We start from the raw sequence: 115,343 nt of genomic DNA, 5'->3' as shown, positions 1-115,343 counted from the left end.
ATCTGGTATTTCAAAAATTGTTGTTACTTGTTTAGTTTCTAAGTCTAGTTTTGCAAAATCCCAACCACGTCCAAGCCAAAGCGTCTTATCATCAAGAGCGACCATGCTAAACACAGACTCGCTGAAAATCTGTTCTTCGGTAGTTGGTTTTGCAATAAATTGTTGATAACTATCGGTGTTAGGATCGTAACGAAATAAACCCGCTTGCAATGATGCAATCCAAATATAACCCTGGGGATCTTGGTAGATGCGGTCGATAATAGCGTCTTCTAGCTCGCCATTAGGGCCTTTAATATGCACAACTTGATAGCCATCGTAACGGTTTAGGCCACCTTCGGTCGATAGCCATAGGTAACCACTATCATCGATCAGCATAGTATTGACATAGCTTTGCGATAAGCCTTCGCTGGTAGATAAACGCTTTACCTGTGCAAATGCTGGCTGACTAAACAAGCCACAGATAAAAAATACAAACAGCACGATGATGGAAAAGAACTGTGTCATTGACGTTCCAAATTGCTAACTTGGCACTGTGTGTCGTGTACAGTGCATCGCAACTATATTTCGATGCGCATATAACTCAAACAACGATTGCAAAGAATTGGGTAATGTTAATGTACAGTTAAACCCATTTTGTACATAAAAATCAATCAGATTTTGGTATGCAAAAGTAAATATAGGCGCGTTTTGTGCTGTAATTAACGTCGTAAGTAATTGAGAAGCAATCTTTTGACCTCGCCATGCATCATCAACATAGAGTGTTGATAAAAACAAAGACCCCGATTGATTTTGTATTCGACATGCTGCAATAATCTCAAGACCAGAATAGCAAACCCATACTTGGTCTGCTTTGCAGGCTCGCCCTCGAGCACCATGTTTATCATAAAACTTATTAACTAACGGTGTTTTTATTGGTTCAAGAAGACAAAACTTTAGCGCAGTCATATCAGCTCATAAGTGCAAGATAATGCTCAAACTGCTGCTTCAAAAATGCTTGTTCTGACATTGGGCGACTGTTAATTGTTGTGTATACCCCCTCCCGCGTATTTTTACCTCGCTTTATTTGGTAAGCCCAAAAAGAGGCTTCATAGTCCAGTTGTATTTGATACTTTTGCTCTCGTGGCAACTTACATAAATTAAAACTCATATATTCACAACAACTAAAAAATTAATAGTGGCAAGTATAGCATTTTTTATTGGTCTGTTTAGCCTAATGCCATACGATTAACCTTGATTTTGGTAGCACATACCAGTAAATTAACGGCGATTTTTTAAACACGCAAGGAATGCACATTGTCAAAATATCTGCTTCTCAGATTTGCGCTAGTCTTATTGCTTTTTTGCCTTCCTGCTAGTGCTAGCTCGAACCTATTAATTTTCAATCGACCAGCGGATACCCCACAAGCACGTTATGTTATTGATTTACTTAAAATGGCCTACAAAGAAATAGGTTATGAAGTACATATCATTGATTTTAATCACCAAAGTGCCCTAATAGCAGCCAATAATGGTATTTTAGATGGTCAACTAGGCCGTATTGCAGATGTAAAAGATGACTACCCAAACCTACTAAAAGTTGATTTCCCGCTTTTTGATTTTAATCTTGTGCTATTAAAAAATTGCCAACACTGTCGCTATAAAGAGTTAAAATCATTAGCAATTCAATCAAGTTATCCTGCTGCCCAAAGTTACATCGATAAACACCCATTCGGCGGAGATGTTATTAAAGTACGAAATATTACCGCACAATTAAATTTACTAACCCAAAAGCGTGTTGAAGGCACTATATTGCTAGATTTTATGCTCAAAACAAAGCACCCAGATTTTAATCAAGCAGCTTTTCATAAAGAAGTTTTAATGCCTATGCAGAGCTTTCATTTCGTTCATAAACGCCATGAGGCACTAATTCCTAAGCTCACTCGCGCCCTTCAGAAATTGCAGGAAGAGGGTAAAGTGCATTTTCTAAAATCCAAATACAACTTAACTGAATTTTAAAAATCAAAACCACCTTGCGAGGGAGAAGACGGTGGGTTTTCTGCTTGTTGTTTTTTTTGTAGGTAACGCTTATATCGCTGTTGGCACAAGCTAATTACTTTACGCTTTTCGGCATTAGTAAACTTATTCCAATAGAAGCGTTCATCCCTGCTTCGATAACAGCCTTTACAATACCCTCGATTGTTAACCTGACAAATCCCTTTGCAAGGGCTTGGAATCTCAAAGATTTCAATTTGTTGCATCATATTTGCCAGTGACGAGTTCATAACTAAAGTATAGCCTGAAAAATAACCATAAAAAAAGCCACTTTATAAAAGTGGCTTTCTAACGCTATTTTTAGCCGCTAAAAATTTAGGCTAATTCACTGTTTGTCAGTTCTGCTTTACGATGAAAAGGCTTCGCATACATTGCAAGAACTAGCGGCTTTAATTCATCGGGTACTTTTGCCAAGCGAGCATTAAATGCCTCTGCATCTTTTTTATCGACAACGGCTTCTTTACAGCCACCAGCAATATAGTTACCTGGGTGTAGAAAGAATGAATCAACGATTTGCTGATCAATAGTTTTTGCAAGCTCTTCAGGTGACTCACAGCCTGACTCAATTGGCTCACCAAAGGCTAAATGCACATGTCCTTTAGCTGTACTAAAGCCTTCAACAATGCTGGCAATATCTTCGCCTTGTTGTTTAACATACTGACCATGTTGCTGCTTATGATAAAGCTCTTTTGCTTTAGCTATCGCACACGGCTCGTATTGATAAGAGATAGACACAGGCACAATTTTTAGTTCGCGCACGTATTCAGCAAACTCTTTCTTCTGCTTACGACCTTGTAACTGCAACATCTTAAGTAAAGCTGGATCTGTTTGGTCAAAACCATCTTTTGCTCGGCCTTCTTTTTGGGCTATCCAAATTGAGTGACCTTCAGCTAGCGAGTCATAAATATAAGCAGACAGCTGCGACAAAGCTTTTAGCATCTCTTTAGGTGCTTTCGCTGAGCGCTTCACAATAAAGCTTTTGTTTAAGCGCATTAACTCAGTGATATAAGGAATTTGCAGTAAGTTATCACCAATTGCGATGCGAACAGTCGGCATATTGTGCTTAAACAACCCCCAATTCACCAATGCAGGGTCAAGCACGATATCTCGGTGATTCGAGATAAATAAATAGGCTTGTTTAGGATCTAGTTTATCTATGCCCGAAAACGTCACTTCAGAAGTAGTACGGGTGATTAACTTATTTAAATAATCTGCCACTTCATGCTGTACTTGCTCAACCGATGAGGTATTACCCCACTTTTTACGCAGCTGGCTGCGCACTAATGGGCGAGTAATAAATGGAAAATAGGATAAAAAGCGCGGTAGATTATATTTGGCAATTACATCCACAAAAGCATTATCAGCAATTAAACGTGCTACTGAATCAGCGACTTCATCATCATTGTAAGGTCTTATGTCGGCGTATTTATCCACACTTTCACTCATTAAAAACTACTTAAGTTAAAAAACGGCACGCACAGCGCACCGTTTAAATATTTGGCGGATTATAACTCAGGCAATTTTAAATGCGAACCGAGACGCGATAGTTAACCAAGTTATTTGCCAAATGTTAGTAAAATATATTTTTATAACAAGTAATTATGCAATGCTCTTACCAGTTTGCGAGGACTTTTTAAGAACCATTTTTAACACTAATCTAAGCATTAAAGTAGCCAATACAATGCCCGATATAAAGCTTAGCCAATGCGGTAAAACTTCATGCTCTTCGCCTATCATCGGTGCCACCACAAAACCATATTGCGTCACTAAATAATCAGTTAAAAAGCCAAATGCCAACGCTGTAGCAATCACACCTATTAAGTAAGCAACCACAGCACGCTTACCTAGTTCTTTACCCACAACACCTAAGGTTGCAATATTTGTAGCAGGGCCTGCCAACATAAAAACTAATACTGCACCAGGCGATACACCACTGAGTAATAGTCCAGCAGCTATCGGTGTTGAGGCTGTTGCGCAAATATACATAGGAATACTAATTAAAATAACCACAAGCATCGCAAGTATGCCACTGCCCCATTGGCTTAAATAAGATTCTGGAACATAGGTTTGTACTAAAGCGGCAAAGAATAAACCAATCATTAACCAAATCATGGTGTCTTCAAGTAACTTGTTACAACTAAAGCTCACAGCACGTTTCAGCTTACCAAAGCGGCTTTCAACGGCTTTAGTTGGCTGCCCACTGCTACAACAGCTTTTCTGCGAAGGTACTGCTTGTTCAGTTGCGCAACTTTGTTGCGGCTCTGGAGTAGCTTGTGAACCTTTATTACTACAACAACTTGTTGTTTTAACAGCCTCAAGTTCTTTAGTTGTTTGCTTGCTGCAACAACTTTGTGCGGGCTTAGCAGGCGCCTCTTTACTGCAACAACTCGATGTGGTCATAGGCTCAGGCTGTTTACTGCTGCAACAAGAGGTTGTTTTAGTGTTCTCTTTATTTGCTGTTGTGCTTTGCTGTTGATGAAGCTCACTGTCTTTGCCCACTAATACACCCGCCACAATGGCACTACACACGGCCGCAATGGGACGTATCACCGCCATAAATGGGCCTAGTAACACATAAGATACCGAGACCGAATCGACTCCCGTTTCAGGGGTTGAAACTAAAAATGCGGTGGTGGCACTTTTTGACGCCCCCGCCCTTCTTAAACCAATGGCAGCAGGGATCACACCACATGAGCACAATGGCATAGGAGCACCAATAAAAGCCGCTTTAACTGTGGTCCATAGCCCTTCTTTTCCTAAATGACGGTTAAGAAAGTTGGCAGGCAAATACACATTTAACAGACCAGCTATGAATAAGCCCAGCATTAACCAAGGCGCCGAGAGTAAAAACAGATGCCAAAAATTACTGAGTAAGTCCATCGATATCCTCCAGCGTCGTTAGTATTGAACAGTTTTCAGCGGGTTCTTCACCACCACAACACTTATCAGCCAATAATGAAAGTGAGTCATAAAAGCGGGTAAGCTCCGCAATTCTTTGTGCTACGAGATCGCGCTTTTGTAACGTCATCTCTTTAACTTCATGGCAAGAGTGCTGATCTTTATGAAACTTAATTTGCAGCAACTCTTTGATCTCAGCCAAACTAAAGCCAACATTCTTAGCTCTGAGAATAAACGCCATTTGCTTATAGTCATCCTCAGAATAAAAACGATATCCCACGTCTGAACGCGAACTTGGCGTTAACAAACCATGCTTTTCGTAGTACCTTAGAGTATCTGTTGAGACACCCAACTGGCGGGAAAACTCACCTATTTTCATCACCGTCTCCATTGTGAAGCGTTTATTTATTATGCTCACTATAAACCTTGGAGTACACCCCAAGGTCAAGCAATAAATTAAAAAAGGAAAGCACATGAATATTACTGTCCTTGATGCAGCAACATTAGCCAACACTTCGTTAGATGCCTTAGCACAGCTAGGTAAATTAACTTGTTACGATCTAACTTCCCAAGAGCAAGTTGTTGAGCGCTGCCAAGATGCTGATGTAATTATCAGTAATAAAGTAGTGATTGATCAGCTCGCTATGAGCCAGTTAACTAATTTGAAATTAATATGCGTTGCAGCAACAGGCACTAATAATATCGATTTAGAGGCAGCAAAAGAGCATAACATTGCAGTGACAAATGTGGCGGGCTATTCAACACCGAGCGTGGTGCAGCATACCTTTACCTTAATCACTAACTTATTGGGTAATACTCATAGATACATTAATGATTGCCAGCAAGGTTTATGGCAACAAAGCCCAATGTTTTGTCGCTTAGATTACAGCTTTAATGAAATTGCCGGCAAAACATTGGCAATTGTTGGTTATGGGTCATTAGGTAAAGCAGTGGCTGATGTAGCGCGTGCCTTTGGTGCCAATGTCATTATTAGTGAGCGAAAAGGTCATACGCCTCGTGAAGGTCGTGTTAGTTTTAATGATGCCCTAAGCAAAGCCGATATTATTAGTGTTCATTGCCCGCTAACGGATGAAACACGCAACCAAATAGCCGCGGCAGAATTAAGCATGATGAAATCGTCAGCTATCATTATTAATACCGCTCGTGGTGGGATTATCAATGAAGCCGATTTAGCTGACGCTTTAGCTAATAATGTCATTGCTGGCGCAGGTGTAGATGTACTTAGTAAAGAACCCGCAGAGCAAACAAACCCGCTGGCACTATACAGAGGCGCAAACTTATTACTCACACCACACATCGCATGGGCAAGCCAAGAATCAATCGCTCGCCTAGTTAACGAAATAGCTTTAAATATCCAAGCATTTAACCAAGGCGAACCACGGAATAGATTAGTCTAAAATACAACAAATTAGTCAAACAGACTAACCTACGTGTTGATTTAGCCTACCACGCATGTAAGCTAACAGGCAACACATTGATTTAAAAAGACTTTTAAAGTTGGCAAGCTGATTGCTACCTAACAATCACTTAAACTCGAATTTCTAGGGATAAAAAAAATGAAAAAAGCTCTTCTAATCGCTGCACTATCTGCTCCATTCTTAACAGGTTGCGTTATTGCAGTTTCAGATGGCGAAGCCGATACACATTGGGCTGGTAGTTCTTCATCAAGCTGGGAGAAGCAACATAAAAATAATCGTGAAATTATTTCTAACCTTGCACTCGATACCAGTTATCAAACAGTATTAAACAAACTTCATTCACCTAACTTTACCGAGCTGCTAAAACAAGGTGATGATGTATATCAAGTGCTATTTTATGTTACGCATAGCATTCATTCAGATGGCAAGATGACAAAAGATGAGTGCACACCTTTAGTATTTAAAAATGATAAGTTAATCGGCGTGGGCGATACAATTTATCAATCGCTAAGTAACGGCTAATTAGCAAGCTAAAGTTAAGAGTAGGCTTTGCCTACTCTGATTCATTTACCGCAACCATCCTTGAAACAACTTTATCGCGTCCAGTATCTTTAGCTTGATACAAACCTAAATCAGCCTCTTCTAATAAAGTTTGCTCTGCGTATACTTGCCCGGTTTCAGTGGTGGCAATACCAATACTAATCGTAATGTGATCAGCATTTAAAGACGCTTTATGAGGGATATTTAGTTTATTCACTGCATCGCGTAGTTTGTTAGCAAATGCAATAGCTTCTTTTGCAGAAGTGTTTGGCAGTACCGCAGCAAACTCTTCACCACCATAACGTGCTACAAAGTCACTGCCGCGCTCACATGCACCCACAAGCGCGTGAGCAATTTTTTTCAAACAATCATCCCCGGCTCTATGTCCATAACAATCGTTGTAGCGTTTAAAGTGATCAACGTCCATTAACAGCACAGATAACGGTGTACAGTCTCGACGACTTCGACGCCATTCACGAGCTAAATTCTCATCTAAATAACGCCTGTTAGGTATTTCCGTCAACCCATCAATCGAAGCAAGCATTTCAAGAAGGTCATTTTTTTGCTTAATTAATAACTGATTGCGTACCCTTGCACGAACTATCGCAGCACTGAAAGGTTTAGTGATGTAGTCCATTGCACCTAATTCAAGGCCCTTTGCTTCATCATCATGGCTGTTATTCGCGGAAATAAAGATAACGGGTAACATGCTGGTTGTGGCATTTTCTTTTAACTTGCCAAGTACCTCGTAACCATCAATGCCGGGCATCACTATATCTAAAATCAACAAGTCGACAGCTTGAGTTTTCAAAAATGTCAGTGCTTTTTCACCACTTTCAACACAAAAAACATCGTAGTCTTGCTGCAACGTTTTCTCTAATACCAAGCGATTTAACGGATCATCATCAACAATCAGTACCTTGGCTCTTTTCAACATGTGTAGATCCTTGTTCGATGATAAATGCAATCACTTGCTGTAATTGGCATTGCAATTCATCATTTAATTGTTCGGGCAGTTCACCAGTTTTCTTCAGCTTAACTTCACATTCCTGAGCGCACGCTGACAAACGTTTAAAACCGAGGTTTCCAGCTGACCCTTTAAGATTATGCACCACACGTATCAGCTCTTGCGCAGTGTTTACTTTAGATATGAGTAATAACTGCTCTTGTGCCATAATCGCAAACTTTGACAACATAGTTAATACTAACTTAGTGCTGTTTCCAAATTGGGATAGAATAAAGTCTTGATCGAAAAAGGATTCTTTTTTATGTTCCAATTCATTCATGGCTAAAAATAATTTGCTCGCAACAATTGGCTTGGTTAGGTGCTTATTCATACCAGCTGCAACTGATTGCTCTATGTCAGCAGGTTCACTGTGTGCCGTTAATGCATAGATTGGTATTTGTTGTTTACTAAATGTCTGACGAATAATGCGCGTTGCTTGGCAACCATCCATTTCTGGCATTTGAATATCCATAAAAATCAGATCAGGTTGCAATGACTTTGCAAGCTTTATCGCTTTTTCACCACTGTCTGCACAAACAACATTAACATCAGCTTGCTCTAGAATACTTTTAATTATGTTTAAATTGAGTGGGTTATCATCTATAGCAAGTACGAGTAAGCCTGATAAATCCATTTTAGAGGGTAACGACACCACAGACTTTTTGGCCGGCTCTGTGGTTTTATCAAGCTGTAAGCAAAAGTAAAACTCACTGCCTTTTCCTTTTTCACTCTCAAGCTTGATTTCACCTCCCATCAAGGCAACCTCATACTTCACAATGGCAAGACCAAGCCCTACACCTTGATGTGAACGAGTAAGAGATTCATCGCCCTGTGTAAACGCATCAAATAAACGACTTTGATCTTCTTGGCTTATCCCTATACCAGTATCTTTGACGGTAAAACAAATAAGTTGCTGCTCTGTTGATTGTTCAATGAGCTTCATACACAAAGTGACACTGCCTTGCTCTGTATACTTAGCAGCGTTTGTCAGTAAATTTCCTAACACTTGTTGCAAACATATTTGGTCGCCAATTAAGCTGTCATTGATATCATCATCACATTCAATATTAAAAGTTAAGCCTTTTTTTCTGCATAGTGGTGCTATCAAGCCTTGGCAATACTCAATTAAATTAGAGACACTAAATGGCGCATTACTTAATTGCATTTGCGAGTTTTCTGCTCGAGCAAAGTCAAGCATGCGATTAAGTAAAGTAAGTAAACTATTTGCCGCAGATTTAGCTTGTTCTGCATGAGTACGCTGCTCAGCTGATAAGCCTTGTAAAGCAATTACATCAATTAGGCCTAACACTACATTCAACGGCGTACGAATTTCATGACTTAAGTTTGCAATAAATCGGCTCTTTGCCAGTGTTGCTCGCTCAGCATCGTCTTTTGCTTGCACAAGCGCTGTAACATCTTGCACATGCACAACATAGTAGTCGGGTGTTTGCTCGCCATTAAACACTAATGAAACACTAATTTGTAGCCATCGCTTTTGCTCTTGTTGTGGCAGGCTAAAGTGATAGACATTCTTTTTCTCGTTGAGTAAATCTAGTAACGTCTCTTTTAATGTATTAAATGATTGCTCAGCAAATAGGTCTTCCAATGTATAGTGACTAGGTGATTTATTACCTAAATCAATTGAAAAAATCTTCCTTGCCGCTTTATTTACTTGTAAAACCTGATAATCAAGTGACACTAACAGCACGCCATTGGCAGCATACTCCATTGCACTTCGTAATTTAGCTTCTGAACTTTGCAACGCATTGAGCGCTTCATACTGTTTGGTAATATCACGACCAATCGCCATAGTCCCCAAAAACTGCTGATGCTCGTTATAAAAAGGCACTATACTCAAATCATAGATTTTATCTTGTGTTGATAAACGTTTTTGATAAACCTGTCTGTCTTTGAGCACTTTCTTTTCAAGCTCGTTGATTTCACCATTATCATCACTGATATCACATAATTGCTGACCCACTAACTTTTCTTGTGGCAAGCCTATGTAGCGTTCATATGCTTTATTACACCCCAAAAATGAGCCATCAATGTTCTTAAAATAAATAATATCCGGAACATTGTTGAGCATGGTGTTTAATAACGCTAATTGACGCTCTTTAGCATCAATACTTCTTCTAAGCTGTTGCGACTTTACTTGTACTTGAGAATCTAAAGTTTTATTGGCTTCTTGTAAGGACTGTACTAACTCTTCATTGCGTCGAAAGATCTGCTTAACACGACTAAACCAAGGCTGCCAGTTAGCAGGAATTTTGTAACTTACAAGCGCTTGCTTGCCCTCATCATGCTGCTCTAAATAATTCATCAAATGCGTCATGGGTTTTACAAAAATACGTTGGCTTAACCAAAACACGGCACTAAACATCATTACTAAAAAGACGCTTAAAAACATAAACTCTAAAAAAATGTCATAGCCAATAGGCTTACTCAATGCCCTAAGTGATTCATGAAAGCGCGTATGAATAGGTAAGTTGGTAGTATCTTGTACAAAATGACTTTGATAGCGCGAGCTTGAACTTTCAACGATATCTGGCCAATATCCTGTCGCATTAATGGCGCTCTTTAATATGTCTTTAGAACTAGCAATCACTTGGTTATCTTGATTAATAAAGATAAACTCACCATCACTAGGTGCTATCTTCTTAAGCCACAATGAAATAGCCTCTAGGTCATAGATCAAAACGATATAATCTTGACTATCAGCTGCTCTTTGTTTACCAATCGCAAAATAGGCATGACCGTTTATGGTCAAAACAGAGCTTGAAGCAAGCCGTTCTTCATTCAGTTGCAATGGACGAAACTTGTTATCTAAAACTCTCGTAAGCAACTCACTTTTCGTTGTATTACGTCGTTTAATAAAAACAAAACCCTGCTGGTTTACATAGGCAACTGCTTCAAGTGATTGAATTAAAGAAAGTGCGGTATTGAACGATGGACCTAGGGCTATAACTTGTCGCCATTGATTAACTGCAAATTGCGTTGAAGCAAATCGACCTTGCCCCACAACTTCTCCGATCCCCTCACCTACCAATTGGTAATAATAATGGTCAAACTGATTAACATTGCGCGCCAAGCTAGGCGCATAATCATAAGAAAGTGGCTGCTCGTAGAGCTTGAACATAGTATCTATTAAGCCATTGGCAGCATTCATTGCATGGCTAAGCTGTGCAGAGATATTATTAAAACCATTTTGCCTGCTTTCAATAGCACGTTCGAGCTTTAAATTATAAAGATGCAAACACAAAAAAAACGCCACCAGCAGTGGCACAATAAGTGCCACTGATAAAGAGCGATAATAATGCTTTAATGGTAAAAAATTCACTGGTTATAAGTACCTTACCTCGTTAACGGTTAGGTTAACGAGGCATAGAAGTACTAGCAAGTTATAAATTTTCTTCAGCGAAGCTGGCTAAACGGCTGCGTACGACGCCATTTAAGTTAACAGTGGCGCTGCCTTCAAAATCTTTAAAGCGTTCAACAATATAGGTAAGCCCTGAAGTTACGGGGGTTAAGTAGTTGCTATCTATTTGCGCCAAGTTACCTGAGCAAATTAGTTTCGTGCCTTCACCGCAGCGGGTAATAATGGTTTTAAGCTGTGATGCCGTTAAGTTTTGACTCTCATCCAAAATCACCCCCGAATTGATATAATACTATCATACCCTTAATAAACTTGAACAAAAAAGTTTTTACACACATACTCTAGCTAAGAATCAAAGGTGAACGAAAATGATACTTCGAAATACAACAAAAACTAAAATAATTAAAGCATCAGTCAACTTTGGAAAAGGAATGTCTTTTCACCTCGATAAATCAGGGCAACCTATTAAGACTGAAAAAGGCATCAGAACTCACTCATATAGGCACGATAAAATAGAACCTAATTTTCCAGTGCTATATCACCCGACTCGCTTCACCGAATGCCAAGAAATGAACTTATTTTTAATGCACCGCTTTGAAGGTCATTTCAGTCTCAAAAAGAATCAAATAGACAATGAGGCTTTTAGTGACGCTTATCATGCCAGCCAACCGGGAAAGCCATTAGATGTTAAGTCTGTTTGCAGTATAGCTAAGCACTTAAAAGCTTTCTTAGATTGGTTGGATAAAGATGATGCATCCTATTTTGAAGTAATAACTGCACCACTTTCAAAACAATCTGTAGATGATGATATTTCTAGGTTACCTGTGTGGAGATATCACAAACATTTATGTGAAAGAGTCGAAACCAAAGATAAGTCTAAACGCATAAGCTTTAACAGCGCTCAAGAACGAATTAGAGCTGTTAAAGCATTCTATATATGGAGCCATAAGCGCGGGGCTATAGATAGCCTCCCCTTCTCACTTGAATACAAACAGGTACGTATTAAATCGAAAGCTAAATCAAGTGTAAGTTCATTGTTTCAATTACCTACTAGCAACACACGTTCTGGAGGCTTATGGAAGTGGGTTAGTAATTTGAGCATTCCAAATACATTGAAACAAAAGGAAGACTCACCCGAAAAAGATCTACAACCATATTCTCCAAAAGAACTTAAACAGTTGCTGGAGACGGATACGGCTCAAAAAGAGACTTATAAGCTTTATTTGCAATGTGCTTTGCTAGGTGGACTTCGTTCTTTTGAGATTTCAGCCATCGACCAGAAAGACCTTTTTGATCCTGATGAAAAAGAAAACGAGAAACGTATTCCAAAATTGAACATTGTACGAAAAGGACATAAGCCAGTGAGATTAACAATAGCGCGAGTTCTAATGAAGCTTTTGTACAATCACACTTTGACAATTCAAAATATGAAGCGACGTACCAAACATGAGACTAATCATGGTATGGACAATAGTGAACATCCGCTTCCTTTGTTTATGAATAGTTCAGGATCGCGGATAAGCGAAGATACACCGGGGAATACTATTTCCATAGTTAGAAAAGAACAAAGGAAGCAGGGATTAGAAATACTATTACGCACATTCCATGACTTACGCGCTACCTTTGCTACTTATGTCGCTAAATACCTAATTGACAAAGGTGAATCGGAGAGTTCCATCAGACAGACACTAATGACCTTGATGAGTCACGAAAGTTTTAAAACAACCAAACGTTACATCGACTTTGCCAAAAGTGTAGCAGTGGATGCATACGGAGCAATGTCAGAGTGGGTGAAAGATATCTACGGTGATGTTGACGAATTACTGATGCGTGAGGCTGAAGATGCAGCAGCAAGTTAAAACGCGGAAGTCCAATCGTATTCCTGCTAGATTTAAACCTCATTCAATTGTTCTAGCCAAACAGTTAGACGTTTTATTTAACAGGGCATATGACAAAGAAAACAATATTAGCGCAGATGACGACACTGCTATTTCAATGAGTCGCTTGCGGAATGCTTGTGTCAGTTTACAACACACTCTTCCTCTAGCCCTTAATAAGGTTAGTACAGATACTGCGACATCAATTCAAACTTCGGGATTAAATGCTCTATCAGACTTTGAAATTTGGCAAGAACTGGAATACTTTTGCATTAATGAAATAAATGATGTCAAGCTACCTAGTTATGCTACTCGTATAGAAGAAGCCTTAGAAAACTTAGCTAAGTTTCATTTTTATGATAACGCTATCAACGCTCCTTTTAGGCTAGTAAATGGGGCTACTTCAATCGACATAACTAAATTATTCGAACTTGAATTCCATCAAGTAAAAGAGATTCGTAAATTACTAAATAAATATCTGGACTATCTCGTCCTTCCAGAATTAAGCCTCAAAGATTCTTCTATTGGGGACAATATCCTCAAAACTGCGACAGCTATTATAAATCTTTGTCTACATGATACTTTTAAGAATACTGAACGCGTCAAACTGCCATTATTGGCAACATTACAGGATAGGGAATTCGTTTCATCATTTATATGCAATCACAACTTCCGTACTTTTTTAAAATTTATACTACCCGATGTGTGGGGTAAAGCTAGAGTCAATCAATTTAAAACTGAAGCCGAAGTAATAGGGTATGCACAAAGCATATCATCCAAATTTGGCAATGAAGTTGATGCTTTTTTGAAAAATCAGATAGCAAGCGCTTCGGAAGCTAATACAACAAGAGTTAGATCCTCAACTTTATCATTTCCAAGGTGGTTGAATAGTGCTGGTAGCGTAGCATCACCAATAATTAAGCTGCTTAGTGAGCGTGGAATTCAAGGGTTTGCAGAAAATGGCCTTCAGGGATTTAAATACCTTTATAAGCATTACCAAGAAGAAACTCAAAATAACCAGCAGTTTTTACTGCTACTAAACGCTGCATTGGACCTTTACCACTTTGTTACGGGTGAAAAAATCGCAAAGGAAAGTTTATTACCCTACTCATTGGGCTATTACCTTAAAGAAAGTGACACTACCGAATGGCAGAAGCATGAGTGGGTATATGACAATGCCTATAAATTTTATCAAAACCTAGTCGAATACCATAAAGTTTTTACAAAGCGAATTGATGGCGAGAGCATAGGTATCGTCACTCTCAAAGGTTACATAGGTAGTATGGCTAGAGCATTGAAAGAAAATGCATCATCATTAACAGATGAACAAATGAAGCTTATTGCCAGTCATGGGGTTCATGCTTTTGTTGAAAATAACTGTGAGATACTAAAGGCTATAAGAGAGGCAATTCAACTAAAATCAAAACAAGGCGATTTGTCGGTTTTTGTTGGTAATCAATATCAGAGCGCTATCGACAAATTACTATCGTTTTATGGTCTAGATACTATTAAAAGCTTTCCGGTCAACACCGAATTAACTGCACAACATCAAGAGCAACTATCTCAGAATCAAGATAAACTCTACTCATATAGAGAAGTAGTAGAATTAGCATATTACATAGAAAAAGGGCTTTCTGAGACCTTACTCACAATTAAAGACAAAGTTACACTTTATGCAGCAAAAGTCATATTGAAAACTGGTTGGAATTCAACTCCTACGCTAGAGCTTGATACTGACGACTTATTTTTCTTTAACACGCCATTACATTCAAGTAAAACTCCTGCTCTTCGTTTATTTAAACGCCGAGCTAATTATCAAACTCAATGGCATAAATTTGAAATTAAAGCCGAAGATCTAGAAAAAGAAGGCGTCTTATACGGCGACGTTGTCGAACCAGTAATATTTGATATTAAGGCTGCGACTAGACTTACGTCTATTTACCGCCCTTCTATTGAGAACCTATCAAAAAGAATTTTTGTTTTTCCCAAAGTAAATAGTATTGGAGAAGTAAAGATTCAATTATTAACAGCATCACGTTTCAAGACCACTATAGATAGGATATTGACTGAGCTTGGGTGTGATATCGTATTTAATTCGCAAAAGATCAGAAAATCAGGGCTTAACTACATTTACCGAAAAGTTGCCAAAGAATTTAAGTGGTATCAAAAAGCTGGCAAGCACTCTTATGAAACGTTCTTGCGTCATTATTTAATGCAAGATAACAAAGATGTTGCAATGACAATCAACAGAGCGACAAAAACAATGGCAGACTATTTTGTTCGCGATGTTACCGACAAAGTAATCATTTTGCAGACTCCACCAGAAGACGGTAAAAAAGTCCCGAATGGCACATGCATTAACTCAAAAGATAAATCCGCAGTAGTGGCATTCGAATCTCAAAACAGGAAATTATTAGACCAGCGAGATACAAACGAGCATGCATGTGCCGACTTTAACGCATGCTTGTGGTGTCCGTTCTATCGCTGTGTTGCTGACGCATTGCATGTTTGGAAACTTTTGTCATACCGGGATTTTGTTGTTGCTGATATGGAAAACTCAGCCGCAACATTTGACTCTGTAACAGAGCAACTGGAAAACATAGAGCAGTTGAAAAATAGAGTTAACGAAATATTAACTGATATTGCCAAGCTTAATGCTCAAGCTGTGATTGATGGAAAAGAATTATTGAGAACAGAGGGTATTCATCCTCATTGGAAAAACACAGGTTTGCTATGACCAAAGAGATAACTAAAACAAAACTACTTGATATCGCTGTTGTAAAAACACATACAGGTCAAATCACTATAAAACCTTTGGTTCAGGTGTTAGAAGATTTTAAAGTTGATGATACTAGCGCTTTTAATTCGATTGCTTTGTGGGAAAACAGAGCATTGAATATTGCTAAACATGGCACTATTCACTTTGGCGATGACACTTGGATAAGCTATGAAGAAACGCAAAGAAATGTGAATTTTAAAGGTGTTGATGAATTAGCATATCAAATTCGAATTTATTCACTAATTAAACTCACACATGGTGATGTTGTAGGCGGTAAACCTCTAAAAATCTCTACACTTCAAAATGATGTAACGTATCTAAATTTAATTGCAGCCTTCTTAAGACAAAGAGGTTATCACTCATTTCATGAGTTGGAGTTCAAATCTGACTTAGTTATTAGGAATCTCATAAAAGACTATTTATATGAAGTCGGGAAAATAGCTATTTACAGACAATCACACTCATTTACTAAACTATTTGACGTGCAACGAAGCTTTCGTCTTTTTGGCCCTAAGGTGTGTAGTGTTTTTATTAATGTGCTTAACCAACTAAACGAGTTACACCATCCGAGACCAGTCACTTATTCGCACCCTGTCATTCCTACTAAAGTAATGAAAAAAATTCTGAAGTTTGCAGAAAAAATAGTTGAAAACTCTAAGGATAAGATAGAACGATGGCTAGAATTAAATGCACGCTTAATAGATAGTTTACATGAAGGCTCCATTGAACCACCGCCCAAAATGAATACAGGTGAGCTAATAGCAAAACATGTAAGAAACTTACCCAATGAAGAGGAATTCATTCAATTATCCGAAGAATTAGAAGATTTAAAATTAGCCACATACATTAATATCTTGGCCTATACAGGTATGAGATATAACGAAGTACTTACATGCAAGGTTGGCTGTGCCAATTACAAAGATGATATTTATTACATTACGGCAATTATGACCAAAACCGACAACAGTAAGGTTGAGATGGAATGGTTTTCAAACGCTGAAGTACATGAGTGTGTTGGTATTTACGAAAAATATGTGATCGGTATGCAAGAAAGGGCAAAAGCTGTACTTTCTTCATGCAGAGCCAATATAACAAGTAGTCAAGCACACAATTTGAAAGAAGGGTTAGAAAGAAACCGTCTTTTCGGGGTTTCACATAGTAGCTGTAGTGTTAGTTTTAGCGATGCTGGGCGATTCACAAAATTTGAGGTTAAAAACAGTGAAAACATTGAGCTTTTTGACTTAACTCTAGACGATGATGATATAGCAGAGCTTGAACGCCTTGAATCTAACTACAAAGAAGTTAGAGGAGAGAATAGAGGTGTCCCATACGAAGAAGGCGATACGTTTAGATTAACCGCTCACATGTTTCGACATACGTTGGCCTACTTTGTCATTGCCAATAAATTAGGTGAGCTTGATGATATTAGATATCAATTTAAACATTTAACTAGCCTAATGACGTTTGTTTATACTCGAAGAGCATTTTTGGCCTCAACAACTTTAATTAAAACTACTGAAGAGTTTAATGAGATTTTAATTGACCGTGTTGCAGAAGAGTTAATAGATGAAGCCGAGTCACAATCACTTAAAGGTGGTGCTGGTGAGCAAATTAATAAAACATCTAAAGATCTGATAATAGGTATTACTGATAGTCAAAGTAAAGATTCGACTGTGATTAAGCAGATCCATTTCAGTTCAATTGAAGAACTGAAAAAATTTCTCGTCAAAAATATTAAAAACATACGTGGCTTACCTACGGGGTACTGCACTGCGGGAGAAGCTTGCAAGATAAAAGGAGCAGGAATCCCTAGTGGCTGTGTGTATTGTGGTAGTAAAATCATTACCAAACGCCACAAGGTCAATTGGCAAATAATAAAAAAAGAAGCAACGCAGAAACTAGAGGCATATGCGGCATTAACCAAAGAAGAGCAAGAAGATTACGAGCTATTTGCTATTCACTGGAAAAATAATATAGCAGCAGCTGACTATGTATTAGATGAAGGCAAAGCGCATACAAACCAAGGAGAACAAGCATGAGTAGCGCATACGATGATATAAAACGTGCTTTTGAAGAGATGAAATCTGATGGCAGCAAGATAACCAAAAATGCAGTAGCAACGAGAGCTAAAAGAAATATTGCAAATCTATCTAAAGAAGAAGAAAAATGGGTAAAGTTACGAGAAAATATTGAAAAAGCTCAATTAACTTGGGAAGAAAAAAATAAAGATAATTTAATAAAACAACTCAGAACAAAGGTAGCCGAACTAAAAAGCAAGCTTGCTAAAGAAAAGCAAAAAAACGAGATTGACCCTAAGGAAATCGATAAGGATTTTGAAAAGCTACTGGTGCGATTACAAGAAATGTACGCTGAAATAGATAAGCTCAAACTGATTAATGCTGATTTAAAAAATCAACTTCAGCACTCAGGGCAACATACAGAAATAAGAGTGGATACGTCTACTGGTGAAATTATTGAATTAGTTTCAACGAAACAATAGATTAGATGTAGTAGCTCATATCTCATCTTACAGTTTTGTTGATTAGGTTTAGACTTCACCTGACAGGCAGCAAGAGCGAACAAGAGACGGTCAGAGTGATCTGGATATGTGAACTTAATTCTACAAAGCGGACGCTTAGCGACCCCGTTCATGCAATAAAATTGAGTTTAGGCAATCCGCATTAATTGTATAATGATGTCTCTGCTTCTAAAGAGTATGTTTATGAGAACCATTGGAAAACTGGCAAAAGATTTAGATATCAATGTTGAAACGATCCGCTTTTATGAGCGCCAAGGTTTAATAGAGCAGCCTCCAAAACCCGAATCAGGTTATCGAAAGTATGACGAGACACACGCTAATCAACTCAAATTTATTCTGAAAGCTAAAGCATTAGGGTTTACGCTGAAAGAAATTGAATCACTGATGTCACTAAGTAGCAGTTGCGCTGATATAGAATCGATGGGATTGCAAAAACTTAATCTCATCCGTAATAAAATTGCTGATTTACAGCGGTTAGAGAAAGTAATTCAAGATATGACAGATTCTTGCAAGGCCAATCAAGACCCTCAATCCTGCCCGGTAATAAATTCACTTAAATAGCTATTGACCCCGTACTTATGTACGGAGTTTATACTACCTTAAAAATTGAGGTAGATAGTTATGATCAATAAAATTCTAGATAAAGTAGGTTCTGGTGGCGTTTGGCTAGCCGCCCTTAGTTGCACAGCATGTTTTCCTGCGCTCGGCTCATTGGCATCTGCGCTTGGGTTAGGTTTTCTTTCACATTTTGAAGGGATAGCGGTGAACACCTTATTGCCATTATTTGCTTCACTAGCGTTGTTAGTTAATTTCTATAATTGGTATCAACATCGAGAGTCATTAAGAGGCATTTTAAGTGTCATTGGCCCAATTGCAGTATTGCTGACCCTTTATCCTTTATGGCAATACGACTGGAGCACTTACTTATTTTACTTTGGGATCATTTGGATGGTCGTAATGTCTATTTTAGATATTGTTAAGCCCATTAAGGAACCAGTATGCAAGGTATAGAATTAAAATCTAAGATAACTTGCCCTGAATGTGGATTTAGCAAAGTTGAAACCATGCCTACAAACGCTTGCCAATGGTATTACGAATGCGAAAGCTGTAAAGCACTACTTAAACCGTTCAAAGGTGATTGTTGCGTTTACTGCTCTTATGGAACAGTTAAGTGTCCTCCTATTCAAGAAGGCAATGCATGTTGCTCAGGTAAGTAGCCTAGTATTCGGTGGTTCTGTGCCAACCAAGTAATATCTTAAATGCGATTGCGATTAACACTAAACCACCAAATAGTTCAGCTTTAGACTCCAGCCATACGCCACTTCTTTCGCCGATATTCACACCAATCTAGCTAAAGGCAAACGTCGTGACGCCTATTATCAAGCAAGCTACGGCTATGTCTACCTCAAGCAATGTGATTGCATAACCTGCCGCCATTGCATCAATACTGGCGGCAATAGCAAGAACAAATAGCACACGATGAGTAACATTAGCAATATCTTCTTCAATTCCTTCAGATTGGGACTCATAAATCATTTTTGCCACCGATAAATAATAGCAAAATAAAAGCTATCCAAGGTGCATAATCTTCAATCCAAGATGATCATCCTTTACCGCTGTAATAGCCTAAAAGAGGTATAAAGCCTTGGAAAAATCCAAAATAAGCAACGGCTTTAATAAAGAGTTTTTCAGCATTTGCTACTTTTTTAGAACCTAAGCCTATGGATACTGCAAACACGTCCATACTGAGTGCTATAGCTAATACAAATACTTCAAACAAATCGATTAAACCTGAATAAAATTGTTATAAGATTACGTGACGTATAATTAGTTACTTGACTGATGTTAAACACCTAAGGTTTGCTGACAGTTGCTCAATTATCGAAGCCTTATTTTTACACCAAATTTCAGCCAGATATTCAGTAACAGTGCCAACACTTGAAGGAAACAGAATATTCCCCGCCACTTTGGCGAAAGGGCCATCAGTTTCGAGTAAAATCCTATCTTGAGGTATCCACGATATTACTTTTTTAGCTCTGGCTGAAGTAAGCATGGCTGGCCCAATAGAAAAGAAACAGCCTAGCTCGACGGCTTCTAGAACTTGCTTCTTAGTACCTAAAAACCAATGAAGAATAGAAGTACCAGCATCGGGGTATAACTTAAGTTGTTCAAGTACTTCACCTGTCGCATTAAGACTATGGATAGTTAATATTTTGTTATCAAAGCCTTCACATTTTTTCAAAATATGCGTAAAAACCTCTAATTGATCATCAAAGTAATCAGCATAACCTTTTGAGCCATCCAGCCCAATTTCTCCAATATATCTAGTTCTATCAACTAGCTTATCGAATAGAGGTAGTTCATTTTTCCTTAAATGAGCAAGTTGAGGGTGCAGACCCAAAGCCGTTTTACAGTGTTTTATGTCACTTGTTAACTGGACAGTACCTTCAAAAGCTGACGGCACCGTAGTTACTGATAGCACGTAATAATTACTGCTTTTTATGTCGTTCAATACCTCTTGATAATCTGGATATAAATCAACATGGCAATGAAGATCCATCATGATGATTTATCCGCTTGGAGAAATAATTCAACCTCTGCCAATCCTCGCTTAATAGTTGATTCTAATTTTTCTCGTATATCTTTTTCTTGTGGTATTGGTCCTGACTTTCGAAGCCAAGAACGATAGTTATCTGATTGTTTCAATCTAATAATGGCAGTTTGAACCGCTTGGAGATCATCGCGAGTATCTTTTTCTTTAATAAGACCTCTCAACCGCTTTGTCTTGTATGGCGCATCTTGTGTAAAACCAGCATGAAAAACTGACGCTCTTCGAATAAGGCAAGGTACACAATGCCCACACTGTTTATGCTCTCTGTGCCAATGACTACAAGAAACACTCAGAGGAACTGCTTTTCTAATTGCGTCTTGATCAACACATTCCGCTAACATTTCACCTTTAGTTTTGAATTGATAGGGGTTTACAAATTTGACATGAAACCCAGTGTCTCTAAGCAAAGATTCAAGCCTGCTTAGAAAATTAGGATGAGTAGTTCTAGTACTATGGCTACCAATCCGTCTTCTGGTAAGCGGTGGATTTATAGAAATATAGCCATTCTCAGGGACGACAATAGTTTCAATACTGCTATCGCAATTAGCATTTCTTAAGGCTGATATACCAAGTACCGCCATAGCTAGGAAGTTGAAGCTTCTTCCCCTCATGCTAATGTCAGTTTTACCTTCTAACTGCTTGATAATATGAGGAGACATTGAATAGGACAATTCGCCGAATGGCGGGGACAATAATTGCTTAATATCTTCCTGTTTTGCGCCATCACCACGATAAGCGTGACTAACCAAAAGCGGTTTTAAGGCTGACTCTCCGTTTAAAATGTCAATTGCACCAACTGCGCTATCAAGACCTCCTGAAAAAAGGCAGACTGAGTTGAGTCCAATTAATGATTTTGCTTTTGCTTTCGCTTGCTCACTTGTTTTAGGAGTCGGCATCGGCATAGTTGTTTTTTCAAAAGTAAACTGCCATTGATCGCCCGTTAGAAAGTTGAGCAAAGAACTTAGTTCAGGCTCAACAGTATTCCACATATCCTCATCGGTAACAGGAACATGCAAGTGCATTTTTCTAGCCCATGCATTTTCTGCATTATCCCTCAATTCAAATGTATCAGCGGCGGTAACGGCGGTTGCAATTGTTATCAGATCTATTGCATCAGCATCTACATGCAATCCTAAATCACGAACTGTTTGTAGTAGTTGTTTTGACACTAAGCTGTGCTTAGTGATGTCATTTTGATGCGTGTGAAACATTTGGACAGGATGACAGTCTTCAGAAAAATCAGGCAAGTTAGCTGGGTCATGGTTAAAATAAAAATTAGTCATCAAAACTCTCCCATTCATCCACTGTCATTGCAATTGCATCAGCTTGAATTTTAGTAATATTTTCCTTGCTAATAGTACTAGGGTTGCCATTAGTTACTTTGTCTAACTGCTCTTGTGTGATCACTTTTATTAATTCCCTTAATTCTACTTCCATTTGATGATGCTTACTTGCAGGCTCAACATGAAACCAAGCTCTGCCCATGCCTTCAACCACATCCTGAAAAATAAGATCTGTTAAATAACAGCCTATGGCTTCTTGAATAACTTCGTCAGTAAAACTGTTTGGGTCAAATTCTTCTGTATCGGGTAATGCTTCCTCTAGTGCGTAATCCAACGCAACTCTTACAGCATCCGAATCGGCATTATCAGGTGCCAAATGACTAGCAATTTTGTCAATTGCTTGGTCAGTCGATAACCCAGTTAGATCACCTAATGATAAGCTTTGATTATTAACCGTTACGGTGTCGCCACGCATGACACCAAGCAATCCAGAACCAGCCGTTATACCGCTTGCTAGTCTCCGGCTTGTGCTTTTACCTCCGCCAGAGCCTTTTCTAGAGTAACTTTTTAATGAACGCCTTAGATCTGAGGTTGAGCCACCTGTTTGTGCATATTTACCAAATGCTCTTCTGGCGCTGGCAAACCTATTTGGAGGTGGCGTTGCTGTTGGCGAACCACCGATTTCTTGTTGAACCTTGTCATTGTCAATATCGTTGGTATGGTCATTCTGATCATCAGATTGATTGTTATCAGAACCAGTTTGATCATCCCCATCAGTACCTGATGCAGGCTCTATTGTGACGGGATCTCCTTGCTCTGCCCAAGATGGAATTAGCGGACTCTTGTTATTCGGTCCTGTAGACGATGCGGACGTACCCATATTACTTAATTCCCTCTAGTTCTTTTAAGATTGGATTGAGCCACCTTTGACGAGGCAAGCTTTTTAAAAATGTAAGAAGACTTAAGCAACATTTATCATCCTGCTTGGCAAGTAACACGGCTCCATAGATGCCTGTTGGTTTTTCGGTCCAATCACCAATCAACTTAAAGTTTTCAATCAAACCATCCATGACTGACATGTACTCTTCCTTCGGAGTTGTGGTAATCGCAGTAGAGTTAACGCCACTGACCCTTACCTTTTGCTTCATTAATTCTTCTACAAGTTTTTGAGCAGCTCCCGACATTACCGCATTAACAGCACCCATTGGAATGCTTTCTCGGCTAAGGTATGCCGCTGGGGTCAAATCCATCTCAGTAAACATTGGAGGTAATTTTGACCATTTATCAATAAAAGCTAGGTCGAGTTTCCACTCTTCAGGTAACTTTATTTCATCAAATTCAACTTCTGAATTTTCGAGATCCGCTAAAACTTTTGGATATCCGTTTTCCTTATCAATTAATTCATAAAGCTTGTTAGTAGCCTGAGTGCCTAAGCACCTCTCAAAAATTACCAGCTTAGTGATAGTTTTCTCGTCAAGCTGCATTCCTCGACGGTGAGCCGTTTTCTTTCTCATCTTAACTTGATTGAGTAATCGCTTAACTATGCGAGGGTTACCGTTAATGTTTGTGGATTCAGCTAATAGTGGAGCTAACTGTTCAGCAACTACAAATTTGCTTCTGAGTCCTGAATGCTTTTCGATATCGTGATCCTGAAGAAGCTCATCAACGGTAATTTGTGGTTGTTTCCAAGAAAGCCTTAATGATTCTTCAAGGGCACATCTTATCGCTTCTAACTGAGCATCTGTCACTCCGTGGTCTTGAGCGGTGAGCATCATTAAATATGCCCTTATCTCAAGAACACCGGGCCTTGGTACATGCACAGGAATTTGAATAAGCTTGTCTAAATAATCAGTTTGATGTCGTTGAGATGCACCTTTGTGATATTCAGGTACTGCCAAACGGATCATGTCTTCATCGGCGGCAATGACAAATGCGGTATTTGGTAAAAATAGAAATAATCTGATCGCCTCAAGTGTTGAAATGGCATTAAATGGAGAGCAGCGATCTAAATTATCGACATAGACAATAAGTGGCTTATCAAACTCCTTTAACAGATCAGAATATGCTTTTCGGAATTCTTTAATTTCTTTAGGAGGTGAGAATGATTTCTTATCTTTGATCAAACCTTTGTTTTTCTTCGCAACATCCTTAGCGCCATCGACAGCACCTTTTACATCATCAACATCAAGTTCACTATCGTCACCACCACTGAATAGTCCCATGATCTTCTGTATACCACCCATAGTCGGTATACCAGCTAATGCTGCACCACCATCCATTAGCAGTCCCATCAGTCTGATCTTATCTATTCGTCCAGCAAACTCTATTGCTTTTGCACTTAGATTTTTATCGTCTGCTGCTTTTTTTACTAAAGTAGATGCAATTGTTTCTAATAGCGCTGCTTTAGCGTCATCGTATCCTTGGAAAGTCCATGCATCGAAATGCACTTGTATATATTCTTGTTCATCAGTTTCCAAAGATGCTTTGGTAAGTTCAAGAATCGTGGATTTTCCAGCGCCCCAATCACCAAAGACACCTATACTAATAGGCATTAATTCCTTTTCAGTGATAAGATCTTTAATCGACTCAGCCGTTTCATTAAAGTTTAAGAAGTCAATTTTTGACTCTTTATCAGACCACATAACATCTCCTTTTATTTATTATTTTTTTGTTCCATTCTTTCAATAGTTCGATGAACCGTCGGGCGGCTAACAGAATATTTCTTCGCTAATGCAGAGATCGATTCACCATTTAATTTATCTTTATATAATTCTTTCGCTTGTTTGTCTGATAAAGCAGGCAACCTACCCATATGTTTGCCTTTAGCCTTCGCTTCTTCGCGACCTTCTGCGGTTCTGGCTTTTATAAGATCCCGCTCAAGTTGAGCGAATACTCCACATAGGTTGATCATGGCGGTGGCAAACGGATTATCATTTTTAGTATTGAGAGAGCCGTCGATAATATTTAAACAAGCCCCCTTTTTGTGGATACTTTCAATAGCCTCAAGAATAGACTTTAATGATCGGCCTAGCCGATCAAGGCGAGTAACAATTACCTCATCACCCTCCCTGATAAAATCGATGAGTTCCTTTAGCTTTTCTTCATTTCTAATGGAAGCACCTGACTGTTTTCCTTGAAATATTTTTTCACAGCCATGAGCGTCCAACTTGGACAGTTGAATATTTAAATCTTGCTCTTTAGTTGAGACTCTTGCAAAACCAACTTTCATATGTACGAAACCTGTAACTTTCGTACATCTTAACAATCAAGTGAACGAAAGTACATTAAATAAATTTCGTACATGAACGTAATAAAATATAGTTATTCGTACACAACACGGATAGAAAATGAATGACAATTCTAACTATCAAGTGACTTAATTATTCCACACGCTTCAATGGTGTTTTCAGTTGTACACAAACTTGCCATTTGTTGAAGCTCAGCTTTTAGTGCTTTGAGTTCTCTCATTCGATTGTTAACTAAGGCCAATTGTTGAGCAATGAGCTTATTAACACTTGCACAGCTTTCTTCTGGCTTATTTTTCAGTTCCATAAGGCGTTTAACATCTGTTAGAGGGATATCCAAACTTCGGCAATGCTTTATAAACTCTAATTCTTTTAAAGCCCGTTCACCGTATAACCTGTAATTCCCTTCAGTACGTTCAGGAGTTGAAAGCAACCCTTCTTTCTCGTAATACCGAATTGTTTGTATCGAACACCCTGTCGTTTTTGAAAGTTCACCTATCTTCATAAAACTTTAGTCCTAAATCTTGACTCTATAGTCACTATAGACTTTATAGTTAAGTTATCAAGCAAATAACTAAGGCCGTGCAATGAGTGGTTGTGGTTGCGAAGTCGAACTAAAAGATGCGAAACAAAAACATGTGCTGTATTGGTTGCTAGGTATTAATGCGGTTATGTTCTGCGTTGAGATTACTGTGGGCCTATATGCAAACTCAACGGCTTTGATAGCAGATTCAATGGATATGCTGGCTGACGCAATTGTCTATGGTATTGCTCTATATGCCGTGAGCCGATCTTTAAAGCATAAAGCCAATGCAGCCCTTATCAGCGGTTACTTTCAGCTGACACTCGGAATACTGGTAATCTTTGACATAGTAAGAAGACTCGGAGAAGGTGAGCCTCACTCTTGGTTCATGATCGGCTTTGGTTTTGTAGCATTAATAGCAAACGTCATTTGTTTAGTTTTAATCAGAATGCAAAGCAATGGTGAAGTCCATATGCGTGCAAGCTGGATATTTTCAGCCAACGATGTGATCGCAAACTTGGGGGTCATTGCTGCTGGTGTTTTAGTGATGCTACTTGATTCTCGCTGGCCTGACATTGTGATTGGTAGTGTGATTGCAACCCTAATTTTAAGAGGGGCTTACCTGATTATTACTGATGCGAAGAAAGAGCTGAGCAACGCAGAGTTAACAAGCGAAAACAATAGCTGTAGTGGAAGTAAATCAAAATCATGTTCTTAAAGGAGATGGATAATGAGTGCTAATTATTTAGAGAAAACACAAATATTAGACTTAGATGATCACAGCATCCAATCTCTAATAGCAGATCGGAATTGGAATACAATGGATGAATACAACACAATAGGAGCTGCTTACACCTTTGTTAAAGATGAGATTCAGTTTGGTTACAACCGCAGCGATGATATATCTGCGAGTGAAGTTTTAGCGGATGGCTATGGACAGTGCAATACCAAGGGAAACTTGTTAATGGCTCTATTCCGAGCGCTTGGTATTCAGTGCCGATTTCATGGTTTCACGATTGACCAACAGCTTCAGAAAGGCGCTATTCCTTCTTATGTATTTTGGCTTGCCCCAAAATCCATTATCCATAGCTGGGTAGAAGTGCTCTATGAAGGTAAGTGGATCAATTTAGAAGGCTTCATTCTCGACGAAGCTTACCTAAGTTCAATTCAATCCAAATTCAGTCAAGCTAAAGATAATTTTTGTGGTTATGGAATAGCTACTACCTGCATAAGTAACCCAGAGACGAACTGGGTTGGTAAAGATACTTATATTCAAAAAGAAGGCATACACGACGACTTTGGCTTTTATGACTCACCCGATGAATTCTATGCTGAGCAGGGAACCAATCTAACGGGTATTAAACGTTGGGCGTACCAAAACTTTATCCGTCATATCATTAATTGGAATGTACAAAGGCTTAGAAGAAAAAATGTAACCGCCGAGGCTCAACATGCATAACCACTCTCACGGTCATGATCACCCTCACAATGATGAGGACGCTTCGAGACGCATTGGCTGGGCTTTTTTTCTAAACCTCACGTTTACCATCATCGAATTTATCGGAGGTTGGTTAACCAATAGTACGGCAATCATGGCAGATGCTATCCATGATTTAGGAGATAGCATCTCCATAGGCACCGCATGGGGATTAAATAAGCTCAGTAACAAGCCTGCCTCTAGCCAGTTTTCATATGGTTACAAGCGCTTTTCATTGCTTGGCGCATTGATTAACGGTTTGGTATTAACTGTTGGTTCTGTTTTTATACTAATTGAGGCCATACCAAGATTAGCTAACCCCGAAATGCCTCAAGTCGAAGGAATGCTTTTATTAGCTATTTTTGGCATGGTGGTAAACGGTTACGCTGCCTATAAGCTAAGTCATGGAAAGACCTTAAATGAACGAGTTTTAAACTGGCACTTGCTTGAAGACGTTTTAGGTTGGATAGCTATATTTATTGTATCAATCGTATTGATGTTTGTTGAATGGCCCATACTCGATCCTATTTTATCAATTGGGTTTACCCTTTTTATTTTATTTAATGTTGTAAGAACACTGAAAACGACACTTATGCTCTTCTTGCAAGCGACACCAGATATTGATCTTATTGAAAATATTAAATCGAAAATAGTTTCTAAAGCCATTGTGGGTGAAGTACATCACTTACACATCTGGTCACTTGATGGTGAACACAACGTTTTAACCGCCCATATTGTTTTAAACACTGAAATATCTAACGAAGAGCTGAAATCGTACAAGCTAGAGTTGCGACAGGAGCTTAAAGAGTTTGATTTTGCTCATACAACAATTGAAATAGAGTTCATAGACGAGCAATGTCGTGACGCAAGCTAAACGATAGTGTTAACATTGGCATAACTAAGAGATAGTTGAAACGAAATGAATATTAAACAATTCCCTGCATACATCATGATAGTGCTGATATTACTTCAGTCATTTTCTGCTGTGGCAAAAGTTGCTGATGTTCATATTGTTGATTCCGAGCATATAAAAACCGAGCATGTTCATGCTTTAGATGACCACATTTCTTCTGAAAAATTAATACAATCATCAGCAGATAATGACCAACACAACCCCGCTGATTGTCATCATTGCGGACACTGCAATGGCTCGCATGTACAGTTTGCTACGCATGTTTACATCAGTAGAGACATTGATTTCAAATCAAGTCAGGTATTTGATTATTTAAAAGTAGTCATTGAAGCTCCCCCTTCCAGATTACTTCGACCTCCCAAAAGTTAGTCCTTTTATTTAATTGGCGCGTTAGGCGGTGAAGCCAACGCTCGTTTCATAAAATAAACAGGACAAAATATGAATATGTCTTATTTTAAGGCCCCCGTACTTGCTTGGAAGAAAGTAAAACGGTTGCTTCTGTTGTCGTTTTTAGTGACAACTAATAATGTATTTGCAAATGACTTAACTGTTGATTCAGTTTCATTGTCAGAGGCAATACAACGAACACTTGCAAACAACCCACAGCTAACAGCTTTTAAATACAAACAAAAGCGTTTAGACGGCGAGTTAGCTACCGCAGGGTTAAAACCTGAATATAACGTCAGCGCTGAATTGGAAAACTTTGCAGGTACAGGTGATGTATCTGGATTCAGCGACGCTGAACTTACCTTATCAATATCTTCCGTGGTGGAATTGGGAGATAAGGTAAATAGCAGAAAGCTTTATGTTAATGCCCAACAGCAAGCAATAGCTGTTGAAAAAAGAATACAAACACTCGATATTTTGGGTGAAGTAGCAGCTCGCTATATCGATGTTTTGACGTTACAGCAAATCATGCTCGTCAATGAAAATGCAGAAAAGCTAGCACGAGAAACCTATCAAACTGTCTCCAAAAAAGTTCGTGTTGGTTCGGCACCGTCATCAGAGCAAAAACGAGCTGATGCAGCTTTAGCAACAGCTCGACTAAAGACGCTAACCATTTCCAAGCAGTTAGAGGCCAGTGTTCGTAAGTTAGCTATTATGTGGGGAGAACAATCACCGCAATTCTCTCGTGTATCAGGCGATTTATTTGCACTTCCCAAAACAATATCACTCGAATACATCATGGCTCAACTTTCTCAAAGTCCTCATATATTAGCTTATGCAGAGCAATCGAGAATTCAGCAAGCTCAATTACAATCAATCAACGCACAAAGCCACGCTAATATAACGTGGAGCGCAGGTGTGAAAAGACTTGAAGGTAGCAATGAGACTGCGTTGGTTGCAGGAATTAGCGTCCCTCTGTTTACGAGTGATAGAAATAGAGGCAGCTATCAATCTCAAAAAGCAAAACTCGATGAAGTTGAGCAGCAACGGAAAGCCAGTGAGCGAGCAATTTACAGCCAATTAGCGACATTTTATGCGGCTCAGGAAGAGGCTCGCCTTACGGTTGAAACCTTACAAACCAGTATTATTCCGCCTCAAGAAAGTGCTTTGTCATTAGTGCAAAAAGCCTATTCGGACGGGCGCTTTAGTTATTTAGAGCTAGTTTCAGTTCAAAAAGAGCTTATTGAGATGCAATATGCGCTTATTTTTGCCGCAAGTGAGGTTCACAAACAAAGCGCCTCCATTGAGTCCTTATCAGGCATTCCATTAATTTCTTCCGGCAATACAGAAAGCCAACTTTCAAGCTTTATTGAGAATTAATCATGAAAAAGAAAAATATATTAAATTCACCAATCAGCCTTTTCAAATTAATGCTTGTTGCTGTAATTGGTTTCACCTCCATCACGACCTCAGCCAGTGAAGAACACAAAGATGAAATAGTCTCTATGTCTGTTGAGATGGCTAAACAAAACAGCATTGAAACAGTAGCAGCAACTAGCGGTGTTATTCATAACGAAGAAGTTGTATATGGAAAAATCGTTGCCGATCCTGCCTCACTTGCGCACGTTAACGCTAGATTCGATGGTGTTATTAAGGAAGTAAAAGTCAATCTCGGCGAAGAGGTCAAAAAAGGTGAAACGTTGGTAGTGATTGAATCCAATGAGAGCTTAAATCAATATTCGATAAAAGCACCAATGTCTGGGCGTATAGTCGCTAGGCAAGCCAATATTGGCGAGCTTACAAATGGTGAAAACTTGCTGACAATAGCCAATTTTGACGTGGTTTGGGCACAACTATCAGTGTTTCCTACTCAGCTAAGTAAGGTTAACGCTAACCAGCAGGTGCTAATTCATAGCACTGAATTTAATCAAAGTGCGCAAATTAGCTATTTAACACCATCACTAAACGACAAGCCATACTCATTGGCATTTGTAAAATTGGATAACAAAACCAACAAGTGGCCGCTTGGCACTGTAATTAAAGGTGCGGTTACGACCAGTCAACACTCTGCTCCAGTTGTTGTGCCAAAAGGAGCCATTCAAGAGTTTGAAGGCAAAGATGTTGTTTTTATTAAAGAAGGCAATGAATACCACCCTAGCGCCGTAAAAACTGGCGCTTCAGACGCTATCAATATTGCTATCATCGACGGTTTGAACGTCGGCGAAAGTGTGGTTGTAAAGAACAGTTATCTGCTAGTTGCTGATCTAAAAAAATCGGAGGCTGGACATGAACACTAATCTCCGACCTTTTTGTCCTCTACATATTGGCTTCAGTATTATCGAGGTGAAAATATGATCGCTTGGATACTAGAATTATCTATCCGTAGACGTGGTACTATGTTGCTTATGGCCTTGTTTATCATCGCTTTAGGAATATGGAACTATCAGAAGCTACCTATTGACGCTGTGCCAGATATAACCAATGTACAGGTACAAATAAACACGCAGGCTCAAGGTTATTCACCTTTGGAAACAGAGCAACGGATTACGTTTATCGTCGAAACGGGCTTGGCAGGTTTACCTAAGCTGGATTATACCCGTTCACTTTCTCGATATGGCCTGTCGCAAGTGACTGTTGTGTTTGAAGAAGGCACAGATTTGTATTTTGCCAGAAACCTAATCAATGAGCGACTTAGCGCAATTAAGGAGCAACTACCGTTTGGCATTGAACCAGAAATGGGACCAATTGCTACGGGCCTCGGTGAAATATACATGTACAGTATAACTGCCGACGAAAGTGCAAAGCAGAATAATGGCTTACCCTATGATGCGATGGCGTTAAGGGAGATCCATGACTGGGTAGTGAAACCACAACTTGCATTGGTTAAAGGGATTACGGAAATCAATGCAATTGGTGGCTATAAAAAGCAATACCATATCAATCCCGATCCGTTAAGGATGTTGCACTTCGGTATTACCAGTGAAGCACTATCAAATGCAATAATGCGAAATAATGCAAATCAAGGGGCTGGATTCATCGAAAGAAGCGGACAGCAAATTCTTGTTCGTTCACAAGCTCAGTTGCAATCTATTCAAGACATCCAAAACGTCATTATAAAAAGCGACGACGGCACACTTGTAAAAGTTAAAGATGTCGCCGAAGTTGCGATAGGAAAAGAGCTAAGGACAGGAGCTGCATCACTGGAAGGCAAGGAAAGTGTGATTGGCACCGCAATGATGCTGGTAGGAGAAAATTCACGCTCGGTGGCATTGGCTGTTGGTGACAAGCTTAGTGAAATCCAAAACAGTTTACCTCAAGGCGTGTCCATAGTTCCCTTATATGACAGGACAACTCTGGTTGATAAAGCAATTAGCACCGTACAGAAAAATCTTATTGAAGGTGCATTACTGGTTATCTTCGTATTGTTCCTATTACTGGGTAACATACGCGCCGCTTTGATTACCGCCGCAGTAATTCCTTTGGCAATGTTGGCAACAATCACGGGCATGGTTCAAAGCAAAGTCTCTGCGAATTTAATGAGTCTGGGAGCCTTAGATTTTGGATTGATTGTCGATGGCGCGGTAATAATCGTTGAGAACTGCATTAGGCGGTTAGCAGAAAGCCAAAAACGAAATAGTTCTGTCATTTCCCTGAAAGAACGCCTAGACATTGTTTATTCTGCTACCAATGAGGTTATACGACCTAGTGTTTTTGGCGTATTGATCATAACGATTGTCTATTTACCTTTGTTTACCTTATCGGGTGTCGAGGGCAAAATGTTTCATCCGATGGCCGCAACGGTGATAATCGCTCTATTGTCTGCAATGGTATTTACCTTCACGCTAGTCCCCGCTGCGGTTGCTTTATTCTTGAAAGGCAAAATCAGCGAAAAAGAAAGTCCAGTAATTGTCGGCGCTAAGTCAGTTTATAGTCCTGTTTTGAAGTGGGCTTTAAAACTACGTTGGCTAGTTGTTTGCGGCGCTGCTTTACTTGTGACATTTAGCATATTACTTGGTAGTAAATTAGGATCTGAATTTGTTCCTCAACTTAATGAAGGTGACATTGCACTGCACGCGATGCGTATTCCGGGCACGGGTATTGACCAAGCTGTAGAAATGCAGAAGGTACTTGAACAACAAATTATGAAATATGATGAAGTTGTTACGGTGTTTTCAAAAACGGGCACAGCAGAAGTTGCGACAGACGCGATGCCGCCAAATGTGACTGATACTTTTCTGATATTAAAGCCGAGAGAGCAATGGCCCGACCCTAATTTAACGAAAGAGGATTTTGTTGAAAGGCTGGAAAAAGATCTCAGCTCTATTCCCGGCAATAATTATGAGTTTACTCAACCAATTCAGATGCGATTTAACGAATTAATTAGCGGAGTAAGAGCTGATTTAGGGATTAAGCTCTACGGTGATGATCTATCCCAACTTGTCATTTCTGCACAAGAAGTTTTGGCTACACTCAATACAATTTCAGGTGTTGCTGATGCGCGGCTCGAACAAGTTGATGACGTGCCTATCTTTACCGTTAACCCCAAGCCTGAAGCATTAGCGCTATACGGGTTGGATGCAAGCGACTTACAGTCTTGGTTAAAAACAGTCGTGTCAGGTGAAGGCGCAGGGTTAATATTCGAAGGTGATCGTCGATTTGAAATTGTAGTTAGATATCCTGAGCTGTTGAGAGCCAACCTTGATCAGCTAGGTAATTTGCCAATCGCGACAGAAAGTGGTGAGTTTGTACCTGTAAGCGAAGTTGCAGAGTTAAATTATACGACAGTTCCAAGTCAAATAAGCCGAGAAAATGGTAAGCGACGAATTGTAATTACAGCAAATGTTAGAAACCGAGATCTAGGCTCATTCGTACAAGAGGCACAGCAAAAAATTCAACAAAATGTTGAATTGCCTGCTGGTTATTGGCTTGAGTACGGCGGAACATTTGAGCAACTTGAGAGTGCAACGCAAAGATTATCCATCGTAGTACCTGCCACATTGTTTGTAATTTTGACACTGCTTGTCATAGCATTTAGTTCAATAAAAGATGCCCTGATCATATTTAGTGGTGTGCCTTTAGCACTTACAGGCGGCGTATTGGCTTTGTGGTTAAGAGACATGCCTCTTTCAATTTCTGCTGCTGTTGGATTTATCGCTCTTTCAGGGATAGCTGTATTAAATGGACTGGTGATGCTGTCATTCATTAAACAGCGATTACTTGAAACAGGAGAGCTAATAAACTCAATTATCGAAGGTGCAACTATCAGGCTTCGCCCTGTATTAATGACCGCTTTGGTTGCTAGCTTAGGTTTCATTCCTATGGCATTAAACGTCGGAACTGGGGCTGAAGTTCAGAGGCCATTAGCAACGGTGGTAATTGGAGGGATTATTTCCTCTACTTTACTTACTTTAGTTGTTTTGCCTGTTCTATATAGAATTGTTTACAGTAAATACAAATCTTAACTTTAATTTAGAGGCTTCTCGTAATGTTTTCGAGAAGCCTTTTGTTAAGTTACTTTTGCTCGTTCAGGTGTGTAAAAAGACCTATTTAAAACTAAATTACTTTTAAGACGCCGCGATACATTTGTATCTGACAATGAAACTCATGCTCTCCCTGTGACAAGTTTAATAAGGTAATTTGAGTAATTTCATTTAACTTAAGCTGTTCGCTTATATCCAATGAAGGAATAAGCATTATTTCAGCGCAGGGGGATTGCTCTTTATGACCGTTATGAACGCACGTCATTATTGCTAATTGCGCAGATTATGAATGAAACTGGTAAACGGATTATCATTTTTTGTACTGACAGAACCATTAATAATCTTTGAACAATCGCCCCGTTTGTGAGTACTTTCAATGTCCTCAAGAATAGACTTTAATGATCGGCCTAGCCGATCAAGGCGAGTAACTATTACCTCATCACCCTACCTGATGAAATCGATTAGCTTCTTTAACTTTTTTCATTTCTAACCGAAGTACCAGACACATTGCCTTATAATATTTTTTTACAACCATAATAGCCCAACTGAACAGTTGAGCATTCAAATCTTGTTCTCTAGTAGATACTCTTGCAAAACCACTTTCATGTGTAGGAAACTTTTAGCTTTCGGACATGAACGAGATAAAAGATCAATATTCGTTCATTTAAAAAGTGAAATAAATGACAACTCTAACTATCAAGATTAATTCTTCCACATGCTTTAACTGTGTCTTCACTTGTACACGAGCTTACATTTGTTGAAGCTCAGCTTGTAGTACTTTGAGTTCCCACATTAGATTGTTAACTAAAGCCAATTCCGCCTGTGTCTATCACAAGTTCAAAACTCAAACTCTAAATATAAGCTGATTTGATCTCCTTCAAAGAAGATTTTTTGCCCATAAACTCTTACACCGAAATGTGTAGATTAGTACTGATTCACAATAATTGCGCTGAAATTGAGTCAATCGTATTACAAATACTCTTATTGATACTGGCTCATTACTTGCAATTTTTCGAGAACATGACCACATGTAGAGAATAATAGGCTAACAGTGGGAAATATTTACACTATCAATGTAAGGATTACTTATGAAATACTCAAGATTTGCTGCAATGATCATCACCTCAACCATTGCTATGTTTGTCATGATGTATCTCAACACTTACGCAGTATCACATATATGGTTTAGTGAAACGCGTATCTATATGGCGTTGTATATGGGAGCAGGTATGGCAATGATCATGCTGGCCTTTATGCTTGGCATGTACAGTAACAAGAAGCTCAACATGGCTATTTTTCTATTGGCGACAATACTGTTCGCCATATGTCTTTATCTTGTTCGCTCTCAAAGCACAATTTCTGACACTGCCTACATGAAAGCGATGATTCCTCATCACTCCATTGCTATTCTTACTAGTGAGCATTCAACTTTGGAGGATGTACGCGTGCGTGAATTGGCAAATGGTATTATTAAAGCCCAACGAAAAGAAATAAAAGAAATGGAATGGCTGATTAAGGATATTTCTGAAAATGGAAAGGTCAGCTCACAAGCTCAGGCTGAGCAACGACCGCTCCCAAAGTTTGAAGGCACACTGAACAAAGGAGACTAAGATGACTAAGACAGCTACCCTGTACAGAATGGTCACTGACGAACATATCTGCCCCTATGGTTTAAGGTCGAAAGATTTGCTGGAGAGGCAAGGGTATGATGTAGAAGATCATAAGCTCACGTCAAGACAACAAGCTGATGACTTCAAAGATAAGCATGATGTCAAAACTACGCCACAAACCTTTATTGAAGGAAAGCGTGTCGGAGGATACGATGACTTAAGAGAGTATTTTGGTAAAGATGAAGCAGGTCAAACTGGCACAACCTACACGCCAGTTGTAGCCATTTTCTCGATAGCTGCACTTCTTGCTGTCGCATCTCAACATTTTGCTTCCGGCTCATTTATCTCCATCAGAACACTGATGCTATTTATAGCTTTTTCAATGACGCTCTTAGCGGTGCAAAAACTGAAAGACCTATACAGTTTCACAAATTCGTTTATTACTTATGATTTACTAGCGATGAGATGGATAAGATATGGTTATATTTATCCCTTCATTGAAGCATATGCAGGTATTGGTATGGTTGCCCAACTACAGCCTCTCGCAGTGGCACCATTTTCATTGTTTATCGGCACAGTTGGAGCAATTTCAGTTTTCAAAGCCGTTTACATTGACAAACGCCAGTTAAAGTGTGCCTGTGTAGGCGGCGATAGTAGTGTGCCACTTGGATTTGTATCGCTATCTGAAAACTTATTTATGATCGCGGGAGCATTGATTATGCTGCTGATGTAAAGGTATAGCTCTATTCGGCGGCTCCTTAACTGTTAAGATTAGACCTAGGATGCCAGCCCACACCTTTCTAATCCATATGTAACATTTTTTCTGTCGTACTGGCATCAAGATAACCAGAACTGAGCAAACAATCTCAAAGGTTGTACAAAATAACACTAAAGCTTTTTCATTAAGTTTTATTGTTATGCTCTTGTGGTGGCTTTCGCCACCACTTTATTAGTTTTCAAGTTCCACCATATCTTTCGCTGCAATGTCACCAGACACTAGCTTTACAGTTGCGAAATGATCATTCACAATTTTAGTAATTTGTACCGTTCCTACCTTTTCGATAGTGTAGGGATCGTCACCTTCACTCAATACTATTCTTTCATGGAATCTAATAACACTGTATTTTTGCCCAACCTCTGCGCCATGCTTAGCACCAATACAGATTAGAGTTCGATTATCAGAACTTTCTACTACCTGACCTCTCATCATGTATTTATGATAAAAAGTGGTATTAGAACAACCCACTAAATATAAACCGAATGTAAGCAATAAAAGAGCTTTTATATAGGGTGTTTTCATCACTGTTACCTCATTTGACTAACTAATTATCTATACACTTTTTTATGAATTCATTTGTTTTTCCGGCCAGCCCCCGAAGGTGCTTGATGACAACTCCAAGGCTTATGAACAGAGTTATCTTTGATGTTCTGATCAACAAATTTATAGTAACTTTCTTTAGTATGTGTCCACCAATCATCATGAACATCTGCGCCATACTTACGGATTACCTCCTCAATCCCATCAAGGCTTACGTTTGCGGCATCATAGGCAAGGTGTATTTCACCTTCTTTGATGTTGTAACTAACTTCATCTATACCAAAAAGCTGATCTATTTCTTTTACTAACTCGTCACAGCTTTCTTCTGTGACATTGCTAAGCTTTAGATTTCGAACAACTAAATTTTGCTCTCTAACGCCAACTCTATGATCTAAATCGCTCATAATTTTTCTCCTAATGTTTGTGTGAATGCTGTTGATTGCTATCTTTCATTTCTTCCATTTTCCGGTTCATCTGCGGCATCATGTTCTCCATCATTTCTAAATGATGTTCAGTCATCTTGATTTGTTGATGCATTGGCATTTCTTCCATATTTTTGTGCATGGATTGCATCATCTTCATCATTGAACGGTGATGTTCAACCATCATCTGCTGTTGCTTGTCAGGATCTTTTTCAGTTTTAATGGCATGGACTTCCTTTTTCATTTCCATCATTTTTTTATGCATTTCTCCCATGTTCTCATGTGGTATTGTCATGCCTTGATGCATATCAGCTTTGTTCGCACCTTCATGTTTATGCTCATTGTTTTGGGCAAATGAGCTAGTGGTTATCAGTAGTGAACTAATAAATAAAATTGATTTAGTTAACGTTTTCATGATTTTTACCTTCTACACTTTTATTAAAACTTGGGATCCAACTTGGTGTCGATTCCATATACCTGTGGTACTCCGAACCAAATTCAGTAATCGCCTGTGCTTCTTCGCGTTTCGCTAGCTTGACGTAAACAACGACTAAGATCGGAAACATCGCAAGTGTTGGGATTGTCGGCCACTGCAATAAAAAGCCGAACATGATTAGAATGAAAGCTACATACTGTGGGTGGCGACATCTTGCATACCATCCAGTTGTAGCCAATTGATGATGTTTTTGCGCGTGATGCAATACATTCCATGCTGAAGACAACATAAAGAAACCTGCAACAATAAACACCATACTCACTATATGAAATGGGTCCCAATGGGCATCACCTTGAAATCCAAAGAAAGTATGTAATAAATGCCCATTTTCATGCGCAAAGAAATTTACTTCTGGATAGGTCTCCGTCAGCCACCCCGACAGAAAATAGATAGTTAAAGGAAAGCCATACATTTCAGTAAATAGGGCAACAATAAAGGCAGAGAACGCGCTTAGACTTCTCCAATCAGTTGATGTTTTTGGTTTGACAAAACTAAAGGCAAAAAAGATAAAAATTGCTGAGTTCAGTATCACCATTGACCATAAGCCATAATCATATGTTTCATTCATCACTGCTCTCCTTTTTATGTGATTCCTTACGTGCCTTTTCTAAGCCTTGTATGTAGCCATCGCGATAGGCTGCATTTTTATCCGTGAGTTCTTGAAAGCTCTCTTCCTTTTTTTCATCAGGCGCATGTGAATGATCGTGACCATGTTTACCATGACTGCCATGCATAAATACGTGCATCAAGGGGCATAGCAATAAAATCAAGTAGGGAAGAAATTGCAGCGTATGTTGACCATGCTCAAGCACTAAGAAGTAGGTCACTGCGGCAATAAGTGCCAGTGCAGCCCAGCCTGTAGGTGTTGACCAAAAATTAGGGTGTTGATTTTTCATATTGCCCTCCTAAACGACTTTTAAGACACCGCGATACATTTGCATCTGACAGTGAAACTCATGCTCTCCCGGTGACAAGTTTAATAAGGTAATTTGAGTAATTTCATTTAACTTAAGCTGTTCGCTTATATCCAATGAAGGAATAAGCATTGTTTCAGCGCAGGGGGATTGATCTTTGCGTATAAACTTCAAGGTAACAGGTTGGCTAGCAGACACCTGAATTGAGGATGGGGAATACACGCCATCCCTCACTTCAATGAGTACTTCATTACCTTGAACGATTGTTTTATTGGGTTTATATAGCCAAAACCACCAAACAATCAGCGCGATTAACATTAAGCCTAATAAGTTAATTAACATCATCGCTCTTCTCCTTAATGCTCTTTTGCTTTAAAAAAGCGAAGTCGATTTGCATTTGACACCACAGTCAATGACGAAAACGCCATTGCAGCACCTGCAATTACAGGGCTAAGCAGAATGCCAAAGAAGGGATATAGAACCCCCGCAGCAAAAGGAATCCCAGCTACGTTATAGACAAACGCGCCAAACAAGTTTTGTTTGATATTTCGTAAAGTAGCTTTGCTTACCGCTATGGCATCGGCAAGGCCATGAAGTGAACCACGCATTAGGGTAATGTCAGCACTTTCGATAGCTACATCAGTCCCTGTGCCTATGGCGAAGCCAACATCGGCTAACGCTAGCGCAGGAGCATCGTTGATGCCATCTCCTGTCATACCAACAATTTCGCCACTGCCTTGTAGCTCTTTCACCTTGTTGGCTTTATCTTCTGGCAGCACCTCAGCAAGAAATTCGCTAATACCTGCTTTTTTGGCAACAGCGGCAGCGGTTTCCTTGTTATCACCTGTTAACATGATGACGCGTATACCATTAGCCTGAAGCCGTTTGATAGCAGAGATTGAGTCTGACTTAATGGGATCTGCGACAGCAATGATTGCGGCAAGTTCACCATCTACAGCAAAGTACATAGGTGTTTTGGCTTCTTTGGCTAAAGACTGGGCTTTTCCAACAAAGCCTGTGAGGTCTATGCCTTTTAACTTCATTAGTTTATCGTTACCAAAAAGCAGGACTTTATTGTTACAGTTTGCTTCTACACCAAAACCCGTAATAGCATTAAACGATTCAATTTTTAGTAACTCAATATCCTTATCTAAAGCACTTTCAACAATCGCTTGCGCTAAAGGGTGCTCTGAGCCGCTTTCTAAACTTGCTGCAAGCTGTAGTACGTCTTTTTCGTCAGTAGCTTTTGCTAAAACAATATCGGTTACCTTAGGTGCCCCTTCAGTAATAGTGCCCGTTTTATCTAAAATCATGGCAGTGATTTTAGAGGCGGTTTGCAGTGCCTCACCGTTGCGAATAAGTACTCCGGCTTCTGCTGCTTTTCCTACTCCCACCATGACAGACATAGGCGTTGCCAAGCCTAAAGCACACGGGCAGGCAATAATAAGCACAGTAGTTGCTGATACGATAGCAAAAGCAATTGCTGGCTCAGGGCCAAAGTTAAGCCATGCTAACGCACTTAACACCGAGATGATCATGACTACAGGAACGAAATAGGCGGAAATAACATCGGCCAAGCGGCCAATCGGCGGTTTTGAATTTTGCGCTCGTTTCACCATATTGATGATCTGTGCAAGCGCCGTGTCTTTACCAACGCGTGTCGCTCTAAATAAAATCATGCCTGATTTGTTCAAAGTACCAGCGACAACCTCATCTTCTTCGGCTTTTTCAACAGGCATAGGTTCGCCTGTCAGCATGGACTCATCAATAGAGGTGTGTCCTTCCAATACAACGCCATCTACGGGAATTTTTTCACCCGGCTTTACTTTCACAACATCATGAAGCAAAACCTGTTCGATACCTATCTGAACCTCTTTATTATCACGAACTACAGTTGCCGTTTTGGCCTGCAAGCCGATAAGACGTTTAATGGCCTCAGAGGTTTTACCTCTGGCTTTTATTTCTAATGCTAGACCTAAATCAATTAAGCCAATGATCATGGCGGTAGCTTCAAAATAGACATGTCGTGCCATCAATGGAACGGCGTCAGGTGCAAACACAACAACCATTGAGTACACCCAAGCTGTACCTGTTCCCAAAGCTATTAGTGTGTCCATATTAGCGGAGTGGTTTTTAAAGCTTTTCCAAGCGCCAACATAAAAATGCTTACCTGAAAAATACATAACACCAAAAGTTAAAATACCGACAACCAGCCAAGACATGCGTTCAAGGTTTGTTTCAACTGTCATTTCTCCAACTACAATGCTGTAGATCATCAAAGGAACGCCGAGTGAAAGGGCAATAAACGTATCGCGCATTAGCTTTTTGTAATATGCCCAATCCGCCGCCTCTTTCTCGTCAAGCGCATCTGTTGCTGAGCTATCATCAATTGGCTTCGCGTTATACCCCACTGACTCAACAGCTTTGATCAATTCTTCTGTCTTAGCTGTCCCAGAAACTGTTACAGTCCTATCAGCAAAATTCATTTCTGCACTGACGACTCCATGAGTTGCCTTTAACGCCCCTTCAATTTTGCCTACACAGCTAGCACACCCAGCGCCTTCAATGATGAGCTGTTGGCTTTGTGATGTTTTTTCCAACGTATTCTCCTTACTTTTACACGAAGAGGATTGAGTTTTTGCCTGACAGCAACAGCCTGATTCGGTTTCTATATTTGTATTAGTAGTTACCATTTTTCCTCCTATGCCTTTTTAATTTGTTCAAAGTTTTCGATGAGATGACAAACCATGTTTGCAGTCGGCGCTTTGTCTTCCATTTCTTCCCATTGAGAAAGCGCTGAAGACATTTTCCCTCGAAGTGCCAACATTGCTTGAAACTGTTTTTCTGTTTCTTCAAGCCGCTCTTTGATGAGGCTTCTGACTAATGGGCACGCACTTGTACCATCTTCAGATTCATTAAGAATTTGCTTGATATCAGCAACGGAAAAACCAAGATTTCTGGCACTTAAAATGAACTTAAGTCTCGATACTTCTTTATTCGAGTATGACTTGTAGCCGTTCACTGACTTAGCAGGTTTTAACAGTCCCAATCGCGTGTAATAGCGCACCGTATCAGCAGTCGTTCCAAGGCTTTTTGACAGTTCTGCTACTTTCATATTTACTCCTTAGTTTTTCACCTAAGTTTGTACTCTCACCTACAGCTTAGACCTGTGTCTAAGACACAGGTCAAGTACTAATTCTAGTGAATAAGCTAAAAAATAATTTTTTGGTAAAAGAGAAATCTCGGCCAAAATCGACAGCATTAAGTACTGTAAATGGCAATAGTTTGAGAATTTTCATAGTGCCTTCAAAATATCGTACTAATCGTTCAAAACAATTGATTATTTAAATCAATGAATAAGTCATTCTATTTTTGATGGGAGTGGCGAAAAAAAGACGCACTGATCCCGTGATTAGCCAATAATTGGTGGACGATAAAGTAAGAGATGGATACCAGATTTTGGTAGAGGTGTACGCTGTAGAAATAGCTCAGAGTAAATATTGCAAATACCTTCCTCTTGCGCTTGCACAAGATAGGGATTTAAATGAAAGCTTGAACAAAATCCCCCCTCACAACAAACACAATCACTAGCTTTACATTTTTCACAGACTTCATCACCATGACGGTGTTTAGAGTCTTGCGAGTTTACAGTGTGATAGTGACTATTGTCATTCATTGATTGATGGTGAATATTTTTGCTTCGTTGCATAATATGCGTGTCGGAAGATCCATTTTGATGTTCTTCACAATTCATTGGCTTAGCTGTAGCAAAACTATGCTGCGTAAGCAACACAGTTATTATCACTATTTTAAACCACCTGAAAAGTCCAAACATTATCATTCCTTCTTTAGCTCCTACAATACTAGCCACTTTATAAAAATAATTTTATGATCTTGATCAACCTTTGAACTAAAACCTAAACTTTTTACTTTTTTAAACAGCTTAAACTTAACAAGTATAAAAGGGGTGTCTGATTTATACTCATGAGATTGAAGCCAAGCATGAGCACCATAAAAAAAATAAAAACCCTACGCTCATAACTAGGTATTGAGTAAGGGATCATTTTTCCAATTGTTCAGCTTTAAGCGCAGTACTTTGCAACAATCGGTTCTATCCCGAGCACACCCAATTCCCGTTCATCAAAAGTGATAAAATAGTCTATTGTACGTCTTTCAATGGCGATGTTTTTTGGCTTGACTCTTTAACCTTTACCATTCGCCAACTTTACTTCTTAGCTGATATTCCACCTTGATAGGTATACACCAGACTGGCACAGACTGAAAACAAGAAGTAGCTTACTATTACTGCTCTTAGTTCTTTCCAAAAAAACTATTAGCTAGGCCTTTCCTAACATAACTAAAATGGTTTAAATCCCAAAAAACAAAAGCTACCATCAATATAGTTGCGGTAGCTCTCATCAAGTCAATATAGTATTTCTTCACATCAGAGCCAGAACTTGATACCTGCAACAAAAGCAGTATCACGAGTACTTTGCCCATTTAACTTCGCAAATTCGGCTGTATTACCAAATTTATTTGTCCACTCAACGCCAACATAGGGAGCAAACTGGCGGGTAAACTCATAACGAACCCGAAAACCAATAGCACTGCTAGATAAGCCACTACCAAGGTTATTTTGGACGTCATCCTTACCGTAAAGCGTCAACTCTGCTCGTGGTTGAACAATTAACTTTTGAGTAAGTAATAGCTCATACTCAGCTTCGATCGAAAATGCACTATTACCTTGCTCTCCTAAATACGCAGTCATATCAATTTCAAACCAGTAAGGGGCTAGACCTTGTAAACCAAAAGCTAGCCATTTGCGGTTTTCACCTTCGTTATTGTAATCAAGTCGAATACCGACTTGTGTATCCCAATAAGCAGATATTGCGTGGCCCCATAGAAAATCTGTTTGGTTCTCCTCTAAATTACCTTCGCTAAAATCTCCCTCAGTTTTGATGACTAATCTATCAAAAGTAGTGCCATACCATGCCTGAAAGTCAAAAACACCTGCGTTTGTTTGCTCATTATATTCAAGACGATCCCCTAGTAGCGCGTAAAATGAATGCTCATCTGCCAAAGTCAGTCGTTTGTCGCTATTGAGTGCATAAGGACCTTCAGTCAATGTTGTACCTGCGGCATAAGCATGAGGGTCTCTAGCATCTTTAGGTGCATCTCCACCTTGTGCTTGCATTTTAGAATCACCCATCTCAGTCATCTCATCTTTTGCAGATACAGATACACTTATAAGGGGCAAACCTATTAATAATAGTTTTAACGTATTGGTTAGTATTAATTTTCTCATGATACAACTACCTCTCTAAACATACCTGCATCCATGTGGAATAATAAATGGCAATGCCATGCCCAGCGACCTACGTCATGAGGTGTTGTTAAAAAACTAATTCTTTGCGCTGGTTGTACAGGGATAGTATGGCGACGAACCTGTACATCACCTTTTTCATTCTCCAAATCGCTCCACATACCATGCAGGTGCATTGGATGTGTCATCATTGTATCGTTTTGTAAAATAACTCTTAAACGTTGATTATGCTTCATGTGAACTGGCGTGCTTTTTCCAAATTCCAAGCCATCAAATGACCAGCTATAACGCTCCATGTTTCCAGTTAAATGTAATTCAATTTCAGCCTCAGGCTCTTGCTGGCTTGTAATTCCCTCAAGAGAATGTAAATCTGCAAGTGTTAAAACACGGCGTCCATTTTTACGTAAACCTATACCGGGATCATCAAGGTTTGTTCTAGGCATATCAACACGCATATCAACAGAAGCTCCATACTCTGTTTTTGCATGACGCACTTTAGTGCTAGCAACAGCTAATGGGTTTTTAGTCATTCCATGTTTACTATGATCCATTGCCATCGCTCCATGACCCATTGCACTATGATCCATTTTATTAGAATTCATGCCCGACATACCTGCCGTATCAGCCATTGTAGAATGCACACTATCATGGGTCATATTGCCCATCATATCTGTCATCGTTAACCACTCAACGGGGTCTAAAGAAGGTACTGGTGCATCAACGTTAGGTGCCATTGATAAAGTACCTTTAGCATAACCTGAGCGATCCATGCTTTGTGCAAAAATCGTATATGCGTCATTTTTTGGCTCGACAAGTACATCATAAGTTTCACCGGGACCAAATCTAAATTCATCTACTGTCACAGGTTCAACATTTTGTCCATCAGCTTGTACAACTGTTAACTTCAGCTCAGGTATTCTTACATCAAAAAACGTATTGCTAGAACCGTTAATAAATCTAAGCCTAACCTTTTCGCCAGCTTTAAACATTCCACGCCAATTTGTCAAAGGCGCACAACCATTCATTAAAAAAGTCATTGCAGATGCTGATAAGTCTGCAAGATCTGTAGGGTTCATTCTCATTTTATTCCACATTTCCCGGCGTTGTAGCGCATTTGAAACGCTGCTATTTGAAATGTCATCAAAAAACTCTGGAACAGTAGGTTGATTAAAGTTAAATACATCGCTCTGTACTTTTAACTTGCGAAACAAATCCATTGGGTCATCATCAGTCCAATCAGACAATTGGATGACATGCTCATTGTCAGCACTAATAATATCCTTTTCTCTTGGCTCAATAATTAATGCGCCGTACATACCTGTCATTTCTTGAAAACCACTGTGTGAGTGATACCAATATGTGCCGCTTTGTTGCAGCTTAAATTTATAAACAAAGGTTTCACCCGGCATTATACCTTTAAAGCTAATACCCGGTACGCCATCCATTTGATACGGAAGAATGATCCCATGCCAATGAATTGAACTCGGCACTGATAATTTATTCGTTACCCTGATAGTAACGTCATCACCTTCTCTGAGGCGCAAGGTAGGAGCTGGTATTGAGCCATTGATTGTTGTAGCCATTCTTACAACACCTGTGAAGTTTACTGGTGACTCATCTATCACCAGATCTATGACTTCCCCACTTAGTTCGGGCGCAGTACCTGTTGAAGTTCCAGCAAGCAAAGATGAAGCTGCATGAAGAACACTTGGAAAAGCAGCTAATACACCGCCAGCAGCTAATCCTTGTACAAAGCGTCTACGTGGCGTAGAAACTTGATGTAATGGATTGTTATTTCTCATTTTACTCTCCGTTGTTTGAACAATAAATTAATGTGACCAATGAATGTGCTTAATCTTCCATTCACCATTTTGTTTTTCCAGCACCATCGTTTCCATGCCTTGATAATCGCGTTCAACACCTTTATGAGTACCTGTAGTTTGACTGCGCGACGCAGAGATAGCGGTATTTCCAAGTATCGTCACTTGATGTTCAAGTGTGTCGCTCTTCATCGCTGCTAAATACTTCATATCCGACAACATATGATGATGAGCATATTCATCAGCGCTCCTTTCAACGCGGCCTCCCTCGAAAATGGTGACATCATCCGCTAACTGCGCTCTAGCCTGTTTTTGATTGCCAGTTTCAAGTGCTTGATGAAATGCCAAAACAACTTTTGCGGCTGGGGTATCTATACCTTTAAACAAACCTTTGTCTTTGTTCTTATCACCATGAGCGTTTGCTGCGAAACTAAACGTCATTAATAAAACGAGTAATATATTTATTGTTTTCATTTTCATTCTCTCTTTTAGGTTTTAATTTGCAGGGCCAACAACACTAGTAAGCCCAGCCGTTACAGATAAAATGGCAAAAGCTACTACCATTTCTATCGAGATAGATTTAGATAAAGCCTCTCTGCCTTGACTATTTTTAAGTTGTGGAACGAGTATTAGTTTATGTTTAGCAGCAAGTGCCAAAATAGACACTACAAGGGCCAATTTAAACAACAGTGTTTGTCCGTAACTTGAGCTTATTAGTGCATCAAGACTTCCGACCAATTGAATCACGAGCCAGAGGCCTGCTACCAACAATAGGCTCAATGTAAAACTTGCTTGTTTGCCAAAGCTTTCCATCAGCAAATGAAGTTCTGCATAACTTAGCTGATGGCAAGCCTGTTTTAGTGGCAATAACGCCCCAAACCACCATGCCATAACGAGCACATGCAAAATAAGCAAGCCTTTTTCAATTGTGCCTAACTCAGAAATATGACCCAGTAACGTGAATGAGTATGCAAGGATTAATAAACTCAACATTAAAGCGCTTTGTTTTAAGTACGAGTTCACAGCGAGTTTGAACCTTAAAGCTAAAGCGATTATTGCGGTAACTAGCCCAAGCGCTCGAAGCAAAGCTCCAGTGCCGACAGAGGAGTCCCACATAATAGCCAATATATCAGCGTCTATCGCCCCCTGAATTCCCTCTTCTGCCATTGCACCAGTACTGGCAAAGAACCAAGTAATATTAGCGATCAAAGCCATAACTATATAAGTTCTTGTCCACGTTAAATTCGCTATTACAGCATTACTATGAGATTCATTATGCTCAAAAATTTGTCTGAAAAATGTATAGCCGGCAATACAGGCAAAGCCGACGTAAAATACAATTTTTGACAGTACAATGACTGTATTCCAGATATACATTTCCATATCAATCACACAGCCTTACTAATGAACCATAAAGCCGAAGCTATCTTTCATTTTATGTCCATCTTTACCTAAATAGGTCACATCAACGATATAGTTTGTTGGAGCTAATTTAGGTAGTTCCCATGAAAACTCTCTGGAAGCTTCTTTTGATGGTTTAAAGTCAAATTTAATATTTTCACCTTTTTTATTTTTCAACGTAACTTTAACTACACGTACCTCTTTGCTAAATCCCAATGTCAATTTTTCTGGAGTATTCATTAGCATTGCATTATCAGCAGGCACGCTTTTTTCAAGATGCACATGTGCAAATACTGCACTACTAAAAACAACACTGATTATGGTTAAAAGTTTAATTAATGTTTTCATATATACCTCTATTTATTTAATGGATTAACGACTAAATTTATCTTTGAAAATTTGATTACTTGGAATCCCAGCATCTGTAATTATTTTTTCCACTTCACTCATCATTGCTTCTGGACCGCACAAGTAAAACTCAGCCAAATGCAGTTCTGCTTTTTGGTTCATATACGGCAGAAGTACTTTTTGAACATAGCCTGAGTGCCCTTGCCATTCTTCTGAAGGATTAGAAAGAGTAGGAATATAAGAGAAGTTTTTATGCTTCTCACTCAGTGACTTCAATTCATTATGGTATAGCAAGTCATCTTCAGTTCGCGCACCATAGATAAGAGTCAAACCACTTTTATCTTTATGCTTTTTCAACTGTTCAAAAATAATAGACCTCAGTGGTGCAAGTCCTGAACCCGCACCTATAAACACGCGACTAACTTTTTTATTTGAAGTGGCATAAAAATCAGAAAAAGGGCCTCTTGCAGTTATCGTTTCACCTACTTGGAGTGAACCTAAATAACTTGAACCTATTCCTGCTTTAAAACCATTCTTTGCGGTCTGCCAACGGATATTAAACATTAACTCATCAGACTCCTCGTCAAAGTTAACTAATGAGTAGTGGCGAGTTACACCGTTATGAGAAAATTTTCCATGATAGTAGCTATCCCAGTATTTTTCATAGCACTCTGGCATATCATCTGGACGTAAGCTATTCATCCCTGCTGGCACATCAAATTGCATATATGCACCAGCTTTAAATGCCAACTGTTTGCCTGATTTCAGCTTAAATTTCACTTCCTTGATAAAAGGAGTAATGAAATTAGTCGCAACCACAACTAGCTCATGATTTTCAATATTGCGATCAGTATTAACTTCAATCGAACTAATTTCAGAGAACCTATGCTGACATCCAAGCCGATAACCTTCCTTAAGTTGCTCCTGAGATAAATGTTCCTGTTCAGATAGTGTGATAGGTAATTTAGTTGAACTTAAGAACACGCATTTGCCACAAGTACCGCCACCACCGCAACCTGAAGGAAGGTATACATGTGAACTAGCTAGCCCTTCTAATACAGTTGAGCGACCAACTGCTGAGATGTCAGTAATAGTATTTTCATTGGAAAACGTCACTGCCACTTTTTGCCTGTTAGTGCCCCAACCTAGCTTCAGTAAACCACTTCTATACTGTTGTATCAGCCAAGTAACACCAGTAATTGAAAGGAATAGCGTTGCAAAAGCAAATGCAATGATCAACCAATGGTTAAATCCTCCAGAATTGCCATAGTCCATAAAGTGAAGCTTCATCATCAGATCTTTCAATCTGAAATCATCATTGGCATGGCGAAGTACTTGACCTGTAATACTATCTAAATAAATAGTTGTATTGTTCTCATCCTCAACGGCAACTTGCCACATAGGATTTTGCTGCCTTACGTGATCAGAAAACGGAGGTTGAGATAACACTGGAGTAGTTAACTTACCCTGTCCTGAGTAGGAGTTTTTTGCCAAAGTTAGTACTTGTTCTTCAGACAAATTAAATGGCTTTCCTGTTACAGCATCAAATAGCTTTGAGTGGCGCTCTTGATAGCTATGCTGCCCCTTATCGAACACAAAATGATAGTAAGGCTGATGTAAAACCCATATAAGGTTTACTTCCTGCGGAGCATTACTAGTAATGTCTTTAATAGGGAATAGGTCAAAGCCTGTAATGCTACCTTCATGATGAGAATGAACTCTAAGTTCATTACCACTGGCTTTACTGTGATCCATCAAATTGAAGTAAAGGCCCGTTCCCAACCAAATAAGCAGTTGTAAACCAACAAATAAAGAAAGCCACTTGTGTATCGTTGTATTTAACTTAAATAGTCGCATCAAATGACTCTCTTTTTATTTGGGGAAAGCACTCGGTAATAAGTCAATACTGCGCCAGTAATTGCTCCCATTAGACCTAGAGTTGCGACCAAGAACAAAAACCAGTTTGATACGTTTTCTCCATCATAGTAATCCATAATGTGGAACCGCCACATCCAATCAAACAATCGCCAGTAATCATGACGCTTGGCAACAAGTGATCCTGTTTGTTGACTTATATAAAATGTCGGTGTGGAGAATTGCTCAAACGTCACTCTCCAAACAGGTAAATGCCTTGGGGACAACTCAGCAGGCAAGTTTGTCGCTGACTTAATCAACCTTATGCTGTCGATTTGATGATTCAGCGCATAATGGTATTGTGCGATTTCTTTAGCCTTGGTTTCATCTACAAGGGCCTGAACAGCTCCAGTTTTAGCATCTATTGCTACTTTTCCATTTTCTCCATTAATAAAAGAATACAAAGGACGGCCCATACTTTGAGTAAGTGTAACTTGGCTAGCTTTAGGATAATCCGCAGCTAGCTTTACAATGGAGTAATCCATACTTGCTAAATCTATTTTGGCTTCCTCACTCTTAGCCAAGGTTTCGCCGTGTATATAGTGAATATCCATAGTCACCATATACACGCCTGTAATAGACCAGAAGAGGAATTGTATTCCGACAAATGCCATTAGCCATTTGTGATATTTTCTAGCCGTGCTAAGCATTATTCTCAGGCTCCACGTTAGAAAGCTCTTTGTTAAAGGCATTTACTTCAGGCTTTTTAATGATTGAGTAAATTGCAGGGAGTACAATAAGCGTGAGCAGCACAGCACTTGTCATTCCGCCTACCATAGGAGCAGCAATGCGGCTCATGACCTCAGAACCTGTACCAGTACCATATAAAATAGGCATTAAACCTATAATGATTGTAGCTACCGTCATCATTACTGGACGAACTCGTAAGCCAGCACCGTGCAATAATGCATCTTGATATGCATCATCTGAGATGAGTTCTGCTCGCTCCACCGCTTTTTCCTTAAGCTCAGCAAGTGCTTGATTAAGATAAACCAGCATTATCACGCCAATCTCAACCGCAACACCAGCTAGAGCGATAAAGCCCACACCAACAGCTACTGAGAAATTAAACCCTTCTAGATACATCAACCATAACCCACCGATCATTGCCATCGGCAAGGTAACGATAATGATAGCCACTTCACTAAACGCTCTGAAATTCAGGTAAAGCAGAATAACAATAATGGCGAGTGTTAAAGGCAATACATAGGTGAGCTTTTCTTTCGCTCTTTCCATATATTCGTATTGTCCAGCCCAAGTAATTGAATAGCCTGCTGGTAATGTCAGGTTATTTGCTAAGTGTTCTTTAGCATTTTCAACATAAGTACCTACATCAACGCTATCAATATCAATGAAAGTCCAACCATTGATTCTGGCATTCTCACTTTTAATACCCGGTGGGCCATTCTCTACTCGAATATCAGCAACATCACCTAGTGCAATGCGTTGACCACTTGGTGTTACAACAGGTAATCGTGCTAGCTGCTCAGGAGAATCTCGATAATCTTGCGGATAGCGCAGATTAACAGGGTAACGCTCTTGACCTTCTATCGTTTGTGTCACATTCATACCGCCAATCGCAGTAGAAACTACTTGTTGGACATCTTCGATATTTAACCCAAAGCGACTTGATTTATCTCGTGAAATATCAACCTTGATATATCGTCCACCTGCAACTCGTTCAGAGTAAACTGACGCTGTGCCTGTCACTTCTGGCAAGAGTTGTTCTATTTGTTGGCCGATATCCTGAATTACATCAAGTTCTGGTCCGGCGACTTTAATACCGACAGGCGTTTTTATACCTGTAGCTAACATGTCAATGCGGGTCTTGATTGGCATGACCCAAGCATTGGTTAAGCCCGGAAATTTAACCAACTTATCAAACTCAGCTTTTAACGACTCAGTTGTCACGCCTTCTCGCCACTCCTCCCGTGGCTTCAATTGAATAAAGGTTTCAATCATGGTTAGAGGCGCAGGGTCAGTTGCGGTTTCAGCTCGTCCTACTTTACCGAATACATTTTCAACTTCTGGCACAGTGCGAATAAGCTTGTCCGTTTGCTGCAATAACTCTCTTGCTTTACCGATTGAAATGCCGGGATATGTAGTAGGCATATACATAAGGTCGCCTTCATCCAATGGCGGAATGAATTCACTACCAATTTTATCGACAGGCCAAAAACCAACGATAGTCACTAATACTGCTGCGACTATTGTCAATTTTGGAAACTTCATGACTTGCTTTAAAACAGGCATGTAGATAGCAATCAATAATCGATTTAATGGGTTTTTCTTTTCAGAGACGACTTTGCCTCGAATAAAGTAGCCCATCAAAACAGGCACCAATGTTATTGCCAAGCCTGCTGATGCAGCCATTGCATAGGTTTTTGTATAGGCGAGCGGTGAAAACATTCTTCCTTCTTGCGCTTCTAAGATAAACACAGGTAAGAATGAGACAGTTATGATCAGCAAGCTAAAAAATAATGCAGGGCCTACCTCACTCGCAGCCTTAGCTACAATTTGCCAACGGTTTTCATCTGTTAGTGGTGTTTTCTCCATATGTTTATGCATATTTTCAATCATCACTATTGCACCATCAGTCATCGCACCAATAGCAATAGCGATACCGCCTAAAGACATAATATTGGCATTGATGCCTTGCATATACATGATGATGAATGACACCAATATACCTAATGGTAGAGTAACAACTGCCACAATTGATGAGCGAAGATGAAATAGGAAAGCAACACAGACAATAGCCACGACCGCAAGCTCCTCTAGCAACTTGCTCCAAAGGTTATCAACAGCACGATCTATTAACTTCGATCTGTCATAGACAGGGACAACCTCCACCCCCTCTGGTAAAGAAGATTTGAGCGACTCAAGCTTTTCTTTTACCCCATTTATGGTTTGTTGAGCGTTTTCACCAAAGCGCATAACGACAACACCACCAACAACTTCGCCTTCGCCATTAAGTTCTGCGATACCACGGCGCATTTGAGGACCAAGGTTAACGTTGGCAACATCACCAATACGCAACGGCGTGCCTTGTTCGTTAATACCAAGTGGAATTTTCTCTATATCACTAACTGATTGAATATACCCCGTTGCGGTAACCATATATTCAGCTTCAGCCATTTCCACAACGGATGCGCCAGTTTCTTTGTTCCCTTTTTGTAAGGCTATTTGTATTAAACTTAGAGGAATATCGTAAGCTCTCAATTTGTCAGGATCTACTTGCACTTGATACTGCTTAACCATACCACCAACGGCGGCAACTTCGGACACGCCCGGAACAGTTTGTAGTTCATACTTTAAGAACCAGTCTTGAATGCTTCTTAATTGGCTTAGATCATGGTTTCCAGACTTATCTGTTAAAGCGTAAATGTATACCCAACCCACACCTGTTGCATCAGGTCCTAATTGAGGTTTTGCCGAATCAGGCAGGCTTGATGCTACTTGGCTTAAGTATTCAAGTACTCGGCTTCTAGCCCAATACAAATCAGTATCATCATCAAAAATAATGTAGACGTAGGAATCACCAAAGAATGAGTAACCACGAACAGTTTGCGCCCCCGGCACTGATAGCATCGCTGTAGTAAGTGGAAATGTCACTTGATCCTGCACAACTTGTGGTGCCTGTCCCGGATAACTCGTCTTAATTATCACCTGCACATCAGAAAGATCTGGGAGTGCATCTACTGGCGTTTTTTGTAATGAATACAAACCACCAAACGCGATAATTAAGGTAATCAACAAAACAAAGAAACGATTGCCGATAGACCATCTAATAATTGATTCAATCATTATTTTTCTCCCACTTAATGATTAGAATGATCAACAGCAGCTTTATTTTCCTTGCCGTGTTGTTCATCTGATTCAAGAGAGATTTCAGTGATAACTAAGTCATCCCTAACCTCAAAAGTGAAAGTGACATTATCACCAACATTGAAATCAACTATTTCTATATTGTCCGCGACGATAAAATCCATCGTCGCAGCAGGTCTATCCCACTTCTCTATTGGGCCTCGGCTAATATTTAGAATCCGTGTATCAATATCAATCGCATTAATTAAACCTGATACTGTTGCTGATGATACTTCTTCACTCATATCAGCAGGCTCACTCATGATATGAATTCCAGTAACTTCATATCCACCCTCTTCGGTTTTGCTCACTTCAAAGTGCAAAGATTGACCAGACTTCAGTGAATCAATATCTACCTTTTCACCTACATCGAAGTCCATTGTCATTTCAGGCCAATCCCAAGCCTCAGCAGGACCATGAGTAATATTAACCATACGATGTCCCGCCATGACGCTGTTGATTTCGCCTTCCATCCAAACAGAGCTAGGCACTTCGTCATGAGTCATTCGTTTAAAATCAGAGTTTTTACTTGATTCAGAATCAATCAAGAATTGAGCAGATGTCACCACAACATCATCTTCATTAAGACCCTCTAAGATTTCGATACTATCGATATCAACCCGGCCAATTGTCACTTCGATAGACTTAAATTGCCCATCCCCCAAGGCAAGTACAACTCTGTCTTGTTTACCTGTGCGAATGACGGCTTCTTTAGGTACGAGTATCGTGCTATCAGCTTGATTAGCGTGAATAGAGACTTGTGCAAACATGTTTGGTTTTAATTGATAGTCTGGGTTGTCAAACTTCAGTCTCACTCTGAGTGTGCGTGTTTTACTATTCAATGTTGGATAAACATAATCAACGACACCAGCCCAGTCCTCTCCGGGTAAATAATCCAGTGTCATTGATACAGGCAGTCCTTCTTTAATTAAGGCTGCGTCACGTTCAAACACTTCTGCTTCAACCCAAACTTGATCTAGTTGACCAATGCTTAATAAAGTGTTTCCCGGCTTGACATAAAAGCCTTCTCTAATCTTCAAACCGTCAACAACACCTGCTTGTGGTGAATAAAAGGTGATGGTTTGCTGAACTTTTCTAGTCTTTTCTAGCTTTTGAATGAAATCTGCTGAAAGCTGTAACGCTTTAAGGCGATCTTTCGCCGCCGAAATTAAGGAACTATTGTCGCGCTTTAAAGCTATTAAAAGTTCTTCTTGCGCGTTAACTAACTGAGGAGAATACAGTGTATAAAGAGGCTGCCCTTTCTCTACAGGGTTACCTGCCGCTTTGACATAGAGTTTTTCAATCCAACCATCAACACGTGGGTGGATATGAATTAGCTTATCTTCATCATATTGAACGTAACCAACCGTTGATATTTCAGTATGCATATTTTTCAGCTCAACAGGTGCAGTGCGAACCCCTAGGTTATTCACTACATGAGGCGCAATTTTTACTGCTCCGGGACCAAAATCATCACCAGATGATTCTTCCTCATACACAGGAATTAAATCCATCCCCATAGGCGACTTACCGGGCTTGTCCCGGCGGTAATTAGAATCCATCGGTGCAACCCAATACAGAGGCTTTTTCTCTGCTGATGTTGTTTCATCTGTATTACTGTTTGACCCTGCACCTTGATATAAGCTCAATACTCCTGCGCCTAGCGCAGCACCAATGATGATGGCAATAATTGTTTTAGTATTCGTTGACATTATTTTTCTCCAAATTGCTGATTGGATAAGTGCTGATTAGTTTTGTGTGAAGTTTGCATCGACTTATGTTCAGCATTTGAGTTAGATTGAGAACGTGCAAAGAAATAGTTGATACGAGCAACTGTTTTAAGTGCGTCAACATCAATTCTTAAGGCTGATATTCTGGCATTTAATTCTGCGATTCTTGCTCGAACAACTTCGGCAAAATCGCCATCATCATTTGTGTAAGCTGTCAATGACGCTTCTGCTTGGTCATGAGTTTGTTTAAGGAGTTGTTCTTGATAGATAGATTGCCTATCAGATAAACGCTTAAGCTGTCTAAGCTCCTTTTCCACCATACTGATCATTTGCTTTGTCAGTAATAGTTTCTCGGTTTTAATAGTCTCTGAATCTGCAATAGAAGCTGCAACTTGCTTATCTTGTCTGTTCTCGGTGAACAAGGGTAAATCAAACGTTACTCCAACAGAAAATAAATCAGCTCGGCTATCACCAGAGGGCATATTGTCCCGATAGGCATAACTAGCATTAACACCCCATTGCGGTTCATATTGCTGTTTAGCTAACTCAACTGCTTTTTCTGAAGCTTTGCGTTTTATATCAATTGCAAGTATGGCTGGGTGATTCGAAAGCTCCTGAGCCAATAGATTTCTTGAGTAATTAGATGCTTTTAGGACTGTTGAATTGTTCAAATGAATTGTAGGCAACTTTTTAGAAACCCTAAACTCTAATGGTTGCGTATCAAAGTTGAATGATTCATTCAAGCCAGCAGCATCGTAGATATGAAGCCACTCATTAAGGCGAGCGATTGTTGTTTCTAGTTTCTGCTTTTGCGAAGTTAATCGGTCATCTAACTGCACGATTTCCAATTGAGCACGAATAACATCTTGTTGTCTGGTTTTACCAACAACATTTGAGTAGCTAGCTTTAGTAACTTCCGCCATCTGCTCAAAGAGCGCCCAATCCGCTTCAATCAATTTAATGGTTTGTTGGGCTAAGTAAGCATCTAACCATAACTGTGATACTTGGCTTATCAGTTTAGCCTTACGATCCTCTCGTAGCAGTGGAAATTTCGTTGACTCAATTTTTAATTGCTCTTGTTTAATCTTTAAACTATCACCTCTAGGAAACATTTGAGAAACACCAACCTTTAGTTGAGTCATTCCTTCCTGATCTAAGTCCCAAGTATCTGTTGGTAAATTCATTATCCCTAGTGATACTTTGGGGTCAGGCAAAGTACCTGAAGCGATACTTCTATTTTCAACCGCGCTTTGTTTTAACCGACTCCCATGAAGCCAAGGATCATTTTGCTGAGCCAAGGTGATAGCTTGTTCAAGTGACACTACTTTCTCAGCTTGAGCTGAGAATACAGACAAGCCGAGAATTAGCGAAGTTGAAAGTAGAGTAAGGCTTGAAACATTTAATCTCATTAGAATTGCTCCTCATAAGCCTTAACTTCTGCATATACTTTACTCGTTCCATCTTTAAATAAAATTAATACGTTATATGACATAAAGCGGTCGCCGACTTCCATACCCGGAGAGCCAACAGGCATTGCTGGGACAGATAATCCAATCGCATTGGGGTGCTCTTCTGACAAGAACTGCTGAATAAACTTAGCCGGTACATGACCTTCAAAGGCAAACCCATTTCTACTCACTGCCGTGTGGCATGAACGGTAATTAGGTTTGATACCATACTTAGTTTTGATGTTGCCGATGTTTCGGAAATCTTTGGAATGCGCAACGATCCCTTTGTCTTCAATATGAGTTATCCATTTTTTACAACACCCACAAGTTGGGGTTTTATAAACGATTAACTCCAAAGGTGTTACGTCGTTATTGTGTGCATGCTTATGTTCATTAGCGTTTGCAAACGCAGGTGAAAGCAGCATTACAACTGCTATTTTTAAATACTTATTGATCATTTTTGCCCCCAGACGTCGCTGGAAAATAGCTATAGCGCTACGACGCTATATTGACTAACAGAAAAATTAATTACATGTGTGCGAAATTTGGACGCACTAATCCTGTATTAGGCAAAAATTGGTGGACGATAAAGGGAAGTGGAAATTGAATGAGGTTGTTTAGATTGCATAGCAGCTACAGATTCACTCAATATTTGAATATCTGTCGAGTCAACACTGGAATTTAGGACTGTCGTAGATGAGCAAGCATTTGCAGGACAAATACATTCAACGTCACAACAATCTTCTGATTGACCATTACTGCTTTTATTCATATCACCATGATCCATGTTCATGTTCATGTTCATGTGTGATTCATGAGAACCTGATGGCATTTCGCAAGGCATAGCAGAATACGCAAATGCTTGCCCTACAAAGGCAAACAGCATAAGCGTTATCACTAAGACTTTTGAAAATGCTTTAGACATAAAATTCTCATAAAAATATACATGTCTATGCTAATACAAATTTTCGAATAAGTAAATTGATGTCATGTAAACATTTATGAATATTTGACTAACGTCAACTTTTTCAAAGAGGTAAGTGACAAATAATAATCTCATCAGACTTCTTATCTTCGTTATTCAATGGCTTTTATTTTGAGACTTAAGTTGCTCTCTCATTTCTAAAACTCGATCTACCGAATAAGCTCCCGCCCTCATAACAACCAGTTCAACAAACGAAATATCAATTAACTTATGGTCAGCATCAATCACATAACAACTCTCACTATGTGTGTATATTTCTAACTTATCCTCATCAGCAGATTTGCTAACAATCTTTGAAGTTACCATTTGCTCAAATGGCCGAAATCTGAATGTTTCATCGTCAATAACAACCCCTGACAAAAACTCCCCAAGAAATGATTTTTCAAAGTCTTTATAGTCATAGACCGAGAGTATGTAAGCATCCTTTAAATATGTTTTGTCCATTTGTTACTCCCTACTAATAGCCAGCAGGGAGCATTTCTCGCAACTCTAATAGCTCATTTGGAGAGTACATACACTCATGCATTAAATTGAACTCAAATACATCTACATCAAACTTTTGGGGTTCTGCATCTAAGATATAAAAGTCAGCACCAAAAGTTCTATATTCAAGACCGTTTACTTCCATGACTTTCGTGGAAAACAAAGCCTCACCTTTTTTACCGTTCTTACTATCCTCAGCAAAAGTAGCGTAAAGCACCTGTTCAACCTTATCTTCTAAGTCAGATTTAATTGAGATAAGTGTTGCGTTAGTTAGTTTTACTCTTGGTCTCATGCTTTTGCTTCCTTCTTATCTTCTAGGCAAAACGGGCGGAAAAAACTAAGGTACTTAACTCCATTAACTTTTAGTAAATTGTTGTCAGCATCAAAATGTGACAGAACGCTAGACTGATACAACGAAATATATTTTTCATAATCGATGGTGTTAAAAAAATTGGTATCGACACGTCGTGCATGGAAAACAAGAGCTTGCTGATCGATACGAACAATGAACTTTTGATCACCATCTAGATTTTTAACCTGTAGACATAAATCAGGTTTGTGCCAATCAGATACAAAGGAAGGAATCAGTGGGAAGCCATATACCAAATAGCGCATACCTTCGATTTTGAAGGTTGTTGGATTGAACTGAGCCTTATTTAATTTGCCGCTACGGAATAATTCAAGTGTCAACACCAGCCAGTGCTCATGCTTAGAAAATGTATTTCCTTCAGAAATACAGCCTTCGAACTCACTATCATGGTTTACATGATTGATGTACATGTATTGTTTAATGTCATTCAAGGAAAGCTTTTCAACCGGAAACTTTGAAGCTATGAGCCTGAAATAACAACCATGAACTTTTAAATCTGCATATTGAACTATCAACGGATCATCAAAAGCATCGAAATATGGTCGCCACTCCAGCCTAAAGTCAGCACCAGTGTTTACAATAAACTTGGCATCTTCTGGCAACCCTAATACTTGGTATATCACTGAAACTAACTCTAATGTTTCGATATCTACCAGCATCAGGCTTTCAATACGGTTTGCCATTGACTCAATTTCTTTATGAAGCGATTCAATAATTTCTTGATCATCGTATTCATTGATCATTAAGTATTTCAGGGAATCGTGCTTTAGAATTGAATCCAGTTTTTTCTGTTCAAATGCTTCAGTGAGGCTATTATGGGTATCAGAAAAATGAGGGCAGTTATAAACACCTCTAGCCCACAGGCCTTGGGCGTAAAGATCAGGAAACTCTAATAACTCAGCAAACTCTTTTGCTTGTTTATTGAGTTTATTCTTTAATTGATAAAGTGAGATCATTTAGTTCTCCAAACAACTTTCTAATAAACAATGGCCTACCAACACATTGCTTTATTTATTGTTCAAATAACCAAATTTTTACGGATGCTCCGCTTCACTGTTCACGTTTTTCAAGGCGAAAAACATGTGTAGGCGTAGGCTGTCCGTTCAGCCTTCTTATTATAATATCGCCAAAAAACAAAATGACAACTTACGTATTTGTACAACTTTAGGTAGATATTTTGAGTTTGAACTCTGAAAAGCTAAGCCCAAACAAGGATACGACCATCTCTTCATTTATATTGGAGCCGGGAAATTTTTTTTCAAAATTTCCAATAATGCTATCTAGGTGGCTAGCTAATATTTTTACTAAAAATATTTCCGAGTTTGGTGAGAGTGCAGACAGTGCTATCATTGGGTTGTCAAAGGATTCAGCTTTTATTTTTACTAGTAAATCGCTGTAACTGTCACAGCCATATAGACAAATAGCTGCCCCTTCTTGGGCTTGTCCAAGGGGAATAGTTAATAATTTAGATAATCGTTTTGCCTGCCTTTTTATATTTACTAGCAGGTCTTCTTTTTTAAAAGACATCAATACACCAAAAAACGGCAACGCTAGGCCACGCACCTATGTCACTCAGTTTTTATGTGAATATTTAATCTTTTAGTTCAGAGTAAATCCATTTCGTCCTGTTTTCGTGGGAACGGGCTTCTCTGAAAAGCCACTGCAAAAAGCAGTGGCCATTGTCGCAATATTATAAGGAAATGTGAATGGTAGTTTGATGCCTACATATTCTTTTCAGTGAATTCAGCCAAGCTACTACGCTCTACTTCATCAAAAATCAGCACTGATCCTTTTTCATAATGACGAAACACATTAACAGCCGCACTTGCACCAGAAGAAGCAGGTGTTACAAACTTATCGTCAATCTGGGCTAGGTTGCCCAATACGATTGTCCGACAATTTTTCCCACCACGGCTTAACATGCCCTTGATTTGCGCTCTAGTCATGTTTTGAGCTTCATCAATGATTAAAACAGCATCGTCTATTGAACGGCCACGAAAATAAGCCATGCTAGTAAATTCTATATTGGCTTTTTCAATCACATGCTCGACTGTAGCGTAGACATTTCCTTCATGATTATCATCCGAGTGCATCGAAATTAATGCGTCAGTAATACCTGCCAGAAGAGGCATTGATTTTTCAGTTAAATCCCCCGGTAAGAATCCCGGATCGTCGTCCATAAAGTCTCTGGAGCGCACCACAACGATTTTTTTGTACTTTTTCAACTCCAATACTTGATGCAGCGCCGAAGCAACTGCCAAAAAAGTTTTTCCGGAGCCAGCAGGACCAAGGATGATATTTAAATCATAGTAAGGGTCTGTTAATTGGCTTAAAGCTACCGACTGACGCTGATTTTTAGGCAAAATGCCCCATACTTTTTCTTGTTTACGAGGCAATAGCTTTGTGAATACCTCAGTATCTGTTACTTCTGAAATTCGCCCAATGTGTCCAGCTTCATCGTACCAATACATGTTTGGCTGAACTTCATCATTAAATAGACTTATTGGGAAAGTATAAACTTCTCCTGAAACCTTGAAGTCTTTGTCTGATTTAATTCGATCAAAAAGATCTCCTTTAAAGGCTTGTACCCCTGTGTATAAAAGATCAATATCTGATATTTGATTATCTACGGCAACGTCTTCTGCCATGACCCCTACGGTTCGAGCTTTCAAGCGCATATTAATGTCACGGCTAACAATTATTACGTCTTTATTGAGTTCTTTTTGAAGATATAAAGCATAATTAATTATTCTGTTATCAGCATCACTTCCTATCCCGTGCTTTAACTCCTTAGCCAGATCCAATTGAGTGTCAATTCCAATGAAAAGCTTTCCTCTCTGGGCTGTTTCGGTAGATGGTAAAGGAATACCTATTTCCATTTCCTCGGCTGTATGTCCATTTATAATGTCTTCAAGCATTCTAATGCACATACGGGCATCGGCACTTACCGATTTATTAGTTCTTTCTTTCAGGTTATCAAGCTCTTCAAGGACAGTTAGACAGATGTAAATATCATCTTTGTAGCTAAAAATAGATTTTGGATCATGTACTAATGCAGATGTGTCTAGTACACGAGGATTTCGATTATCAATAGAGCTTTTCATTACGCAGCCTCCCAAAAGATTGAATCGTTGCTAGGCTTTGTGTTGTACTTTTCTTGTAAATTACAAATTTTGAGTAAAGGTTTATTGTTGAGAGACTGCTCAGAGTAGCTAAGGTAATCAATTTTTTTGGAAATTCTTTTTACTTTTTCTACAGGCCAATAAAAACAAGGGGGTAAAAACTTTAAAATATCCCCAATTCGGGGTTGCAAAATAACAACGGCGTTTTGAATGCTGCGGCCGCGCATAAAGTTCACCGATTTAAACTGTACGTTGGCTTTTTCCATAATGTAATTACGGCTCGAAATCGGGTTTTCATCTCCTTTATGCAACACCTCTAAAGTATCGGTAATTGCTGCTAACCAAGGGGCCATTTTCTCTTCTTCAGTACCGGGTAAAAAGCCAATTGATTCAGCAATTTCTGGCGTGTTACGGGTGACTATAACTTTATCGTAAATGCCTTTTTCAATGATCATTTCAAGGGCACTGGCAAGAGCAAGCAAAGTTTTACCACAGCCTGCTGGGCCCGTTAAAATCACTAGTTCTATACTTGGGTCAAGTAGCGCATCAAGTGCCATCCCTTGATACACATTCTTAGGTTTTACACCCCAAGCGGTATGGCTCATCAAACGCTCAACACTAATATCTTTTAAAGTAATTTGTTTATCATCGTAGCTTGTTACTCGAGCCGCAAAGTGATCGCTATCATCTAAAATATATTCATTGCAGAACACATCACTAATCGTATTTTTTGCTACGTGGTGATAAGTATCTCGGCCTTGCTGCTCAGTTTCACACTCACCAACCTGTTGCCAAAAGTCTCCGTCAATTTTTTTATAGCCGCTGGTCAGTAACGCTATGTCGTCAATTAATTGGTCTGTTCTGTAGTCTTCAACAAATTTAAGGCCGGCTCCCTTTGCCTTGAGGCGCATATTGATATCTTTAGTTACAAGTACCACTTTGCTGTCGCTGTGCTGCTTTTGCAAATGCACTGCACAATTGATGATGCGATGGTCATTTTCGTTGCCTGGTAAACCCGAAATACTGTCTGCAAATAAGTGATCATTAACGATAATTAAGCGGCCACGAGACTCTGTTTTCGCCTTTTTATTACTCGGCAGTGCCACCCCTTGCAACATCTGCTCAGGAGACGCGTCTTTTAACACTTCATCTAAACCACGAATAGCAACACGGGCGTCACGACTAACATCGTGTTTTCTATCTTTAATATGGTCAAGCTCTTCTAATACTGTCATGGGGATAACAACATCATGCTCTTGGAAAGATAAATAAGCGAGGGGTTCGTGGAGTAATACATTGGTATCGAGCACATACATTTTACTATCAAGGTTCGAAGCTTTTTCCATAGCACTTTCCTTACGTTTTATGATTTTTATGCTATACCCAATAAACTAAACAAGCGGCGGATGAAGCTATGATTTATTCGTTAGGTATATACTCAGTTTAGTCTATTTACGACAAAAGTCCTTTTTATGACAAACAAATATACAATTATTTAAATGGTTAAAATATATACAGATTTCACTAATATTTTCACCCGTAAAAATGACTTAAAAAGGTTGACTAAATTTAATTGTGTGCGGCGAGTTTACTACCTTGAAGTAGCATGGCGTTACAGGTAACATAGCCGCCTTTTTTCTTCATAGACGAGACATACATGAATTTTTCCTTAGGTCAGCGTTGGATCAGTGATACAGAGTCAGATTTAGGATTAGGCACCGTTGTTGCCCTTGAAGGCCGTCAGGTCAGCATTTTATTTCCAGCCAGTGGAGAAAACAGAGTTTATTCTTTAACTGAAGCACCTGTTACTCGTGTCGCATTTAATCCAGGTGATATTATTCGCAGCGTTGAAGAATGGGAATTAGAAGTCGAGTCTGTTGAACAGCAGGGCGAGTTACTATGCTATCACGGCACTCGCGTTGATAATGGTGAAAAAGCCCAGTTAAAAGAAACCTTTTTAGATCACTTTATCAAATTCAATAAACCACAAGACCGTTTATTTGCAGGTCAAGTAGACCGTTTTGACCGCTATACGCTTCGCTACCAAACTTGGCAGCATCAATTTGAGCGTCAACAATCACCTTTAAAAGGCTTAATTGGCCAGCGTGCAAACCTTATTCCGCATCAGCTTTATATCGCCCAAGAAGTGGGTAAACGTTTTGCGCCACGCGTATTACTTTCTGATGAGGTGGGTTTAGGTAAAACCATTGAAGCGGGTATGATTTTACATCAACAAATCATCAGTGGCCGTGCTAGCCGCGTATTGATTGTTGTGCCTGAAAATCTTCAGCATCAGTGGTTAGTAGAAATGCTACGCCGCTTTAACTTACGTTTTTCTATTTTTGATGAAGAACGTTGTGATGAAGCATTTGCAGACTCACCAAACGTATTCGAAACAGAACAGTTAGTACTTACTAGCCTTGAGTTTTTAAGCAAGAAAAAACGCTGGTTTGAGCAAGCAACTCTGGCTGATTGGGATTTATTAGTTGTCGATGAAGCGCACCATTTAAGTATCAATAATGGTAAACCAAGCACTGAATATCAACGTATGGCAGAGTTAAGCCAAGACATTCCGGGCCTTATCTTATTAACTGCAACGCCAGATCAACTTGGTCACCGTAGTCACTTTGCACGTTTGCAATTACTCGACCCAGATCGTTTCTATGACTACGATGCGTTTGTAGAAGAAGAAAGTAACTACAAAGAGGTTGCCGAAGCAGCCAACCAATTACTGGGTGAAAAAGGCCTTGATGATACATCTAGAGCAACTTTAAAAGAGCTATTAAAAGAAACCGACATCACTGACCTTTTAGCTAACGCAGAGCAAGGTGATGAAACGGCGCGTAACGAAATTCTATCAATGCTGCTAGACCGCCATGGTACAGGCCGTATTTTATTTAGAAATAGCCGCAGCGGTATTGATGGTTACCCAAGCCGTAAGCTTCATGCTTATCCAATGGCAATGCCTAAACAATATAAAACGGCAATGTCGGTACTAGGTAATATGGGCGGCATTCAAAATGCTGAGCTAACTGCACTTCGTGCTTTATTCCCTGAAAAAATCTTCCAAGAGTTTGAAGGTGAAAATGCCAGCTGGGGTGCATTTGACCCACGTGTTGATTGGTTAATTGAAACACTTAAAACCCTTAAGCACGAAAAAGTACTGCTTATTTGTGCTAAAGCCGAAACCGCACTTAGCCTAGAACAAATTTTACGTGAGCGTGAAGCAATTAAAGCCTCTGTGTTCCACGAAGGCATGTCGATTGTTGAACGTGACCGTGCAGCGGCTTACTTTGCCGATGAGTACGACAGCGCACAAATTCTACTTTGTTCTGAAATTGGTTCTGAAGGTCGTAACTTCCAATTCTCGCATCACTTAGTATTGTTTGATTTACCACTAAACCCAGACTTACTTGAGCAACGTATTGGTCGTCTTGACCGTATTGGTCAAACTCAAGACGTAAACATTCATGTGCCGTATTTTGAAAACACCGCACAAGAAGTGTTATTACGTTGGTACAACGAAGGCTTAGATGCGTTTGAAACAACATCGACAACAGGGCAAATGCTGTATAAAGAGTATGGCGAAGAATTGCTTGAGTTTATTGGTGCACACAATTGTGACGAAGAAGAGCTAGACCCACTACTAGAACAAGTGGCTGGTCAAAATGCCAAGCTTCGTAAGCAAATGGAAAGTGGTCGTGACCGTTTATTAGAGCTGCACTCAAGTGGCCAAGGACGAGCCGAAAGTCTTGTTGCTGATATCGAAGAGTTAGATGATCAATTCACGCTACCAAGTTATATGATCAATGTGTTCGACACCTTTGGTGTAAGCCAAGAGGATAAAGGTGAAAATACCATTATCTTAAAACCAACTGAGCACATGCTAAATCCATCTTTCCCATGCTTGAAAGATGATGGCATCACAGTAACGTTTGATCGTAGCACCTCGCTTTCGCAAGAAGACGCGCATTTCATCAGCTGGGACCACCCTATTGTGCAAGGCAGCTTAGATATGATTTGTGATGATGACTTTGGTACTGCCTCTGTGGCGTTACTGAAAAACAAAAAGCTACCTGCTGGTACCTTCTTTGTTGAGCTTATTTTCATTGCTGAGGCGATGGCGCCTAAAGCACTTCAAGTTGGCCGCTTCTTGCCACCAACGCCTATTCGTATCTTATTAGATAAGAGCAGCAATAACTTAGCCGACAATGTTGCCTTTGATGCCTTTAACCAGCAGCTGTCTGCGGTTGGTCGCCAAACTGCAAGTAAGTTAGCCAGTGCGTTACAAAGTGCCATTCACCCAATGATCACCAGTGCACAAGGCATGGCACAAACTAAGCTTGAAACACTCCGTGCGGAATCACTAGAGAAAATGCAAACAGCCCTTGGTGAAGAACAAGCTCGTTTAACAGCACTTAAGCAAATCAACCCGAATATTCGTGACGAAGAGCTTAGCTTCTATGATAAGCAACGCAGTGAACTCACTACTTACATCGAAAAAGCCCAAGTTAAACTGGATGCTATTCGTTTAATTGTGGTTTCTCACTAACGTTGAAGCGCTAAACAAAAACCATAAACGCGATGTGCTTTCACATCGCGTTTTTTATGCCAAACAAAACAAGGGGGAAAAATCAGAGTCCTACTTGTTAGCATATACTCGAAAACCAGCCCTGCCATTGTGTATGCGCTCATACTCCTTTAAAATAGCGCCCTTGCATATCATCGAGGCTGGCTGTGTTACTCAATTATAATCCCCCAATGACACCTTATTTAAGTATTGTTTATCAAGACGATGACTTGCTTATTGTAAATAAACCAAGTGGTTTACTTACTGTGCCGGGAAAAGATCCAAAACACGCCGACTGCCTTATTGCTCGCATTAATCGCGTTTTTCCAACGGCAAAAATTGTTCATCGCCTTGATATGGCAACCTCTGGCATTATTTGTTTAGCTATGCACAAAGAGGCGCATCGTAATTTAAGCATTCAATTTCAAGATAGAAAAACCGCGAAACGCTACATTGCTCGTGTATTTGGTAAGCTTGAGCAAGAAACTGGTTCGGTAGATTTACCACTTATTTGTGATTGGCCAAACCGCCCAAAGCAAATGGTTGATCACGACAATGGCAAACCGTCATTAACCCACTTTAAAGTGCTTGAGTATGAACAGAATGCAACTCGCGTCGAGCTGACCCCTATTACAGGGCGCTCTCACCAACTACGTGTGCACATGTTGTCTTTAGGTCACCCTATTTTAGGCGATAAGTTGTATGCGCACCCCGAAGCATTCGCCATGGCTTCTCGCTTACAACTGCATGCCGAAATGCTAACCTTAGCTCACCCTGCCAGTGGTGAAACGCTTGTTTTTGAGGCAGCTCCTGAGTTTTAAGACAATTAGCTAAATATTTTACCAACACTGCCGATAGTTAATTTAATCACTGATTTAATTTAAGACTCAGGAAATTTCGGCATGAAGTTAAAACCCGCACATTGCTTAGTTTACGCAGCCTGTTTTGCGTTGATGGGTAATGTGAATGCTGCCGATTTTATTAAACCCACCCCTTGGTCAAGTTTGGTCACTAACGATATTCAACGCTTTTTACCAAGTGATGAAGTACGTACTCTGCTTGCCGGTGAAGATGAGTTTATTAGTTTATATCGCCAATCTATGGCAGCGAGTCAACGCGGAATTGTACTCATTATTCCTGATTGGCAGCATGTTCCAACTAATAATGCCGGAATCAACTTTTTACGTAAGCAGTTAAATGAAATTGGCTATGCGACCCTTGCCATGACCATGCCTGACATTGACTGGCACCCTGCTGATATAACGATGCCAGAGCCCACTGAGAATTCTGAAACTGAGTCAACAACACAAAATGACCAGCAAGCTGACTCAGCTCCACCAGCTAAAACACAACAAGCACCTCATTTTGTAACTGGTGAACCAAATATTAGCGAAGCAGTGCTTGATGATTACAAACTAAAGTTAATCGCTAGATTCAATGCCTTGTATAACAGTGCCATGGATGAAGGTGGCAATATTATTGTCGTGGCGCAAGGTGCCAGTGCGGGGCTCTTGATTGAGCATTATGCTAGCTTTCCAAATAACGAACTAAATGCCTTTATTAGCTTAGGAAGCTATTTACCTAACAGTATTCGTAACCAGCATCTTAATGCCACGCTTTCAACTATCAGCCCACCATTACTGGATATTTTTTACAGTGAAGGTAACCCTGACACACTGCAAAGCGTAAAAGATAGAAAACGTTGGGTTAGAAAGCACGCAAAATATGACTACCGACAAAGAGAGTTATTTGGTGTGCCTTCAGAGCCTGAGCAGCACGAAAGGCTACTCAAAGAAATTGATGGCTTTTTACGCCGCCTTTTTTAAATACTCATAAGCCGCTTGAATATCTTGGCTTTTCTTTACCGCTACTTCCATCATGTGTTTTGGTAAACCTTGCGATACTAATTTATCGGGGTGATGCTGAGCCATGAGCTTTCGATAGGCAACTTTAATATCTCGTGCAGAAGCATCATTGTTTAAGCCTAAAAGAGCCAATGCCTGCGCGCGATTCATGCCATTATTAGGTGGCACACTGTGCCCTCTTTGTTCACTATAACTGCTGCGACTTTGCTGGCCTTGTTGGCGTTGCTGCTCATAAAAGCGCTGTTGTTGCTGGCGAAATGCAAACTCGGCTTGGTAGCGCTTTAACAAAAATGCGAACTGGGTGCGCGAAATACCTAACTGCTTGCTCACCTCTTGCAATAGCTGCTTTTCTTGCTCTGCAAGGTGGCCATCAGAAAAGGCCATTTGAATTTGGATTTCGAGGAATAATTGCAATAAATCATGGCGTCGAGCAAAGCGCTCTTTAAAGTCATGAACGGTTTCTTTTAATGAAAAATCTGTTTCTTTACCACTACGAAAGGCATCTTGTGCTTCACGACGTTCATCACCCGACAGCCTCATTTCGTCCATAAAGACACTGGCAGCTCGAATATGAGTTTCACTAACACGACCATTTGATTTGGCAATATGCCCCATCACCGCAAAACAACTAGAAAAGAAAAGCGCTTGACGTTCGTTAATATCATCGCCTTTAAACAAACCAGAAAACCCACCGGCTTTATCAAAGTCTTGTTTTAAGCTGCGATCGAACATATGGCCTAAGTATAAGCCTAGTAAGGCACCGATGAACTTGCCAAACATAAAGCCAAAACAAAAACCAAGTACTTTTCCCCACATAATTGGCAAACCTCTGTTGTTATTGCAAAGCGAAACGCTGATTGATTTCGTCTAATCTGGCTGGTGTGCCAATGTCATCCCACTGACCTAAGTAAAGCTCCGTTGATACTTGATGTGCACTGAGCTTTTCACGCAAAATTGGTCCAAGTGGACGAACACCTTCGGTTAAACCATTAAAAAAATCAACGTGGTAACGACTTATACCTGAAAAAGTATACTTTTGGCTATCAGGACTTAAATGACTAAGGGCAAAATCACCATCAGGATTATGAGCAGGATTTTCAACAAGTACGATGTGCGCCTCTCCCGCTTGCAAATGAATCTGCATCAACGAAGTCACATCGTAATCAGTATACACATCACCATTTATGACAATAAATTGCTCACCCAATAACGGCAATGCTTGAATGATACCACCTGCGGTTTCAAGCCCCCCCGCCTGTTCTTGGCTGTAAGTGATCGACACACCAAACTGCGAGCCATCAGCAAAATACTCTGTTATTTTGTCGCCCTGCCATGCAAGGTTAATGACAATGTCGGTAATGCCTGCTTGACGTAAATTATTAATATGATGCTCTAATAATGGCTTACCATTAATCCTAAGCATCGGCTTTGGCATTGTTTCTGTTAGCGGCATCATACGCTTACCGCGCCCAGCCGCTAGGATCATTGCTTTCATTTCATCTCTTTTGTTAAGCGCAGCTTGGTACGTGGAATAACAGTGTGTTCTATCCACTGACCAAGTGCTGTTAACTCTGGGTATTCTTTGCTTACATTACTAATGTATTTAAGGGTTGGCAGTACATTATTCAAATAACCAGACTTATCGTCACGAAGTTTTAAGCGGCAAAATATGCCTGCTGCTTTTAAATGACGCTGTACACCGGTCAAATCAAACCAACGTTTAAACATGGCAAATGAGGTGTCTTGCAATAACTGTTGCTGGTTAAACTCGTCATATGCGTAATGCAAAAGATAGTCGAGCTCTTGCTCAGGTAACTTGAAGTAGCAATCTCTTAATAACGAAACAAGGTCATAACACACAGGCCCTTGTACGGCATCTTGATAATCAATGATCGCCCATTGCTGCCCTGTGCGCATTATATTGCGACTATGGAAGTCTCGGTGTACCGTCACAATCGGTTGTTCAAGCGCATTGTTAACTAATAACTCACAAGCTTGTTGCCACATGTGCTGCTCAGCAACAGAAAGTTGCTCACCAATAAAGTTATCAACTAACCACTCTTTAAAAATACTCAGTTCAAACTGTAAAAACTCACCATCAAATACTTTCATGTATTGAGCTGGCGGTATTTGTGCCCACTGCGCACTTAACTTTATTAGGTGTTTGTAGTGTAAAGTGCGATCTTCATCGCCGAGTAAATCAGCCAAGTGTGTATTGCCTAAATCACTAAGTAAAAAGAAACCTTGTTTTTCATCAGCCTGAAGAATTTTAGGTAATTTAAAACCGTGCTTAGAAAATACCTTGTTGAGCTCTATGTAAGGCGTGTTGTCTAATTTGTTGGGGTCTGAGTCCATGACAATATAGCTCTGATCACTTGTATTTACGCGGAAATAACGGCGAAAGCTCGCATCTCCAGTGATGGCGGCTAATTGATATTCATCCTCTTTAAAGTGAGGATTTAAAAACTGCTGTAAACTTTTATAACGATTCATTTAGTAAGATATCTATTTTTCACTAAGTCAATTACTGTATTTGCCATTGTTTTCCTTTATTATGTCTAGCTTATATCCAACCAAAGAGCATTAAGGTCATTAAATGAGCAAAACCTGGGGCATAATGATGCTAAGCGTACTTAGCGCACCATCGTTCGCCGAAACTGAACTGGCACACAATTTTTGTGGCACTTCAATGCAAACCAGAGCTTGGCAACCGCTCCCTGGCCTTGAACTTAATATGATCGATATCAAATCCGATGATATTGAACTATTGGGTACCCAAAGCGCAGAATTTACCGGTAATGTAGATATTAACACCCTAACGATGAATTTGTCCGCACAAAGTGCACTGATTGACAAACAACGTGGGTTACTTAATGCAACCGGCCCTATCGTGTATCGCGATAAAGTAAGCCAAATTAACAGTTCTGGGCTCAATGCGGATTTAAATAATTCTGAATTAAGCTTGCTTGGTGCTGATTATAAGCTCACCGACCAACTTGGTCATGGTGGCGCAGAAAAACTAACAGTCAATGAGTCTGGCTTAAACCTGATGAACGCAAGCTTTACTACTTGCCCTGGCGAAACACCCGTATGGGCAATCGAAGCTGACGAAATTGACTTATCAAGTGAAGATGGCTGGGGCGAAACCCACAATACTGTATTACGAGTGTTTGACACACCGGTTCTTTATATTCCCTATTTTACGTTTCCGTTAGACGACCGCCGTAAATCAGGTTTATTAACGCCTAACTTCTCAAGTTCTGGTCGTTACGGTATTGAAACAATCACGCCATACTATTGGAACATTGCACCAAATTACGATGCCACCATCACGCCGCGTTATATGTCTAAACGAGGCTTACAAATGATTGGTGAGTTTCGTTATTTAACTGAGCAAAACAATGGCCTCGTTGCGGTCGAGTATCTTGATAAAGATGACGAAGAACCCAATGTTGACTCACGTTATTTATTTCACTGGCAACAGCAAAGTTACTTTGGTGAGAGCTGGCGCGGCAATATTGATATTACTAACGTTAGTGACGATAACTACCTAACAGACTTAAACTCTAATTATGCAACTCGCACAGACACTCAGTTATACCGTACTGGTTCACTGACTTACTTGGGAGATACTTGGCATACAAACATTAAACTACAGAGTTTTGAAGTACTTGGTGATCACAAAGAATCCTATGCAGCGTTACCACAAATTACTTTTTCACAAATGGATGCCTATGATTTCTACGGTATCGATTTAACGCTTGACGGTGAGCTCAGTTATTTTACCAATGATAAAGCCATCATTGATGAAGCGAGTAGACTTCACATTGAACCAAAAGCAAGTTTTGGCTATCAAGAATATGCTTGGTCGTTTTTATCTGAATTCAGCTTACTCCACACTGAGTATAACCAGCATGGTGATTTAACAGGCACCGACTTCGACGAAAGAGTGACACGTACTATGCCTAAAGTACGCTTGTACAGCCAGTTAAACTTCGAGCGAGAAACTGCCTTTTTCTTTAAAGATGGCATTCAAACGCTTGAGCCACAAATTCAGTACTTGTATACGCCAAATAAAGACCAATCGAACATTGGCCTTTACGATACAGCTAAATTACAAGATGATTTTTTTGGTTTATTTAGAGACCGTCGTTTCTCAAGTATCGACCGTATTGCCACTGCAAACCAATTCACATTGGGTGCCACAACTCGCTTATTCAGTAATGAAAACGAAGAAGTGTTTAATTTTAGTGCCGGCCAAATATTTTATTTAAGTAATGATGCTAAACCAACATCACAAGGGCTTCAGTCAGATACTAACTACAATGCCTTGTTTGCAGCGCAAACCATGTTACATTGGCACCGTCGCTGGTATTTATCGGGTGGTATTCAATATGACACTGACGGTAAAGAAATTATTCAATCAAACATAACCTTAGATTATAAAGGTGACGATAAACAGCTCGTACAATTGAACCATCGCTATGCAAATGATGTCTCAGGCAATACAATCGAGCAAGTTGGTCTATTCACCAGCATTCCGCTAACACAAGATTGGCAGTTTGTTGGTAGCTACCACCGCGATTTAGAAAGTGGTCGTAGCATTGAGGTTTTCAGTGGTCTTCAGTATGAATCTTGCTGCTGGGCGTTTCAAATCACAGGCCGTCGTCAAATCGAAACTGATTTGAATCAAGCGATTGGTCAAGAGCAAGCTACTTTTGATACCAGTATTGGTTTCAATATCGTATTAAAAGGGCTTGGAAGTAAAAGCCGTTATGATGCACAAAAATTATTACAACAAGGTATTTTTGGCTATCGTAGACCGTATTTTCTTAATAACTAGTACCGCAGTACTATTAGCAAGAGTATTAGAAAAAGTATGAATTTAAAAAAACTATTTGCATCAGCATTATTAACAGTTGGCCTATGCCAAAGTGTTTTCGCAAAACCTGTCGAAATCGACAAAGTCGTCGGGGTTGTTAACCAAGGTGTTATTTTACAAAGTGAAGTTGACACCATCATTAACCGTGTTAAAACTCAAGCAGCAGAGCAAGGCCAGCAACTGCCTTCTGATGACACGCTACGTATTCAAGCGATTGAACGTTTAGTAAATCAAACGCTTATGATGCAACTTGCAGAGCGTATGGGTCTAGAAATCTCAGATTCTCAATTAGACCAAACACTTGAAAACATGGCCCGTGAGCAAGGCGGTACGATTGCAGATTTACGTCGTACGATTGAGGCGGCAGGTGAAAGTTACACCGCGTATCGTGAAGAGATCCGTAAAGAAATAACGACTCAGCAAGTGACTCGCGCCAATGTTGATCGTCGAATTTACATTAGCCCACAAGAAATCGATAACTTATTAAAAATCATGGAAACTCAAGGTAAAAATGCCGAAGAGTATGACATTGGTCACATCCTGATTGATATCCCAAGCGATGCAACAGCTGATGAAATCGCAAGTGCAAAAACACGTGCAGACAAAGTAATCGAATTTTTAAATGAAGGTAAAGAATTCAAACGTATTGCTATCTCATCATCAAGTGGCTCAAAAGCCCTTGAAGGTGGTCAACTAGGTTGGATGAGCATCAATGAAATGCCATCGTTGTTTGCAGAAGCAGTGAAAGGTCATAAGAAAGACGATATTGTTGGCCCGCTTCGTTCAGGTGCTGGTTTCCACATCATCAAAGTTCAGGATGTTCGTGGTCGTCAAGTGGTTGAAACAACAGAAGTTCGCTCACGTCACATTTTAATCAAGCCATCAATTATCTTAAGCGAAGAAAAAGCGCGTGACATGCTAAAAGGCTTTGCTAAAGACTTACGTGAAGGAAAGGCAGACTTTGCTGAACTAGCAAAAGAATACTCTGAAGACCCGGGTTCTGCATTAAAAGGCGGTGAGTACGATTGGACTGATCCAAGTACTTATGTACCAGAGTTTAAAAATACTCTACTTTCACTTGATAAAAATGAAATCAGTGAGCCTTTCAGAACGCAATTCGGTTGGCACATTGTGCAGTTACTTGATAAGCGTGTAGCAGACAAAACAGAGCAAGCTAAACGTAACCGCGCGCATCAACTGCTGTTTAATCGTAAATTTAAAGAAGAAAGTTTCAACTGGCAGCAAGAAATGCGCGAACAAGCCCATGTTGATATTTTCCCAGCAGAATAACGATCATGACTATACGAATTGCAATAACACCCGGTGAGCCGGCCGGTATAGGCCCTGATTTACTAATAAAATTAGCTCAACATCACTGGGATGCCCAGCTTGTTGTGATTGCTGATGGTGCGCTGTTAAAGCAGCGCGCAAAATTATTAGGGTTAGAATTAAACCTAATTAAGTTTGACGAAACGCAAGCTCCAACCGACACACCAGCTGGAAGTGTTTACCTTCATCAAGTCGATTTAGGTGAAGACGTTGAAGTTGGCGTTTTAAATGACGCTAATGGCCAATATGTACTTGATACCTTACGTATCGCCAGTGAAAAGAATATGGATGGAACCTTTGCTGCTGTTGTGACGGGTCCAGTTCATAAAGGCATTATCAATAAAGCAGGTATTTCATTCAGTGGTCACACCGAATATTTTGCTCAGCAATCAAATACTGCCGATGTCGTCATGCTTCTTGCAACCGAAGGCTTACGCGTTGCACTTGTTACAACGCATATTCCACTGGCGTATGTATCACGTGCCATTACAGTTGAACGATTAAGTAAAGTTATCTCGATATTAAACCATGACTTACAGACAAAGTTTGGTATCGAGAAGCCGCGTATTTTAGTGTGCGGATTAAACCCACATGCAGGTGAAGACGGTCACTTAGGTACTGAAGAGATTGACACAATTACACCTACCCTTGAGCTTTTAAATAACCAAGGTATGAATTTAATTGGTCCTTTACCAGCTGATACTCTTTTCCAAGATAAGTATTTATCGCAAGCAGATGCAGTGCTGGCAATGTATCACGATCAGGGCTTACCTGTGCTAAAATACAAGGGTTTCGGCAAATCAGTCAATATCACTCTTGGCTTGCCATTTATTCGCACATCAGTAGATCATGGCACAGCACTTGATTTAGCCGGTACAGGCACTGCTGATGTGGGTAGTTTTGAATTAGCGATCCGCGAAGCAATTAAGCTCGCCCATGAAAAAGCACAGAATCAATGACAGATAAAGTACATTTAGGACACCGCGCCCGTAAGCGTTTTGGTCAAAACTTTTTAAACGATGACATGATTATCGATAAAATCGTCACGGCTATCGATCCTAAACCTGAAGACAATTTAGTAGAAATCGGCCCGGGTCTTGGTGCAATCACTGAGCCTGTTGCAGATTTAAGTGGCCATTTAACTGTTGTTGAGTTAGACAAAGACTTAGCAGAGCGTTTAACAAGCCATCCATTTTTAGGTCCAAAACTTACAGTGCATCAAGGTGATGCAATGAAGTTTGATTTTAGTACCTTAATCAAAGCGGATGAAAAACTAAAAATATTTGGTAACTTACCTTACAACGTTTCAACTCCGTTGTTATTTCACTTATTTGAATTTGCAGACAACGTTGAGCATATGCACTTTATGTTGCAAAAAGAAGTGGTCAAACGTATGGTCGCAGGTCCGGGCAGCAAAGCTTTTGGCCGTTTAAGTGTGATGACACAATATTACTGTCATGCGATGCCAGTGATTGATGTGCCACCTGAGTGCTTTAAGCCCGCACCAAAAGTTGACTCAGCAGTGATCCGCTTGATCCCTAAAAAGCCTGAGCAACGTACAGCAAAGAGTACCAAACTTTTAAATACAGTCTGTTTAGAAGCGTTTAACCAACGCCGTAAAACACTGCGCAATAGTTTATCTAACTTACTGACAGCTGAAGAGTTAACTGGCATAGGTATTGATATTACGCTTCGCGCAGAAAGCCTGTCTTTACAACAATTTATTGATATAGCTAATTGGATTTATGACAACAAGCAGTAATTTAGGTTCGCCAATTAAGGTCTCTGTTGAGACCTTCTATGTTGAAGGCCAATCAGAGCCTGAACAAGATAAATACGTTTTTGCTTACTCAATCACCATTAAAAACCACAGCTTATGCAGTGCAAAGCTTTTAAGTCGCTATTGGTTAATTACCGATGCCAACGGCAAAGAAGTCGAAGTACAAGGTGAAGGTGTTGTTGGTGAAACGCCAACAATTGCCCCTGGAGAAAGCTATAAATACACCAGCGGAGCAGTTCTCGATACTCCTGTGGGCACGATGCAGGGCCACTACACAATGCGCAATGAGTTTGGAACTGAATTTGAAGCGCCTATCGAAGTGTTTCGTTTAGCACGTCCAAATATACTGCATTAGGTAAGCATGGCTGACTACGCAATAGGTGATCTACAAGGCTGTTTTACTGAGTTTGATGCGTTACTAAAACGTGTTAACTTCAACCCTAGCCAAGATCATTTATATTTAGTGGGTGATATAGTCGCAAGAGGTCCTGATTCACTTGCGTGTCTTGAGCGGCTATATAGCATGCAAGGTAGTGTTAGCATTACATTAGGCAATCATGATTTGCATCTGATTGCCTGTCACCATTTGAATAAGCCAGCCAATCCTAAAGATAAATTAGAACCGCTTTTTAATAGCTCAAAACGCGCTGATTATATTCAATTTTTACAGCAACAACCTTTAGCTATTTGGCTTGAAAACTATAATATGTTTATCAGTCATGCGGGGCTAAACCCTAGCTGGTCAGTCAAAAAAGCCCTCAAATGTGCTCGCTTCGCCGAATCCTGTTACCAAGGTGACGATGCGCATCATTATTTTACGCATATGTATGATCCTCACCCGCTTGAGTGGTTAAAATCTTTAAGCAATGAGGAAAAGTTTCGCTACATCGTTAATTATTTTACTCGGATGCGGTTTGTCGATCACGATGGCAAGTTAGATTTAAATAATAAAACCAATACAAGTATCGATACTTCATTTATTCCTTGGTTTGAGCATCCAAATATTCTGAAATTAAAACAACAGATTACATTTGGCCACTGGGCTGCTCTAGAAGGAAAGGTTGAATATAAAAATATTCATGCCCTCGACACAGGCTGTGTATGGGGAGGTGCTATGACACTAATGGAACTAAGTAAAAATAAGTACCACACAGAAAGTTCTCATTCTTTTATCTAAATAAACTGAAAAATAACTGAACATCTGTTAGATTTATACAATTAAAGTAAATTTAAATTAAAGCTACTTAAATTTAAATACTTAACTAATTGGCAACCTTGCCGATAAGTGTTGATTAGTACTATTTTGTGGAATTACATATGAACTTGACCGTTAGACAGCGTATTTGGGGTGGCTTTATTGTCATTACCTTGCTCCTGCTTTTTATTGGTGGTAACTCGTTGGTCAGAATTACCAATATTGATCAATCAACGCAGCGTGTTAATCAGCTGTCGCTACCAGCGCTTGATAAAAGCTACGAGCTGCAGGTCGAATTTATTTTAATGAGTAAAGCTGCACAAGCCAGTTTTTATACATCATCACAAGAAGAACTAACAACAATACGTAATCGCTTTAATGAACAGAAAAAACGTTATGATAGCTCTTATCAAGAGTTACAACGCATTGTCAGCGATGATCCTGAACTAAAAAGCAGCAGCCAACAAGTTGAGCAGACCTACAAGCGATTCAATAAATCTGTCGAAAATTTATTTGCTGATAAGAAAACACAACTTGATTTAAACAAAACACTCGCAAGCCAGCTTGAGAATATAGAAATTAGCGCAGAAGATGCGAACTCAGTAGTTCTTGATATCATTGATATTGACGGTCTTGAAGAAAACCACTCTCGCGCCTACCAAGCCGCCAACAACATGGAAAACAACTTCCAGTCAGTGGTTACAAACAGCACTGATATGCTTACGGTGAAAACGCTAAATACCCTCGATATCATTAAAAATGAGCAAGTATATTACCTAGAAGAGATTGAGCGAAGCCTTGGTCTTATTCGCCCAGCAATTATTGATAACAACGCTGGACTATACAATGATTTAAATAATTACTTTGAATCTTTGGCTAACAATGTGCGTGGTAACAACAGTTTATCAGCCAACAAAAAGCGCTTAATCGATGCCATAGCGCAAACACAAGCAGAACTTGCTAACGCAGAAAACTCAACCACCGAAGCATTAAAGCAGTTAAGAGACCTTGTAAACGAAGCAACTGTTTTAGCATTTGATCTACAACAAGATGTGAGTGGTAATGTATCGACAGCGACAATTTGGACATGGATTGCGATGGCTATTGCGACCTTAATTGCTATTGTTGTCGCTGTCATTACGGTTAACCGTATCACGAAACCTCTGCTTGAGGTGAATCGTATTCTTGATATCGTTGCCAGCGGCGACATGACTCAACGTTTAGATGATTCAGCAAAAGATGAATTCGGTGAATTGTCTCGTAGTTGTAATACCCTGATTGAAAGTTTACGAACACTTATTCAAGGTATTATTTCTCGTTCTACGCAACTTGCTGCCGCATCAGAAGAGACTTCAGCGATCACTGAGGAATCTAGCCAAGCAATTCGCAATCAGCAAGCACAAGTTGAACAAGCAGCCACTGCAACCACTGAAATGAGCAGCACATCACAAGCAGTAAGCAGCAGTGCACAACAAGCACTTAGCGAAATCAAAAATGCGGACAAAGAAGCTGATCGTGTTAAAGGTATTTCTTCGCAAAACAAAGCAACCATAGAACAACTTGCGCGTGAAGTTGATGATGCATCACACGTTATTAATCAGTTACACAAAGACAGCGCGTCAATTGGCGGTATTTTAGATGTAATTCGTGGCATTGCTGAACAAACTAACCTCCTTGCACTCAATGCGGCTATAGAAGCTGCACGTGCAGGTGAACAAGGTCGTGGTTTTGCGGTTGTAGCAGACGAAGTACGTTCACTAGCAAGTAAAACACAAGAGTCGACCCAAGAAATTCAAGCAATGATTGAATCTCTGCAAGTAGGCGCAGAAGCTGCTGTAGCAGCAATGTCTAAAGGTAAACAACAAGCTGAATCATGCGTTGAGCAATCAGATCTTGCCAACACTGCACTAGACTCAATTACTGCAGCTGTTGCTCAAGCGCACAATGTAAGTGAAGAAATTTCCACTGCGGCTCATGAGCAACAACAAGTATCGCAAGAGATCAGTGAACGATTGGAGTCTATCGTGGCAATTGCAGAGCAAACAGCAGAAGGCGCAAACCAAACTAACATCTCAAGCTCAGAAGTTGCTAAGTTAGCAGAAGAGCTTCGATTATCGGTCGATGCGTTTAAAGTTTAATAAGCATAAACACAAACAAAAAAACCGTGTTCAAAACACGGTTTTTTTATCTTTAAAAAAGGCTATGACTTAATTTGCACTAAGTCAAAATCTGCCATTCCAGGCACTATTTTTTGTAACCTTGATTCAGTTACATCTAAAGAGTTTAAACATTCACAGTACTCAGAAGCTTTCATCTCAAGCTGCTCTGCTTTTTTTTGCAGTGATTTATCAATTTCTTTTGAGATGATATCCATTCGCTGTCCCATATCGTTAATACGATCTTCGATATTCCCTTCGCGCGATTTAAACGCATCCCCCAGCGACACTAAAATAGCCCCCAGTGAACCGTGAACTGCGGAGTGAATTTTTTGGCTAATTTCCTTCGTGAAGAAATCATCGATTTTCGACAGCGACTGCGGAGCAATAAAGAAAAAGTCATCGCCACGCTTAAACTTATCCATCAGCGCACGTTCAACATATTGCAGCTGAGTTTTTAGTACTTCAGGCTCTTTATCTGACATACCTTCAACGACCTGTTCAATCGCACTTAAACCGAGATTTACACCATCAGTCGCAAGGTCTACTAGCTCTGGGACGGTTTGTCTGATACCACGGCTAAACTGTTCAACAACTTTGCTTTCTTCGGGGCTCAAATCAACCCAGTAACCACGAATAAATAATTGCTTATCGTTATTAATTTGTACCCGTGTCTGACCTTTATCAACAATACGAATAACATCGTCAGTAATAATTAAGCCATGACTAAGCTCAACATCACATTGTTTTTTTTCAAGGGTAGCGTAGCTGGAAAAACTAGAGAATGTAATGGCCGCTGCCAACAACGAGCGAGAAAAGAACGCCATATACACCTCAATAAGACAAAAAAGGAAGGCCGCTAGATTAGCAAATATCCAGTTTTATGCAAGTAAAACGCCTAGCTATGCTAGGCGCCTTAAAACACAGGAAGGTTAAATTGGTGAACCCGGTGGCATTGGCAACACTTTAAAGTTGGCAGGCCATTCACCACTTTCTAAAAAGTGACTGATTTGCTCGCTTAAATATTGCTTGAATGCACTGTTACCAACTGATGCGCTGCCTAGCATTGATTCTTGCTGATAACTCTTTGCTAGTTTAGCTAAGTAGTAACGAAGTTGGGCTTGTACCTCGGGTGCGACTTCGCTGCTTGCGACTAAATCGGCAAACTGTTTCGCTGTTAAAAGCTGCACACGCTGGCTAATTTTACCTGCCATCCCTGAAGCAATTTTTTGCTCAAAAACTTGCTGATAAGTTTGCGCTAATAGCGCATCTAAACCATAAAATGCATCGCTTCTTGCTTGCTGCTGCGCTAAGCGGTTAATGCGTTGGCTATTAAAAAGTAGATTCAAACTATGTGCAGCAGCCACCTCAGGCAGTGCCATAGCATCAAGCGTAAGTCCTGTGCGACCAACAATGCTCTCTCGTGACTTAGATTCACCATACGCTTTTGGTGGAATAAGCGCTAATACCGACTCAGGTAAAACAAGGTTCTCGGCTTTTAGTGTAGCAAGCACTGCATCCACTGCCGCTTGTTGTGTTTGCTTTGCAACAACCTGCGCTCCTTTAGGCTGTGAGCCATCGCGCACTTCGTATTCGTAATTCACACCAGCAATTAGTTTAACCGCAGCTTCTACTTGGTAACGGTGGAATAAATAAAGTGGCACCAGCATTTCTTCTAGTTGCGATAAAGCAGTGCCCGTTTTGATGTTCTCAATGCCAAAGCTCGTCAGCGCTTGTTTACGAACATCAAGTACACGCATTAGCTCATCACTCGGTGAACTACCGTTATCCCATAAATGGCCAGTTGGATGAGCACCACCTTGAGCGCGGGCATCACTGTCTGAGATAAACTCCAGCCCTTTAATTTTGTTTTCAGCTAAAATTGCGGCCAATTGCTGTGCTTCATCTTGATTAGTGAAATCACTATAGCCGTATTTAATCACTTGAGTATCCCAAACGCCCATACCAGCAGCATAGCCTCGGCTTACATCTAACTTACCTTGCTCATTAAAGCTCAGTAACGGATGTGGATAATCCATTACAGAGGCTCTGTCTGCCACTGACGCTGCAAAGTTATGCGAAATACCTAAAGTATGCCCTACTTCATGGGCGCTTAATTGACGAATACGATCAAGTGCCATGGCTTGTAAACGCTTAGCCACTTCATTGCCTTCAAAGTATGGAGCAGCTAATGCTTCTGCAATTAGGATGTCTTGACGAACACGCAGTGACCCGAGTGTCACATGACCTTTGATAATTTCACCTGTTCGCGGGTCAATCACAGAGCTGCCATACGACCAGCCACGTGTTGCACGGTGCACCCATTGGATCACGTTATAGCGCACATCCATAGGGTCTGCATCATCAGGTAATACTTTAACGATAAAAGCATTCTTGTAGCCTGCTGCACTAAATGCATCATTCCACCATTTAGCACCATCAAGTAACGCTGTTTTAACTGGCTCAGGTACGCCCGGATCTAAATAATAAACAATCGGTTCAACGGGTTCGCTGATTGGTAAGCTCGGATCTTTTTTCGCTAAACGATGACGTGGGATGTAACGTACATACATAGACTCACCCAGCGCAGCCGCATAATCTTTATGCTCAATGCTCCAAAAACCTGCTTGAGGATGGAATTTGCGCGGGGTGTAATTATCATCAGGTAATTCAATTAATGAGTGATGCATATGCACTGTCAGCGCATAAGGGTCGGCACTCACTTGACGAACATACTTACCCGGGTTATTTCCTTGAAAAGTAAGTACGGCTTCTAGTTCAGTATTTTTTTCAAACGCTTTTGAGCGTGCTAAATATACCGCACTGCGGTTGCTATCTAAGTTAAAACTTCCTTGCCCGGTTGCCGATAAACGACGGCTTACACCATGAACATCGCTTAATAAATAAGGTGTGTAATCCACAAGTACCGCAGTGTCTGACTGAGCTACAACACTAAAGCCCGCTAGAATACTTGATGCGAATGCTTCTTTAATACTTTGTTGTTCCGCAAGATTATTAGTGTTAGCGCGGTAATAAGTATTAATGGCTCTTAGCATCACCTTATCACCAAAACGCTCAAACTGTACTAAGTGAGTATCACCTAACTGACCACGATCTAAGCCAATATCGTTTGAGCCAACACCGTAAGGTAGGCTTTGTTGTAATAAAAATTGCTGCTCGAGTTTATCCACCTCAAGGTACAATTTGCCGTTTTCTGTATCGTAATAAAATGAAAAATAGCCCGAAAAATGAGTCATTTTTTCAGTAAAATCATTTATAGACTTAATTGCTGCGTGTGCTTGAGTTATCATAGTAAGTAGCACAGCTAAGAGCAGATATCGTAGTAATGGTATTTTTTGCATAATCTTATCTTTGTTATTCGCGTTTTAAATACTGTATAGGTATTAAGCAGTATAAAGTACCGTTTATAAAAATCAGCTATTTAAGACGAAATTCAGCGCTTGCTAAGACATTCTCTCTCACACTAAAAATGTCTGGCTACAACGTTATCAGGAAAATAGAATGCGTAGACTCCCACCGGTATTGTTAGAAGATGGTTGCCCTCGTGAACTGATCTCATTGATCAGAACGGTACTTGCGGCATGTAAAGAGATTTCATTTCGTGTTGGTCAAGGCGCCCTATCTGGCGTATTAGGCTCAACCCTAGACGAAAACATTCAGGGTGAAACACAGAAAAAACTCGACGTTCTAACTAACCAACTTTTAAAAGATATTTTATTAGAATCGGGCTACGTAAAAGCCATTGCCTCTGAAGAAGAAGACTTCACTGTTGCGGGTAATCCAGATGCCAACTACATTGTTGCATTCGACCCACTTGACGGTTCATCGAATACTGATATCAACTCGCTCGTTGGTACGATTTTCTCAATTATGGCGGCGCCTGAAGGCTCTGATCCAGCTGACCCAAGTATCTTTATGCAACCAGGTAAGAACCAAGTTGCGGCAGGTTACGTGTTATATGGCCCATCAACCGTATTAGCTCTTACCACAGGTAAAGGCACGCGCTTTTTCACTTTAGATAAAACTCACGGCACCTTCTTATTAACGCAAGAGTTTGCAAAAATCCCAGAAGAGACCAGCGAATTTGCTATCAATGCTTCAAATCAACGCCATTGGCAACCTGCGATGCAAAATTATATTAACGATTTGCTAGCCGGTGATACAGGCCCGCGCGGCCGTAACTTCAATATGCGCTGGATTGCTGCAATGGTGGGTGATGTACACCGTGTATTATGCCGTGGTGGTATCTTCACGTATCCAACAGACACGAAAGATCCAAACAAACCAAACAAATTACGTTTATTATACGAAGCAAACCCAATGGCAATGCTAATTGAGCAAGCTGGCGGTATTGCCTCTACAGGTACTGAGCGCATCATGGAGATTCAACCTGATGCCATCCACCAGCGAGTGGCGGTGATCTTAGGCTCTAAAAATGAAGTTGAAACCTGCTTAAGCTACCATAAGTAACCTGAGCTCTTAATAACAAAAACCGTGCTTGTAATAATAACAAACACGGTTTTTTTGTTGCTCCAATCTAAATACAAAAAACCCAGCCTAAGCTGGGTTTTTTAAAGCTATTCATTAAAAGAACTTACTTCTTTTTAACTGCTTTTTTGTTTGGAAGGTCAGTGATTGAACCTTCGAAGATTTCAGCAGCTAGACCGATTGATTCGTTTAGCGTTGGGTGAGCGTGAATAGTTAACGCTAGGTCTTCACCGTCTGCGCCCATTTCAACTGCTAGGCCGATTTCACCTAACATTTCACCTGCGTTGATACCAACCATAGCACCACCGATAACGCGACCTGAGTCTTTATCGAAGATTAGCTTAGTTTGACCTTCAGTACGTGCTGAAGCGATTGCACGGCCAGAAGCAGCCCAAGGGAATACCGCAGTTTCGATGTTTAAGCCTTGCTCTTTAGCTTCTTTCTCAGTTACACCAACCCATGCGATTTCTGGATCTGTGTATGCGATTGAAGGAATGCACTTAGGATCGAAGAAGTGTTTCTGACCTGAGATAACTTCTGCTGCAACGTGAGCTTCGTGAACTGCTTTGTGCGCAAGCATTGGCTGACCAACGATATCACCGATAGCGAAGATGTGATCAACGTTTGTTTTAAGCTGCTTATCAACATTGATGAAACCACGCTCATCAACGTTAACGCCTGCTTTATCAGCGTCAAGTAATTTACCGTTAGGTGTACGACCTACAGCTACAAGTACTTTGTCGTAACGTACTGCGTCAGCTGGTGCGTTTTTACCTTCGAATGAAACGTATAGACCGTCTTCTTTCGCTTCAACGCCAACTACTTTAGTAGAAAGCATTACGTTGAACTTGTTCTTAACGTATTTTTGGTAGATCTTGATAACGTCTTTATCAGCTGCTGGTACTAATTGATCAGCAAATTCAACAACGTCGATTTCAGAACCTAGCGCACGGTATACAGTACCCATCTCAAGACCGATGATACCACCACCTAAAACAAGAAGCTTCTCAGGAACATCTTTAAGCTCTAGTGCACCTGTTGAGTCAATTACGCGGTCATCTTCAGGGATGAAAGGTAAATTAACAGGTTGAGAACCTGCAGCGATAATAGCATTATCAAATGTGATCGTTGTTGTACCGTCTTCACCTTCAACAGCTAGTGTGTTGCTACCAGTGAATTTACCGTAGCCATTAACTACTTTCACTTTACGCATTTTAGCCATGCCGTCTAGGCCGCCAGTTAATTGACCGATTACAGACTCTTTCCAATCACGGATTTTGTCTAGGTCGATTTCAGGCTTACCAAAAGTAACGCCGTGAGATGACATTTCTGCAGCGTCATCAATCACTTTAGCTACGTGTAAAAGTGCTTTTGAAGGAATACAACCCACATTTAGACATACACCGCCTAATGTGTTGCGAGATTCTACCAATGTTACTTCTAAGCCCAAGTCAGCAGCACGGAAAGCCGCAGAATAACCACCAGGACCACCGCCTAGTACAACAACTTGAGTTTTTAATTCGTTGCTCATGCTATTACCTTAAATGTTTGAACGGGACACTGCCCCTAAGTTTAACTGCCATGTTTCTGCAAGGCAGAAAGGGAGAGCAGATATCTATACCAAGATTGTTCTATGGCAAAGATTGTATCATTGCCAATGGTAAAAATCCCAGCAAAAAACACCTTGCTGGGATTTGATTCTTATAAATTATGAGACGATTACATCACCAATTGACGAATATCGCTCATGTAGCTTGCTAGCGTCACAGTAAAGCGTGCTGCTAGTGCACCGTCAATAACCCTATGGTCGTATGACATTGATAATGGAACCATTAATTTAGGTTCAAACTCTTTGCCGTTCCACTTAGGTTTCATTTCTGACTTAGATACACCCAAGATAGCAACTTCTGGCGCATTCACAATTGGCGTGAACGCTGTACCACCGATACCACCAAGGCTTGAGATTGTGAAACAACCGCCTTGCATATCAGATGACGTTAGCTTGCCGTCACGTGCTTTAGCTGAAATTTCCATTAATTCACGAGAAAGTTCAATGATGCCTTTTTTATCAACATCTTTGAATACTGGAACAACCAAGCCGTTTGGTGTATCAACCGCAACACCAATGTTGATGTACTTCTTCAAGATTAAGCTTTCGCCGTCTTCAGACAGTGAAGAGTTAAACGTTGGGAATTCAGCAAGTGCTTTCGCCGCCGCTTTCATCACAAACACAAGTGGTGTGATTTTAACACCCAGCTTTTTCTTCTCAGCAAGCGCGTTTTGCTCTTTACGGAATGCTTCAAGGCTTGTGATATCCGCTTCGTCAAACTGTGTAACATGCGGGATTTGCACCCAGTTACGGTGTAAGTTAGCACCTGATAGCTTCTGAATACGAGAAAGTTTCTTCTCTTCGATTTCACCAAACTTAGCAAAATCAACCTTAGGCCAAGGGATAAGACCTAACTCACCGCCACCCGCATTACCTTTACCTGCAGATAGCTGACCAGATTCAACTTTCTTCACAAGGTCTTTTACGTAGTTTTGTACGTCTTCTTTAACAACACGATTCTTACGACCCGTGCCTTTTACGTTTGCTAGGTTAATACCGAACTCACGCGCTAAACGACGAACAACTGGTGATGCATGTGCATACGCTTTGTTATCTGCAAAACCTTCGTTGCTTGCAGGTGCTGATGCAGGCTTTTCAGCTGCTGGTGCTTTTGCAGCAGGAGCGGCTTCAGCTTTTGCAGGAGCAGGTTCTGCTGCAGCAGGTGCACTACCGACTACTTCAAATACAAAGATAAGTGAACCAGTTGATACCTTATCTCCAGCTGCTACTTTGATTTCTTTAACTGTACCGGCAAATGGTGCTGGTACTTCCATTGATGCTTTATCGCCTTCAACGTTTAAGATTGATTGATCTTCTTCAACCTTATCGCCAACAGCAACCATCACTTCGGTTACTTCAACTTCATCACCACCGATATCTGGCACGTTTACTTCTTTAGTGCCAGATGAAGCAGGAGCAGCTTCTGCTGAAGCTGATTCTGCTTGAGTTGATTCTGCTGCAGATGCTTCAGAGCCGCTTGATGCCGTTTCAAAAACGAAGATTAAAGAGCCAGTTTTCACTTTATCGCCAGTTGCGATTTTGATCTCTTTAACAGTACCAGCAAATGGCGCAGGTACTTCCATTGATGCTTTATCGCCTTCAACGCTTAATAAAGATTGCTCTTCTTCAACCGTGTCACCTACCGCAACCATGATTTCAGTTACTTCAACTTCATCATCGCCTATATCTGGTACATTAACTTCTTGCGTTGCAGAAGCTGAAGATTGTTTAGTTGGCTCTTCTTTAGCTTCTTCTTTAGCTTGTGCTGGTGCAGCTGCTTGTTCTTCACCTTCGAAGATCATGATAAGTGAACCCGTCGTTACCGTATCACCTTCAGCTACTTTAATTTCTTTAACCGTACCTGCTTGTGCAGCAGGTACTTCCATTGATGCTTTGTCGCCTTCAACCGTTAATAACGACTGATCAACCTCAACCTTATCACCAACGCTAACAAGGATTTCGGTTACTTCAACTTCATCGCCACCGATATCTGGTACTTTAATTTCAATACTCATTGGAACCTCTTATGCGTATAGCGGGTTAACTTTGTTTGTGTCGATGTCGAACTTCTTGATTGCTTCAACAACCACTGACTTCTCAACTTCACCACGTTTAGCAAGCTCTGATAATGTTGCAACCACAACATAGCCCGCATTAACTTCGAAGTGACGACGTAAGTTTTCACGGCTATCAGAACGACCGTAACCATCTGTACCCAACACTTTATAGTTGCTGCTTGGAACAAATGAACGAACTTGTTCTGCGTAGTTCTTCATGTAGTCTGTTGCTGCAACAGTTACTGCATCTGTTAATGCATTTGTGATGTAAGCAGTCTTTTGTTCTGCTTCAGGGTTAAGCATGTTGAAACGCTCAACATCTTGACCATCACGTGTTAACTCGTTGAATGACGTTACAGAGAATACATCTGAACCAATGCCATATTCTTCGCTGAGGATTTGTGCCGCTTTACGCACTTCCATCATGATTGTACCTGAACCTAGTAACTGTACTTTTGCTTTCTCGCCAGCCACAGTTTCAAGTTTGTAGATACCTTTACGAATACCTTCTTCAGCGCCTTCAGGCATTGCTGGTTGATGGTAGTTTTCGTTCATTAGCGTTAGGTAGTAGAACACGTTTTCTTGGTCTTCACCGTACATGCGACGGATACCGTCTTGCATGATTACTGCTACTTCGTATGCGAATGTTGGATCATAAGAAATACAGTTAGGTACTGTGTTAGCAAGAATGTGGCTATGACCATCTTCGTGCTGTAAACCTTCGCCGTTAAGTGTAGTACGACCAGCTGTCGCACCTAGTAAGAAACCACGTGCTTGTTGGTCACCAGCCATCCACGCCATATCACCTACACGTTGGAAACCGAACATTGAGTAGTAGATGTAGAATGGGATCATCGGTAAGTCGTTAGTGCTGTAAGATGTTGCAGCAGCAACCCATGATGACATTGCACCTAACTCGTTGATACCTTCTTGTAATACCTGACCTGATGTCGCTTCTTTGTAGTAAGAAACAATGTCACGGTCTTGCGGCGTATAGTTTTGGCCATGCGGGTTGTAAATACCGATTTGACGGAATAAACCTTCCATACCAAACGTACGCGCTTCATCAGCGATGATAGGAACGATGTTTTTACCAATGCCTTTGTCTTTTAGTAACACGTTAAGTGCACGTACAAAGCCCATTGTTGTAGAGATGTCACGTTTTTGCTCTTCAAGTAGCGGCTTGAACGCGTCAACTTCAGGTAATGTTAACTTTTCAGAGAACTTAGCAATACGCTTAGGCGTGTAACCTTGCAGTGCTTCACGACGTGCGTGAAGATACTTGTACTCTTCAGAACCTTCTTCAAGTGTAAGATATGGAAGGTCTTTAATTTCTTCATCAGAAACCAAATCTTGAAGACCTAAACGTGAGCGTAAGTGCTCAACGTGTGTCATGTCCATTTTCTTAACTTGGTGCGCGATGTTTTTACCTTCAGCTGCATCACCCATGCCGTAACCTTTTACAGTTTTAGCTAGGATTACTGTTGGACGATCTTTGGTTTCTTCCGCTTTTTTGAATGCAGCGTAAAGTTTTGATGGCTCATGACCACCACGCTTAAGTGCGAAAATTTCTTCATCAGTCATATCAGCAACAAGTGCTGCTGTTTCTGGGTAACGACCAAAGAAGTGCTCACGAACGTATGCACCATCTTTCGCTTTATATGTTTGGTAATCACCGTCAATGGTTTCGTTCATTAACTGCAGTAATTTACCTGTTGTATCTTTAGCTAGTAGGATATCCCAACCGCTACCCCATACAACTTTAATCACGTTCCAGCCAGCGCCTTTGAATAGACCTTCAAGCTCTTGAATGATCTTGCCGTTACCCATTACTGGGCCATCTAAACGCTGTAAGTTACAGTTGATTAGGTAACATAGGTTATCTAGCTTCTCACGCGCAGCAAATGAGATTGCACCACGTGATTCTGGCTCATCCATCTCACCATCGCCTAAGAAAGCGTATACACGTTGGTTTTTAGTGTCTTTTAAGCCACGACCATCTAGGTATTTTAGGAAACGCGCTTGGTAGATAGATGCAATCGGACCAAGACCCATAGATACTGTAGGGAACTGCCAGAATTCAGGCATTAATTTAGGGTGTGGGTATGAAGGAAGACCATTACCATCAACTTCTTGACGGAAGTTATCAAGCTGCTCAGCTGTTAAACGACCTTCAACAAATGCACGTGCATAGATACCAGGAGAAATATGGCCTTGGTAATACACTAAGTCACCGCCGTCTACATCGTTTGGTGCTTTGAAGAAGTGGTTAAAACACACTTCATAGAATGCAGCAGAAGACTGGTAAGACGCCATATGGCCGCCTAAGTCTAGATCTTTTTTCGACGCACGTAATACGATCATGATCGCATTCCAACGGATGATTGAACGAATACGACGTTCAATGTTTACGTCACCTGGGTAAGCAGGCTCTTGATCTACCGGAATGGTATTAACGTAGTTAGTAGTCGTGCCAGTAGGCATATCAACACCGTCTAAACGGGCTTGCTCTAACACTTGCTCAAGTAAATATTGAGCTCGTTCTACACCTTCTTCGCGCACAACAGATTCAAGGGCTTGTAACCACTCTTGTGTTTCTAGCGCGTCTACGTCAATTTTATTGACTTCAGACATATGGAGGTTTCCTTATGTTTAAAATACTAATTATTTTAATAAATCTTAAATTAAGTAGTTAACTAAACTTAGCTAATCACTTGCTTAATGTTGTTTGGTGCGTCTTAAACTACGTTCAATCCGCGAATGCTCTTTGCCAGCCTCAAGTAAGGCTTCTTCGATAAAGGCTAAATGAGCATTACTAGCAAGACGTGCTTGCTCTGGGTTTCCTTCAATAACCGCATCCATCAACAGTCGCCTATGCTCTGCAAGCTGTTGGCTGATCTGTGGTTTTTTTAACAGTACAGTTAAATTCTGTAATACATTTTGCTCTAGTAGAGCCTGCATCCCTCTAACTAGATGTAGTAACACCACGTTATGAGACGCTTCAGCCACACTAAAATGGAATGCATTAATGGCTTTTGCTTTTTGCACAATGTCATCGTTAACAAGCGCGATATTATCAAAGCTTTGTTTTACTTTTTTAAAGTCATTGGTGGTACCACGCATAGCCGCGTAATAAGCCGCGATCCCCTCAAGGGCATGACGAAATTCAAGTAAATCAAATTGTGACTCTGGATGCTTACTGATCAAATCAAAAAGCGGATCAGTGAGCCCCTCTTCAAGTTGATTTTTTACAAAGGTTCCGCCGCCTTGGCGACGTGTCACCAAGCCTTTTGCTTCTAGCTTTTGGATTGCCTCACGCAGTGAAGGTCGCGACACTTCAAATTGTTTCGCAAGCTCACGTTCCGGAGGCAGCTTTTCACCTGGCGCTAACGATCCCTCGAGAATCATATTCTCAAGTTGCTGTAAAATAACATCAGATAATTTTGCTGCTTTAATCTTTAAAGACATTTATTAACGTCCGCATTGTTATGCATTAACCCTATAAATATCGGGTACTTAACTTTGTGCCTTGACCAAAAAGGTAAATTGGTCATACCAAATTGAGACATACGTTATCAAAAACCCGTATTTCTGTCAATTTCAGTGCGATTTAAGACTAATAACACCCTAACGCAATTCGCTTAAAGATTAAACAGTATGGATTAAAGTGACTTTTTCTGAAGGAAAAAACAATAAAAATTAAATGGTCAGACCAGATTGGTAAGCACTAGGTATTACATCTAAGCATTTAGTCATCAGATAGTAGATGTTAGTCTATTTGAATGACTTGGAAGCAAGTACAGGTAGGATGCACTTCAGTGCTGAAAAATCAGAACTCAATAGAAGTGCACTAACAGAGCAATTTATGAATAAAGTCATTCCTACAATCTACTACGCCAAACCACCAAATAAAGTAAGTGCTGCAATAATCACTAAAAAGAACAATACATTTCTTTTTACAAGTTTCATCATGCAGGTGGCTTCGTAAGTACAGCCAAAATGTTGTTGCTCTATTTGCTCAGCAGCAAGTGCGGTTTGCGTAACGACTTTTCGGTTACTAACTGAAAAGTCGAGCACATACTTCAACCAACAACTGGTGCCTTTATTAAAGTTACCAATCACTAAATAACCAAAGCTTGCAACACGTGCTGGTAACCAATCGAGCCAAAACAGTAAGCTATGAATCAGTTTAAAACGTTTAGCATAGACAACACTGTGATCATCCCTTACCTTGTCTGCAAGGGTTCGAACTAGTGCATAAAGCACCGCGCCTGGTACACCTAAAACCACAAACCAAAAAATCACTGCACAATAAAAACGAAAATTTAGCCATGCTAGCGTTTGCCCAAATGTCTCACCATGGGGCTGATCTTCTGTTTTCTTTTGCCCCATCTGTAATGCAAATAAAGAAGCAGCTTCTTGATCGTTACGTGTTAATGCATTTAAGTATGACTTGTATAAAGCACGCTGCTTAGCACAGCCAAAGCAAACCAACAGTACAGCAACATTCACAGCTAACTGCCAAATTATAAAATCTGAGAATTGATAAACGAGTCCAACGGCAACCACTGGTAACATTAACCAAATCAAAAAGCCTATTGGGGAATTGAATAAGCCTTTTTCTGAAAGGTGTTTTTGCGAGTGCTTAAGATAGGAGTTGGCATAAAAACCGATTTGCCAATAATCAGCCCGCGCCCCTAAACGCTCAATCACCAAAGCAACAATTATTGAAATTAAGATCATGCTTTTACCTATATCCTTTAACTAAAACACTAAATCAAAATAGTATTGCCAATCGAAACTTCTACCTGGATCCGTTTTTCGGCCCGGTGCAATGTCACAATGACCAACGATACGCGAACGATTAATATCTGGGTACTTTTCGATTAATGCCGATGTCACCAAGTGTAATGCATTATATTGTGCTTGGGTATACGCTTGCGTGTCGGTGCCTTCAAGCTCAATACCAATACTAAAGTCATTACAGCGTTCTCTGCCTTCAAATGTTGATACGCCTGCATGCCAAGCTCGTTTGGTAAAAGGAACATACTGAATTATCTCTCCTGTACGACGAATAAAGCAATGGGCGGAAACCCGCAAACCGTCTAAATCAGCAAAGCTCTCATGCGCAGAACAATCAATACATCCCATAAATAAATCATCAACATAAGGTGTTGCAAACTGCCCTGCCGGCAAAGAAATATTATGAATGACCAATAATGAGACTTCATTATCAGGGCGTTCATCATAATGTGCACATGGACGTTGTAACACATTGTTTAATTGACCAAGTTCATTTATATGCATTTTAAAAACTAACAATGACAGTAAAGTTAAATAGTGTAAATGGTTAAAAACTTAGGGTCTAGTTAGATTCATTTTCGCTAAGGAGGATGCGATTAAGCCTCCTCTACTGGCGGTCGATCTTTAACTTCTAATAAGGGGTTAAACATAGTAAAATTTCGCCAATTTATTCATAAACAATGAGCTTTCTACATGTCAGTCCCTCACTCTTTAATTAGCCAATTGGTTAAACTTGCCCTTGATGAAGATTTGAATTACCAAAGCGCCGGTGACGGTGATATCACCGCACAGCTGATACCTGAAAACCAGCAAGCGAATGCCAAGGTAATAACTCGTGAAGACTGTGTATTTTGTGGAAAAGAGATTATTTTAGAAGTATTTAACCAAGTCGATCCAACAGTAAAAGTTGATGTACTGGTAAATGATGGCGATAAAGTCGCAGCGAATGCTACTTTGTTTACAGCATCTGGTTCAGCTCGCGCTATTTTAACTGCAGAGCGCACGGCCCTTAACTTTGTACAAACACTTTCTGGCACAGCAACAACAACTGCTCGTTATGTAAAAGAGCTAGAAGGTACAACCACACAGCTACTCGATACACGCAAAACAATTCCTGGCTTACGGGCGTTACAAAAATACGCAGTTAAATGTGGTGGTGGCGCGAATCACCGCATCGGGCTATTTGATGCATTTCTTATTAAAGAAAACCACATCGCTGCATGTGGCGGTATTGATAAAGCAGTAGCACAAGCAAAAAGCAACCACCCTACAAAGCCAGTTGAAGTAGAAGTTGAATCACTTAATGAGCTTGAGCAAGCAATCACTGCGGGTGCTGATATCATTATGCTCGACAACTTCACCGTTGAGCAAATTCAGCAAGCAGTCACAATAACAGATAAGCGCGCAAAGCTTGAAGTGTCTGGCAATATGACACTCGAAACTCTTAAAACTTACTCGCAAGCAGGTATAGATTTTATCTCGAGCGGTGCACTTACAAAAAATTTACAATCAATCGATCTATCCATGCGATTTAACGGCTAACTTCCCCTTTATACGTATTTAGTGACTTACCTAATTTATTGACAAGAAAATAAAAAAAGCATTAAATACGTAAAAAGCTTAGGTGAGTAACAAAAAACATACATTTGTTTGATGCAGATCAACCTTTTGTACTAAACTACTCATAACTAACAGTTAAACTACAAACATTTCAATTACTTACAACAGGCGCATAGACCTTACTAATGGGTTCCCCCTATTTTAGAGGCTTGACCTGTCTCAAAACAAGACCGGAAAATTCAGAAAAATCGCTTGTCTTACAGTAAAATAGCTTTCAAATGCATTGAATAATGCTAAAGTAATTTTATATGCTTTGAACATGGGATGTTTGTTGAAAACTTTGTTATCAATCACGCTATATTTGAAGACATTTAAATTAAAACTGTAAGATTTAACCTGTAAATTGAGCCTTGGTTTTACAACGCTGAAGTTATAGCTAAACTTACTAAATCATCATATCCTTTAGGAGAGGAACAAATGACACAACAAAAGCAACAGGGTTTCACCCTAATTGAATTAATGATTGTAGTTGCAATCATCGGTATTTTGGCAGCGGTAGCACTGCCTGCTTATCAAGATTACACAGTTAAAGCTCGAGTTTCAGAATGTGTAAACCTTGCTAGTGCAGCAAAAACAACTGTAGCAATGAATGCAGCTGAAGGTGCAGCATTTAATTCTGGTTTTAATCCAAACGCTGCAACTGAAAACTGTTCAGCTGTAGCTATCGCAGCAACCACAGGTGTTATTACAGTTACTTCTACAGCTAAAGCTGGAGCAGTTGAACTAACAATGACGCCAAAAACTGGTACAGCAGCTCTAGCGAGCGGTACAATCCCTGCTGGAGAAATCAACTGGACTTGTACTATTGATTCAGCAGATAAAAACAAGTACGTACCTAGTTCTTGTCAAATTTAGTGACACCTGATTAAATAGTTTTAATCATTTTAAGGTAGCGGCTCAAGCTACCTTTCTCTCTTCTATTCCAAAGAAAAAAATGGCTAAACAACCTGAAAATAAAAGCTTAGACACTTTCCAATGGGTTGGTGTGAGTGCTCGCGGCAAAAAACTTGAAGGTGAACTTTCTGGACAAAGCATAGCGTTGGTTAAAGCACAACTACGCAAGCAAGGTATAATTCCGTCGAAAGTAAAACGTAAAGCAAAGCCTTTATTCGGCGCTCGCGTCCAAAAAATCACAGCTAAAGATATTGCCCTCATTACTCGACAAATTGCAACTATGCTAATGGCAGGGGTTCCCCTCATTCAATCTATTGAAATGATTGGCTCAGGTGCTAAAAATAAAAGTGTTGCCAAACTTATGGAAGGTATTGGCGATGATGTTAAAGCCGGTATCCCTCTTTCACAAGCGCTTCGCAAACACCCTCGTCATTTTGATGATTTATATTGTGACCTAGTAGCCTCTGGCGAGCAGTCAGGCGCACTTGATAAAATATTTGACCGAGTAGCACTTTATAAAGAAAAAGCAGAAGCTCTCAAATCAAAAATTAAAAAAGCCATGTTTTACCCTATTGCGGTTTTAGTGGTTGCTCTAATCGTTACATCTATCTTGCTGATATTTGTAGTACCGCAATTCCAAGAAATATTTAATGGCTTTGGTGCTGAACTACCCGCATTTACTTTAATGGTGATTGGTATTTCAGAGTTTATGCAAGAATATTGGTGGATGATGCTTATTGCTATTGCCGCTGCAGGTTTTGCATATAAAGAAGCACTTCTTAAAAGTAAAAAGCTCAGAGATGCAAATGACAGGGCTATATTAAAATTGCCTGTCATTGGTATGATTTTGAATAAAGCGGCTGTTGCTCGTTATGCTCGTACTTTATCTACTACCTTTGCAGCTGGTGTGCCACTGGTTGATGCGCTAGATTCTGCAGCGGGCGCTTCAGGTAATGCGGTGTACCGTTATGCGATTTTAGAGATAAAAGCCGAAGTAAGCTCCGGTAACTTAATGAACTGGGCAATGCGCAACACAAAAATATTCCCTGATATGGTCGTACAAATGGTGGCCATTGGTGAGGAGTCAGGTTCACTCGATGGTATGCTTGCTAAAGTGGCAACGATATATGAGCAAGAAGTAGATGATGCAGTAGACGGTTTATCAAGCTTACTTGAGCCCCTTATCATGGCGGTTTTAGGCGTACTTGTTGGTGGTTTGATTGTTGCTATGTACTTACCAATCTTCCAACTCGGTTCGGTGATTTAAAATTAAGCTGTAAAGGCTAGTTGATAGTTTGCAATATAAAATAAATAATAAAAACGTTTCAACACAGCGAAATAAAATCGGCCTATAAATGGCCAGAAGTTAGGTAACTTAATGGAAAACTTTTTTCTTGATATAACCACTGCAATGCAAAGTCAGCAGTGGTTTTATTTTTTGACTGTGGGCTTAGTTAGCCTGTGTATTGGTAGCTTTTTAAATGTGGTGATTTATCGTTTGCCACTGATGATGAAACGAGAATGGCAAACAGAATGCCGTATTGTATTGGCCGATGAGCTCAATTCAAAACAGCAAACAGAACAAAACCCCTTTAACTTAGTAAAACCTAGTTCAACTTGCCCTACATGCAAAGCACCAATAAAAGCTTGGCAGAATATTCCTGTTATAAGTTGGTTATTACTCAAAGGTCGTTGTGCCAGTTGCAAAACACCGATTTCGGTGCGTTATCCTATTGTTGAAATTTTAACAGCTGTTTTAAGTTTAATAGTTGCAGCTGTGTTTGGTCCAACTAAATTAGCTCTACTTTATATATTAATTACTTGGGTTTTGGTCGCTTTAACCTTTATAGATATAGATCATATGTTACTGCCTGATCAGCTCACATTGCCATTGGTTTGGTTAGCATTAATTGCTGCAACTTTGGATATTACCATTGCGCCAACCGATGCTATTATCGGCGCCGCAGTTGGCTACCTGAGCTTATGGAGTGTCTACTGGTTATTCAAGCTTGCTACTGGTAAAGAAGGCATGGGTTATGGCGACTTTAAACTGTTAGCCGTGTTTGGTGCGCTGCTAGGCTGGCAAGATATTTTAACTATCGTGCTATTATCAAGTGTCGTTGGTGCCATCATTGGCATTACACAAATAATCATTCAAGGTAAAGATAAAACCACGCCAATCCCATTTGGGCCCTACCTTGCGATTGCTGGTTGGGTCACTTTGCTATGGCGTGAGCAAATTCAAGCCTATTACTTTAACTTTTTAGGTTACTGATTATGGCAAAGTGGATTTTAGGAATTACTGGCGGTATTGGCTCTGGAAAAAGCGCGGTAAGCGCAATGTTTGAAGAACTTGGAATTAAAGTAGTCGACGCTGATGTTGTTGCCAGAGAAGTTGTCGAGCCAGGCTCAACGGGTCTTAAAAAAATTACTGAATATTTTGGTGATGAAATACTCACGAGTAGCAGCACACTCGATCGCGCAAAACTAAGAACAATAATCTTTGCTGATGAATCTAAAAAACAATGGCTAAATAGCTTATTGCACCCGCTTATTAGAGAATCAATGCTGAGGCAATTACAAAAGGCCACCAGCTCCTATGTAATATTAGTTGCACCACTACTATTCGAAAATGGCTTAGAGAAATTTTGTAACCGCACTTTGCTCGTTGACGTTCCGGTTGAGGTGCAAATAACGAGAACCACAGCACGCGATAATGTTTCCACTGAGTTAGCTGAGCAAATCATAGCCTCACAAATGCCTAGAGACGATAAGCTACTAAAAGCGGATGATATTTTGGATAACAATCGTCCTCTTAGAGAGGTTTTTCTTACAGTGAAAGAGTTACATCTCTCATATTTAGCATCTGCACAACAATAGCTAATTCAAAATAGAATGCTAATATTAATTAGCATGCCGCAAACTAACCCAAAAGAATTAGCAAACAATGTAAATACATGAGTTTATGATGATTTTATTTTGCAATTTTGACTAAATCAGACAAGACTGATGTTATACCCTAATTTTTTCTGGTAAATTGTGGCAAAGATAGGCTCAACTTAGGTGCGCAATGAATATAAACTCACCGCTTCTCAGAAAGTACATTACTCTTGGACGTATTGATGCCGAGACAGTAAAGTTAAAACAAAAAGAGTATAGTTCTACCGCAGAGCTTATAGCTAAAAGTTGCGGTATGGATGGTCGTGAACTTGCCGAGCAATGCACCGATCTATTTCGTGTTCCTTATTTTGATATTAAAGACTTTGATGTCACAAAAATTTCTGAAGAGCTGATCAAAGAAAAACTCATTCGCGAGCATCACATTCTGCCACTTGTAAAAAAAGGCAGTAAGCTCTATATAGCCGCATCGGATCCGACCGACTATGGTGCATTTGAAAACTTTGAGTTTAGTACAGGTCTCTCATGCGAAGTCGTGGTTGTTGATTACAATCAACTCGAAAATAAAATTGAACAATTATTCGATGCGACCGGAAGTTTACATCTTAGCGAAAGCGAATTTAAAGAGCTTGGCGAGCTTGAAACCGAAACCTCAACTGATTTAGCAGCTAAAGATGAAGACAAAGACGATGCACCGATTATTGTCTACATCAATAAAATTTTAATGGATGCAATTAAAAAAGGCGCGTCGGATTTACACTTTGAACCTTATGAACACCGATATCGTGTGCGTTTTCGTATCGATGGTATTTTGCATGAGATGGCAAGCCCACCAAATAGCTTAGCTAGCCGCTTATCTGCACGTATCAAGGTTATGTCGCGACTAGATATCGCAGAAAAACGTAAACCTCAAGATGGTCGTATTAAGCTTAAAATAACCGAACGTAAAAGCATCGATTTTCGTGTAAGTACATTGCCTACATTATGGGGCGAGAAAATCGTAATGCGTATTCTCGACTCATCAAGTGCCATGCTCGGTATCGATGTCCTTGGCTATGAGCCTGAGCAGAAGAAGCTTTACATGGATGCACTTGAGCAGCCACAAGGGATGATCTTGGTGACAGGTCCTACAGGGTCTGGTAAAACCGTATCACTTTATACCGGTTTAAACATTCTCAACCAGCCAGAGCGTAATATTAGTACCGCCGAAGATCCAGTAGAGATAAACCTTGAAGGGATAAACCAAGTACAAATTAATCCAAAAGCTGAAATGACCTTTGCTAACGCATTAAAAGCATTCTTGCGACAAGATCCTGATGTTGTCATGGTTGGTGAGATCCGTGATCTTGAAACCGCTGAAATCGCGATTAAAGCAGCACAAACGGGTCACTTAGTTTTATCAACTCTACACACAAACTCAGCGCCAGAAACCCTAACTCGTCTTTTAAATATGGGGGTGCCTGCTTATAACGTAGCAAGTTCAATTAGTCTTATTATTGCACAGCGTCTAGCAAGACGACTTTGCCCTAAGTGTAAAACACCAGAAACACTACCTGATGAAGAACTGATTCGCCAAGGTTTTGATAAAGACAAGCTTAGTGAAATACAACTATTTGCACCTAAAGGTTGTGATAGTTGCACTGAGGGTTATAAAGGACGTGTTGGTGTCTATGAAGTAATGCAGATCACACCTGAAATTGCGCAAATTATTATGCGTGGTGGTAATTCCTTAGAGATTGCAGAAGTAGCATTAAGATCAGGATTCAATAACTTACGATTATCTGGACTCAAAAAAGCCGCAGCGGGTGTCACCTCACTTGCAGAAATCAACCGAGTAACGAGTTTCTAACTCGTTACTGGATTCTCTCACTCCAGTTCAGTAAGATCAGCCTAAATGAATTATTGAGAAGCAGCAATGCCAACTGTTGTAAATTGTCCAACCTGTAAAGAAAAAGTGGAGTGGTCAGAACAAAGTCCGTTCCGTCCATTCTGTTCAAAACGATGTCAACTTATTGATTTAGGTGAGTGGTCATTCGAAAATAATCGAATTTCAACACCTATTAGCAATGCTAATGAGCTTAGCCAAGATATGATTGAAGATATTGAAGCCATGCTCGCTAAAAATGACGACTCATTCTTTAAAGAGTAAATTTTAAGTAGGACCAATCCGCAATAATACTTAATCATTTTGAGGGATTAAACCTGTCGCTACCTGCGTTAAAAATTTCTGATTTACGACGGCATGGATGCAGAAGGTAGAGCAATGCAGGATCAATTGCCGAGCACAACTAAATAACAAAATTTTTGCCTTGTTATCAACGAGGTTTTGCTGCCTCAAAATAGACCACTTTATTAAGCGAATTGGTATGAAATACAAAAATGCGGCAACTGCCGCATTTTTAATATTAACTTTTAACCTTCAGAGCGCTCACCTTTACGCTCGCCACGATTTCCATGATGACCCTTTTTATGGCCTTTTTTACGAAGATGCTTTTTAATTTCTTGGTAGCTTTCACGTTGCTCAGTATTCAAAACCTGCCAAATATAATGCTCTGATTTCATCTTTAACAAGGCAAACTGCTGAGCTTTCGCCTGACGTGCTTTGATTAGCTCAAGAGCCGCATTTTCGTCAAATTTTGCTGTAGATAATAATACATCCATTTTTTCTTTGTGAGCTGCACGAGCGGCTTTCATTGCATCTTTGTCACCACGTAACGCTTCAAATTGCGTTTTCTGCTCAGCAAAAATCGCTTTTAGTTTCGTTTGCTGCTCTTCTGTAAGTTGTAATTTATCAATACCGCGCTCAGAAAGTAAAAAGCATGCTTGTGGGTTCATTCCACGATTAAAGTCTCCTTTTGCCGTTGCTGAAGTAGTACCAACACTGGCTGCTGCTAAGCCACAAACAAGTACGAATTTAGAAAGTTTATTCGAAATAGTCATAATCATTACCTTTTGTTGAGTGGTGTTCCAGAGTCGTTTTCGACTGATGAGTTAACTATACTCATTACAATGCAAAGGAACGCAAAGCAGTGTAAAGGTTGTGTAAAGATTCACTTTTACACAATTTACTGAGTAAAATAACCTCAAAGAATTAAACTGCTAGGTGTCAAATGAAACTATTAATGATCGACGACGATACAGGGTTGTGCGAATTACTCAGTGAGTACTTAACAGCACAGGGATTTACAGTAGATTGTTTTCATGATGGCGCTGAAGGACTAAAACAAGCACTGCAATATAACTACGAACTTATTCTACTTGATGTGATGCTTCCCTCTATGGATGGGTTTGAAGTCTTAAAACAATTAAGGCAGCATAAACTCACTCCTGTGATCATGCTAACAGCCAAAGGAGAGGACTTTGATCGTATCTTTGGGTTAGAGCTTGGCGCTGATGATTATATTGCCAAACCATTTAATCACAGAGAGCTACTAGCTCGCGTTAAAGCAATTACCCGTCGTATTGAACATATTAATAGTCTGTCTAATCAACATAGCAATTCGTTAAGTGTAAACAGTATCAATATTAACTTTGCAACACGTGAGGCCTCAGTAAACGACAACATCCTCAGCCTAACAGGTACTGAATATGAAATTCTTGCAATGTTAGTAGACCATGCAGGAGAAGTGATCAGTAAAGAACAAATAAGTGAACAAGTATTGGGGAGACGCCTTGCTCCGTTTGACCGGTCAATAGATATGCATGTGAGTAATATTCGTAAGAAAATAGCTGAACATGTCAACAATGAACGAATAAAAACAATACGTGGTAGTGGCTACGTACTCATTCAAGGTGAATAACATGACACCTCCTAGTTGGTTAAAGCACCCACGTCACTACCTATTTTTAAAAATCTTTGTATGGTTTTGGATTACCGTGCTGGCCACCATTACCCTACTCGTTTTTTTGAGTCAACTAACCAGCAATGTAGGCAGTGATAATCTACGCGGCCCGATGCTAAAAAACTTGCAGTACACTGCAAAAAGTATTGAGCGGATAGTTGCTAAACATGGCAAATCAACGCAAGAAGTATTATCCCATCCGCGCTTTTCAAAGCATAAATTGCTGTACTTAAATGGTGACGTACATGGAGTTGAAATGCTCAGTGAACCTATCTCTAAAGACATTGACTTAAGTTTGCTTAACTTTACTAAATACATGAGCCCACAAATTATATTTACCGATGAGTATCAAGCTTATGGGCCAATAGAATTAAATGTACCCGAAGGTAAGTTTTACCTCTATGAGATTGACGAGAAACGCAAAAAGCCGTTCTTCGTTAGCTTATGGCTAATGCCAACGTGGTTAAAGCTATTTATCGCTTTAATTGCATCATTAATGCTTAGCTTTTTCTTCAGTCGCAACTTAATTGCACCTATTAATAGCCTAAAAGAAACAGCAAAAAAACTCGCAAATGGTAACTTAGCAGCCCGAGCTGATGTATCGTCCACCCGACAAGATGAACTTGGTGTACTCGGACGTGATTTTAATGCTATGGCAATACAGCTTGAACAACTTATTACGGCTCAAAAGCGATTACTAGCAGATATTTCTCATGAGCTGCGTTCACCTTTAACGCGCTTAAAAATGGCAACTGGCCTTGCGCAAATGCAGGCTGATGATACCCAACAGGCCTATTTAGAGCGTATCGAAAAAGAAGCCAATCAGCTTGATAAAATGATTGCCGATGTACTACAGGTGTCACGGTTAGAAGCGAAGAGTCAGACCCTTTCATTAAGTACGCAGTCACTACAAATCATAGTCGATCACGTACTTAACGACGCCCAATTTGAAGCCAAACAAAGTAATAAAGTATTGCGTGTTAATGGTGCGCTCAAAACCGATATTCGGTGTGATGAAACCTTAATTGCCAGTGCGCTTGAAAACGTGCTTCGCAATGCAATTAAGTACGCAGAGCACACCATTTCAATTAACCTAGAAGAGTCTGATGCTATTTACATGACTATTTGCGATGATGGTAAAGGTGTTGATGAAGCAAACCTTGCAAGGCTGTGTGAGCCTTTCTTTCGTCAAGAGCATGCACGCGATAGAAACACCGGAGGTACAGGTTTAGGGCTTGCAATTGCAAAGAATGCGATCTCTGCACATGATGGTACACTAACACTTGAAAACCAAGAACATGGTGGACTTTGCGTTAACATCCGCCTTCCTTTAAAGAGTCAGTAAATGTTTTATAGCACTGAAGCTAGCCTTATAAATAACACAGAGCACATCAATCAGTTTTTTTCTGAGCAATTACAAAAAGACTTTCTTAGCACGAGTCATGGTCAGCTTTATTATGGTTATGCCATACCTGAGCAAGCAAATACAGCTGTTGTCATTAGTAGTGGCCGAATTGAGTCTTTGGTTAAGTATAAGGAGTTACTGTGGGAACTTTATCAAAATGGCTTTGCGGTTTTTAGTGTTGACCACCAAGGCCAAGGTCGCTCTTATCGTCATTTAAAAAACGCTCACAAAGGCTATGTAAATCGTTTTACTGACTATGCCGATGACTTTGCCGTGTTTATTGATAAAGTGGTAAAGCAGCACTGGCAAGGAAAGCAGGTTTTACTCGGCCATTCAATGGGGAGTGCTATTGCCTATGATTACCTCTCGCGTTATCAGCATCAGTTTTCAGGTGCTTTTTTATCCGCGCCAATGTTTGATATTCACACCAAAGGTACACCAAAGCCTTTAGCAAAACTGGCAGCTAAAATTGCATCCTTACTTGGTCTTGGTCGTAGTTACGCATTTGGCCAAAGCGACTATTTGCCGGTCGACTTTACAGCCAATGAATTAACCAGTAGTGAAATTCGCTATAAGCTGTTTAGGGAACTGTATGCAGCAGAAGATGATTTACAACTAGGTGGCGTCACCTACGGCTGGCTCAATGCATCGTTTGATTTTATTGCTTCTTTAATCGATAAAAAAGTCGATATTCCTTTATTTATCGCAAGTGCAGAGCAAGATACCGTGGTCGATAATGCTGCGCAATTTGCACTTACCCATAAACAGAAACATGCACGATTGAAAACCTACGCGGGTGCTCGCCATGAACTGTTATGTGAACGCGACGAGATAAGACAGGCAGTACTCAGCGATTTTTATCAGTTTTGTGACTCTGTTTGACGAGACTTCTGAACGACTGAGAGCGGGTCTAGGTGAACTAATATATCCATCTCACATGCAAAATGAGTTTGGATCATTACCTCAACTTCATCAGCAACTTGATGAGCACGAATGAGCGATAGTGAATCTTCTAGCTCCAAATGCATTTGAATGAATTTGATCTTACCGCCTTGGCGAGTACGAATATCATGTGCGCCATAAACATCTCGATGACTATTTACAATGGCAAGAATCGTTTCTTTTTCTTCATCTGGAAGCTCTTTGTCCATAAGATGATCAGCACTTTCACGGGCAATATCCCAACTGTTATAAAGTAAATAAACTGCGACGCCAATTGCAAACAGAGGATCTGCATATGCAACACCGTATTTAGCCAACACAATAGCCAGCAACACAGCTAGGTTTAAGATCAAGTCACCTTTGTAATGAATTGAGTCAGCTTTAATTGCGATAGATTCTGTGTGGTTAATCACTTTGGTTTGTACAAATACCACCACTAACGTACAAACAATCGCAAAAATACTTACCCAAATACCTAAATCAGAATGCTTTAAGGTAACAGGGTTGAATAAACGCTCAATACCATGGAACGCTAAAAAACAACCAGAACCGGCAATGAATGCAGCTTGAGCAAGGCCTGCTAATGCTTCCGCTTTACCATGACCAAAGCGATGATCATCATCCGCTGGACGTAATGCATAACCTAGCACTAAAAAGCTCATTAAAGATGCAGTGATGTCCATCAGTGAGTCGGTTAATGAGCCAAGCATAGATGCTGAGCCTGAAGCAAGCCATGCCCAACTTTTTGCGGCAATCATCAAGCTGACCATAGTGATAGTCACTAAACTAGCTGTTTTAACCCAAAACTCATAACTGCGATGTTGCACAAAACTTACCTTTAGATATTAACAGTTGTCAGTATATCATCTTTTTATTTGAGTTCGTGTATACTCACCGACAATTGATATTGTTTAAAAAAGAGAGTCACATGCTTGATATAGTGTTATACCAACCAGAGATCCCACCTAACACTGGAAATATCATCCGTTTATGCGCAAACACTGGCTACGCCTTACATCTTATTGAACCTCTTGGCTTTGAATGGGATGACAAGCGTGTAAAACGTGCAGGACTTGATTATCATGAATTTAGTCACGTACAACGTCATGCTTCGTTCGAAGCATACCTAGAAAAATGTCAACCTAAGAAAGTCTATGCATGTACGACTAAAGGCAGTCAGTTTCACCATCAAGCACAATACCAACCAGGTGACTGTTTAGTGTTTGGTCCGGAAACTCGAGGCCTACCTGATGAGCTCATTCAATCTTTACCTAAAGAGCAACGAGTACGTATCCCGATGCAAAAAGACAGTCGAAGCATGAACTTATCTAATTCTGTGGCTGTATTTGTATATGAGTCTTGGCGTCAACTTGGCTTTATTAATGGCCAGTAAGTTATTGAAAAAACGTTTTTAATAAAAACACACTAATTATTTAGCATTACCATTTTTTATGAACTAACCTAAATAGGCTGGCTTGTTCCTAAAGATGGTTTTAAATGCGCCCTTTTCATATTTTATGTTGCTCGACCTTGCTGATGCATCTTCCATTAGGTAAAGCATCAGCTGCAACAACCTTGCCCACGCAAGCTTCTAATTTTCCATATATCATTCTTCTGGCCCTCATTACCTTATTACTTTTGGCTTGGCTGTTTTTTTATTACAGAAATAAAAAAATGATATTCACGGATGCGTTATTGTCTAAAGCAAAAGATGCTATTTGGATAACCGACGAAGACTTCAATATCATTGAGATAAATGACGCTTTTTCTGAAATTACTGGCTATCAAAAAGTCGATGTTATCGGCAAAAAGTTTAAGGCGCTAACTCAAAACGGTCGAGACCAACAGCTTGAAGCAATCATTCTCCAAGAGTTAGAGCAAGATGGTTACTGGTCTGGCGAAATGTGGAACATTCGTAAAGACGGTCAACCTTACGCTCTGGCTTTATCAATCACCAAAGTAATAACCTCATCACTGACTAAGCCTACTGTTCGCTATGTTGGACTGTTTTACGATATCACAACTCGTAAAAATACTGAGCGCAGTATGCTTAAGCTCACAACAAAAGATACTGTTACAGGATTATCGAATCGTGCTATTTTTATTGAATCTCTTGATAAAGCAATCAAAGCATGTAACGACACTTACCCGAGTTTACTCATCGTATTTATTGACATCGATAATTTCAAAAAGATAAATGACTCTTTAGGTCATACCTTAGGTGATGTGTTACTCAAAGAGGTCGCGTGCCGCTTAACAGCATCGCTCAATTCAGGCTTCACAATCGCCAGACTAGGTGCAGATGAGTTTGCAATACTTGTTCCTCCATACCTTTATTCAGGAAAAACGATATTCTTTGCAAAGCAAACTGTGGATACAGTTCTTCAGCAATTCAAAACACCTTTTATGCTGGATAATTTTGAAACTTCATTATCTGTATGTTGTGGTCTCGCTATTTATCCAGACAATGCTTATAACTGCGAGAACCTGATGCGCAGTGCGAATAGCGCATTAAATCATGCAAAAAAAATAGGCCGAAATACATACCAGTTTTTTGATAAAGATCGCCACACACTTGACCCAACCGAGTTAACGAAAGAAAGCGCTCTGTTTAAGGCAATCACCAATAATGACTTTGAACTTTACTTCCAACCTAAGTTTGATGCTCAACACAATCGTCTGCATGGCTTTGAAGCCCTAGTAAGGTGGCCTCAAGATGATGGCAGTATTATAACACCTGACGAATTCATCCCTCTTGCAGAACAAAATGGTGCCATTATCCCACTAACACAATTACTAATAGAGCGGTTACTAAAACAACTATCTAGCTGGCAAAAGCAAAATATACGGTTTGGCAATGTAGCCATTAACATTTCTGCATTACACTTTCAGCACAGTAGCTTAATAGACACATTAATAGAATACTTAGGCAAGTTTGATGTGCCAGCCTACTGCTTGGAGTTAGAAATAACAGAAAGTGCAATGATGGATAACCCTGAGTTTGCCCTTCAGCAAATGACACGTATAAAAGCGCTTGGTGTTAACATCGCCCTAGACGACTTTGGTACAGGGCACTCATCATTAAGTTACCTGAAACGGTTTCCTATCGACACCCTAAAAATTGACAAATCCTTTGTCAAAGACATCGCTCATAACGATCAAGATAGAAACATCACTGCAACTATTGTCCGCTTAGCAAAGTATCTCGGTATTAATATTATTGCCGAGGGCGTTGAAACCCAAGAGCAGGCTTACATGTTACATATTATGGGTTGCCATTTTCAACAGGGATTCTATTACAGTAAGCCTCTTAAAGCTGAACAAGTGGTCGATTTCATTAATAAAAACAAGTTAAACAACCAACTTAAGTAATACCTATTCGCTTAATTAAGTGAGCTATTTTGAGGCAACAAAATCTCGTTAATAACAAGGCTAAGATTTGGTTTTTTAGATCTTTAAAAGAGAAGGTATTAGTACCTCACATTGCGAGCAGTTATAAGTTGTAAAAAACAAAAAACGCGATTACTAATCGCGTTTTGTTTTAAGTGCGCCGGTATCATTACTCTGACTTTTGCTCTCGACCAAGCAACGCCATCGCAGCTTCTTTTACATCTTTATTTTCATAAAGCACTTTGTAAATTTGCTCTGTGATCGGCATTTCGATGCCGGTACGCTCAGCAAGTAAAAACACTTCTTTAGTATTTCTATAGCCTTCGACAACCTGACCGATTGATTCGATTGCCGCTTCAACTCCTTCACCTTTACCCAGTGCCAGACCAAAACGACGGTTACGCGATTGGTTATCTGTACAGGTTAAGATTAAGTCACCAAGACCTGCCATGCCCATAAAGGTATCTGAACGGGCACCTAATGCACAACCTAAACGACACAGCTCAGCTAAACCACGGGTTATTAAAGCTGTACGAGCATTAGCCCCAAAGCCAAAACCGTCCGACATACCTGCGCCAATCGCAATGACATTTTTTACTGCGCCACCAAGTTGTATACCAATGAAATCATCATTGTTATACACCCTAAATGAGCGGCCACAATGTAAAAGATCAGCCAGCTGCTTTGCAAAATCTTTAGAAGTCGACGATACCGAAATAGCTGTTGGCAAGCCCATAGCCATTTCTTTAGCAAAAGTAGGTCCTGAAAGCACAGCCAGTGGAATATTATCCCCAAGCTCTTGTACTGCAACTTCTTGCAATAAACGCCCTGTGTTAGGCTCTAAACCTTTTGTAGCCCACGCAACTTCAGCTTCCTCGTTTAACCATGGTTTTATTTTCTGAAGAGTGCCTGCAAAAGCATGACTTGGTACAACCACTAGAATGATTTTACTTGCTTTTACTGCTGTTTCTAGATCAGCTTCTAGCTTTAGCGACTCAGGAAAGGTGACATCAGGAACATAACGTTGATTTTTTCGCTCAGCTGCAAGCGTAGCAACGTCATCGCTATTGCGCCCCCATAAAGTGACTGGGTGACCATTTCTGGCAAAGCAAATAGCAAGGGCGGTGCCATACGACCCCGCCCCTAAAACTGTAACAGCTGATTGTGCTGTAGTCATAGCTTATGCGTCTGCAGTTGCCTGTTGCTCTTGAGCTGCACGCTGTTGCATGTATTGAGCAAAAAGAGCATCAAAGTTAACTGGTGCTAAGTTTAATTGTGGGAAAGTACCACGGTTAACTAAATTTGATACTGCTTCACGAGCGTAAGGGAAAAGTACGTTCGGGCAGAATGCACCTAGCATGTGTGCAAGTTGTACTTCTTCAACATCAGCGATAGTAAAAATACCTGCTTGTTGAATTTCACAAAGAAACGCAGTTTCTTCACCGATAGATGCTGTCACTGTTAATGCAAGAACAACTTCAAATACACCTTCTTCTAACTTGTTAGAACGAGTATCTAGGTCAAGTTTAACTTCAGGAGTCCACTCTTTTTGGAAAATTGCTGGCGAATTAGGTGTCTCGAATGAAACATCTTTTGTGTAAATACGTTGGATTGTGAATTGCGCGCCTGCTTGTTGTTCTGCTGCGTTTTGATTTTCTTCGTTCATTGTAATTCCTATCTTGAATTCGTTTTTATAATTAAAAAATTAAGCGTTAAGCTTTGCGTCTAAAAGGCCTTGAGCCTCTATTGCCATCATGTCGTCGCAACCACCGATATGTTCATCATTGATGAAAATTTGTGGCACCGTGTAACCACCACTTGCTTTATCGATCATTTCATCGCGTCGTTCTGGATGAACACCAATATCAATGTTCGTATAGTTTACACCTTTACTGTCTAACAATGCCAAAGCGCGTTGGCAAAATGGGCAGTAAGCCTTTGTGTAAAGAACAACATTACTCATAATAATTCCTCTATCGAGCTGCAACGTAGATATTTAACGGCCTGTCGTTGTTGGTAGGCTCGCTGATTGCCATGCACCCATACCACCTGATAATACATAAACACGCTCATAGCCTGCTTTATGCATAGCAGTTGCGATACCTGAAGCTGTCATGCCTGTAGTACATACAAGTATAATGGGTTTACTCTTGAACTTTTCAAGGCTTGAAAAATCAGATTGTTTAGCTTTTTCCGGATTTAAATGCTCTGCACCCGCAATTCGACCCGAATTAAATTCTTTTTGAGGACGAATATCAACGACTTGACCATCTTCACGATTAATCAGCAAAGTTACTTGTTGTGGGTTAATCTGGCGAATAGCTGAAAATTTACTTTTAAACCAACTGCTGATCAGCATTGCTACTAATGCTAACCAAATGATGCTCAAAACCGGATGATTTGAGATAAATTCAATATATTGATCCATGCGTTTTCCACTAAGAAATTTAGGTACCACAGCGCATAGCCATGGGTTAATTAAAATTTGCCACGCAAGTATACGTGCTTGAATTGAAAATGCTAGGGCGTGAAATATTTTAATATGACATATTGATAGCTGATCAAAACCATAAAACACGGTATGCTAGTGATATATAAGTGCCAATCTTCAGGAGCTATAATGACAGAGCATAAAAAACCATTGGTATTAATGATCTTAGACGGTTGGGGATACCGTGAAGATACAGAAAGTAACGCTATACTTGCTGCTAATACCCCAGTACTCGATAACCTTTGGGCAACCCGCCCACATACATTAATTTCAGGTTCGGGACTTGATGTTGGTTTACCTGCAGGACAAATGGGTAACTCTGAAGTAGGCCACGTAAACTTAGGTGCTGGCCGTATTGTTTACCAAGATTTTACGCGCATCACAAAAGCCATTGATGATGGTGAATTCGATAGCAACCCAGCACTTGTTGATAATATCGACAAAGCTGTAAATGCAGGCAAAGCTGTACATATCATGGGTCTTTTAAGCCCGGGTGGTGTTCATAGTCACGAAGACCACATTGTTGCAACGATTGAACTTGCAGCCAAGCGCGGTGCAAAAGAAGTTTACTTCCACGGTTTCTTAGATGGTCGTGACACGCCGCCACGCAGTGCAAAAGCATCAATTGAGCGTATCGAAGCATTATTTGCAGAACTTGGCTGCGGCCGTTTAGCAACACTTGTTGGTCGTTACTATGCAATGGACCGCGATAACCGTTGGAACCGTGTCGAGCTTGCTTATGACGTTATGGTTAGTGGTATTGCTGAATACAGCTACACTGATGGCGTAACCGCACTAGAAGAGGCTTATGCACGTGATGAAAACGATGAATTCGTTGCTGCAACTACAGTAGTACCAGAAGGCCAAACAGCTGTTGAGATTAATGACGGCGACACTGTTATCTTTGCTAACTTCAGAGCAGACCGAGCACGTGAAATGACTCGTGCCTTTGTTGATGCTGACTTTAGCGGTTTTGATAAGAAAAAATCACCTAAGTTAAGCGCTTTTGTAATGATGACTGAGTATGCAGCAGACATTAAAGCACCGATTGCATTTGCCCCAGAGCCTTTAACAAATGTATTAGGTGAATGGCTAGAGAAACAAGGTAAAACACAACTACGTATCTCTGAAACAGAAAAATACGCACACGTGACCTTCTTCTTTAGTGGTGGCCGTGAAGATGAATTTGTTGGCGAGACTCGCGAACTAATTCCATCACCACAAGTTGCAACATATGATCTGCAACCAGAAATGAACTCAGAAATGCTGACCGATAAATTGGTTGAAGCAATCGCTAGCGGTAAATACGATGCCATCATCTGTAACTACCCTAACGGAGACATGGTAGGTCACTCAGGTGTATTCGAAGCGGCAGTCAAAGCATGTGAAGCTGTTGACCATTGTATTGGTCGTGTTATAGCTGCACTTGAAGAGCATGGTGGTGAAGCGCTGATCACAGCAGACCACGGTAATGCAGAACAAATGGCTAACCCGGCAACGGGTCAAGCACATACCGCACACACTAGTGAGCCTGTGCCATTTATCTATGTTGGCCGTGATGCGACACCACATGATGGTAAAACATTAAGTGACGTGGCTCCAACCATGCTTCACCTACTCGGCTTAGAGCAGCCAAGTGAAATGACTGGTAAACCAATCATGACGCTGAAATAAGCTATGAGTAAATGTATTAACCACTTCTTTAAAACTGGTTTAATACTGACTTCATTAGTAACAACTTCGGTTGTTGCTAATGAAGATCAAACCAAAAAAGACTTATCAGACATTCAATCAGCTTTACAAAAAACAGAGGCTGAGCTTAAAGGTCAACGCAAGTCCATTGCTCAAATGCGCAAAGATCTGCGCGCTCATGAGCTCGATATAGCTCAAAATGCCAAAGCATTAAACCTTGCAGCCCAATCGGTTAAAGAAAACGAGCAACAACAGCGAGAACAACAAGCTAAAGCACAGCAGCTTAAAGCTCAACAAGCCAAGCGACAAACCTTATTAGCTGCCCAGCTGAAAAGCGCCTACATGGCTGGTAGCCATGACTATTCAAAAATGCTGCTTAACCAACAAGACACTGCCAAAATTGAGCGCACACTCAGTTATTACAATTACCTAAATAAAGCACGCATTAAGCAAATTGAAGAGCTCAAAGCACTGCAGCAAGAAATAGCTGACAACCAAGCTGAACTTGAAAAAACGAAACAACGTCTAGTTGCCTTATATGATGAGCAAAAGCAGCGTCAGCAGGCCTTAGTTAAAGCTCAACAAGAACGTAAAAACAACCTTAATAAACTTCAGTCAGCACTCAAAGAGACCAAAAGCTCAATAGACTATTTAAAAGAGAATGAACAAACTCTCATCACAGCCATTGAAGAGTTAGAAAGAGAGCGCAGTGAAAAAGTAGAACTACTAGGTCTTCAAAGCAGTAAAGGAAAGCTAGACTGGCCAACCAAAGGGGCACTACGCCACCGCTTTGGGCAGCGCAAGCACGGCAACATAGATTGGAAAGGCGTACTTATCAGCGCTAAAGAAGGCAGTAATGTTAAAAGCGTACAGAACGGCCAAGTTGTTTACGCAGACTGGCTAAATGGCTTTGGTTGGGTGATTGCCATTGACCATGGTGATGGCTTTATGAGCTTATACGGCCATGCTCAAACTCTACTTCGCGATGTTGGTGACCTTGTTAGAGAAGGCGAAACAATTGCTTTAGTTGGTCAAAGCGGCGGACAGCCAGATCCTGGTCTATACTTTGAAATACGCCACAAAGGACGCGCAGTAAATCCTGTAAAATGGTGCAGACGCATTTAATAGATTAAATAGCTGCACCCTATGAGGAGCAGCTGATGCTAAACACAACCCTTACATTCAGAGCTATCTACCCAGCCAAGTTTTTTACTCAGCTGTGTTTTATAACGTTAGTTACATTATTTTGCTTGGTGTTTCAATCGTTCCCAAGCATTGCTAAACCTTCGCTTGAAACACTTCATCGTCAACAGCTAAACGAAATACTTTTTAATATTCACACCTATTATGTAGATGATTTGAAGTTACAAAATAGCTTTGTTAGTCAACCTAATAACGACCAAGTGGAAGAATTACTAGAACAGCTTGATCCCTACTCTAAATATCTTAATGAAAATGAGCTCGATGCCATATTTAGCAACACCAATGGCCGTTACACAGGCTTGGGGATCGAAGTTAAAATGGATAATGGACGAGTTTATATCGTCAATACTTTAAGTAACTCCCCAGCAGAGCAGGCGGGATTACAAATAAATGATGAAGTTGTTGCGATTAATCATCAGCCTATCATGAATAAGAGTATTGATGAGGTTGCAACGCTGATTCGAGAGAGCGGATTAGACGCCGTCAATGTTTCAATCATGCGAAAAGAATCAACAGCATTAAGCTTTTCAATTAAGCGCCAACAAATCACACTAGAAAGCGTTCATGGCTACCTATCCGATTCAGGCGTCGCTTTATTAAGCATTAATACATTTAATAATCACACACTACATGACGTTGCGCGTGAACTTGCAAAAATGCAAGTTAATAACAGCTTCCCATTATCTGGTTTAATTATTGATTTACGTGATAATCCCGGCGGCACATTGCAAGGCGCCATAGAGGTTGCAGACTTATTTTTAGACAGCGGCATCATTGTTTCAACTAAAGGACGCTTTAATGAGGCAAACCAGAGATACACTGCACATAGCGGTGATATTTTAGAAGGAGCCCCTATTGCTGTTTTAATAAATGAAAACTCCGCTTCTGCCGCAGAAATACTCGCCGCTGCACTTCGCGATAACCAACGTGCAACTTTAATTGGCGAAACATCTTTTGGTAAAGGCTCAGTACAATCGCTTATTCCGCTAGGCAACGGTAATACCGCATTAAAACTCACCACTGCGCGTTATTATACCCCTCTTGGTCAGTCAATAGATGGTAAAGGGATCACACCTGATGTGAGTATAAATCAAACAATACTTTCAGAAATTAACCAAGACGTTATAATAAAAAATATACAAGAATTGGCGCTTTTTAGTTCACTGCTTGATAGACAGGACAAAAAACAGCTAACAGCAAAACAGTTCGCTATTATGCAGTAAGTAAGCGCACACACTGGATATAATAATTACAAAAAGTGAATCGACTAAAAAGCTTATTAATCGCTGCTTTGTGCTTGCCTCTATTCTGCCAAGCAAAGCAAATTGCCATTGTTATAGACGACATTGGTAATAATCAACGCGATCTAGAGATACTCAACTTACCAGGGCAAGTTACGTTTTCTATCTTGCCTCATACCCCTTACTCACAAATTTTTGCAGAGCGTGCTAGTAAAACTCATAAAGAATTGCTTTTACATGTTCCAATGCAAGCGCTTGATAAAACTAAAGCGCTTGGTCCTGGAGCCCTCACCGATACTATGACTAAGTCTGAGTTACAAACAACCCTCGGCCATGCGTTAGCATCACTGCCACAGGTAAAAGGGGTCAATAACCATATGGGCTCTGAGCTAACACAGCTTACCGAGCCAATGAAATGGACGATGGAAGTTTTAAAAAAACGCGGTTTGTACTTCTTAGATAGCCGTACAACCAGCCAAAGTGAAGCGCAAAATGTTGCTAACCTATATGGTGTGGCAAACGTATCTCGTCATGTATTTCTTGATAACAATGTCACCCAAAACCAGCTACAACATCAACTTGAGGAGCTTAAAAGCAAAGCTGAGCACTTCAACTACGCAATCGCCATTGCACACCCCTACCCAGAAACAGTTACATTTCTTCAGCAAGCACTCCCAGAACTACAACGACAAGGATTCGAACTTGTTCCTCTCTCACAACTAGTCGAAACCAAATACATTCAACTTGCCAAAGCAGAACAAAGACAAGGGGAGTAAGCGTTATAAACGTTAGTAGCGAGAGTAAAGCTACAGTTAGAAAGAGTAAAGTTAGTAAGAATGCTGCCCAACCTACTCAGGCCACGTTGTGTGGATAGCTTAAACGCAAAAAAGCCCGACTCTTTCGAATCGGGCTTTCTTTAATTTGGAGCCTGGCGATGTCCTACTTTCACATGGCAAATGCCACACTATCATCGGCGCTGTTTCGTTTCACTACTG

General features: G+C 40.1%; 106 protein-coding genes and 2 pseudogenes (1 of these 108 running past the window's edge). 46 read left to right on the top strand and 62 right to left on the bottom strand.

Annotated features, from left to right (window positions below):
* The 3 genes in view from QL229_RS05715 to QL229_RS05705 are tightly spaced (at most 15 nt apart) and all read right to left on the bottom strand, a layout consistent with a single transcriptional unit that may run on beyond the window.
* Positions 1–504, bottom strand: partial view of an EAL domain-containing protein gene (locus QL229_RS05715; RefSeq protein WP_281546541.1) — the beginning only. The gene continues 4,002 nt to the left of window position 1, outside the view; 504 of the gene's 4,506 nt are visible here — the first part of the coding sequence; the start codon lies at positions 502–504; the stop codon falls past the left edge of the window.
* 15 nt (positions 505–519) lie between these two features.
* Positions 520–945 carry a GNAT family N-acetyltransferase gene (locus QL229_RS05710; protein ID WP_135923596.1) on the bottom strand — a complete coding sequence of 142 codons (426 nt, stop codon included), beginning with the start codon at positions 943–945 and terminating at the stop codon, positions 520–522.
* A gap of 1 nt (position 946) precedes the next feature.
* Positions 947–1,147, bottom strand: a complete 201-nt coding sequence (locus QL229_RS05705; protein ID WP_135923595.1) for a DUF3283 family protein — start codon at positions 1,145–1,147, stop codon at positions 947–949.
* 146 nt (positions 1,148–1,293) lie between these two features.
* Here QL229_RS05705 and QL229_RS05700 point away from each other — a divergent pair, with 146 nt between their 5' ends.
* On the top strand, positions 1,294–1,995 hold the full coding sequence (locus QL229_RS05700; protein WP_235381770.1) for a transporter substrate-binding domain-containing protein: 702 nt from the start codon (positions 1,294–1,296) through the stop codon (positions 1,993–1,995).
* Here the strand turns inward: QL229_RS05700 and QL229_RS05695 are convergent.
* The 4 genes from QL229_RS05695 to zntR form a co-directional block, all read right to left on the bottom strand.
* The gene (locus QL229_RS05695) at positions 1,992–2,237 is read right to left on the bottom strand and encodes a DUF1289 domain-containing protein (RefSeq protein ID WP_135926240.1); all 246 of its coding nucleotides are present in this window, start codon (positions 2,235–2,237) and stop codon (positions 1,992–1,994) included. The genes QL229_RS05700 and QL229_RS05695 overlap by 4 nt on opposite strands.
* Before the next feature lie 109 nt (positions 2,238–2,346).
* On the bottom strand, positions 2,347–3,477 hold the full coding sequence (locus tag QL229_RS05690) for a 1-acyl-sn-glycerol-3-phosphate acyltransferase (protein ID WP_135923594.1): 1,131 nt from the start codon (positions 3,475–3,477) through the stop codon (positions 2,347–2,349).
* Positions 3,478–3,630: 153 nt separating this feature from the next.
* Entirely contained in the window at positions 3,631–4,911 is a 1,281-nt protein-coding gene (locus QL229_RS05685) for an SO_0444 family Cu/Zn efflux transporter (RefSeq protein ID WP_281546540.1), read from the bottom strand.
* Positions 4,895–5,308 (bottom strand): Zn(2+)-responsive transcriptional regulator, encoded by a 414-nt coding sequence (gene zntR, locus QL229_RS05680; protein ID WP_135926239.1) that lies wholly within the window; start codon positions 5,306–5,308, stop codon positions 4,895–4,897. Before zntR ends, QL229_RS05685 begins: the two co-directional genes overlap by 17 nt.
* Positions 5,309–5,402: 94 nt before the next feature.
* On the opposite strand from zntR, the gene QL229_RS05675 reads away from it, so the two are divergent.
* Positions 5,403–6,347 carry a D-2-hydroxyacid dehydrogenase gene (locus QL229_RS05675; protein WP_281546539.1) on the top strand — a complete coding sequence of 315 codons (945 nt, stop codon included), beginning with the start codon at positions 5,403–5,405 and terminating at the stop codon, positions 6,345–6,347.
* Between the two features lie 159 nt (positions 6,348–6,506).
* The gene (locus QL229_RS05670; RefSeq protein ID WP_281546538.1) at positions 6,507–6,890 is read left to right on the top strand and encodes a DUF3192 domain-containing protein; all 384 of its coding nucleotides are present in this window, start codon (positions 6,507–6,509) and stop codon (positions 6,888–6,890) included.
* A 31-nt stretch (positions 6,891–6,921) separates the two neighbouring features.
* Here QL229_RS05670 and QL229_RS05665 read toward each other — a convergent pair whose 3' ends face one another.
* The 3 genes and pseudogenes from QL229_RS05665 to QL229_RS05655 form a co-directional block, all read right to left on the bottom strand.
* Entirely contained in the window at positions 6,922–7,845 is a 924-nt protein-coding gene (locus QL229_RS05665; RefSeq protein ID WP_135923590.1) for a diguanylate cyclase, read from the bottom strand.
* Positions 7,814–11,254, bottom strand: coding sequence for a response regulator (locus QL229_RS05660; RefSeq protein ID WP_281546537.1), 3,441 nt, complete (start codon positions 11,252–11,254; stop codon positions 7,814–7,816). The genes QL229_RS05665 and QL229_RS05660 overlap by 32 nt, the downstream gene beginning before the upstream one ends.
* Before the next feature lie 61 nt (positions 11,255–11,315).
* Positions 11,316–11,573 (bottom strand): annotated as a pseudogene (locus QL229_RS05655) (PhoH family protein); the annotation flags it as partial.
* 85 nt (positions 11,574–11,658) lie between these two features.
* Between QL229_RS05655 and QL229_RS05650 the strand changes: the two are divergent.
* The 7 genes from QL229_RS05650 to QL229_RS05620 all read left to right on the top strand — a co-directional run bounded on the left by QL229_RS05650 (position 11,659) and on the right by QL229_RS05620 (position 19,702).
* The gene (locus tag QL229_RS05650) at positions 11,659–13,149 is read left to right on the top strand and encodes a site-specific integrase (protein ID WP_045979589.1); all 1,491 of its coding nucleotides are present in this window, start codon (positions 11,659–11,661) and stop codon (positions 13,147–13,149) included.
* Complete coding sequence (locus QL229_RS05645) at positions 13,133–15,904, top strand: hypothetical protein (protein WP_062566146.1); 2,772 nt, start codon at positions 13,133–13,135, stop codon at positions 15,902–15,904. Before QL229_RS05650 ends, QL229_RS05645 begins: the two co-directional genes overlap by 17 nt.
* Positions 15,901–17,985 (top strand): hypothetical protein, encoded by a 2,085-nt coding sequence (locus QL229_RS05640; protein ID WP_045979590.1) that lies wholly within the window; start codon positions 15,901–15,903, stop codon positions 17,983–17,985. Before QL229_RS05645 ends, QL229_RS05640 begins: the two co-directional genes overlap by 4 nt.
* Entirely contained in the window at positions 17,982–18,446 is a 465-nt protein-coding gene (locus tag QL229_RS05635; RefSeq protein ID WP_016708220.1) for a hypothetical protein, read from the top strand. The genes QL229_RS05640 and QL229_RS05635 overlap by 4 nt, the downstream gene beginning before the upstream one ends.
* Before the next feature lie 222 nt (positions 18,447–18,668).
* Positions 18,669–19,046 (top strand): MerR family transcriptional regulator, encoded by a 378-nt coding sequence (locus QL229_RS05630; protein ID WP_016708221.1) that lies wholly within the window; start codon positions 18,669–18,671, stop codon positions 19,044–19,046.
* Positions 19,047–19,106: 60 nt separating this feature from the next.
* A complete protein-coding gene (gene merC, locus QL229_RS05625) occupies positions 19,107–19,496 on the top strand; it encodes an organomercurial transporter MerC (protein ID WP_016708222.1) in 390 nt (129 codons plus the stop codon).
* On the top strand, positions 19,484–19,702 hold the full coding sequence (locus QL229_RS05620) for a GDCCVxC domain-containing (seleno)protein (protein ID WP_062566147.1): 219 nt from the start codon (positions 19,484–19,486) through the stop codon (positions 19,700–19,702). Before merC ends, QL229_RS05620 begins: the two co-directional genes overlap by 13 nt.
* A 1-nt stretch (position 19,703) precedes the next feature.
* On the opposite strand, the pseudogene QL229_RS05615 reads toward QL229_RS05620, so the two are convergent.
* From QL229_RS05615 to cadR, 7 genes and pseudogenes are all read right to left on the bottom strand, one after another.
* Positions 19,704–20,265: pseudogene (locus QL229_RS05615) on the bottom strand (manganese efflux pump MntP family protein).
* Positions 20,266–20,316: 51 nt separating this feature from the next.
* Entirely contained in the window at positions 20,317–21,048 is a 732-nt protein-coding gene (gene qatD / locus QL229_RS05610) for a Qat anti-phage system TatD family nuclease QatD (protein ID WP_062566148.1), read from the bottom strand.
* Positions 21,045–22,379 carry a Qat anti-phage system QueC-like protein QatC gene (qatC, locus tag QL229_RS05605; protein WP_063702034.1) on the bottom strand — a complete coding sequence of 445 codons (1,335 nt, stop codon included), beginning with the start codon at positions 22,377–22,379 and terminating at the stop codon, positions 21,045–21,047. Before qatC ends, qatD begins: the two co-directional genes overlap by 4 nt.
* Entirely contained in the window at positions 22,372–23,259 is an 888-nt protein-coding gene (locus QL229_RS05600; protein ID WP_016708226.1) for a hypothetical protein, read from the bottom strand. Before QL229_RS05600 ends, qatC begins: the two co-directional genes overlap by 8 nt.
* A gap of 1 nt (position 23,260) precedes the next feature.
* On the bottom strand, positions 23,261–25,021 hold the full coding sequence (locus QL229_RS05595) for a P-loop NTPase fold protein (protein ID WP_281546536.1): 1,761 nt from the start codon (positions 25,019–25,021) through the stop codon (positions 23,261–23,263).
* A gap of 11 nt (positions 25,022–25,032) precedes the next feature.
* Positions 25,033–25,608: a recombinase family protein gene (locus tag QL229_RS05590; RefSeq protein WP_062566150.1), complete on the bottom strand. Its 576-nt coding sequence runs from the start codon at positions 25,606–25,608 to the stop codon at positions 25,033–25,035.
* A 131-nt stretch (positions 25,609–25,739) separates the two neighbouring features.
* Positions 25,740–26,129, bottom strand: coding sequence for a Cd(II)/Pb(II)-responsive transcriptional regulator (gene cadR / locus QL229_RS05585; RefSeq protein ID WP_016708229.1), 390 nt, complete (start codon positions 26,127–26,129; stop codon positions 25,740–25,742).
* A gap of 82 nt (positions 26,130–26,211) precedes the next feature.
* Here cadR and QL229_RS05580 point away from each other — a divergent pair, with 82 nt between their 5' ends.
* From QL229_RS05580 to QL229_RS05550, 7 genes are all read left to right on the top strand, one after another.
* Positions 26,212–26,865, top strand: a complete 654-nt coding sequence (locus tag QL229_RS05580) for a cation transporter (RefSeq protein WP_016708230.1) — start codon at positions 26,212–26,214, stop codon at positions 26,863–26,865.
* Positions 26,866–26,877: 12 nt separating this feature from the next.
* Positions 26,878–27,606, top strand: coding sequence for a transglutaminase family protein (locus tag QL229_RS05575; RefSeq protein ID WP_016708231.1), 729 nt, complete (start codon positions 26,878–26,880; stop codon positions 27,604–27,606).
* Entirely contained in the window at positions 27,599–28,498 is a 900-nt protein-coding gene (locus tag QL229_RS05570) for a cation diffusion facilitator family transporter (protein ID WP_016708232.1), read from the top strand. Before QL229_RS05575 ends, QL229_RS05570 begins: the two co-directional genes overlap by 8 nt.
* Positions 28,499–28,543: 45 nt before the next feature.
* The gene (locus QL229_RS05565) at positions 28,544–28,906 is read left to right on the top strand and encodes a hypothetical protein (RefSeq protein ID WP_016708233.1); all 363 of its coding nucleotides are present in this window, start codon (positions 28,544–28,546) and stop codon (positions 28,904–28,906) included.
* 69 nt (positions 28,907–28,975) lie between these two features.
* The gene (locus tag QL229_RS05560; RefSeq protein WP_029216105.1) at positions 28,976–30,304 is read left to right on the top strand and encodes a TolC family protein; all 1,329 of its coding nucleotides are present in this window, start codon (positions 28,976–28,978) and stop codon (positions 30,302–30,304) included.
* A gap of 2 nt (positions 30,305–30,306) precedes the next feature.
* The gene (locus tag QL229_RS05555) at positions 30,307–31,221 is read left to right on the top strand and encodes an efflux RND transporter periplasmic adaptor subunit (protein ID WP_016708235.1); all 915 of its coding nucleotides are present in this window, start codon (positions 30,307–30,309) and stop codon (positions 31,219–31,221) included.
* A 54-nt stretch (positions 31,222–31,275) separates the two neighbouring features.
* Positions 31,276–34,386 carry a CusA/CzcA family heavy metal efflux RND transporter gene (locus tag QL229_RS05550; protein WP_016708236.1) on the top strand — a complete coding sequence of 1,037 codons (3,111 nt, stop codon included), beginning with the start codon at positions 31,276–31,278 and terminating at the stop codon, positions 34,384–34,386.
* A 91-nt stretch (positions 34,387–34,477) separates the two neighbouring features.
* Here QL229_RS05550 and QL229_RS05545 read toward each other — a convergent pair whose 3' ends face one another.
* A complete protein-coding gene (locus QL229_RS05545; RefSeq protein WP_229677580.1) occupies positions 34,478–34,618 on the bottom strand; it encodes a cupredoxin domain-containing protein in 141 nt (46 codons plus the stop codon).
* Between the two features lie 874 nt (positions 34,619–35,492).
* Between QL229_RS05545 and QL229_RS05540 the strand changes: the two genes are divergently transcribed.
* Together QL229_RS05540 and QL229_RS05535 are read left to right on the top strand one after the other, a co-directional pair.
* Positions 35,493–36,014: a DUF305 domain-containing protein gene (locus QL229_RS05540; RefSeq protein ID WP_008109672.1), complete on the top strand. Its 522-nt coding sequence runs from the start codon at positions 35,493–35,495 to the stop codon at positions 36,012–36,014.
* Between the two features lies 1 nt (position 36,015).
* Positions 36,016–36,747, top strand: a complete 732-nt coding sequence (locus QL229_RS05535) for a glutaredoxin (RefSeq protein ID WP_016708238.1) — start codon at positions 36,016–36,018, stop codon at positions 36,745–36,747.
* A 216-nt stretch (positions 36,748–36,963) separates the two neighbouring features.
* Here the strand turns inward: QL229_RS05535 and QL229_RS05530 are convergent, their stop codons facing one another.
* From QL229_RS05530 to QL229_RS05400, 27 genes are all read right to left on the bottom strand, one after another.
* Positions 36,964–37,314 carry a hypothetical protein gene (locus QL229_RS05530; RefSeq protein ID WP_062566151.1) on the bottom strand — a complete coding sequence of 117 codons (351 nt, stop codon included), beginning with the start codon at positions 37,312–37,314 and terminating at the stop codon, positions 36,964–36,966.
* A gap of 50 nt (positions 37,315–37,364) precedes the next feature.
* Entirely contained in the window at positions 37,365–37,736 is a 372-nt protein-coding gene (locus QL229_RS05525; RefSeq protein ID WP_019677951.1) for a hypothetical protein, read from the bottom strand.
* Between the two features lie 10 nt (positions 37,737–37,746).
* On the bottom strand, positions 37,747–38,169 hold the full coding sequence (locus QL229_RS05520; RefSeq protein WP_062566152.1) for a hypothetical protein: 423 nt from the start codon (positions 38,167–38,169) through the stop codon (positions 37,747–37,749).
* The gene (locus QL229_RS05515; RefSeq protein ID WP_281546535.1) at positions 38,153–38,818 is read right to left on the bottom strand and encodes an isoprenylcysteine carboxylmethyltransferase family protein; all 666 of its coding nucleotides are present in this window, start codon (positions 38,816–38,818) and stop codon (positions 38,153–38,155) included. Before QL229_RS05515 ends, QL229_RS05520 begins: the two co-directional genes overlap by 17 nt.
* Entirely contained in the window at positions 38,811–39,146 is a 336-nt protein-coding gene (locus tag QL229_RS05510) for a DUF2933 domain-containing protein (RefSeq protein WP_016708242.1), read from the bottom strand. The genes QL229_RS05515 and QL229_RS05510 overlap by 8 nt, the downstream gene beginning before the upstream one ends.
* Positions 39,147–39,155: 9 nt before the next feature.
* Positions 39,156–39,509, bottom strand: a complete 354-nt coding sequence (locus tag QL229_RS05505; RefSeq protein WP_045979597.1) for a cupredoxin domain-containing protein — start codon at positions 39,507–39,509, stop codon at positions 39,156–39,158.
* 11 nt (positions 39,510–39,520) lie between these two features.
* Positions 39,521–41,764 carry a heavy metal translocating P-type ATPase gene (locus QL229_RS05500; RefSeq protein ID WP_045979598.1) on the bottom strand — a complete coding sequence of 748 codons (2,244 nt, stop codon included), beginning with the start codon at positions 41,762–41,764 and terminating at the stop codon, positions 39,521–39,523.
* 101 nt (positions 41,765–41,865) lie between these two features.
* Entirely contained in the window at positions 41,866–42,279 is a 414-nt protein-coding gene (locus QL229_RS05495; protein ID WP_045979599.1) for a MerR family transcriptional regulator, read from the bottom strand.
* A gap of 297 nt (positions 42,280–42,576) precedes the next feature.
* A complete protein-coding gene (locus QL229_RS05490; protein ID WP_045979600.1) occupies positions 42,577–42,999 on the bottom strand; it encodes a hypothetical protein in 423 nt (140 codons plus the stop codon).
* A gap of 609 nt (positions 43,000–43,608) precedes the next feature.
* The gene (locus tag QL229_RS05485) at positions 43,609–44,469 is read right to left on the bottom strand and encodes a copper resistance protein B (protein ID WP_045979601.1); all 861 of its coding nucleotides are present in this window, start codon (positions 44,467–44,469) and stop codon (positions 43,609–43,611) included.
* On the bottom strand, positions 44,466–46,289 hold the full coding sequence (locus QL229_RS05480; RefSeq protein WP_045979602.1) for a copper resistance system multicopper oxidase: 1,824 nt from the start codon (positions 46,287–46,289) through the stop codon (positions 44,466–44,468). The genes QL229_RS05485 and QL229_RS05480 overlap by 4 nt, the downstream gene beginning before the upstream one ends.
* 27 nt (positions 46,290–46,316) lie before the next feature.
* On the bottom strand, positions 46,317–46,787 hold the full coding sequence (locus tag QL229_RS05475; RefSeq protein ID WP_008467847.1) for a nuclear transport factor 2 family protein: 471 nt from the start codon (positions 46,785–46,787) through the stop codon (positions 46,317–46,319).
* Between the two features lie 15 nt (positions 46,788–46,802).
* A complete protein-coding gene (locus QL229_RS05470) occupies positions 46,803–47,690 on the bottom strand; it encodes a CopD family protein (RefSeq protein WP_045979603.1) in 888 nt (295 codons plus the stop codon).
* A gap of 18 nt (positions 47,691–47,708) precedes the next feature.
* The gene (locus QL229_RS05465; protein ID WP_016708251.1) at positions 47,709–48,056 is read right to left on the bottom strand and encodes a copper resistance CopC family protein; all 348 of its coding nucleotides are present in this window, start codon (positions 48,054–48,056) and stop codon (positions 47,709–47,711) included.
* Between the two features lie 24 nt (positions 48,057–48,080).
* Positions 48,081–49,913 carry a 2Fe-2S iron-sulfur cluster-binding protein gene (locus tag QL229_RS05460; protein WP_045979604.1) on the bottom strand — a complete coding sequence of 611 codons (1,833 nt, stop codon included), beginning with the start codon at positions 49,911–49,913 and terminating at the stop codon, positions 48,081–48,083.
* The gene (locus tag QL229_RS05455; RefSeq protein WP_235419340.1) at positions 49,913–50,533 is read right to left on the bottom strand and encodes a PepSY domain-containing protein; all 621 of its coding nucleotides are present in this window, start codon (positions 50,531–50,533) and stop codon (positions 49,913–49,915) included. Before QL229_RS05455 ends, QL229_RS05460 begins: the two co-directional genes overlap by 1 nt.
* A gap of 79 nt (positions 50,534–50,612) precedes the next feature.
* Entirely contained in the window at positions 50,613–53,777 is a 3,165-nt protein-coding gene (locus QL229_RS05450) for an efflux RND transporter permease subunit (RefSeq protein WP_055022009.1), read from the bottom strand.
* Between the two features lie 14 nt (positions 53,778–53,791).
* Complete coding sequence (locus tag QL229_RS05445) at positions 53,792–55,549, bottom strand: efflux RND transporter periplasmic adaptor subunit (protein WP_055022008.1); 1,758 nt, start codon at positions 55,547–55,549, stop codon at positions 53,792–53,794.
* A complete protein-coding gene (locus QL229_RS05440; RefSeq protein ID WP_062566153.1) occupies positions 55,549–56,976 on the bottom strand; it encodes a TolC family protein in 1,428 nt (475 codons plus the stop codon). The genes QL229_RS05445 and QL229_RS05440 overlap by 1 nt, the downstream gene beginning before the upstream one ends.
* The gene (locus QL229_RS05435) at positions 56,976–57,473 is read right to left on the bottom strand and encodes a DUF411 domain-containing protein (protein ID WP_016708256.1); all 498 of its coding nucleotides are present in this window, start codon (positions 57,471–57,473) and stop codon (positions 56,976–56,978) included. Before QL229_RS05435 ends, QL229_RS05440 begins: the two co-directional genes overlap by 1 nt.
* Positions 57,474–57,580: 107 nt before the next feature.
* Entirely contained in the window at positions 57,581–57,940 is a 360-nt protein-coding gene (locus QL229_RS05430) for a hypothetical protein (RefSeq protein WP_062566154.1), read from the bottom strand.
* 156 nt (positions 57,941–58,096) lie between these two features.
* Complete coding sequence (locus tag QL229_RS05425; protein ID WP_045979609.1) at positions 58,097–58,444, bottom strand: hypothetical protein; 348 nt, start codon at positions 58,442–58,444, stop codon at positions 58,097–58,099.
* A gap of 13 nt (positions 58,445–58,457) precedes the next feature.
* Complete coding sequence (locus QL229_RS05420; protein ID WP_045979610.1) at positions 58,458–58,775, bottom strand: hypothetical protein; 318 nt, start codon at positions 58,773–58,775, stop codon at positions 58,458–58,460.
* Positions 58,772–59,809: a hypothetical protein gene (locus tag QL229_RS05415; protein WP_062566155.1), complete on the bottom strand. Its 1,038-nt coding sequence runs from the start codon at positions 59,807–59,809 to the stop codon at positions 58,772–58,774. The genes QL229_RS05420 and QL229_RS05415 overlap by 4 nt, the downstream gene beginning before the upstream one ends.
* 208 nt (positions 59,810–60,017) lie before the next feature.
* Entirely contained in the window at positions 60,018–60,380 is a 363-nt protein-coding gene (locus tag QL229_RS05410) for a hypothetical protein (protein ID WP_062566156.1), read from the bottom strand.
* 194 nt (positions 60,381–60,574) lie between these two features.
* A complete protein-coding gene (locus QL229_RS05405) occupies positions 60,575–61,957 on the bottom strand; it encodes a PhoH family protein (protein WP_062566157.1) in 1,383 nt (460 codons plus the stop codon).
* A complete protein-coding gene (locus QL229_RS05400) occupies positions 61,957–63,321 on the bottom strand; it encodes a PIN domain-containing protein (protein WP_135923571.1) in 1,365 nt (454 codons plus the stop codon). The genes QL229_RS05405 and QL229_RS05400 overlap by 1 nt, the downstream gene beginning before the upstream one ends.
* Before the next feature lie 311 nt (positions 63,322–63,632).
* Here QL229_RS05400 and rapA point away from each other — a divergent pair, with 311 nt between their 5' ends.
* The 3 genes from rapA to QL229_RS05385 all read left to right on the top strand — a co-directional run bounded on the left by rapA (position 63,633) and on the right by QL229_RS05385 (position 68,371).
* Complete coding sequence (rapA, locus tag QL229_RS05395) at positions 63,633–66,527, top strand: RNA polymerase-associated protein RapA (RefSeq protein WP_281546534.1); 2,895 nt, start codon at positions 63,633–63,635, stop codon at positions 66,525–66,527.
* A 185-nt stretch (positions 66,528–66,712) separates the two neighbouring features.
* Entirely contained in the window at positions 66,713–67,366 is a 654-nt protein-coding gene (rluA, locus tag QL229_RS05390) for a bifunctional tRNA pseudouridine(32) synthase/23S rRNA pseudouridine(746) synthase RluA (protein WP_135923569.1), read from the top strand.
* Between the two features lie 81 nt (positions 67,367–67,447).
* On the top strand, positions 67,448–68,371 hold the full coding sequence (locus QL229_RS05385) for a DUF3530 family protein (RefSeq protein ID WP_135923568.1): 924 nt from the start codon (positions 67,448–67,450) through the stop codon (positions 68,369–68,371).
* On the opposite strand, the gene djlA is transcribed toward QL229_RS05385, so the two are convergent.
* The 3 genes from djlA to QL229_RS05370 are packed head-to-tail and all read right to left on the bottom strand — an operon-like array spanning position 68,354 to position 70,903.
* Entirely contained in the window at positions 68,354–69,226 is an 873-nt protein-coding gene (gene djlA / locus QL229_RS05380) for a co-chaperone DjlA (protein ID WP_281546533.1), read from the bottom strand. The genes QL229_RS05385 and djlA overlap by 18 nt on opposite strands.
* A gap of 19 nt (positions 69,227–69,245) precedes the next feature.
* Complete coding sequence (gene murU / locus QL229_RS05375) at positions 69,246–69,905, bottom strand: N-acetylmuramate alpha-1-phosphate uridylyltransferase MurU (RefSeq protein ID WP_135923566.1); 660 nt, start codon at positions 69,903–69,905, stop codon at positions 69,246–69,248.
* Positions 69,902–70,903 (bottom strand): phosphotransferase, encoded by a 1,002-nt coding sequence (locus QL229_RS05370; RefSeq protein WP_199526068.1) that lies wholly within the window; start codon positions 70,901–70,903, stop codon positions 69,902–69,904. Before QL229_RS05370 ends, murU begins: the two co-directional genes overlap by 4 nt.
* A gap of 103 nt (positions 70,904–71,006) precedes the next feature.
* On the opposite strand from QL229_RS05370, the gene lptD reads away from it, so the two are divergent.
* The 7 genes from lptD (at position 71,007) to QL229_RS05335 (ending at position 79,734) form a co-directional block, all read left to right on the top strand.
* Positions 71,007–73,253, top strand: a complete 2,247-nt coding sequence (gene lptD / locus QL229_RS05365) for an LPS assembly protein LptD (protein WP_135923564.1) — start codon at positions 71,007–71,009, stop codon at positions 73,251–73,253.
* A gap of 36 nt (positions 73,254–73,289) precedes the next feature.
* Positions 73,290–74,582, top strand: coding sequence for a peptidylprolyl isomerase SurA (gene surA / locus QL229_RS05360; protein WP_135923563.1), 1,293 nt, complete (start codon positions 73,290–73,292; stop codon positions 74,580–74,582).
* A 5-nt stretch (positions 74,583–74,587) separates the two neighbouring features.
* A complete protein-coding gene (gene pdxA, locus QL229_RS05355; protein WP_135923562.1) occupies positions 74,588–75,580 on the top strand; it encodes a 4-hydroxythreonine-4-phosphate dehydrogenase PdxA in 993 nt (330 codons plus the stop codon).
* Positions 75,577–76,383, top strand: a complete 807-nt coding sequence (rsmA, locus tag QL229_RS05350) for a 16S rRNA (adenine(1518)-N(6)/adenine(1519)-N(6))-dimethyltransferase RsmA (RefSeq protein ID WP_135923561.1) — start codon at positions 75,577–75,579, stop codon at positions 76,381–76,383. Before pdxA ends, rsmA begins: the two co-directional genes overlap by 4 nt.
* Positions 76,367–76,756, top strand: a complete 390-nt coding sequence (gene apaG, locus QL229_RS05345) for a Co2+/Mg2+ efflux protein ApaG (protein ID WP_054550996.1) — start codon at positions 76,367–76,369, stop codon at positions 76,754–76,756. Before rsmA ends, apaG begins: the two co-directional genes overlap by 17 nt.
* Before the next feature lie 6 nt (positions 76,757–76,762).
* Positions 76,763–77,578, top strand: coding sequence for a symmetrical bis(5'-nucleosyl)-tetraphosphatase (locus QL229_RS05340; RefSeq protein ID WP_281546532.1), 816 nt, complete (start codon positions 76,763–76,765; stop codon positions 77,576–77,578).
* Between the two features lie 140 nt (positions 77,579–77,718).
* Positions 77,719–79,734 carry a methyl-accepting chemotaxis protein gene (locus QL229_RS05335; RefSeq protein WP_135923559.1) on the top strand — a complete coding sequence of 672 codons (2,016 nt, stop codon included), beginning with the start codon at positions 77,719–77,721 and terminating at the stop codon, positions 79,732–79,734.
* 62 nt (positions 79,735–79,796) lie between these two features.
* Here the strand turns inward: QL229_RS05335 and QL229_RS05330 are convergent, their stop codons facing one another.
* The gene (locus QL229_RS05330) at positions 79,797–80,579 is read right to left on the bottom strand and encodes a YggN family protein (protein WP_135923558.1); all 783 of its coding nucleotides are present in this window, start codon (positions 80,577–80,579) and stop codon (positions 79,797–79,799) included.
* A 105-nt stretch (positions 80,580–80,684) separates the two neighbouring features.
* Entirely contained in the window at positions 80,685–83,114 is a 2,430-nt protein-coding gene (locus QL229_RS05325) for a zinc-dependent metalloprotease (protein ID WP_281546531.1), read from the bottom strand.
* A 160-nt stretch (positions 83,115–83,274) separates the two neighbouring features.
* Between QL229_RS05325 and QL229_RS05320 the strand changes: the two genes are divergently transcribed.
* Entirely contained in the window at positions 83,275–84,243 is a 969-nt protein-coding gene (locus QL229_RS05320) for a class 1 fructose-bisphosphatase (RefSeq protein ID WP_281546530.1), read from the top strand.
* 124 nt (positions 84,244–84,367) lie between these two features.
* Here the strand turns inward: QL229_RS05320 and lpdA are convergent, their stop codons facing one another.
* The 6 genes from lpdA to ampD all read right to left on the bottom strand — a co-directional run bounded on the left by lpdA (position 84,368) and on the right by ampD (position 93,234).
* Positions 84,368–85,792, bottom strand: a complete 1,425-nt coding sequence (gene lpdA / locus QL229_RS05315; protein WP_138557162.1) for a dihydrolipoyl dehydrogenase — start codon at positions 85,790–85,792, stop codon at positions 84,368–84,370.
* Between the two features lie 188 nt (positions 85,793–85,980).
* Positions 85,981–87,885 carry a pyruvate dehydrogenase complex dihydrolipoyllysine-residue acetyltransferase gene (gene aceF / locus QL229_RS05310; RefSeq protein WP_281546529.1) on the bottom strand — a complete coding sequence of 635 codons (1,905 nt, stop codon included), beginning with the start codon at positions 87,883–87,885 and terminating at the stop codon, positions 85,981–85,983.
* 9 nt (positions 87,886–87,894) lie between these two features.
* Entirely contained in the window at positions 87,895–90,561 is a 2,667-nt protein-coding gene (aceE, locus tag QL229_RS05305; protein WP_281546528.1) for a pyruvate dehydrogenase (acetyl-transferring), homodimeric type, read from the bottom strand.
* An 84-nt stretch (positions 90,562–90,645) separates the two neighbouring features.
* Positions 90,646–91,395: a pyruvate dehydrogenase complex transcriptional repressor PdhR gene (gene pdhR, locus QL229_RS05300; RefSeq protein WP_036965924.1), complete on the bottom strand. Its 750-nt coding sequence runs from the start codon at positions 91,393–91,395 to the stop codon at positions 90,646–90,648.
* 423 nt (positions 91,396–91,818) lie between these two features.
* Entirely contained in the window at positions 91,819–92,670 is an 852-nt protein-coding gene (gene ampE, locus QL229_RS05295; protein WP_281546527.1) for a beta-lactamase regulator AmpE, read from the bottom strand.
* A 21-nt stretch (positions 92,671–92,691) separates the two neighbouring features.
* Complete coding sequence (gene ampD, locus QL229_RS05290) at positions 92,692–93,234, bottom strand: 1,6-anhydro-N-acetylmuramyl-L-alanine amidase AmpD (protein ID WP_281546526.1); 543 nt, start codon at positions 93,232–93,234, stop codon at positions 92,692–92,694.
* A gap of 189 nt (positions 93,235–93,423) precedes the next feature.
* Here ampD and nadC point away from each other — a divergent pair, with 189 nt between their 5' ends.
* The 7 genes from nadC (at position 93,424) to yacG (ending at position 100,291) form a co-directional block, all read left to right on the top strand.
* Complete coding sequence (nadC, locus tag QL229_RS05285) at positions 93,424–94,272, top strand: carboxylating nicotinate-nucleotide diphosphorylase (protein ID WP_135923550.1); 849 nt, start codon at positions 93,424–93,426, stop codon at positions 94,270–94,272.
* Positions 94,273–94,767: 495 nt separating this feature from the next.
* A complete protein-coding gene (locus QL229_RS05280) occupies positions 94,768–95,205 on the top strand; it encodes a pilin (RefSeq protein ID WP_281546525.1) in 438 nt (145 codons plus the stop codon).
* 79 nt (positions 95,206–95,284) lie between these two features.
* On the top strand, positions 95,285–96,511 hold the full coding sequence (locus QL229_RS05275) for a type II secretion system F family protein (RefSeq protein WP_281546524.1): 1,227 nt from the start codon (positions 95,285–95,287) through the stop codon (positions 96,509–96,511).
* Positions 96,512–96,622: 111 nt separating this feature from the next.
* Positions 96,623–97,519 (top strand): A24 family peptidase, encoded by an 897-nt coding sequence (locus QL229_RS05270; RefSeq protein ID WP_281546523.1) that lies wholly within the window; start codon positions 96,623–96,625, stop codon positions 97,517–97,519.
* Between the two features lie 2 nt (positions 97,520–97,521).
* Positions 97,522–98,124 carry a dephospho-CoA kinase gene (coaE, locus tag QL229_RS05265; RefSeq protein WP_281546522.1) on the top strand — a complete coding sequence of 201 codons (603 nt, stop codon included), beginning with the start codon at positions 97,522–97,524 and terminating at the stop codon, positions 98,122–98,124.
* Between the two features lie 190 nt (positions 98,125–98,314).
* Positions 98,315–99,991: a type IV-A pilus assembly ATPase PilB gene (pilB, locus tag QL229_RS05260; protein WP_135923544.1), complete on the top strand. Its 1,677-nt coding sequence runs from the start codon at positions 98,315–98,317 to the stop codon at positions 99,989–99,991.
* 66 nt (positions 99,992–100,057) lie between these two features.
* Entirely contained in the window at positions 100,058–100,291 is a 234-nt protein-coding gene (yacG, locus tag QL229_RS05255) for a DNA gyrase inhibitor YacG (protein ID WP_135923543.1), read from the top strand.
* 263 nt (positions 100,292–100,554) lie between these two features.
* On the opposite strand, the gene QL229_RS05250 is transcribed toward yacG, so the two are convergent.
* Positions 100,555–101,082 carry a Spy/CpxP family protein refolding chaperone gene (locus tag QL229_RS05250; RefSeq protein ID WP_281546521.1) on the bottom strand — a complete coding sequence of 176 codons (528 nt, stop codon included), beginning with the start codon at positions 101,080–101,082 and terminating at the stop codon, positions 100,555–100,557.
* A gap of 170 nt (positions 101,083–101,252) precedes the next feature.
* Here QL229_RS05250 and QL229_RS05245 point away from each other — a divergent pair, with 170 nt between their 5' ends.
* Genes QL229_RS05245 through QL229_RS05235 form a run of 3 tightly spaced genes read left to right on the top strand, consistent with a single transcriptional unit; the run spans position 101,253 to position 104,271 of the window.
* Entirely contained in the window at positions 101,253–101,942 is a 690-nt protein-coding gene (locus tag QL229_RS05245) for a response regulator transcription factor (RefSeq protein ID WP_135923540.1), read from the top strand.
* A 1-nt stretch (position 101,943) separates the two neighbouring features.
* A complete protein-coding gene (locus tag QL229_RS05240; protein WP_135923539.1) occupies positions 101,944–103,329 on the top strand; it encodes an ATP-binding protein in 1,386 nt (461 codons plus the stop codon).
* A complete protein-coding gene (locus QL229_RS05235) occupies positions 103,330–104,271 on the top strand; it encodes an alpha/beta fold hydrolase (RefSeq protein WP_135923538.1) in 942 nt (313 codons plus the stop codon). It abuts the gene before it with no gap.
* Here the strand turns inward: QL229_RS05235 and QL229_RS05230 are convergent.
* Positions 104,250–105,089, bottom strand: a complete 840-nt coding sequence (locus QL229_RS05230) for a cation diffusion facilitator family transporter (RefSeq protein WP_235381844.1) — start codon at positions 105,087–105,089, stop codon at positions 104,250–104,252. The two genes, QL229_RS05235 and QL229_RS05230, sit on opposite strands and share 22 nt — an antisense overlap.
* 170 nt (positions 105,090–105,259) lie before the next feature.
* Here QL229_RS05230 and trmL point away from each other — a divergent pair, with 170 nt between their 5' ends.
* A complete protein-coding gene (gene trmL / locus QL229_RS05225) occupies positions 105,260–105,724 on the top strand; it encodes a tRNA (uridine(34)/cytosine(34)/5-carboxymethylaminomethyluridine(34)-2'-O)-methyltransferase TrmL (protein ID WP_281546520.1) in 465 nt (154 codons plus the stop codon).
* A gap of 104 nt (positions 105,725–105,828) precedes the next feature.
* Entirely contained in the window at positions 105,829–107,703 is a 1,875-nt protein-coding gene (locus QL229_RS05220) for a GGDEF domain-containing phosphodiesterase (protein ID WP_281546519.1), read from the top strand.
* Between the two features lie 187 nt (positions 107,704–107,890).
* Here QL229_RS05220 and gpsA read toward each other — a convergent pair whose 3' ends face one another.
* The 4 genes from gpsA to QL229_RS05200 are packed head-to-tail and all read right to left on the bottom strand — an operon-like array spanning position 107,891 to position 110,149.
* The gene (gene gpsA, locus QL229_RS05215) at positions 107,891–108,898 is read right to left on the bottom strand and encodes an NAD(P)H-dependent glycerol-3-phosphate dehydrogenase (protein WP_135923535.1); all 1,008 of its coding nucleotides are present in this window, start codon (positions 108,896–108,898) and stop codon (positions 107,891–107,893) included.
* Between the two features lie 3 nt (positions 108,899–108,901).
* Positions 108,902–109,387, bottom strand: a complete 486-nt coding sequence (secB, locus tag QL229_RS05210) for a protein-export chaperone SecB (protein WP_135923534.1) — start codon at positions 109,385–109,387, stop codon at positions 108,902–108,904.
* A 39-nt stretch (positions 109,388–109,426) separates the two neighbouring features.
* Complete coding sequence (gene grxC, locus QL229_RS05205; RefSeq protein ID WP_281546518.1) at positions 109,427–109,684, bottom strand: glutaredoxin 3; 258 nt, start codon at positions 109,682–109,684, stop codon at positions 109,427–109,429.
* Between the two features lie 33 nt (positions 109,685–109,717).
* A complete protein-coding gene (locus tag QL229_RS05200) occupies positions 109,718–110,149 on the bottom strand; it encodes a rhodanese-like domain-containing protein (RefSeq protein ID WP_135923532.1) in 432 nt (143 codons plus the stop codon).
* A 192-nt stretch (positions 110,150–110,341) separates the two neighbouring features.
* Between QL229_RS05200 and gpmM the strand changes: the two genes are divergently transcribed.
* The 4 genes from gpmM to QL229_RS05180 are packed head-to-tail and all read left to right on the top strand — an operon-like array spanning position 110,342 to position 115,124.
* The gene (gene gpmM, locus QL229_RS05195; protein WP_281546517.1) at positions 110,342–111,886 is read left to right on the top strand and encodes a 2,3-bisphosphoglycerate-independent phosphoglycerate mutase; all 1,545 of its coding nucleotides are present in this window, start codon (positions 110,342–110,344) and stop codon (positions 111,884–111,886) included.
* A gap of 3 nt (positions 111,887–111,889) precedes the next feature.
* Positions 111,890–113,029 carry a peptidoglycan DD-metalloendopeptidase family protein gene (locus tag QL229_RS05190; protein WP_135923530.1) on the top strand — a complete coding sequence of 380 codons (1,140 nt, stop codon included), beginning with the start codon at positions 111,890–111,892 and terminating at the stop codon, positions 113,027–113,029.
* A 35-nt stretch (positions 113,030–113,064) separates the two neighbouring features.
* Positions 113,065–114,330, top strand: a complete 1,266-nt coding sequence (locus QL229_RS05185; protein ID WP_138558577.1) for a S41 family peptidase — start codon at positions 113,065–113,067, stop codon at positions 114,328–114,330.
* 35 nt (positions 114,331–114,365) lie between these two features.
* Positions 114,366–115,124, top strand: coding sequence for a divergent polysaccharide deacetylase family protein (locus QL229_RS05180; RefSeq protein WP_281546516.1), 759 nt, complete (start codon positions 114,366–114,368; stop codon positions 115,122–115,124).
* Positions 115,125–115,343: the final 219 nt, after the last annotated feature.

This window comes from Pseudoalteromonas sp. PAR1, from assembly GCF_947311895.1.
GTDB lineage: Bacteria > Pseudomonadota > Gammaproteobacteria > Enterobacterales > Alteromonadaceae > Pseudoalteromonas > Pseudoalteromonas lipolytica_C.
This window is presented reverse-complemented; position numbering and strand designations above follow the sequence as displayed.

Bases quoted from the DNA above. Each gene is read 5' to 3' on its own strand.
- QL229_RS05710 (WP_135923596.1), bottom strand. From the start codon at position 945: ATGACTGCGCTAAAGTTTTGTCTTCTTGAACCAATAAAAACACCGTTA.
- QL229_RS05705 (WP_135923595.1), bottom strand. From the start codon at position 1,147: ATGAGTTTTAATTTATGTAAGTTGCCACGAGAGCAAAAGTATCAAATA.
- QL229_RS05695 (WP_135926240.1), bottom strand. From the start codon at position 2,237: ATGCAACAAATTGAAATCTTTGAGATTCCAAGCCCTTGCAAAGGGATT.
- QL229_RS05690 (WP_135923594.1), bottom strand. From the start codon at position 3,477: ATGAGTGAAAGTGTGGATAAATACGCCGACATAAGACCTTACAATGAT.
- QL229_RS05685 (WP_281546540.1), bottom strand. From the start codon at position 4,911: ATGGACTTACTCAGTAATTTTTGGCATCTGTTTTTACTCTCGGCGCCT.
- zntR (WP_135926239.1), bottom strand. From the start codon at position 5,308: ATGAAAATAGGTGAGTTTTCCCGCCAGTTGGGTGTCTCAACAGATACT.
- QL229_RS05675 (WP_281546539.1), top strand. From the start codon at position 5,403: ATGAATATTACTGTCCTTGATGCAGCAACATTAGCCAACACTTCGTTA.
- QL229_RS05670 (WP_281546538.1), top strand. From the start codon at position 6,507: ATGAAAAAAGCTCTTCTAATCGCTGCACTATCTGCTCCATTCTTAACA.
- QL229_RS05665 (WP_135923590.1), bottom strand. From the start codon at position 7,845: ATGTTGAAAAGAGCCAAGGTACTGATTGTTGATGATGATCCGTTAAAT.
- QL229_RS05650 (WP_045979589.1), top strand. From the start codon at position 11,659: ATGATACTTCGAAATACAACAAAAACTAAAATAATTAAAGCATCAGTC.
- QL229_RS05645 (WP_062566146.1), top strand. From the start codon at position 13,133: ATGCAGCAGCAAGTTAAAACGCGGAAGTCCAATCGTATTCCTGCTAGA.
- QL229_RS05640 (WP_045979590.1), top strand. From the start codon at position 15,901: ATGACCAAAGAGATAACTAAAACAAAACTACTTGATATCGCTGTTGTA.
- QL229_RS05635 (WP_016708220.1), top strand. From the start codon at position 17,982: ATGAGTAGCGCATACGATGATATAAAACGTGCTTTTGAAGAGATGAAA.
- QL229_RS05630 (WP_016708221.1), top strand. From the start codon at position 18,669: ATGAGAACCATTGGAAAACTGGCAAAAGATTTAGATATCAATGTTGAA.
- merC (WP_016708222.1), top strand. From the start codon at position 19,107: ATGATCAATAAAATTCTAGATAAAGTAGGTTCTGGTGGCGTTTGGCTA.
- QL229_RS05620 (WP_062566147.1), top strand. From the start codon at position 19,484: ATGCAAGGTATAGAATTAAAATCTAAGATAACTTGCCCTGAATGTGGA.
- qatD (WP_062566148.1), bottom strand. From the start codon at position 21,048: ATGATGGATCTTCATTGCCATGTTGATTTATATCCAGATTATCAAGAG.
- qatC (WP_063702034.1), bottom strand. From the start codon at position 22,379: ATGACTAATTTTTATTTTAACCATGACCCAGCTAACTTGCCTGATTTT.
- QL229_RS05600 (WP_016708226.1), bottom strand. From the start codon at position 23,259: ATGGGTACGTCCGCATCGTCTACAGGACCGAATAACAAGAGTCCGCTA.
- QL229_RS05595 (WP_281546536.1), bottom strand. From the start codon at position 25,021: ATGTGGTCTGATAAAGAGTCAAAAATTGACTTCTTAAACTTTAATGAA.
- QL229_RS05590 (WP_062566150.1), bottom strand. From the start codon at position 25,608: ATGAAAGTTGGTTTTGCAAGAGTCTCAACTAAAGAGCAAGATTTAAAT.
- cadR (WP_016708229.1), bottom strand. From the start codon at position 26,129: ATGAAGATAGGTGAACTTTCAAAAACGACAGGGTGTTCGATACAAACA.
- QL229_RS05580 (WP_016708230.1), top strand. From the start codon at position 26,212: ATGAGTGGTTGTGGTTGCGAAGTCGAACTAAAAGATGCGAAACAAAAA.
- QL229_RS05575 (WP_016708231.1), top strand. From the start codon at position 26,878: ATGAGTGCTAATTATTTAGAGAAAACACAAATATTAGACTTAGATGAT.
- QL229_RS05570 (WP_016708232.1), top strand. From the start codon at position 27,599: ATGCATAACCACTCTCACGGTCATGATCACCCTCACAATGATGAGGAC.
- QL229_RS05565 (WP_016708233.1), top strand. From the start codon at position 28,544: ATGAATATTAAACAATTCCCTGCATACATCATGATAGTGCTGATATTA.
- QL229_RS05560 (WP_029216105.1), top strand. From the start codon at position 28,976: ATGAATATGTCTTATTTTAAGGCCCCCGTACTTGCTTGGAAGAAAGTA.
- QL229_RS05555 (WP_016708235.1), top strand. From the start codon at position 30,307: ATGAAAAAGAAAAATATATTAAATTCACCAATCAGCCTTTTCAAATTA.
- QL229_RS05550 (WP_016708236.1), top strand. From the start codon at position 31,276: ATGATCGCTTGGATACTAGAATTATCTATCCGTAGACGTGGTACTATG.
- QL229_RS05545 (WP_229677580.1), bottom strand. From the start codon at position 34,618: ATGCTTATTCCTTCATTGGATATAAGCGAACAGCTTAAGTTAAATGAA.
- QL229_RS05540 (WP_008109672.1), top strand. From the start codon at position 35,493: ATGAAATACTCAAGATTTGCTGCAATGATCATCACCTCAACCATTGCT.
- QL229_RS05535 (WP_016708238.1), top strand. From the start codon at position 36,016: ATGACTAAGACAGCTACCCTGTACAGAATGGTCACTGACGAACATATC.
- QL229_RS05530 (WP_062566151.1), bottom strand. From the start codon at position 37,314: ATGAAAACACCCTATATAAAAGCTCTTTTATTGCTTACATTCGGTTTA.
- QL229_RS05525 (WP_019677951.1), bottom strand. From the start codon at position 37,736: ATGAGCGATTTAGATCATAGAGTTGGCGTTAGAGAGCAAAATTTAGTT.
- QL229_RS05520 (WP_062566152.1), bottom strand. From the start codon at position 38,169: ATGAAAACGTTAACTAAATCAATTTTATTTATTAGTTCACTACTGATA.
- QL229_RS05515 (WP_281546535.1), bottom strand. From the start codon at position 38,818: ATGAATGAAACATATGATTATGGCTTATGGTCAATGGTGATACTGAAC.
- QL229_RS05510 (WP_016708242.1), bottom strand. From the start codon at position 39,146: ATGAAAAATCAACACCCTAATTTTTGGTCAACACCTACAGGCTGGGCT.
- QL229_RS05505 (WP_045979597.1), bottom strand. From the start codon at position 39,509: ATGATGTTAATTAACTTATTAGGCTTAATGTTAATCGCGCTGATTGTT.
- QL229_RS05495 (WP_045979599.1), bottom strand. From the start codon at position 42,279: ATGAAAGTAGCAGAACTGTCAAAAAGCCTTGGAACGACTGCTGATACG.
- QL229_RS05490 (WP_045979600.1), bottom strand. From the start codon at position 42,999: ATGTTTGGACTTTTCAGGTGGTTTAAAATAGTGATAATAACTGTGTTG.
- QL229_RS05485 (WP_045979601.1), bottom strand. From the start codon at position 44,469: ATGAGAAAATTAATACTAACCAATACGTTAAAACTATTATTAATAGGT.
- QL229_RS05480 (WP_045979602.1), bottom strand. From the start codon at position 46,289: ATGAGAAATAACAATCCATTACATCAAGTTTCTACGCCACGTAGACGC.
- QL229_RS05475 (WP_008467847.1), bottom strand. From the start codon at position 46,787: ATGAAAATGAAAACAATAAATATATTACTCGTTTTATTAATGACGTTT.
- QL229_RS05470 (WP_045979603.1), bottom strand. From the start codon at position 47,690: ATGGAAATGTATATCTGGAATACAGTCATTGTACTGTCAAAAATTGTA.
- QL229_RS05465 (WP_016708251.1), bottom strand. From the start codon at position 48,056: ATGAAAACATTAATTAAACTTTTAACCATAATCAGTGTTGTTTTTAGT.
- QL229_RS05460 (WP_045979604.1), bottom strand. From the start codon at position 49,913: ATGCGACTATTTAAGTTAAATACAACGATACACAAGTGGCTTTCTTTA.
- QL229_RS05455 (WP_235419340.1), bottom strand. From the start codon at position 50,533: ATGGTGACTATGGATATTCACTATATACACGGCGAAACCTTGGCTAAG.
- QL229_RS05450 (WP_055022009.1), bottom strand. From the start codon at position 53,777: ATGATTGAATCAATTATTAGATGGTCTATCGGCAATCGTTTCTTTGTT.
- QL229_RS05445 (WP_055022008.1), bottom strand. From the start codon at position 55,549: ATGTCAACGAATACTAAAACAATTATTGCCATCATCATTGGTGCTGCG.
- QL229_RS05440 (WP_062566153.1), bottom strand. From the start codon at position 56,976: ATGAGATTAAATGTTTCAAGCCTTACTCTACTTTCAACTTCGCTAATT.
- QL229_RS05435 (WP_016708256.1), bottom strand. From the start codon at position 57,473: ATGATCAATAAGTATTTAAAAATAGCAGTTGTAATGCTGCTTTCACCT.
- QL229_RS05430 (WP_062566154.1), bottom strand. From the start codon at position 57,940: ATGTCTAAAGCATTTTCAAAAGTCTTAGTGATAACGCTTATGCTGTTT.
- QL229_RS05425 (WP_045979609.1), bottom strand. From the start codon at position 58,444: ATGGACAAAACATATTTAAAGGATGCTTACATACTCTCGGTCTATGAC.
- QL229_RS05420 (WP_045979610.1), bottom strand. From the start codon at position 58,775: ATGAGACCAAGAGTAAAACTAACTAACGCAACACTTATCTCAATTAAA.
- QL229_RS05415 (WP_062566155.1), bottom strand. From the start codon at position 59,809: ATGATCTCACTTTATCAATTAAAGAATAAACTCAATAAACAAGCAAAA.
- QL229_RS05410 (WP_062566156.1), bottom strand. From the start codon at position 60,380: ATGTCTTTTAAAAAAGAAGACCTGCTAGTAAATATAAAAAGGCAGGCA.
- QL229_RS05405 (WP_062566157.1), bottom strand. From the start codon at position 61,957: ATGAAAAGCTCTATTGATAATCGAAATCCTCGTGTACTAGACACATCT.
- QL229_RS05400 (WP_135923571.1), bottom strand. From the start codon at position 63,321: ATGGAAAAAGCTTCGAACCTTGATAGTAAAATGTATGTGCTCGATACC.
- rapA (WP_281546534.1), top strand. From the start codon at position 63,633: ATGAATTTTTCCTTAGGTCAGCGTTGGATCAGTGATACAGAGTCAGAT.
- QL229_RS05385 (WP_135923568.1), top strand. From the start codon at position 67,448: ATGAAGTTAAAACCCGCACATTGCTTAGTTTACGCAGCCTGTTTTGCG.
- djlA (WP_281546533.1), bottom strand. From the start codon at position 69,226: ATGTGGGGAAAAGTACTTGGTTTTTGTTTTGGCTTTATGTTTGGCAAG.
- murU (WP_135923566.1), bottom strand. From the start codon at position 69,905: ATGAAAGCAATGATCCTAGCGGCTGGGCGCGGTAAGCGTATGATGCCG.
- QL229_RS05370 (WP_199526068.1), bottom strand. From the start codon at position 70,903: ATGAATCGTTATAAAAGTTTACAGCAGTTTTTAAATCCTCACTTTAAA.
- lptD (WP_135923564.1), top strand. From the start codon at position 71,007: ATGAGCAAAACCTGGGGCATAATGATGCTAAGCGTACTTAGCGCACCA.
- surA (WP_135923563.1), top strand. From the start codon at position 73,290: ATGAATTTAAAAAAACTATTTGCATCAGCATTATTAACAGTTGGCCTA.
- pdxA (WP_135923562.1), top strand. From the start codon at position 74,588: ATGACTATACGAATTGCAATAACACCCGGTGAGCCGGCCGGTATAGGC.
- rsmA (WP_135923561.1), top strand. From the start codon at position 75,577: ATGACAGATAAAGTACATTTAGGACACCGCGCCCGTAAGCGTTTTGGT.
- apaG (WP_054550996.1), top strand. From the start codon at position 76,367: ATGACAACAAGCAGTAATTTAGGTTCGCCAATTAAGGTCTCTGTTGAG.
- QL229_RS05340 (WP_281546532.1), top strand. From the start codon at position 76,763: ATGGCTGACTACGCAATAGGTGATCTACAAGGCTGTTTTACTGAGTTT.
- QL229_RS05335 (WP_135923559.1), top strand. From the start codon at position 77,719: ATGAACTTGACCGTTAGACAGCGTATTTGGGGTGGCTTTATTGTCATT.
- QL229_RS05330 (WP_135923558.1), bottom strand. From the start codon at position 80,579: ATGGCGTTCTTTTCTCGCTCGTTGTTGGCAGCGGCCATTACATTCTCT.
- QL229_RS05325 (WP_281546531.1), bottom strand. From the start codon at position 83,114: ATGCAAAAAATACCATTACTACGATATCTGCTCTTAGCTGTGCTACTT.
- QL229_RS05320 (WP_281546530.1), top strand. From the start codon at position 83,275: ATGCGTAGACTCCCACCGGTATTGTTAGAAGATGGTTGCCCTCGTGAA.
- lpdA (WP_138557162.1), bottom strand. From the start codon at position 85,792: ATGAGCAACGAATTAAAAACTCAAGTTGTTGTACTAGGCGGTGGTCCT.
- aceF (WP_281546529.1), bottom strand. From the start codon at position 87,885: ATGAGTATTGAAATTAAAGTACCAGATATCGGTGGCGATGAAGTTGAA.
- aceE (WP_281546528.1), bottom strand. From the start codon at position 90,561: ATGTCTGAAGTCAATAAAATTGACGTAGACGCGCTAGAAACACAAGAG.
- pdhR (WP_036965924.1), bottom strand. From the start codon at position 91,395: ATGTCTTTAAAGATTAAAGCAGCAAAATTATCTGATGTTATTTTACAG.
- ampE (WP_281546527.1), bottom strand. From the start codon at position 92,670: ATGATCTTAATTTCAATAATTGTTGCTTTGGTGATTGAGCGTTTAGGG.
- ampD (WP_281546526.1), bottom strand. From the start codon at position 93,234: ATGCATATAAATGAACTTGGTCAATTAAACAATGTGTTACAACGTCCA.
- nadC (WP_135923550.1), top strand. From the start codon at position 93,424: ATGTCAGTCCCTCACTCTTTAATTAGCCAATTGGTTAAACTTGCCCTT.
- QL229_RS05280 (WP_281546525.1), top strand. From the start codon at position 94,768: ATGACACAACAAAAGCAACAGGGTTTCACCCTAATTGAATTAATGATT.
- QL229_RS05275 (WP_281546524.1), top strand. From the start codon at position 95,285: ATGGCTAAACAACCTGAAAATAAAAGCTTAGACACTTTCCAATGGGTT.
- QL229_RS05270 (WP_281546523.1), top strand. From the start codon at position 96,623: ATGGAAAACTTTTTTCTTGATATAACCACTGCAATGCAAAGTCAGCAG.
- coaE (WP_281546522.1), top strand. From the start codon at position 97,522: ATGGCAAAGTGGATTTTAGGAATTACTGGCGGTATTGGCTCTGGAAAA.
- pilB (WP_135923544.1), top strand. From the start codon at position 98,315: ATGAATATAAACTCACCGCTTCTCAGAAAGTACATTACTCTTGGACGT.
- yacG (WP_135923543.1), top strand. From the start codon at position 100,058: ATGCCAACTGTTGTAAATTGTCCAACCTGTAAAGAAAAAGTGGAGTGG.
- QL229_RS05250 (WP_281546521.1), bottom strand. From the start codon at position 101,082: ATGACTATTTCGAATAAACTTTCTAAATTCGTACTTGTTTGTGGCTTA.
- QL229_RS05245 (WP_135923540.1), top strand. From the start codon at position 101,253: ATGAAACTATTAATGATCGACGACGATACAGGGTTGTGCGAATTACTC.
- QL229_RS05240 (WP_135923539.1), top strand. From the start codon at position 101,944: ATGACACCTCCTAGTTGGTTAAAGCACCCACGTCACTACCTATTTTTA.
- QL229_RS05235 (WP_135923538.1), top strand. From the start codon at position 103,330: ATGTTTTATAGCACTGAAGCTAGCCTTATAAATAACACAGAGCACATC.
- QL229_RS05230 (WP_235381844.1), bottom strand. From the start codon at position 105,089: ATGATTGCCGCAAAAAGTTGGGCATGGCTTGCTTCAGGCTCAGCATCT.
- trmL (WP_281546520.1), top strand. From the start codon at position 105,260: ATGCTTGATATAGTGTTATACCAACCAGAGATCCCACCTAACACTGGA.
- QL229_RS05220 (WP_281546519.1), top strand. From the start codon at position 105,829: ATGCGCCCTTTTCATATTTTATGTTGCTCGACCTTGCTGATGCATCTT.
- gpsA (WP_135923535.1), bottom strand. From the start codon at position 108,898: ATGACTACAGCACAATCAGCTGTTACAGTTTTAGGGGCGGGGTCGTAT.
- secB (WP_135923534.1), bottom strand. From the start codon at position 109,387: ATGAACGAAGAAAATCAAAACGCAGCAGAACAACAAGCAGGCGCGCAA.
- grxC (WP_281546518.1), bottom strand. From the start codon at position 109,684: ATGAGTAATGTTGTTCTTTACACAAAGGCTTACTGCCCATTTTGCCAA.
- QL229_RS05200 (WP_135923532.1), bottom strand. From the start codon at position 110,149: ATGGATCAATATATTGAATTTATCTCAAATCATCCGGTTTTGAGCATC.
- gpmM (WP_281546517.1), top strand. From the start codon at position 110,342: ATGACAGAGCATAAAAAACCATTGGTATTAATGATCTTAGACGGTTGG.
- QL229_RS05190 (WP_135923530.1), top strand. From the start codon at position 111,890: ATGAGTAAATGTATTAACCACTTCTTTAAAACTGGTTTAATACTGACT.
- QL229_RS05185 (WP_138558577.1), top strand. From the start codon at position 113,065: ATGCTAAACACAACCCTTACATTCAGAGCTATCTACCCAGCCAAGTTT.